At 53.2% G+C, this 115,343-nt stretch carries 80 protein-coding genes and 1 tRNA gene; 45 read left to right on the top strand and 36 right to left on the bottom strand.

What is annotated here, in order from left to right; all coding sequences use genetic code 11:
* Window positions 1–240: 240 nt before the first annotated feature.
* Window positions 241–11,604 carry a hypothetical protein gene (locus ACFE8Q_RS21420; RefSeq protein ID WP_375447481.1) on the top strand — a complete coding sequence of 3,788 codons (11,364 nt, stop codon included), beginning with the start codon at window positions 241–243 and terminating at the stop codon, window positions 11,602–11,604.
* Window positions 11,605–11,685: 81 nt separating this feature from the next.
* Here ACFE8Q_RS21420 and ACFE8Q_RS21415 read toward each other — a convergent pair whose 3' ends face one another.
* Both ACFE8Q_RS21415 and ACFE8Q_RS21410 read right to left on the bottom strand, forming a co-directional pair.
* Window positions 11,686–14,523 (bottom strand): M16 family metallopeptidase, encoded by a 2,838-nt coding sequence (locus ACFE8Q_RS21415; RefSeq protein ID WP_375447480.1) that lies wholly within the window; start codon window positions 14,521–14,523, stop codon window positions 11,686–11,688.
* Between the two features lie 125 nt (window positions 14,524–14,648).
* A complete protein-coding gene (locus tag ACFE8Q_RS21410) occupies window positions 14,649–21,494 on the bottom strand; it encodes an amino acid adenylation domain-containing protein (RefSeq protein ID WP_375447479.1) in 6,846 nt (2,281 codons plus the stop codon).
* An 850-nt stretch (window positions 21,495–22,344) separates the two neighbouring features.
* Between ACFE8Q_RS21410 and ACFE8Q_RS21405 the strand changes: the two genes are divergently transcribed.
* The 5 genes from ACFE8Q_RS21405 (at window position 22,345) to ACFE8Q_RS21385 (ending at window position 28,605) form a co-directional block, all read left to right on the top strand.
* Window positions 22,345–22,815 carry a PleD family two-component system response regulator gene (locus ACFE8Q_RS21405; protein WP_375447478.1) on the top strand — a complete coding sequence of 157 codons (471 nt, stop codon included), beginning with the start codon at window positions 22,345–22,347 and terminating at the stop codon, window positions 22,813–22,815.
* 112 nt (window positions 22,816–22,927) lie between these two features.
* Window positions 22,928–24,127, top strand: a complete 1,200-nt coding sequence (locus ACFE8Q_RS21400) for a sugar transferase (protein ID WP_375447477.1) — start codon at window positions 22,928–22,930, stop codon at window positions 24,125–24,127.
* Between the two features lie 19 nt (window positions 24,128–24,146).
* Window positions 24,147–25,406 (top strand): glycosyltransferase family 2 protein, encoded by a 1,260-nt coding sequence (locus ACFE8Q_RS21395; protein ID WP_375447476.1) that lies wholly within the window; start codon window positions 24,147–24,149, stop codon window positions 25,404–25,406.
* Window positions 25,407–25,611: 205 nt separating this feature from the next.
* A complete protein-coding gene (locus ACFE8Q_RS21390; RefSeq protein ID WP_375447475.1) occupies window positions 25,612–26,412 on the top strand; it encodes a TolC family protein in 801 nt (266 codons plus the stop codon).
* Between the two features lie 9 nt (window positions 26,413–26,421).
* Window positions 26,422–28,605, top strand: a complete 2,184-nt coding sequence (locus ACFE8Q_RS21385) for a GumC family protein (RefSeq protein ID WP_375447474.1) — start codon at window positions 26,422–26,424, stop codon at window positions 28,603–28,605.
* Window positions 28,606–28,639: 34 nt separating this feature from the next.
* Here ACFE8Q_RS21385 and ACFE8Q_RS21380 read toward each other — a convergent pair whose 3' ends face one another.
* Window positions 28,640–29,788: a DUF563 domain-containing protein gene (locus ACFE8Q_RS21380; protein WP_375447473.1), complete on the bottom strand. Its 1,149-nt coding sequence runs from the start codon at window positions 29,786–29,788 to the stop codon at window positions 28,640–28,642.
* 322 nt (window positions 29,789–30,110) lie between these two features.
* On the opposite strand from ACFE8Q_RS21380, the gene ACFE8Q_RS21375 reads away from it, so the two are divergent.
* The 5 genes from ACFE8Q_RS21375 to ACFE8Q_RS21355 all read left to right on the top strand — a co-directional run bounded on the left by ACFE8Q_RS21375 (window position 30,111) and on the right by ACFE8Q_RS21355 (window position 40,318).
* Window positions 30,111–34,262 carry an amino acid adenylation domain-containing protein gene (locus ACFE8Q_RS21375; RefSeq protein ID WP_375447472.1) on the top strand — a complete coding sequence of 1,384 codons (4,152 nt, stop codon included), beginning with the start codon at window positions 30,111–30,113 and terminating at the stop codon, window positions 34,260–34,262.
* 33 nt (window positions 34,263–34,295) lie between these two features.
* Window positions 34,296–36,686: a penicillin-binding protein 1C gene (pbpC, locus tag ACFE8Q_RS21370; RefSeq protein WP_375447471.1), complete on the top strand. Its 2,391-nt coding sequence runs from the start codon at window positions 34,296–34,298 to the stop codon at window positions 36,684–36,686.
* A gap of 251 nt (window positions 36,687–36,937) precedes the next feature.
* Window positions 36,938–38,233, top strand: a complete 1,296-nt coding sequence (locus ACFE8Q_RS21365; protein ID WP_375447470.1) for a metallophosphoesterase — start codon at window positions 36,938–36,940, stop codon at window positions 38,231–38,233.
* A 65-nt stretch (window positions 38,234–38,298) separates the two neighbouring features.
* The gene (locus ACFE8Q_RS21360) at window positions 38,299–39,150 is read left to right on the top strand and encodes a dienelactone hydrolase family protein (RefSeq protein WP_375447469.1); all 852 of its coding nucleotides are present in this window, start codon (window positions 38,299–38,301) and stop codon (window positions 39,148–39,150) included.
* 109 nt (window positions 39,151–39,259) lie between these two features.
* Complete coding sequence (locus ACFE8Q_RS21355) at window positions 39,260–40,318, top strand: methyltransferase (protein ID WP_375447468.1); 1,059 nt, start codon at window positions 39,260–39,262, stop codon at window positions 40,316–40,318.
* A gap of 259 nt (window positions 40,319–40,577) precedes the next feature.
* Here the strand turns inward: ACFE8Q_RS21355 and ACFE8Q_RS21350 are convergent, their stop codons facing one another.
* Together ACFE8Q_RS21350 and ACFE8Q_RS21345 are read right to left on the bottom strand one after the other, a co-directional pair.
* A complete protein-coding gene (locus ACFE8Q_RS21350; RefSeq protein WP_375447467.1) occupies window positions 40,578–41,621 on the bottom strand; it encodes a proline iminopeptidase-family hydrolase in 1,044 nt (347 codons plus the stop codon).
* 131 nt (window positions 41,622–41,752) lie between these two features.
* Window positions 41,753–42,352: a Crp/Fnr family transcriptional regulator gene (locus ACFE8Q_RS21345; protein WP_375447466.1), complete on the bottom strand. Its 600-nt coding sequence runs from the start codon at window positions 42,350–42,352 to the stop codon at window positions 41,753–41,755.
* Window positions 42,353–42,511: 159 nt separating this feature from the next.
* Here ACFE8Q_RS21345 and xylA point away from each other — a divergent pair, with 159 nt between their 5' ends.
* Window positions 42,512–43,858 (top strand): xylose isomerase, encoded by a 1,347-nt coding sequence (xylA, locus tag ACFE8Q_RS21340; RefSeq protein ID WP_375447465.1) that lies wholly within the window; start codon window positions 42,512–42,514, stop codon window positions 43,856–43,858.
* Window positions 43,859–43,951: 93 nt separating this feature from the next.
* Window positions 43,952–44,407: a nuclear transport factor 2 family protein gene (locus tag ACFE8Q_RS21335; RefSeq protein WP_375447464.1), complete on the top strand. Its 456-nt coding sequence runs from the start codon at window positions 43,952–43,954 to the stop codon at window positions 44,405–44,407.
* A gap of 117 nt (window positions 44,408–44,524) precedes the next feature.
* Here ACFE8Q_RS21335 and panC read toward each other — a convergent pair whose 3' ends face one another.
* Window positions 44,525–45,367 carry a pantoate--beta-alanine ligase gene (panC, locus tag ACFE8Q_RS21330; protein ID WP_375447463.1) on the bottom strand — a complete coding sequence of 281 codons (843 nt, stop codon included), beginning with the start codon at window positions 45,365–45,367 and terminating at the stop codon, window positions 44,525–44,527.
* Between the two features lie 141 nt (window positions 45,368–45,508).
* On the opposite strand from panC, the gene ACFE8Q_RS21325 reads away from it, so the two are divergent.
* From ACFE8Q_RS21325 to ACFE8Q_RS21305, 5 genes are all read left to right on the top strand, one after another.
* A complete protein-coding gene (locus ACFE8Q_RS21325; protein WP_375447462.1) occupies window positions 45,509–46,321 on the top strand; it encodes a glycogen/starch synthase in 813 nt (270 codons plus the stop codon).
* A 10-nt stretch (window positions 46,322–46,331) separates the two neighbouring features.
* Complete coding sequence (locus ACFE8Q_RS21320) at window positions 46,332–47,729, top strand: DUF4270 family protein (protein WP_375447461.1); 1,398 nt, start codon at window positions 46,332–46,334, stop codon at window positions 47,727–47,729.
* Between the two features lie 178 nt (window positions 47,730–47,907).
* On the top strand, window positions 47,908–49,761 hold the full coding sequence (glmS, locus tag ACFE8Q_RS21315; protein WP_375447460.1) for a glutamine--fructose-6-phosphate transaminase (isomerizing): 1,854 nt from the start codon (window positions 47,908–47,910) through the stop codon (window positions 49,759–49,761).
* Window positions 49,762–50,009: 248 nt separating this feature from the next.
* The gene (locus ACFE8Q_RS21310; RefSeq protein ID WP_375447459.1) at window positions 50,010–50,951 is read left to right on the top strand and encodes a fructosamine kinase family protein; all 942 of its coding nucleotides are present in this window, start codon (window positions 50,010–50,012) and stop codon (window positions 50,949–50,951) included.
* Window positions 50,952–51,031: 80 nt separating this feature from the next.
* Window positions 51,032–52,564, top strand: coding sequence for a TonB-dependent receptor (locus ACFE8Q_RS21305; RefSeq protein WP_375447458.1), 1,533 nt, complete (start codon window positions 51,032–51,034; stop codon window positions 52,562–52,564).
* Here the strand turns inward: ACFE8Q_RS21305 and ACFE8Q_RS21300 are convergent.
* Window positions 52,506–53,075 (bottom strand): DUF308 domain-containing protein, encoded by a 570-nt coding sequence (locus tag ACFE8Q_RS21300; protein ID WP_375447457.1) that lies wholly within the window; start codon window positions 53,073–53,075, stop codon window positions 52,506–52,508. The two genes, ACFE8Q_RS21305 and ACFE8Q_RS21300, sit on opposite strands and share 59 nt — an antisense overlap.
* 261 nt (window positions 53,076–53,336) lie before the next feature.
* Here ACFE8Q_RS21300 and ACFE8Q_RS21295 point away from each other — a divergent pair, with 261 nt between their 5' ends.
* The gene (locus ACFE8Q_RS21295; RefSeq protein WP_375447527.1) at window positions 53,337–54,002 is read left to right on the top strand and encodes an arginine-tRNA-protein transferase; all 666 of its coding nucleotides are present in this window, start codon (window positions 53,337–53,339) and stop codon (window positions 54,000–54,002) included.
* Between the two features lie 8 nt (window positions 54,003–54,010).
* Here the strand turns inward: ACFE8Q_RS21295 and ACFE8Q_RS21290 are convergent, their stop codons facing one another.
* The 5 genes from ACFE8Q_RS21290 to ACFE8Q_RS21270 all read right to left on the bottom strand — a co-directional run bounded on the left by ACFE8Q_RS21290 (window position 54,011) and on the right by ACFE8Q_RS21270 (window position 59,473).
* Window positions 54,011–55,891, bottom strand: coding sequence for a monovalent cation:proton antiporter-2 (CPA2) family protein (locus ACFE8Q_RS21290; protein WP_375447456.1), 1,881 nt, complete (start codon window positions 55,889–55,891; stop codon window positions 54,011–54,013).
* 30 nt (window positions 55,892–55,921) lie between these two features.
* Window positions 55,922–56,506, bottom strand: a complete 585-nt coding sequence (locus tag ACFE8Q_RS21285; protein ID WP_375447455.1) for an NAD(P)H-dependent oxidoreductase — start codon at window positions 56,504–56,506, stop codon at window positions 55,922–55,924.
* Window positions 56,507–56,620: 114 nt separating this feature from the next.
* A complete protein-coding gene (locus ACFE8Q_RS21280; protein WP_375447454.1) occupies window positions 56,621–57,874 on the bottom strand; it encodes a cation:proton antiporter in 1,254 nt (417 codons plus the stop codon).
* 118 nt (window positions 57,875–57,992) lie between these two features.
* Window positions 57,993–58,883 (bottom strand): YitT family protein, encoded by an 891-nt coding sequence (locus ACFE8Q_RS21275; protein ID WP_375447453.1) that lies wholly within the window; start codon window positions 58,881–58,883, stop codon window positions 57,993–57,995.
* A 203-nt stretch (window positions 58,884–59,086) separates the two neighbouring features.
* On the bottom strand, window positions 59,087–59,473 hold the full coding sequence (locus ACFE8Q_RS21270; RefSeq protein ID WP_375447452.1) for a hypothetical protein: 387 nt from the start codon (window positions 59,471–59,473) through the stop codon (window positions 59,087–59,089).
* 247 nt (window positions 59,474–59,720) lie between these two features.
* Here ACFE8Q_RS21270 and ACFE8Q_RS21265 point away from each other — a divergent pair, with 247 nt between their 5' ends.
* A complete protein-coding gene (locus ACFE8Q_RS21265; RefSeq protein ID WP_375447451.1) occupies window positions 59,721–59,891 on the top strand; it encodes a hypothetical protein in 171 nt (56 codons plus the stop codon).
* An 88-nt stretch (window positions 59,892–59,979) separates the two neighbouring features.
* Here the strand turns inward: ACFE8Q_RS21265 and ACFE8Q_RS21260 are convergent, their stop codons facing one another.
* The 3 genes from ACFE8Q_RS21260 to ACFE8Q_RS21250 all read right to left on the bottom strand — a co-directional run bounded on the left by ACFE8Q_RS21260 (window position 59,980) and on the right by ACFE8Q_RS21250 (window position 63,455).
* Window positions 59,980–62,436: an ATP-binding protein gene (locus tag ACFE8Q_RS21260; RefSeq protein WP_375447450.1), complete on the bottom strand. Its 2,457-nt coding sequence runs from the start codon at window positions 62,434–62,436 to the stop codon at window positions 59,980–59,982.
* A 142-nt stretch (window positions 62,437–62,578) separates the two neighbouring features.
* The gene (locus ACFE8Q_RS21255) at window positions 62,579–62,761 is read right to left on the bottom strand and encodes a hypothetical protein (protein WP_375447449.1); all 183 of its coding nucleotides are present in this window, start codon (window positions 62,759–62,761) and stop codon (window positions 62,579–62,581) included.
* Window positions 62,762–62,987: 226 nt separating this feature from the next.
* Window positions 62,988–63,455 (bottom strand): response regulator, encoded by a 468-nt coding sequence (locus ACFE8Q_RS21250; protein WP_375447448.1) that lies wholly within the window; start codon window positions 63,453–63,455, stop codon window positions 62,988–62,990.
* A 196-nt stretch (window positions 63,456–63,651) separates the two neighbouring features.
* Between ACFE8Q_RS21250 and ACFE8Q_RS21245 the strand changes: the two genes are divergently transcribed.
* Both ACFE8Q_RS21245 and ACFE8Q_RS21240 read left to right on the top strand, forming a co-directional pair.
* A complete protein-coding gene (locus ACFE8Q_RS21245) occupies window positions 63,652–64,407 on the top strand; it encodes a DUF5958 family protein (RefSeq protein ID WP_375447447.1) in 756 nt (251 codons plus the stop codon).
* 5 nt (window positions 64,408–64,412) lie between these two features.
* Window positions 64,413–64,697, top strand: coding sequence for a hypothetical protein (locus ACFE8Q_RS21240; protein ID WP_375447446.1), 285 nt, complete (start codon window positions 64,413–64,415; stop codon window positions 64,695–64,697).
* 108 nt (window positions 64,698–64,805) lie between these two features.
* Here the strand turns inward: ACFE8Q_RS21240 and ACFE8Q_RS21235 are convergent.
* Together ACFE8Q_RS21235 and ACFE8Q_RS21230 are read right to left on the bottom strand one after the other, a co-directional pair.
* Window positions 64,806–64,878: transfer RNA gene (locus ACFE8Q_RS21235), tRNA-Gly, on the bottom strand.
* Window positions 64,879–64,957: 79 nt separating this feature from the next.
* Window positions 64,958–69,376 (bottom strand): gliding motility-associated C-terminal domain-containing protein, encoded by a 4,419-nt coding sequence (locus ACFE8Q_RS21230; protein ID WP_375447445.1) that lies wholly within the window; start codon window positions 69,374–69,376, stop codon window positions 64,958–64,960.
* A gap of 225 nt (window positions 69,377–69,601) precedes the next feature.
* Between ACFE8Q_RS21230 and ACFE8Q_RS21225 the strand changes: the two genes are divergently transcribed.
* The gene (locus ACFE8Q_RS21225; protein WP_375447444.1) at window positions 69,602–70,642 is read left to right on the top strand and encodes a type IX secretion system membrane protein PorP/SprF; all 1,041 of its coding nucleotides are present in this window, start codon (window positions 69,602–69,604) and stop codon (window positions 70,640–70,642) included.
* Window positions 70,643–70,735: 93 nt separating this feature from the next.
* On the opposite strand, the gene ACFE8Q_RS21220 is transcribed toward ACFE8Q_RS21225, so the two are convergent.
* The 10 genes from ACFE8Q_RS21220 to gcvP form a co-directional block, all read right to left on the bottom strand.
* On the bottom strand, window positions 70,736–72,004 hold the full coding sequence (locus ACFE8Q_RS21220; protein WP_375447443.1) for an aspartate kinase: 1,269 nt from the start codon (window positions 72,002–72,004) through the stop codon (window positions 70,736–70,738).
* A 118-nt stretch (window positions 72,005–72,122) separates the two neighbouring features.
* Window positions 72,123–72,587 carry an energy transducer TonB gene (locus tag ACFE8Q_RS21215; protein WP_375447442.1) on the bottom strand — a complete coding sequence of 155 codons (465 nt, stop codon included), beginning with the start codon at window positions 72,585–72,587 and terminating at the stop codon, window positions 72,123–72,125.
* 46 nt (window positions 72,588–72,633) lie between these two features.
* Window positions 72,634–73,458: a geranylgeranylglyceryl/heptaprenylglyceryl phosphate synthase gene (locus ACFE8Q_RS21210; protein ID WP_375447441.1), complete on the bottom strand. Its 825-nt coding sequence runs from the start codon at window positions 73,456–73,458 to the stop codon at window positions 72,634–72,636.
* On the bottom strand, window positions 73,376–73,900 hold the full coding sequence (locus ACFE8Q_RS21205; protein ID WP_375447440.1) for a hypothetical protein: 525 nt from the start codon (window positions 73,898–73,900) through the stop codon (window positions 73,376–73,378). Before ACFE8Q_RS21205 ends, ACFE8Q_RS21210 begins: the two co-directional genes overlap by 83 nt.
* 75 nt (window positions 73,901–73,975) lie before the next feature.
* A complete protein-coding gene (locus ACFE8Q_RS21200; RefSeq protein WP_375447439.1) occupies window positions 73,976–74,401 on the bottom strand; it encodes a phage holin family protein in 426 nt (141 codons plus the stop codon).
* A gap of 209 nt (window positions 74,402–74,610) precedes the next feature.
* Window positions 74,611–75,177 carry an RNA polymerase sigma factor gene (locus tag ACFE8Q_RS21195; protein ID WP_375447438.1) on the bottom strand — a complete coding sequence of 189 codons (567 nt, stop codon included), beginning with the start codon at window positions 75,175–75,177 and terminating at the stop codon, window positions 74,611–74,613.
* 340 nt (window positions 75,178–75,517) lie between these two features.
* The gene (gene dxs, locus ACFE8Q_RS21190; protein ID WP_375447526.1) at window positions 75,518–77,452 is read right to left on the bottom strand and encodes a 1-deoxy-D-xylulose-5-phosphate synthase; all 1,935 of its coding nucleotides are present in this window, start codon (window positions 77,450–77,452) and stop codon (window positions 75,518–75,520) included.
* Window positions 77,453–77,732: 280 nt separating this feature from the next.
* Complete coding sequence (locus tag ACFE8Q_RS21185) at window positions 77,733–78,206, bottom strand: hypothetical protein (protein WP_375447437.1); 474 nt, start codon at window positions 78,204–78,206, stop codon at window positions 77,733–77,735.
* Between the two features lie 132 nt (window positions 78,207–78,338).
* On the bottom strand, window positions 78,339–78,905 hold the full coding sequence (locus tag ACFE8Q_RS21180; RefSeq protein WP_375447436.1) for a hypothetical protein: 567 nt from the start codon (window positions 78,903–78,905) through the stop codon (window positions 78,339–78,341).
* A 107-nt stretch (window positions 78,906–79,012) separates the two neighbouring features.
* Entirely contained in the window at window positions 79,013–81,910 is a 2,898-nt protein-coding gene (gene gcvP, locus ACFE8Q_RS21175) for an aminomethyl-transferring glycine dehydrogenase (RefSeq protein WP_375447435.1), read from the bottom strand.
* 482 nt (window positions 81,911–82,392) lie between these two features.
* On the opposite strand from gcvP, the gene ACFE8Q_RS21170 reads away from it, so the two are divergent.
* From ACFE8Q_RS21170 to ACFE8Q_RS21125, 10 genes are all read left to right on the top strand, one after another.
* The gene (locus ACFE8Q_RS21170) at window positions 82,393–83,742 is read left to right on the top strand and encodes an FAD-binding protein (protein ID WP_375447434.1); all 1,350 of its coding nucleotides are present in this window, start codon (window positions 82,393–82,395) and stop codon (window positions 83,740–83,742) included.
* Between the two features lie 150 nt (window positions 83,743–83,892).
* The gene (rfbF, locus tag ACFE8Q_RS21165) at window positions 83,893–84,663 is read left to right on the top strand and encodes a glucose-1-phosphate cytidylyltransferase (protein WP_375447433.1); all 771 of its coding nucleotides are present in this window, start codon (window positions 83,893–83,895) and stop codon (window positions 84,661–84,663) included.
* A gap of 96 nt (window positions 84,664–84,759) precedes the next feature.
* Window positions 84,760–85,866, top strand: a complete 1,107-nt coding sequence (gene rfbG / locus ACFE8Q_RS21160; protein ID WP_375447432.1) for a CDP-glucose 4,6-dehydratase — start codon at window positions 84,760–84,762, stop codon at window positions 85,864–85,866.
* Entirely contained in the window at window positions 85,863–86,390 is a 528-nt protein-coding gene (gene rfbC / locus ACFE8Q_RS21155; RefSeq protein WP_375447431.1) for a dTDP-4-dehydrorhamnose 3,5-epimerase, read from the top strand. The genes rfbG and rfbC overlap by 4 nt, the downstream gene beginning before the upstream one ends.
* Before the next feature lie 90 nt (window positions 86,391–86,480).
* Window positions 86,481–87,707, top strand: coding sequence for a methyltransferase domain-containing protein (locus ACFE8Q_RS21150; RefSeq protein WP_375447430.1), 1,227 nt, complete (start codon window positions 86,481–86,483; stop codon window positions 87,705–87,707).
* Window positions 87,708–87,777: 70 nt separating this feature from the next.
* Window positions 87,778–88,629, top strand: coding sequence for an NAD-dependent epimerase/dehydratase family protein (locus tag ACFE8Q_RS21145; protein ID WP_375447429.1), 852 nt, complete (start codon window positions 87,778–87,780; stop codon window positions 88,627–88,629).
* Entirely contained in the window at window positions 88,626–89,366 is a 741-nt protein-coding gene (locus ACFE8Q_RS21140; RefSeq protein WP_375447428.1) for a cephalosporin hydroxylase family protein, read from the top strand. Before ACFE8Q_RS21145 ends, ACFE8Q_RS21140 begins: the two co-directional genes overlap by 4 nt.
* A 65-nt stretch (window positions 89,367–89,431) precedes the next feature.
* Window positions 89,432–90,472: a glycosyltransferase family 2 protein gene (locus tag ACFE8Q_RS21135; RefSeq protein ID WP_375447427.1), complete on the top strand. Its 1,041-nt coding sequence runs from the start codon at window positions 89,432–89,434 to the stop codon at window positions 90,470–90,472.
* Between the two features lie 93 nt (window positions 90,473–90,565).
* Window positions 90,566–91,759 (top strand): glycosyltransferase family 4 protein, encoded by a 1,194-nt coding sequence (locus tag ACFE8Q_RS21130; RefSeq protein WP_375447426.1) that lies wholly within the window; start codon window positions 90,566–90,568, stop codon window positions 91,757–91,759.
* 27 nt (window positions 91,760–91,786) lie between these two features.
* Complete coding sequence (locus ACFE8Q_RS21125) at window positions 91,787–93,574, top strand: hypothetical protein (protein WP_375447425.1); 1,788 nt, start codon at window positions 91,787–91,789, stop codon at window positions 93,572–93,574.
* Here the strand turns inward: ACFE8Q_RS21125 and ACFE8Q_RS21120 are convergent.
* The 4 genes from ACFE8Q_RS21120 to ACFE8Q_RS21105 form a co-directional block, all read right to left on the bottom strand.
* Window positions 93,556–94,590, bottom strand: coding sequence for a glycosyltransferase family 2 protein (locus ACFE8Q_RS21120; RefSeq protein WP_375447424.1), 1,035 nt, complete (start codon window positions 94,588–94,590; stop codon window positions 93,556–93,558). The two genes, ACFE8Q_RS21125 and ACFE8Q_RS21120, sit on opposite strands and share 19 nt — an antisense overlap.
* An 11-nt stretch (window positions 94,591–94,601) precedes the next feature.
* Complete coding sequence (locus ACFE8Q_RS21115; protein ID WP_375447423.1) at window positions 94,602–95,000, bottom strand: DUF2304 domain-containing protein; 399 nt, start codon at window positions 94,998–95,000, stop codon at window positions 94,602–94,604.
* A gap of 104 nt (window positions 95,001–95,104) precedes the next feature.
* Entirely contained in the window at window positions 95,105–95,830 is a 726-nt protein-coding gene (locus tag ACFE8Q_RS21110) for a glycosyltransferase family 2 protein (RefSeq protein WP_375447422.1), read from the bottom strand.
* Window positions 95,831–95,924: 94 nt separating this feature from the next.
* Window positions 95,925–98,048: a hypothetical protein gene (locus tag ACFE8Q_RS21105; protein ID WP_375447421.1), complete on the bottom strand. Its 2,124-nt coding sequence runs from the start codon at window positions 98,046–98,048 to the stop codon at window positions 95,925–95,927.
* Between the two features lie 252 nt (window positions 98,049–98,300).
* Between ACFE8Q_RS21105 and ACFE8Q_RS21100 the strand changes: the two genes are divergently transcribed.
* Genes ACFE8Q_RS21100 through arr form a run of 3 tightly spaced genes read left to right on the top strand, consistent with a single transcriptional unit; the run spans window position 98,301 to window position 100,623 of the window.
* Window positions 98,301–99,356, top strand: a complete 1,056-nt coding sequence (locus tag ACFE8Q_RS21100; RefSeq protein ID WP_375447420.1) for a lysylphosphatidylglycerol synthase transmembrane domain-containing protein — start codon at window positions 98,301–98,303, stop codon at window positions 99,354–99,356.
* Between the two features lie 2 nt (window positions 99,357–99,358).
* Complete coding sequence (locus ACFE8Q_RS21095) at window positions 99,359–100,129, top strand: hypothetical protein (protein WP_375447419.1); 771 nt, start codon at window positions 99,359–99,361, stop codon at window positions 100,127–100,129.
* 47 nt (window positions 100,130–100,176) lie between these two features.
* Window positions 100,177–100,623 carry an NAD(+)--rifampin ADP-ribosyltransferase gene (arr, locus tag ACFE8Q_RS21090; protein WP_375447418.1) on the top strand — a complete coding sequence of 149 codons (447 nt, stop codon included), beginning with the start codon at window positions 100,177–100,179 and terminating at the stop codon, window positions 100,621–100,623.
* Window positions 100,624–100,664: 41 nt separating this feature from the next.
* On the opposite strand, the gene ACFE8Q_RS21085 is transcribed toward arr, so the two are convergent.
* Entirely contained in the window at window positions 100,665–101,825 is a 1,161-nt protein-coding gene (locus ACFE8Q_RS21085; protein ID WP_375447417.1) for a glycoside hydrolase family 18 protein, read from the bottom strand.
* 203 nt (window positions 101,826–102,028) lie between these two features.
* Window positions 102,029–102,700: a helix-turn-helix domain-containing protein gene (locus tag ACFE8Q_RS21080; protein WP_375447416.1), complete on the bottom strand. Its 672-nt coding sequence runs from the start codon at window positions 102,698–102,700 to the stop codon at window positions 102,029–102,031.
* Window positions 102,701–102,865: 165 nt separating this feature from the next.
* On the opposite strand from ACFE8Q_RS21080, the gene ACFE8Q_RS21075 reads away from it, so the two are divergent.
* The 7 genes from ACFE8Q_RS21075 to ACFE8Q_RS21045 all read left to right on the top strand — a co-directional run bounded on the left by ACFE8Q_RS21075 (window position 102,866) and on the right by ACFE8Q_RS21045 (window position 110,622).
* The gene (locus ACFE8Q_RS21075; protein WP_375447415.1) at window positions 102,866–103,309 is read left to right on the top strand and encodes a beta-carotene hydroxylase; all 444 of its coding nucleotides are present in this window, start codon (window positions 102,866–102,868) and stop codon (window positions 103,307–103,309) included.
* Entirely contained in the window at window positions 103,306–104,976 is a 1,671-nt protein-coding gene (locus ACFE8Q_RS21070) for a glycerol-3-phosphate dehydrogenase/oxidase (RefSeq protein ID WP_375447414.1), read from the top strand. Before ACFE8Q_RS21075 ends, ACFE8Q_RS21070 begins: the two co-directional genes overlap by 4 nt.
* Before the next feature lie 18 nt (window positions 104,977–104,994).
* Window positions 104,995–105,972, top strand: a complete 978-nt coding sequence (locus ACFE8Q_RS21065) for a type II CAAX prenyl endopeptidase Rce1 family protein (protein WP_375447413.1) — start codon at window positions 104,995–104,997, stop codon at window positions 105,970–105,972.
* 49 nt (window positions 105,973–106,021) lie between these two features.
* A complete protein-coding gene (gene lipB, locus ACFE8Q_RS21060) occupies window positions 106,022–106,735 on the top strand; it encodes a lipoyl(octanoyl) transferase LipB (protein WP_375447412.1) in 714 nt (237 codons plus the stop codon).
* A gap of 152 nt (window positions 106,736–106,887) precedes the next feature.
* Window positions 106,888–107,292: a hypothetical protein gene (locus ACFE8Q_RS21055; protein ID WP_085411772.1), complete on the top strand. Its 405-nt coding sequence runs from the start codon at window positions 106,888–106,890 to the stop codon at window positions 107,290–107,292.
* A 62-nt stretch (window positions 107,293–107,354) separates the two neighbouring features.
* Window positions 107,355–109,886 (top strand): ribonuclease R, encoded by a 2,532-nt coding sequence (gene rnr, locus ACFE8Q_RS21050; RefSeq protein WP_375447411.1) that lies wholly within the window; start codon window positions 107,355–107,357, stop codon window positions 109,884–109,886.
* A gap of 133 nt (window positions 109,887–110,019) precedes the next feature.
* Entirely contained in the window at window positions 110,020–110,622 is a 603-nt protein-coding gene (locus ACFE8Q_RS21045) for a hypothetical protein (RefSeq protein ID WP_375447410.1), read from the top strand.
* 140 nt (window positions 110,623–110,762) lie between these two features.
* Here ACFE8Q_RS21045 and mnmH read toward each other — a convergent pair whose 3' ends face one another.
* The 3 genes from mnmH to ACFE8Q_RS21030 all read right to left on the bottom strand — a co-directional run bounded on the left by mnmH (window position 110,763) and on the right by ACFE8Q_RS21030 (window position 113,679).
* On the bottom strand, window positions 110,763–111,800 hold the full coding sequence (gene mnmH / locus ACFE8Q_RS21040) for a tRNA 2-selenouridine(34) synthase MnmH (protein ID WP_375447409.1): 1,038 nt from the start codon (window positions 111,798–111,800) through the stop codon (window positions 110,763–110,765).
* Window positions 111,801–111,922: 122 nt separating this feature from the next.
* On the bottom strand, window positions 111,923–112,666 hold the full coding sequence (locus tag ACFE8Q_RS21035) for a pyridoxine 5'-phosphate synthase (protein WP_375447408.1): 744 nt from the start codon (window positions 112,664–112,666) through the stop codon (window positions 111,923–111,925).
* Window positions 112,667–112,749: 83 nt separating this feature from the next.
* On the bottom strand, window positions 112,750–113,679 hold the full coding sequence (locus tag ACFE8Q_RS21030; protein WP_375447407.1) for a sugar phosphate isomerase/epimerase family protein: 930 nt from the start codon (window positions 113,677–113,679) through the stop codon (window positions 112,750–112,752).
* Between the two features lie 129 nt (window positions 113,680–113,808).
* On the opposite strand from ACFE8Q_RS21030, the gene ACFE8Q_RS21025 reads away from it, so the two are divergent.
* Complete coding sequence (locus ACFE8Q_RS21025) at window positions 113,809–114,255, top strand: hypothetical protein (protein ID WP_375447406.1); 447 nt, start codon at window positions 113,809–113,811, stop codon at window positions 114,253–114,255.
* Window positions 114,252–115,313 carry a saccharopine dehydrogenase family protein gene (locus tag ACFE8Q_RS21020; protein WP_375447405.1) on the top strand — a complete coding sequence of 354 codons (1,062 nt, stop codon included), beginning with the start codon at window positions 114,252–114,254 and terminating at the stop codon, window positions 115,311–115,313. Before ACFE8Q_RS21025 ends, ACFE8Q_RS21020 begins: the two co-directional genes overlap by 4 nt.
* Window positions 115,314–115,343 lie beyond the last annotated feature (30 nt).

Here is a 115,343-nt window from a genome sequence, read left to right as displayed (position 1 = left end):
TGCGGTCTGTATCCAACTTTTATGCGTAAATACGGCTACTTCATTTATGTTCTTTATGTAATTATCCGACTGGTAGTCAGTTTGTTAGCTTTGTCGTGCCCACATATGTTGCAGGCCCAATCTGTTGAGATATGTAATAATGGCATAGATGATGATGGCGACAAACTCATTGATTGTCAGGATCCTGACTGCCCGGAGTGTGTTCGGTTTGAAAGTTGTGTACAGCCCAACACGTGCTACATGCCACCTATATGGGGTGTCCCCAATGGCGGCGGGGCAGATGTGTATGGGTCACAGGACCTGGTCCTTTCTACATCGGCTCCTTATACAACGGTTACCATTCGCAGTGCCGACGGCTCATACACAAAGACTGTTGCCGTTACCTCAACGGGCTCAACCATTGTATCGCTGCCATTAACAGTGGTGATGTCGAATCTGGCTAACACGAAGGAACAAAGCAAAGGACTGATCATCACCTCTGGCGAACCGGTTCAGGTAACCTACCGGCTCACCCCTAACCTCAACCAGGATATTGTGCCGCTAAAATGCCGGGCTGCGCTTGGATATGCCTTTTATGCTGGTAGCCAGACCAGGCTAGGCGGCAATAACGTGGTAAATGAACGGCATTTCGTGTCGGTCATGGCCACCCTCGACGGTACGACGGTAACCTTCAACAGCCCAATTGACCTCGAAGGACATCCGGCAAACGTACCATTCACCGTTACACTGGATGCTGGACAGACCTACATGGTGACCTCTAAAGTGATCAACAGCGGGGCAAATACAGAAAACAAGTCAGTAGCAGGTACGTTGGTTACCTCCGACCCCGACCACCCGATTGTGGTCAATTCAGGTTCACAGCATACGGCACAACCCTACAGCGGCAATCGGGACGCTGGTATCGACCAGTTGGTACCAGCCCGTACGGTAGGGACCGACTATGTGGCTGTCCATAGCCTGAACACCACAGCTAATTCGGATTATATATTTGTGGTAGCGATCGAAAACAATACGACCGTCACCATTTCGGGGCCAACTACGACCACAGGTACGTCATCGGTTCTGTCGACAACGACCTTGCAGGCGGGTCAGGTATACACGTATAATTTGCCCAACCAGGCTCAGAATCGGGCTTTTTACTGTAGAACAAGTAAGAAGGCATACGCTTATCATGTGTCGTCGTATGCTCAGAATGAGTTTGGCATGGGCCTCTTGCCTACGATCAATCCATGTAACGGGAGTAAGCGCATTGATTTTTACCGCACCACGGCCGCCTCTAATGATCAGGCGCTGGTCACGATCCCGTCGTCGGGTACGGCTAGCCTGACATTCAGGGGACAACCGTTTTCGGTGTATGGCACAGTGATCGACCGGATTGTGGTCAATGGGGTGCAACAGAGTATTATCAGTTTTCCGAATAGCTCCATTGCGGCGGTAGACAACGTTAATACGCTGACGTCGAATGAGCGTTTCCATGTTGGCGTAGTCTCTAACACGGGCGGCGCATCGACGGGAAACTACGGCTATTATTCGAACTACGAAGCCCGCGTCGATGTCATCAACGCCCAATCGGGACAGCCCGACGATTTTATCACCGTAGCTACGGTAACTGTAGGCAGCCCGGTTGATTATTGCCTGACACTGACCAGTTGTGGCAATACCAATACGATCAAGAACATCATACCGGGTAAGTACACAAAATCGGCCACGTTCAACAGCCAGCAGTGCGTTACCTATACCATGAGCACGACGGCCCCGATCTGCGCCCGCGACACCATTCGGGTTATTGTGCAGAACGAGCTTGGGCGCCAAGGGCAGGTATGTCTGGAATATGTCAATAACAACAATGACCTGATCGTCAGTGTATTGTCTAGTTCGTCGGTGGTCTGTCAGCCAACGGGCACGGTATCCCTGACGGTCATACCGATCAGTTCGGGGGGAAACTACCAGTATCAATGGATCACGCCTGACAAGCAGGTGCTTACCACGAAGAGTATTCAGGGGGCGGTACCGGGGCGGTATTTTGTCAGCGTCAGCGATGGCAACACCTGTACCGATACGACCTCGATTGTGGTGAAAGCCGACACACCCACCATCAAATTCACAGGTACGTCGGCCAGTAGCACATCATTTTGTGTGGGCGCTTCGGTTCCTTACACCCTGTCGGCCACCGCAGGTACGTATACCTGGAGTGCTACGGGCGGAACCATCACCTCGGGCGGTACGCCAACCAGCCAAACGGCAACCGTACGCTGGGGCTCGGCGGGTACGGGCATGCTGCGGGTGGTAGTAACGAGCGTCAACGGCTGTACGGCGGTTGTGACACAGACGGTGGCCATTCAGGCAGCACCAGTGTTATCCTTTTCCGTACAGAATGCCGCCTGTTTTGGCCAGGTTACCGGTTTAATAAACCTGACGCCCAGCGGGGGTACTACGCCCTATACCTACCGCTGGACTAGCCCAACGGGCACTACAGCCACTACTGAAGACCTGACCAACGTGGCAACAGGTACATACTCGGTCACCGTTACCGATCGGGGCGGGTGCGTTGCATCGGGCAGTGCTACGGTTGGTCAGTTTACGACAATAACCATTACCTCGAGCGTAACAAATGTGGTGTGTAACAGCCGAACTACGGGGGCCATTAGCCTGTCGGTGTCGGGTGGTGCACCGGCCTATCGGTATTCGTGGAGTAGCGGTGGCAGTACACTGGCTGCCACAAACCCAGGCCTGACAGGGATTTCGGCAGGTACGTATGTGGCCACCGTGATCGATGCCAACAATTGCGTAGGCAGTTTGACGGTGGTGGTAACGCAACCCCCGGCTATTACGCTAACCATTACGCAACAGGATGTAGCCTGCACCGGTGCGGCTACGGGCAGCATAAACCTGACGCCCACCGGTGGAACGGGGGCATTTAGCTATAAATGGACTGGCCCAGTGGGTACCGGTGCTACCACAGAAGATTTATTGGGGCTGGTGGCCGGTACCTACTCCGTTACGGTGACCGATGCAAACGGCTGTACGGCCACCACGTCGGCCACGATTCAGCAACCGCTTGTGCTTGTCCTGACCACAACCCGCATAAACCCAGCCTGTAATGGAGCCAACACCGGCAGCATCGATCTGAGCGTGTCGGGCGGAGCGACTGGGTACGTCTACCGCTGGGTTGGACCAACGGGTGCCGGGCCAGCAACACAGGACCTTTCGGCGTTGGTGGCTGGTACGTACTCCGTTACAGTGACCGATGTAAACGGATGCCAGAGTGTAACGGCGGTGACGCTGACGCAGCCTTCTGCCGTATCTGTTAATGCTATTCAGCAGCATGTTAGCTGTTTTGGTGGAAATAACGGGAGTCTGACTGTGTTTCCATCGGGGGCAACTGCACCCTTCACGTATACATGGGCTGGCCCGGTGGGTAGTGGCGCAACAACGCAAAATCTTGCTTCGCTGGTGGCCGGCGCGTATAGCGTAACGATTACCGACGCCAGCCAGTGTAGCGTGGTACAGTCGTATTCGGTAACCCAGCCCGATGCACTTTCCTTAACGGCTGTCAGGCAGCAGCTTGCCTGCAACGGAGCCTCTACGGGTAGCATTGACCTGACGGTATCGGGTGGAAAAAGTCCGTTCCAGTATGCCTGGACTGGCCCGGTGGGTACGGGGGCAGCAACCCAGAACATTATGGCATTACCGGCCGGCAGTTACTCGGTCGTGGTAACGGATGCCAACAACTGCCTGGCGAGCCAAACAGTCAGCCTCACGCAGCCTGCTGCCCTGCTGCCTAATCTGACCAAACAAAACGTAGCCTGCAACGGAGCAGCCACCGGCAGCATTACCCTGGCCCCAACCGGCGGAACCGGAATATACACGTACCTGTGGACTGGCCCCGTTACTGACGGGGCCACAACGCAAAACCAGACCGGCCTAATTGCGGGAACGTATTCAGTGGTTGTGACAGATACCAATGGCTGTACAGCTACGGCGTCGGCCATACTAACTCAGCCAACCGCTTTAACATTGACCTCGGCCCGTCAGAATCCGGCCTGTTTCGGTGCCATCAACGGCAGCATCGACCTGACGGTGTCGGGTGGAGCGGGGGCCTATTCGTATAGCTGGGCGGGCGGCCAACTAACGCAGGACATCTCGGCATTGGTGGCAGGTACGTATTCGGTCACGGTGACGGATGCCAATGCCTGTCGGGCGGTTCTGACCACTACGCTGACGAATCCACCCGCGCTTAGTGTTGTTTTGGCCCGTCAGAATCCAGCCTGTTCTGGCGCGTCGACGGGGGGCATTGGCTTAACTGTTTCGGGCGGTACAGGGGCCTATACCTACCGCTGGAACACGGGCGGCACCACCGCCAGCGTGTCTGGTCTGGTGGCTGGTACGTATTCGGTAACGATAAGTGATGCCAATGCGTGTTCAGTTGTTCAGTCGGTGACGCTGACAAACCCACCGGCGCTGACGTTGACCGCATCAACGCAGAATCCCGTGTGCTTCGGCACGGCTACGGGACGTATTACCCTGACACCAACGGGCGGAACAGGTGTATATACGTACCTGTGGACTGGCCCCGGCAGCAACGGCGCTACCACACAAACCCTGACCAGCGTATCGGCAGGTACGTATCAGGTAACGGTTACGGATGCCAACGGATGTAGCCAGACGTTGGCCACAACCCTGACTGCTCCACCTGCGTTAACCCTGGCGCTGGCCCCAATATCGGTAGCCTGTAACGGAGCGGCAACCGGCCTGGTGAGCTTGACAGCTACGGGTGGAACGGGCGCATATAGCTACCAATGGAGTAATGGGTCGAGCAACCAGTCATTATCATCCATACCGGCTGGTGCCTATTCCGTTACCGTCACCGATGCTAACGGCTGTGTGGCCAAGGCCCAGGCAACGTTACAACAGCCGCCAGCATTGACCGTAACATTGCTGCTACAGTCCGTTTCCTGTTTTGGTGGCGCAGACGGCGGCATTGGGCAACTGGTTCAGGGCGGAACGGGCGCATATACTTACCAATGGAGCAACGGCAGGTCAACGTCGCTTTTAACGGGCGTCACGGCCGGAACATACTCGCTGACGGTCACCGATGCCAGTGGATGCACAGGAACCGCCACCGCAACCATAACGCAACCTACTGCCCTGTCGCTGTTGGCTACAACGCAGCAGGTGACCTGCTTTGGCGGCGTGAACGGGGCAATCAATGCAACGCCTTCTGGTGGCACCACGCCTTATTCGTTCCGCTGGTCGGAGGGCAGTTCTACCGAAGACCTGTCGGGATTGGCGACCGGTACGTATTCGTTGACGGTCATCGATGAGAATGCCTGCGCTATCACGATTAGCCGGTCGCTGACCCAGCCAGTGGGCCTGACGGCTAGCCAGAGCCATACCAATGTGAGTTGCATGAACGGGGGCAATGGAGCCATTGACCTGACGCCCGGCGGCGGGGTAGCACCCTACACCTATTTGTGGAGTACCGGAGCTACGACACCAGCTATTTCCGGGCTGACATCCAACACATATACCGTTACCATCACGGATGCCAATGGCTGTCAACTGGTGGTTTCTGTACCTGTTACCCAGCCCGTTCCGCTGAGTATTCAACCCGATCCGTCGTTGGTTCTCTGTAATGCCCAGCCTGCCAGCATCGTCACCGACACGCGCGGCGGCACATCGCCCTATTCGTACCGGTGGAATACGGGTGCAACAACGGCTTCGGTTTATGGGTTAGCTGCTGGCTCCTATTCTATTGTTGTCACAGATATAAACGGTTGTACGGCTACTACGTCGGCTACGATTGTGGAGCCGCCGCCGTTTGGTATTGCGGCCAGTGTAACAGCGGTGGCCTGCAATGGCCAGCCGACCGGGGTTATTTCGTTGAAAATTGAAGGCGCTACACCACCTTATGCACTCACGATGACCAACGCCGCCAACACGGTGGTGAGTAACAGTACACTGACCACGGGCTTGCCTGCCGGGTCATACATCATTAACGTGGTTGACAGTAACAGTTGTGTTCAGAGCACCACTATATCAATTACTGAACCGCCCGAACTGACACTGGCGGCGCTGGCAACGAACGTACTCTGCTACGGCGACCAGCAGGGCGTGATCAGCCTGACGGCTACCGGCGGTCGCACCCCGTTCGCATTTGCCTGGACTGGCCCAATGGCTGGCGGTGCTACTACGCCAACCCTGACAAACCTGTCGGCCGGGAGCTATAGTGTGGTGGTTACCGACGCCAACGGCTGTACGGCCACAGCTACCCGAAGCGTAACCCAGCCGCCGTTGCTGACCCTTGGGGCCAGTTATGGCGATGTGACCTGCTTTGGCGGCAACGATGGTCAGATCACGGTTGCGCCCGCCGGAGGTACGTTGCCCTATTCGTATGCATGGGCCGGGCCGGTGGGGAATAGCCAGACAACGGCGACGAATAATAACCTGATTGCGGGTGTATACAGCGTAACGGTCACCGACGCCAATGGCTGTTCGGATGAGCTACGCATTACCATCGACCAACCTTCAGCCTTATCAGTAACGGTTTTCTCCGAAAATCTGACCTGTTTTCAGAATGCGTCGGGCAAGATCGAGCTGGCGGTTGCTGGCGGCACAGGGTCCTATTCGTATTCATGGACCGGACCAACGGCCACGGGGGCAACGACCCAAAACCGGGCTAACCTGGTGGCAGGTATGTATTCGGTGACCGTGACCGATGGGCATGGCTGTTCGGAAATCCGGTCGGTGACGCTAACCGAACCCACTTTACTGACACTGACCAGCACAAGGCAGGACGTGATTTGTTTTGGTAACGCAACCGGCAGTATCAGTCTGACCGTTTTGGGCGGAACCGGCCAGCCTTCCTTTCGCTGGGGCGATGGCAGTACGGCAAAAGACCGGACAGGTTTGGTGGCTGGTACGTATTCCGTCACCATCACAGACGCTAACCAGTGTGCGGCTGTCAAGTCGTTTACGATTACGCAGCCTCCGGCGCTGACGTCGGTCGTGAGTAGCCTGAGTATTGCCTGTTTTGGGGGCACAACCGGTAGCATTAATCTGACGGCTACGGGCGGCAACTCGCCCTATTCCTACAGTTGGAATGATGGGCCAACGCTCCAGAACCGGACTGGTCTGGCTGCCGACAACTACCTCGTTGTGGTGACAGATGCCAACGGCTGCCAGACCAGCAATGAGGTTACACTTGCTCAGCCAACGCCACTCGTTCCAGCCCTGACGCCAACGCCCGCCCGTTGTTTCGCCAGTGCCGATGGAAGCGTAAGTGCCACCCTACAGGGAGGAACCCCCACGTATGCCTACGTCTGGAACACCGGCGCAACATCCTCGTCGATCACGGCGCTGATGGCAGGTACGTATAGCCTGACGGTAACGGATGCAAACAGTTGTACGGCTCTGGCGCAGACCACTGTAGTGCAGCCAACGCAACTCTCGATCACGAGTACCCAAACGAACATTCTGTGCAACGGCGGTATCAACGGACAAGTCAACATAACCGTGTCGGGCGGTACACTTCCGTACGTGTATCTGTGGACGACCGGTGCCATAACCTCATCCATCGACAACGTACCTGCGGGAGTTTACGCCGTGACGGTTACGGATGCCAATGGTTGTAGTCAGATCAGGTCATTTACGCTGACCCAACCAGCGGCGCTGTCGGTAGCCGGATCGGGTACAAACATCAGTTGTTTTGGTGGCACCAATGGTACAGCCAGCCTGACAGCCAGTGGTGGCGCAGGACCGTATACGTACCAATGGATCGGCCCGGGCGGTGCCCGTTTTATAACTCAGGAAATCAGTGACGTGCGGTCTGGCGTGTATTCGGTGACCGTAACCGATGCGAACCAGTGCTCAACCCAGACAAACCTGACTTTAACGCAGCCCGCCGCCCTGACAGGAATCCTTAACGGCATTGGTGTCCGTTGCTACGGTGGGTCCGACGGGCAGCTCAAGATAACCATCGGCGGGGGCACCAGCCCATATACCTACGACTGGCTGGATGTTGTGTTGAACAGCCCCAATCGAACGGGATTGCCCACCGATACCTATTTGGTGAACGTCACCGATGCGCAGGGCTGCCGCCTCACGCTGATTCATTCATTGACTCAACCGACAGGGGTAGTGCTGATGATGTCTATCCTGCCACCTCGTTGCTCTGGAAACACCGACGGTATCGTGTCGGCTACGGCACTGGGTGGAACGCCGGCAATAGGTGCCGCTACGTATAGCTATAGCTGGAATACCGGGGTTGTGGCGCAAACGCTTCCGTCGCTACAGGCAGGTACGTATTCGGTCACCGCCACTGACGCGAACGGGTGTACGGCAACTGCTTCAGCCCTGGTTGATGAGCCTGCCAGTCTGAGTGTAACTGCCACGACGGTATCTATTCTATGTTTTGGCGGAGTAAACGGCCAGATCAATGCCGATATAGCCGGAGGGACGTTGCCGTATTCGTACTCGTGGACGGGTCCGGCAAGTAACGGCACCACGACCCCGAAGCTGACAGGAGTACCGGCTGGCGTGTATTCGCTGACCGTAGTTGATGCCAATGAGTGTTCGTTGGTGCGGTCATTTACGCTGACACAACCACCGCCCATATCATTGATTACCAGCACACAAAACAGCGCCTGTTTCGGGAGCCTTACCGGAGCAATCAGTCTGACAACGGTAGGAGGGAACCCGATACCTGGCCCCGAAGCGTATGTTATTAGCTGGAATACAGGCGCTCGAACCGCTGACCTGACCGGCCTTACTGCGGGTGTGTATTCGGTCACCGCCACCGATGCGAACCAGTGTGCGGCTACAACCAGCGTGACGCTGACCCAACCGCTGGCCTTATCGATCAGCGCTTCGACAACCAATATCACCTGCTTCTCTGGAACAGACGGGGCCATAAGCCTGACGCTAGCCGGTGGTACGCAGCCCTTTAGCTATGGCTGGACCGACGGAAATACCGGGTCGGACCGCACGGGCCTGAGCGCAGGTACGTATCAGGTGGCGGTAACGGATGCCAGCGGCTGCGAAATTGCCCTCAACCGAACGCTCACCCAACCTGATCTACTCCGACTACAAATCAATACGGCCGATGTTAGCTGCTTTGGCGGTGCAGACGGAGCTTTGTCGGTTGTTGTAGTTGGTGGAACAACAGTGCCAGCAGCCCAACCCTACGTATATAGCTGGACTGGCCCGACGGGCACCATCGGCACGTCGACCTCGGCGGCAACCGGTCTGGTGGCGGGGACGTATGCTGTCCTGGTTACCGATGCGAGCCGGTGTAGTCAGACGATCAGCGCAACGATCAGCCAGCCTTCGGCCTTGTCGGTGATGGGCACGGCCACGCCTGCTTCCTGCGCGGGCGGGCATGACGGAGCCATTAGCCTGACTGTTACGGGTGGTACACCGCTATACCAGTACGCCTGGACTGGCCCGGTAGGTAGTGGTGTAACAACACCCGGTCAGAGCAGTTTGGTGGCGGGCTTATATTCGGTAACGGCCACTGATAAGAACGGCTGCTCGGCCCTGTTGTCGCTGTCGGTGACTGAACCGCCGCAGTTGACGATCGCCATGGCCCTGCAAAATAACCTGTGTAACGGCGACAACACCGGACGGGCAGAAGCTACGGTGACGGGCGGCACCGGCCCCTACAGCTACACTTGGACAGATGGCGAATCGACCACGGCATTGAGTATGACGAATCTGCTCGAAAACGTGTCGGCAGGTTCCTACACGTTATTCGTAGCCGATGTCAATGCCTGCCGCGATACGATCACGATTACGCTGACCCAACCCCTTCGTATAGCGGTCGAAACCAGTTTAACTCACGTTAGCTGTTTTGGAGGCACTGATGGAGCCATCAGTTCGACGCTTGCCGGAGGCACCCCCGGACCGCCAGAACAACCCTATACCTACAGTTGGAAAACCAGTTCATTGGGCGTACTGCCCACTACGCCAACGCAACAGGGCTTGCTGGCCGACGCCTATGTGCTTCGCGTCAGAGATGCCAATAATTGCCCCGCTGAATTTGTCATAAGCATTGGCCAGCCCGATGCCCTGAGTATGAGCGGGCAAATTAGTCCGGCTACGTGCTTCGGCAATGCCGACGGGGCAATCAGTCTAACGGCGCTGGGCGGAAAGGAACCGTACAGGTACGTATGGCAAAATACCCTTGGCATGGTGGTCGCCTCTACATCGATTGCCAGCGGCTTATTGGCGGATATTTACAGCGTTACCCTGATCGATGCCAATGCCTGTGAACGAACCAGTTCATTTACGGTTACGGAACCCACCGCTCTCAGTTTGGCTACCAGCGTAACCGACGTTCGTTGCTCCTCTGGCACCGATGGGGCCGTGAGCCTGACAGTAAGCGTAGGAACACCTTCCCACAGTTATTTGTGGAGTAACGGCCAGGCAACCTCATTGATTAGCGGATTAACGGCTGCTCTGTACAGTGTTACGCTGACGGATGGGAATGGCTGCTCTACTGTGCGTTCATTCACGGTACATCAACCCACCGCACTTTCGCTGATCAGTCGCCAGGCCAGCGTAAACTGCTCGGGCGGTGCCGACGGAACAATCAGTTTGAGCGTTTCAGGAGGCCTGTCTGCGTCAGGTACGTCGCCTTACACCTACGCATGGGCTACCGGAACCACTGCACTTACGGCGTCAACGGCAATGATAGCGGGCTTATCGGCGGGTGCTTATTCTGTTACGGTGACCGATGCCAATGGCTGTTTCCTGGCCAACCGGTTCGTGATTGAACAGCCCGATCCGCTTACGGTATCGGGATTGCCAACGTCGGTTTCATGCGTTGGGCAACCCGCCACGGTTACAACCGAAGTGCGGGGGGGCACAGGACCATACAGTTATGCCTGGAGCAACGGCACGATCAACGCCACGGTAGTAAGCCTGACCGCCGGAACATACTCCTTGACCATTACCGATGCCAACGGCTGCACCGCCAATACGACTGTCTCTGTAGTACAACCGCCGCCGTTTGGCCTGAATGCCGTTGTGAAACCGGTAATCTGCAACGGATCGGCCACGGGCAGTATCGATGTGACCGTTGAAGGGGCTACTCCCGGACTGCCAGCTCAGCCGTACAGCTACTCGTGGAGTACAGGTGCTGTAACAAAAGACCTGGCTAACCTGACCGCCGGTACGTATTCGCTGACCGTCACCGATGCCAATGGGTGTCACGAAGTAGTCAGCTTCATGCTCACGCAGGCTACAGATCTGATGCTTACCGGACAAGCCACTGCGCCGAATTGCGCCGGACCAATGCCGAGGCAGGATGGCCAACTGCTGCTCACCAGCTTTGATCCAACCTGGCGCTTCGCGGTTTCGGAAGGAGACAGTTTCACCACCGTCATTACCGACGCAGGTACGTTGCCGGTTGTGCCCGCCAATGGCGTGTTACGGACTGATCTGCCCAACCCTGACAAGGCAACGGGGCAACCGTATACAATTCGAATCTACACGTCGGATGGTTGTAGTAAAGACCTGACAGTGATCGTACTTCCGGCGAATTGCTTTTGTAAACCAGACGTTTGTGTCCCCATTCGTATCCGAAAAACGAAGGGGCTATAAGGAGACGTAAATGCTGTAAACCGAAACATCGGACCGCCTTCGACTAGGTGATCCGACGTTTCGGTTTACAGCATTTTACCCCTACTCCTTCGGCAGCAGCACAAACCGGATCAGGTTATCGCCGAGGTAGCGGTTGGCGGCGGCTTTTGTGCTCTCTACCGTTACCTGCTTCATCAGTTCCGGCTCGCGAAGCAGTTCGAGCGGATCATCGCCGTTGTAATACTGGTTCGACAAATAACTCAGCCAGAAGCTGTTGTCTTTTCGTTGAACTTCCTGCTCACGTTGCGTTTCGGCTTTGAACTTGGCAATATCGGTGGCGTCGGCACCGCTGGTTTTTAGCCTGGCAATTTCCTTATTCACCAGCCCTATCAGCTTTTCCACATTGTCGGGTGCGCAGCCAAAGTTGATACGGAATGTGTAGCGTGGCACCGGATAGCGACCATACACACCGCTTGCCGATACGCCATACACGCCGCTTTCTGCCTCGCGCAGTTGCTCGATCAGCTTAATTTCCAGCACTTCGGCCAGTGCATCTACCTGCGTAGCATTTTCGGGCGACCAATCGAAATTACCGGTATAGACCAACTGAACGCTTGCTTTCGGATCGACACCCCGCCGGACGGTTTTGCTCAACTGCCCCTGCGGTGCCCGGATGCCCAGGTCGCGGAAGGTCTCTTTACTATTTGTCGTGGGCAGGCTGCCCAGGTACGTCTCCAGCAAGGGGCGAATGGTGGCTACGTCGAAATTTCCGACGAAAACGAACGTAAAGTTACTGGCGTCGGCGAACCGCTCTTTGTAAATCTGAACGGCCCGGTCCAGATTCACACGGTCGAGATCGGCGGGTGTAATTGGCTGGCGACGTGGATTGTTGTTGCCCAGCGTTACGGAAATTGTATCCTGAAATACCTTCTGGGGTGTTGGCGTGGCGAGTTGGTTGGCCAGCGCACTTTTCTGGTTCGATAGGAAACCGGCTACCACGTCTGGATCGCGTCGAGGCTGTGTAAAGTAGCTGTTCAGAAGCTGAAGGGCCGTTTCCAGATCTTTTGGCGCTGTGCCACCACTGATTCCCTCGCCCAATTCTGAGATGTAAGGCGATACGTTCAACGCTTTGCCAGCCAGGAATTTTCCGAGTTGTACCTGACTGTATTCGCCTGTGCCGCCCAGGTTAACCAGCGTCGATGCGAAGCGGGCCGTTTGGTAGTCGGGTAATTCGTAGAGCGACGTGCCGCCTAGGCTATTGCCTGTAAACAGGATCTGATCGTTTTTAAACATCGTTGGTTTCAGCACCACGCGCACGCCGTTTTTCAGGCGTAGTTCGGTCACGCCAATCTTCTCGATTTTGGTTTCGCTGACCACCGGGCCGGGTGTTGGAGGCGTGGCAAGCAACGGCTTGTCGAGTACTTTGTCATCGTAGGCGGTCAGGTCTTTTCCGGCGGCATCAATGAAGCCAATGACATCGCTGACGCTGGGCAGCTTCCCCTTGTCTGACTCCGGTGCCTGAATCACCACCGCCCTGTTTTCGGTACGGATAAACTGATCCACCAGGCTGTTGATCTCGGGAAGGCCGATGCCCCCCAGGTTCTGCTTCAGAAAATCGTAGTAATAATCGATGCTGACGACCGGCTCCTGGTCGGTGAAATTGCCAACATACTGGCCCACATAATTGGCCGAACGCGTTTTGTTGCGCTCCAGATACGCCTGTTCAGCACCGCGCAGCAGTTCGGTTTTAGCGCGGGCCATTTCAGTGGCCGTAAAGCCAAACTGTTTTACACGGGATGTTTCGTTGAGCAACGCCTGAACCGACCGTTGAATATTGCCTTCTTTCGCCACGGCGTAGGCCGTGAATGCATCCAGATTACCCAGGAAAGAGCCGTAGTTACTGGCTCCGTACAGAAACGGCGGGTCGGCCTGCTGGGTCAACTCCTGAATCCGGTTGCCGAGCATAGCGTTGAACAGCTCGCGAGTGATGTCGGCGCGCAGGTCGCCCAGGGTACGGTCTTTCAGTTCGGGCCGTTTATAAATGATCTGGATCGTGGTGTTCGGCTGTTCATTATCCGTTACGATTACCACTTTCGTGTCTTTATGCGCATCAATCAGGTACGTTGGCCGCGGCGCGGGCGAAACCGCTTTCGGAATCCGCCCGAACTTTTGCCGGATCATGGCTTCGACCTTATTTACGTCGAAATCGCCCACGGCAATAACGGCCATCAGGTCGGGCCGGTACCAGGTTTTGTAAAATGCCCGCAGCACCTCGGGCTTGAACGTGTGGATGATACTGTCTTTGCCAATAGGCAGGCGGTTGGCGTAGCGCGAGTTGTTGAGGATGTACGGAAAATATTTGTCGCGCATCCGCTGCTGCGCACCACGCCCCAGCCGCCATTCTTCGAGTACCACACCGCGTTCTTTGTTGATCTCCGTCGTGTCGAAGCTGACGTTATGAGCCCAGTCTTCCAGAATCTGCATCGACCGCTCGAACACCTTCGCCGAATCGGTCGGAACGGGCAATTCAAACACCGTCTCGTCGAAACTGGTGTAGGCGTTTAGATCAGCCCCAAACCGAATGCCCGACGATTGCAGGAAATTGACCAATTCATTTTTGGGGAAGTTTTTGGTGCCGTTGAAGGCCATGTGCTCCATGAAGTGAGCCAGGCCCTGTTGCGCGTCATTCTCGAGCACCGACCCCGCCCGAACCACCAGCCGTAGTTCAGCACGTTTGGCTGGTTCGTCGTTTTGCCGGATGTAATACGTCAGTCCGTTGGGGAGCTTGCCCACCTTCACGGCCTTATCAAATGGGATTGGTGCGGCCGGATCGAAGCGGGCAACGGGCGGTTGTGTGGCTTTTTTCGATTGAGCAAACGCTGGTATCGACAAGCCAAGCGTGACCGTCAGGAGTAACGGCCAGTTACGCAAAGAAATCATAGGGTAGGGGCAAAACAAGTTTGTATAAAGATGTAACAAACTGCCGTAGAAAACAGATCGTTTACCTCAAAATTGTCTTGCCCTGTGGCCGGGTACGTTGTTTATCAGCGTACCCGGCCCCCGCCTTATGCCTCTATCTCCAACTGCCGATAGGCACCTGGATTATCAGGGTCGGCGATGAACCAGGCAGGGTTACCGGACTGGTCGCGGCCAAGGCGGGCACCGGGCACAGGCGGGTGATCGGCCGACCATACGCCAGGTACGTTGTTCGCTTCTTTCACGCCTGGTGTCAGGAAACCAGCCGAAATCATGGCGTCGATGCTGCTCAGGCAGGCTTCACGGATCGTGGTAATATCTGCGTCGGTGTGAGCTTCAGTGATAAAACAGGGGAAACCGTCCCAGATATGAATGCCTTTTTCGCGCATCATCGTAAACAGCAGCTCGCCATAGGCTACATCTTCCGTCCACTTCAACCGCCAGAGCGAGCCAAACTGCGTTGCCACAATCGGCAATTTCTGCCGGTCGAAGCGGGCATTGAATGCCGTAGCCAGTTGCTCAGCGTAGCGAGTCAGGCGTTTTTGCAGCGATGGACTTTCGGCCTGTAAATGCAACAGCGACGCTTTGGCCGACGCCAGCGCGAGCGGATGCCGAACGAACGTACCAGCAAAATAAGTTACGCCCACTTCTGGAAACGAGTCGTCGCCATATTGCCAGAAACCACCGTCCAGCGCGTCCATGAAGGCTTTTTTGCCCGCAATCACGCCGATAGGCAGCCCGCCGCCAATTACTTTTCCGTACGAAGCCAGATCGGCCTGAATGCCAAACAGAGCCTGTGCCCCGCCGAGGTGCATGCGGAAGCCGGTAATCACTTCGTCGAAGATCAGCGCCGTTCCCGATGCTTCAGTGATGGCCCGTACTTCTTTCAGAAACTCGATCGGGCGAAACTCCGGACGGCGACTCTGTACCGGCTCCACCAGAACAGCCGCCAGTTCGTGGGCGCGTTCGCGAATGATGCGCAGACTTTCGTCGGTGCCATAATCGAGGATAAGCATGTTCTGAACGGCTTCTGGCATGATCCCCGCCGCTGCCGGAAACGTCTTCAGTTTCTTGGTTCCCCGCACCAGTACCTCGTCTACGATACCGTGGTAAGAGCCGGTAAAGGCCACAATCAACGACCGGCCTGTTACCGTCCGGGCTACGCGCATGGTGCCGAGTACGGCCTCGGAACCGGTGCTGCACAACGCCGCCCGGTCGAATTTCGTGAACTCGCAGACCAACTGGCAAACCTCGCCCGCCAGTTCATGTTGTGGGCCAACTTCGTACCCGTTTTCAACCTGTTCGTGCAGTGCCTCTTTAATGAAGTCGGGTTGATGCCCAAACATCGTAGCGCCAAATCCGTTGAGCGCGTCGATATATTCGTTACCGTCCAGATCCCAGAGGCGGCTGCCTTTCGACTTGTTGATTACCAGCGGATAGACAATCTCCTTCGTCAGCGGCCGGAATCCCGACACCACACGCGGATCGGCCATTTGCGCCCGGTGCTGCTGCGTATACGCTTTGCTGCTTGCGGTTTTCTGATTGTAGCGGGTGGTCAGTTCAGCCAGGAACTGCTTTTGTGGCTCGGTGAGGCCGGTTATCTGCCGGTCGATGCGGGCCGTAGCGCCAAAGGGCTTTTTGAGTTCAACCGCTTCTTCCGGCGTAATATCAGCCGTTGGCAGCGATACCGCCAACTTCGGGGCTGCACTGGCCGTTGGCGCGCTCGCTGGCGTTACAGCCACAACAGCAGCGGGTTGCAAAACGGCTGGAGCCGGAGCCACCGTTCCACCCTGCATGAGTGCCACTTGTTTAGCCAGGATCTGCAACTGCTGCGCAATCAGGCCAAGTGCCGAATCACCACCCGGTTGAGTCATAATAGGCTGGTTATTAACTGGCTGGGAGGCATAGGCAACTGGCGCGGCTGAGAGCGCGGATGCCGCTACCGGGGCGGGCTGGTGCGCGTCGGCTGGCAGTTGGGCGTCCAGGTACGTTGCCAGCTTTTGCGGGTTGTCGAATTCGCCGCTGAGCTGCCGGAAGGTGATGGGAACGCCGAACGTACGGCGCAGGCTGATCGACACCTGGGTCAGCAGGAGTGAATCGAGGCCTATTTCAAGAAACGACGTGGTAGGTGACGTACCTGCCAGGTCAATTCCCGACGCATCTTCGAGTAGCGTATTGATTTGATTCAGTAGATGCTCACTTCTCATAAGTTGGGTTGGTGCCGATTGGGGACTAACTTCTTGTACTAAAACAGGTTGATAATCAATGGATTGTGCAAATTGGTTTTGGGCAAAAGTGCCACCCGCCGATTCGCCTGTCGAACCCGCCTGACTTCCCTGCGTAGGAATCAGCGGAACGGCGCCGGCGGGCGGATCGACCCAGCATCGTTTCCGGTCGAATGCGTAGGTGGGCAACTGAACTAGCTGATGCGGCCGGTTTGCGTAAAAAGCACTCCAGTTCGGCTCAACCCCTTGCAGCCAGAGTGTACCCAACGCGGATAAAAGTGCCTGGTAATCAGTCTGTTCGTCAGGCCGGTGTAAACTGGCAACAGCCGTCATTGACCGTTTGTCGGCCGATTTTGACCCGGCCTGCTGACGGGCTAAGGTTGTACTACTATTGCCCGGACCTACTTCGAGCAGAAGCGGGTTCCGAAGGGCGAGAATCGTATCCAGCGCATCGGCAAATCGAACAGTCTGGCGCAGATGCCCCGCCCAGTAGCCCGGATCAGTAGCCTGCTGGTCGGTCAGCCACGTGCCGGTAACTGTAGATACAATCGGCTTCTGGGGGCGGGAAAGCGTAACCTGCCGCACCGTTTCGGTGAAAGTCGGTATCACCGGGTCCATCATGGCCGAATGAAACGCGTGACTGGTTTCGAGTACCCGGTTGGGAATACTTTTCTGATCCAGGTATTGGGCAAAAGCGGCGATGTCTTCGTCGGAACCAGCCACGACACAGAGCGTATGGCTGTTGATAGCTGCCACCGATAACGTACCTGGCAACATCGCCTCTACCTCAGCCACCTGCCGACGAACCGACAACATGCTACCCCTTGGGCACGAACCAACCAACTGGCCGCGCATGGCAATCAGGCGTAAGGCATCGGGCAGCGAAAAGACGCCTGCCAGATGCGCCGCTACGAACTCACCCACGCTATGGCCGCATAGAACGGTTGGCGCAATACCCCAGCTTTGCCACAGTTGAGCCAGGGCATAGTTGGTCACGAATAGGGCTGGCTGCGTATAGCGCGTGTTTTTGAGCAATTCTTTCGCCGTCAGATCAGCCGTTTCGGGATACATCACCGACCGGATATCGACATCGAGGTGGGGAGCCAGCAGTTCCGCGCAGACGTCTATGGCATCGCGGTAAACGGGCTCGTATTTGTAAAAATCATGGCCCATGCCCAGGTATTGAGCGCCCTGTCCGGGAAAGACAAACACCACTTCGCCGGGCCGCCCGTTGAGCGTGTGCGTATTGGTGTCTTGCTCCAGTAAGGCGTTGCTCGCTTGCATTGGCTCTGCTGCCACCACAAACCGCCGATTCCCCATCGCCGGACGCGTAGTTTGCAATGTAAAAGCCACATCAGACAGTGTTGGCGTGGCCGGCCGTTGCAGGTATATACCCAGCCGGGCCGCATACGCTTCCCGACTAGCCACCGATCGCGCCGACCAGGTCAGTATCTGATAAGGACGCTCAGACGATGGTTTGTCAATCGGCTCTGGCGTAACCACCGGCGCTTCTTCCAGCACAACGTGCACGTTGGTGCCGCCCACGCCAAATGAGCTAACGCCCGCCCGACGGGGTAATTCACCGGCCGGCCAATTGGTAAGAGTGGTGTTTACGAAGAAGGGGCTATTGGCAAAATCAATGGCGGGATTAGGCCGCTCGAAATGCAGGGAAGCGGGTAGTTTCTGATGAAGCAGCGCCAGCACCGTTTTGATCAACGCGGCCACACCCGCCGCCTGGGTGAGGTGGCCCATGTTGCTCTTGATAGAGCCCAGCGCACAAAACTGTTTCTCCTGCTGTGGCCCGAAAGCCATCGTCAATCCATCGAATTCGATCGGGTCGCCAAGGGGCGTGGCCGTGCCGTGCGCTTCTACATAACTGATGGTAGCCGGATCAACCTGGGCGTCGGCCTGTGCCTGCCGAATGGCGGCGGCTTGCCCTTCGGCGTTGGGTGCCGTAAAACTGCCCTTGCCGCCACCGTCATTGCTAACGCCTACGCCCTTTATAACGGCGAAAATCAGGTCACCATCGCGTTGAGCAGCATCGAGTGGTTTCAACAGCACAACGCCAGCCCCATCGCTGAAAACCGTACCACTGGCATCGGCATCAAACGACCGGCACTGGCCCGTCCGGCTCAGCATAGCGCCTTCTTCGTAGAAATGGCCACTGTTTACCGGAGCGGTAATAGCCGCCCCACCCGCCAACGCCACCGTACACTGTCCGTTTCGGAGCGCGTCGACGGCCTGCGTAATGGCCAGCAGTGACGTTGAACAGGCCGAGTATACACTAACGGCCGGTCCTTTCAGGTTCAACTGATAAGCCGTGCGTGAGGCGATGTAGTCTTTTTCATTCACCGTCATGGCCTGAAAAGCACCAACCCGATCTACCGCCGCCGGATTCGGCAACACGTTATTCAGAAAGTACGTATTGTTTCCGCAACCCGCCCAAACGCCCACTACTTCGTTGCGTGCCGGGCCGGCTAGCTGCGGCAGGTAACCGGTTTGTTCCAGCGCTTCGTAGGCAATTTCCAGAAACACCCGTTGTTGTGGGTCCATGAGGTCGGCCAGAGCAGGGGTGAGGCCAAAAAACGCCGGGTCGAACTGATCAGCCTGGGCTAGCACACCCCGAGCGCGTACGTAAGCGGGGCTGGAACGTACCTGAGCCGGAATAGACGGGTCTAGCTCATCGGGCGTAAAGAAACGGGTCGTTTCCCGTCCTTCCGTTAGCACCTGCCATAACTCGTCGATAGAATTGGCTCCCGGAAAACGCCCCGCCATGCCAATGACAGCAATATCACCACCCGACGTATCGCGCTGACGTACCTGACGAATGGGCTGAGCCGTTGCGGCAGGCGAGTTGGCTGGTTGCAGAAATGCCGCCAGTCCGGCTACGGTTGGGTACTGATATAGTTTCGTAATGGGCAGCGTCTGGCCAATCGTATCCATAAACGCCACAGTCTTCTGGGCGAGTAGTGAATTGCCCCCAAGATCAAAGAAATTATCGTCGGCGCCAACGGGCGAAATTTCCAGAAGATCGGCCCAGAAATCAGCAATCTGTTGCTCCAGCGACGTACCCGGCTCCCGGAAAATAGTGGCGAGGCTCGGGCGGGTTGGCTCCGGCCTGGGTAACGCCAGTTTATCCACTTTACCGCTGGTCGTACGTGGAAACGTGTCAACCACGATCACCTGGGCAGGTAGCATAAAATCAGGTAACGTACCCGACAGCTTATGCCGGAGTGTAGGCCCGTCGATAGGCGATCCCGCATCGACAATGACGTAGGTCAGCAGCGTTTTTTGCCCCGACGCACCTTCCTGGGCTACGGCCACTGCCTGCTGCACCCCCGGCAGGTGAGCAAGGGCTACTTCAATTTCTCCCAGTTCAACCCGGTTGCCGCGAATTTTAACCTGATCATCGCCCCGCCCCATAAAATCAAGCGTGGGAATGGCCGATTCTTCACCTGTAACACCGCCTGGGCGAGACAGGCTGTAGCTGGCCAGATCGCCGGTGCGATAAATGACCATGTCTCCCTTCTCGGGATGAGTCCAGCGAAGGAAGCGTTCGGCGGTAAGGTCGGGTCGGTTTAGGTAGCCGAGCGCCACACACGGGCCACCAACATAGAGTTCGCCTACCTGCCCGTTCTCAACCAGCGTCAGGTCGTTGGTCAGGAGTACGATATCGGCGTTGGCAATCGGGGTACCGATTGGTGGTAGCGCGGGCCAGTTCTGGGCGTCGCCTTTAAGTTTATGTTCGGTTACCCAAACGCTGGTTTCCGTAGGGCCATACACGTTCATGAGCGTAGACTCGGGCAGTTCGGTAAAGAACCGGCGAATCTGGGGCGTGATGCGCAGCCGTTCGCCGCCCGTGATCACTTCCTGAAGAGTGGCTGGAAACAGGTTGAGTCTTTCGGCGGCTTCCGTCATGTATTGCAGCACAACGTACGGCAGAAATACCCGGTTGATCGCGTTGTCGGCAATAAAGCGGAGCAGCCGGGCCGCATCGAGCCGATACGAGTCGTCGATCAGGTAAACGGTACCACCGGTCGTTAGCGGAACGAAAATTTCCTGAAAGGAGGCATCAAAGCTCAGGTGGCAGAATTGGAGCGCGCGCGTGCCGGGTTGAGCCGTACCGTGTTCAGCCTGCCACCGCAACAGGTCGATCAGCCCCGCATGGCCCAGGCAAACGCCCTTAGGTATACCCGTGGAGCCCGATGTATATAATATACAGGCAACGGGATTTTGCTTTGTTACCGATAGCGTTGGTGACCCTGACCCCGCTTTGAGGGGGCTGGTTGTATCTGGCTTTTCCGTCGGAACGGTAACACCAAATTGTTCATACAGGTCTGCCTCCTCCACATCGGCCAGGCAGTGGGTCAACTGGGCGCTGTCTATGATTTGCTGAAGGCGGGTGGGCGGATAGGATGGGTCGAGCGGTAGATAAGCCTTCCCTGCCTTTAAAATGCCCAGGATCTGACTAACTAAGCTTACTCTACGGGTAGTACTGATGCCAATTAAATCAGCATCTGGTGCTGTTCGTAACAGAAGTTGAGCAACCTGGCTGGCCTCGGCATCGAGTTGCGAATAAGTCAATGAATTACCATCAAATACGACTGCAATAGATTGACCTGAACTGCGGCTAATCGTATCTACAAGCCGGTCGACAGTATACTCCGGTTCGTTGGTCAAAGGCGTACGTAGCAACGGATCAATAGGCATAGTAAAGGGTAGTTTAGACCAACCCATCTAAAAACATATTCTGCGATTAATACAATATCGGGAGTATGCTTTTATATCTGTTTAAGACATGGCAAAGCATCTTTTTAATTTAGACGTTACGCGAGGCATCTCGCCACAGACCGTCCACTAAATATATAGCTGACAAGGTGAGCAGGTACTGGTTTTGCTTTAGTTTGAATCAGTCAGCTTATCGATTTATTAAATGCCTCTCCCTTACTAATTTATATGTGTAAGTAAAAAGTCTTATTTTTAGGCTAAACTAATGGATACACTCGTATGAAAATCGAGCTATTCGATAAGTATACAGGTACTTGATTAATACACGAATACCAAGTAAAAATAACTAAAAATTTGACTAAAATAGCCGCTTTTGGTAATAAAGCTTTAAGTTGTTGCTAACTATTACTGCAAAAGTTTTCGCGTTATTTTAAGTATATACAGCTTCATCAGGAAGCTATAAATGAAGGCCTATATCTTGTATAAAGAAGGCAAGAAATAATGGGACTGAATAGTATGCTTAGCTAGCTAATTTAGCTATTAACCCACAAAGAGTATACTTGGGGGAGAGTGCTTAAAACATGGAATAATTAAAACCTGATTATTCCTGTGACTACACGTACAGTAGTATAGTCTAAAGCATTAAATCCGATGAGGTTATACACAATATGCCCAACAAGCGACCTGAAAAGGAGCTTTTGTGGCATCAGAAAGTTTGACGCAACGAATCGGAAAGTTTTTGACTTAACCAGAAATTTGCTTTCGTCTGTTGAGAATAAAACAATAATCGTGCCATCGTCACACTGAAAAGCCGCCCATTACAGAATCAACCATGAAAAAATCAAGCCGCAGTCTCCTTATCATCGAAGAAAACCCCCACATTGCCACAGTTCTCACGCAGACACTTCGTGCAGATTACGTAATTACCGTTGCAACAAACAGCCGCGATGCTGTTCGTTTATTGGTACAGGGGCGGCAATTTGACTGCATTATCACCGAATTAGATCTGCCATTTTTTGATGGTCTTGAGCTAGTTAAATTAGTGAGAATGAATAAATTATCGGAAAGAACTCCCGTTCTGATTCTCTCTGATGCATCGGATAGCGATACGCGCATTGCCTGCCTTGAAGCAGGTGCAGATGCGCACATAGCCAAGCCATTCAATCCGCTTGAAGTGAGCGTTACCCTGCGCACGTTGAGCAATCGGTATATGGTAACCGTAGAGCGGGATGAAACGCCCGTAATTCCAATGCATTCTTCCCTACTGAAGCGCTTCTGGTCGCCTAGCTCGCTCAATTTATAACAGAAAAAAGGTGGCTTCAGGGCTAACAAACTTCGTGCCATATTTATAATGTGCCGATTTTTTGAGGCCACCCTCTGTTTGTTCTCGTTGAAATCTAGCCTCACAATTACTTATGATACGTGCGGAAATAAACCGGCAAACGGCAACCTGCTTGGTGTTGGTTGAAAAAGAAGAAGCCGTATTTAGTCAGATATCTGCTCTGGTTGACTCATCCTACCTGATCAGGTGGTATCAACGGATCGATGATGCCATCGCCTGGATGAGAGATCGACAGTCGGCAGCGCTCATTATTGTCAATGAGAATCAAAGTAATGTAGAGTCGCTCGCCGCATTGCGGGCTACAACACTCACGCAGAGTGTGCCCATCCTGCTGCTATGTAATAAATCGACCGAAGAAGCGGTGCAACTCGCTCTTCGGGCGGGGGTCACTGATCTGCTTTCACTGGCGGATACCGTACAACTCGAAAAACGAATTCAGTTTTTCCTGACGCTGATGCGGCGTGTATCAGCCCAACCCGATGCGCAGGAACAGGACCAGATTTTCCGGTTTAAACTGCCTACCTGGAAACGAGCGATCGATATTGCGGCTTCACTACAGGCATTGATCGTGTTTAGCCCCTTGATGCTCATCGTAGCGATCCTGATCAAGCTTGATTCGAAAGGGCCCGTTTTCTACAAATCGAAACGGGTAGGGGCTAACTACCGCGTTTTCGGTATGATCAAGTTCCGGACAATGCGCGTTGAAGCCGATCAACTGCTGAAACAGATGGCATCGGAAAACAATATGTACAACCAGGAGTCGGAAGCGGTAGCCGGACCAGCCGACGATACGGGTTTGTGCGAAAATTGCGCCTTGATTGCCTCAACCTGTCAGCGCAAACTATTCGATCAGGACCGCTATGTCTGTGAGCGTGACTACTTGCGCCGCGGCGAAAAAGGGGCCGCCTTCGTGAAATTCCGTAATGACCCACGGATCACCCGGCTCGGTAACTTCTTGAGAAACAGTAGTATTGATGAGCTGCCGCAACTCATCAATATCCTGAAAGGCGACATGTCGATTGTTGGTAATCGGCCGCTACCTGTCTACGAAGCTGAAAAGCTCACGACCGATCAGGCCGTAAAACGATTCGCCGGCCCATCGGGATTGACGGGACTCTGGCAGGTCGAAAAACGGGCCCGTGGCGAAGATCGGATGGATGAGCAGGAGCGGATAAACCTGGATATTGAATATGTAGAGACCTTCTCGTTCGCCAAAGACATGCAGATCATCTACAAAACGTTCTTCAGCCTCTGGCAACAGGAAAACGTCTAATTTATCTGACCTTCTTGATATGTTTCTGATTACGCTTTTCTGGTTGCTAATGTCCCTTGTCGTGTATACGTACCTGGGATATGGGCTGGTATTGTATGCATTGGTAAAAATGCGGCGGGTACTGGGCATCGGCCAGCGAGTGCTGCCCCCGGCAGGTGAAGCCGCCCACGTAACGGTTGTGGTGCCTGCCTACAATGAGATCGACTGCCTGCCTGCCAAACTACAGAACTGCCTGGCGCAGAGCTACTCCGTCGATCGGCTGCATTTTCTTTTCGTCGTCGAAGGGTCAACCGATGGATCAGCCGAGTGGCTGGAAACACAGAAAAGGAACGTACCCAACCTGTCGATACTTTCGGGTACACAGCGGTTGGGCAAGATTGAAGCCATGAACAACGCCATGCGGCTGACACGTACCCCGCTGGTGATTTTCACGGATGCCAACACGACGCTAAATCTGGAAGCCGTAAGCCGACTGGTGCGGAAATTCGATGAGCCCGGCGTGGGTGCTGTAACGGGCGAGAAGCGAATTCAGATGGAGTCGACCGAAGCCGCAACGGGTAGCGGTGAAGGTCTTTACTGGCGCTACGAATCCCTGTTGAAACGGTTTGACGCTGATTTACACACGATTGTGGGCGCAGCAGGCGAACTTTTTGCCATTCGTACCGAACTGTATGAGCCCGTAGAAGCCGACACGCTTCTCGATGATTTTATGATTTCGTTGCGCATTGCCGCCCGTGGATTTCGGGTGGAATACGAACCGGAAGCCTACGCACTGGAGCGTCCTTCGCCCTCTATTCGCGAAGAGCAAAAGCGGAAAGTGCGTATTGCCACGGGTGGATTTCAGTCTATCCAACGCCTCACAGCCTTATTGAATATTGTCCGGTATGGCTGGCTCAGTTTCCAGTACATATCACATCGAGTGCTGCGCTGGGCTGTTACCCCGTTTTGCCTTCCATTACTCTTCTTGCTCAACATAGGCATACTGGCTCAACTGGTTCTGAACGATGCCGCTCCGTTATCGCTTGCCTTTTGGGGCGTGCTCCTGCTGGGACAATTACTTTTCTACGGCCTGGCTTATATAGGCTACCAGAACGAAGACCGGCAGACACGCTGGAAACCTGCATTCGTTCCCTTTTATTTTGTCTTCATGAATATGTGTGTCGTGTTGGGTTTGGTACGTTATTGGCAAGGTGGAATCTCAGGTATCTGGGAAAAAGCCGCCCGGACCACTCAGACAGCCGATTCAGTATCCGCTGCCTCGACAACACAGATTGGCTAACCATCCATCGATTAGTTTGTACCGCCCTATGCGGGTGCGTCCGACGTGAGGGCGCCCCGACAACGAGCCTCACAGGGCATCACGTGACATACGTCGTCAATCCCAGTCAAAAGGATACGAGGCTAAGTGAAGCAACTGCGGAATTGGTTGTGTAACTTTAGTCATGTGTTCATGTGTTTTACTGTTCAATCGCCTCTCTACATTCGTGGGTAGTCCTCGTTTACTACGTTTACTTTTTGTCGTTTCATGCCTGTTCTGCACGCTGTCGGCTACTGCTCAGAATACCGGAGCGCGAGGCATGGTCGCCTTTGGCCGTTCGGCCGGATTACCGGGTGATACCCTGTATCTCGATGTCAATCAGGATATTGCCGTGCAGCTTCTGCCCTTCGATCAGTTACTGAAAGTGGCTATAGCGTATTCACCTTTGGTTAAATACCAGAACGAGGTGGTCAATGGATTAGGTGCCGCTGTGGATGTAACACGTACCCAGATCTACCAGAACCTATCAGGTAACGCAAACTATTCAACGGGTAACCAGACTATTCTGGCAACTGGCTCGGCCAGTGACCCTACCCGTAATTCACTAGGCCAAATCGCTAATGGCTACCGGGTAGGCGTCGATTTTCGGATTTCACTTTATGATCTTTTCGGACGGAAGCATGTTGTTCAGCAGGCAAGGTCAAACCAGCGCGCCGCCGAATTACAGCGCGATGTGCTTGAGTTGCAGTTGAAACAGCAGTTGATCAATATTTATCAGGATATGATTACGGCCCAGCAGATGTTGAAAATTCGCCTGATCGATGAACAAGCCTCGCTGACAGCCTACCGGCTTGCCGAACTGGATCTTCAGAAAGGGCGTATTACGGCTATCGCCATGGCAAGTATCACCACACAGTATGTTCAGACCCGGGCAATTTCAGAACAGGTAAAAGGTGATTTTCTTAAAAATGTCCACTATTTCGAAGCGTTGATGGGCGTACCCATTCAGCGGTTGAAACGAATATAACAACTCCGTATGCAGTTCGACAATCTTCTGCGCCTTCTGAAACAGCATGTCCTCTGGTTCCTGCTGATTCCGCTTGTTACGGCAGCTACGGCTTTTTACCTGACCCGCAACGAACCCAAGACCTACAAGTCGGAAGCATCGCTGTACACCGGCCTCACGTCGGGCTACACCCTACTGACCGATAAACTGTCTTCGTCGATGGACCGGTCGACGAGTGCCTTCGATAACCTGCTTTCCACACTCATGTCGAAAGAAACGATGCTTCAGGTGAGCGTGGGTTTATTAGCTGATCACCTGCAACTGCAACAACCCGACAGCCTGGTATTGGGTGCCGACGGTTATCAGAAGTTGCAACAGGCGATACCCGGCTACGTCCGCGAGGAACTACCCATCTATGCCAGCAACGCTGATCTGCGCCTGGCCCTCGACAGCCTGGCCAAACTGCCAACGGCGAATCCGATCAAGAGCTTGCTGTTGAATTCCGACACCTATTATTCAATCTCAAAAATCAGCGAAAAGCTAAAGGCGTCACCCCGGAAAAATACAAACGACGTGTTGATGATGGAGTACGAAGCCAACGACCCGGCCGTGGCCCAACGTACCCTGAATTATGCTATTGAGGCGCTGAACAGGCGGAATACGTACTTCAAAACGTCGGAGACAAAGTCGGTGGTGGGTTTTTACGAAGATAAACTAAAGCAGGCCAAAACCCGGCTCGATGCCGCCGATGCTGCCCTGCGCGCCTTCGGCACCAACCATCAGGTGCTCGATTATGATGAAGAAGCCCGCAATGTGGCTGCATCACGCGAAGCCCTGATTAGCGAGTACAACCAGGAAAAGATGCGGCGCAATGGGGCGAAAGCAGCACTGGATGCGCTGAACAAACGATCGGGGCAGCAAAGCGGTGTACAACTGGCCAGCGCTGACCTGAACGCTAAGCAACGGAAACTGAGCGATGCCGAAAGCCAACTGGCCAATGCCCGTGCCTACAATCAGCCTAAGAGTACGATTGTGCGATTACAGGCGGCCGTCAACCAGGCAACGGAAGACCTGAAAGCCAGTGCCCAGAAATATGATGCCATCTCCGATAACTCCGACGCACTGCCCCAGCAAACAATTGCTGCCGACCGGCTGGCTAAATCGCTGGAGTATGAAGAATCATCGGCCAAACTGGAAGTATATGAAAAGCGGATTCGGGAGTTCGAAGCTAAGACCACTGAATATGGTCCGTTGGGGTCGCAGATTCGGCAGTTGAACCGGGAACTGGCACTGGCCGAAAAAGAATACACGGACCTGCTCAATCAGGTAGATCAGTCACGTACCCGTCAGCAGGACGTATCGGTAGGCGGGAAACTCGAAATACTCGATCCACCCAACTTTCCGGCATCGCCCCTCGCCTCGAAACGGAAGCAGTTGGTCATTGTTGGGCTTGGCGTTGGTATATTCATTGCCCTGCTGATCATGGCACTGCGGTTCTGGCTCGACAAGCGGATCAAGTCGCCCGAACAAGCCGAAGAGCTCATCGGTCGTCCGGTGTCAGCCATGTTTCCAACGGTGAAAAATCCACTCGCTTATTCCAAGGTGACAAGAGCGTCGCGGAGTATGTTCGAGCAACTGCTGAACGCCATTAACATCGAAATTGCGCAGGTGACAAATAAGCCCTTTCCACCCATCATTACACTGTTCAGCGTTCGTCCCGAGCAGGGTAAGAACTGGGTGGCCACTGGCCTTGTCCGGCTGTTTGCCGAGGCAGAACTACGCGTTGTCTGCTGTTATCCGCGCGAAACGGGCCACGAGCAGCGCGAAGAAGAACTAGGCGTAACGTACCTGCCCTACACCATTCGGCCAGATTTCATGAACGTAACGAGCCTGGAATACCTGCTCGACCATGATGCTGATTTTGATCCGGCTCAGTATGACCGTATCCTGCTGGAGTTGCCATCGCTGATCAATCACCAGATTCCGGTGTATATGATGAAACAGAGTGCTTTATCTCTGTTGATTATTGACGCTAATGCCGCCTGGGGCCGAACCGAGAAGCAATTATTGAGTCTCTACGAACGTGTAACCCAGCAACCAATACTGACGGTGTTGAACCGGGTTGGTGGTGATTACCTGGACAGTACGAGCAAATCAGATATGGCAGAGCTACCAACTCAGCCGAAGCGGAAACTACAACGAACCAACCGATAAGTGGATTTTAGCCGCTGACTACACGCTGCTGTGTCTACAGTAGCGCGTTCAGGTACTGCTCCAGTTCGTCAATTGAAACGGTTATATCTTCTTCCAGTGCTTCGATAACTCCCCGATTTTGAGCCGGTTTACCTGTGTAGTAAGCGGAGTAATGTAGACCCAGCACGTTGGTCAGGTGCTGAAAGAAATTGGGTGTGTAGTTGGGCGAAAAAAGCTCGAGCAGATGTGTACCTGGGTTACACCAGATAATATTGCTGAACGAAGCACCGTGTGGCCCCACAATAAATGATGCACTTCGGTAGATCGCTACCTGCTCCGAAACAGACCTGGGTACGTCGTCTATAATGCTGAAATCGAAGCGTTTAAGCAGATCAATCAGGGCGGCCTCGTTCATGATTCGGCGGCGACCCGAACGGCTGATATAAATCCGACGGGGCTCTGCTGGCTCAGGCGGCAGGCGGTTTTCAACCTGTTTCTTCAAGGTAAGAATATCGGCGGGGTTGGGGTAAAACCAATGCCCGCTGTTGCCCAGTATGCAGCGCTCAAAGGTAAACGCGTTGGTGCGGCTATCAAAAAGCTGATCAGCCTCTATACCAAGCAGCGAAAAATACTCCCGCTCATAAGATGTATCGAAAAGGGGGTAGGCAACCGCCGCTTTGGCAAACTCATCGGCTGGCATCGCCTCTTTCATGCGTGCCAGTTTAGCCGCCACCAACAGCACAAAGTCGTAGTAGCCACCAAATCGGGCACCATCCAGATACTGGCTCCAGGGCGCAAGCAAGGTCGTAGTATGCTGACTTTTGCGCTGGGCTTTGCTGAATAAATCGGTATAATACCCGTCGGTATCATAATCTGTGCAGAGCACATCGGCATCCAGCTTGACCGCCCCGTAAGGCAAAAGCGTTGCCTCACCCGCCGCCCGGTCGAGTGACCAGACAAATGAGGGATTTGTAAACGATTCGGTCGGTTGAAAAATGACCGTAGTAGGGTCGGTAAGCTTGTGAATCTCAGGAAGCTTGACATGTGTTGCCGGGAAGACGAGCTGCTTGTGGCTTCTTAAGCGGGTAATTGTTTGCTCTTTGGTAAGAAGCCGGGTCCCTGACCGTTCCAGCACCCATCTGACGGGTTTATCGGCTAGTTGTCTGAAAACAGAAAAGGTTTTTTTTGCTAAACGTTTTACCATAGGTTTACTAACAAGTGTGACGTTGGGTTGTTCACTAGAAGGTAAGTGGAACGGGTTCAAGCTAATGTAGAATTTCTTATGAACGAATGACGAGTAATAAATTTCCGGCAAATTGACCGATTGGAGAGCCGTAAATAGTAGTAATACACATATAGTAACCAATACGACTATATTTCGTCTCAAGGTCAACAACTATCTTTACCTTTCACACTTAGGTGCGCAACATGGGGCCTCACAGTTTCGTACCGAGCCAATGGTCTGATTTTTGCCAGTCAACATCCAGCTTGGTAATAAGCTATTGCTTTATGCAACCTGATAACAAATGCGCGAAACTACTACACCAACTTACTTAACAGCCCCAGATTTTGACCCTTTCGCGGGCCCTCAACTGGCACGGGTAGTTCCGACTACCCAGCCTCAGATTGAAATCTGGACTGCCTGTCAACTAGGAGGTGAAGACGCCAGTCGTGCCTATAACGAATCAATTTCTCTTCGCCTGACGGGCCCACTCAACGAAGATGCCTTTAATGAAGCGTGGTCAAGCCTGGTACATCGGCATGAAGCACTGCGTACAACGTTTAGTGCCAATGGGCAGCAGATGTGCGTATCCGACGAACTGGCCATTGCTCTTTATCGCCTTGATGTAGCTGGTAAAGATGCTGGTTTGCAGCAAGAGACGATCGCAGACCTCACCAGTCAGGATGCGCATCATCTGTTCGATCTGCAACAGGGTCCGCTCGTAAAAGCAACCCTGATTAAACTGACAGAAAAAGACTGGTACTTTATCCTGACTGCCCACCATATTATCTGCGATGGCTGGTCGACGGGGATTCTACTTCAGGATTTAAGCAAATTATACAGTGCCTACGCGCAGGCAATATCGCCCATGCTACCGGCCGCGCCTCAACTTAGTCAGTACGCTGTTGAGCAGCAGGCGGTCGTTACGAGTGAATCGTATCAGGCAAGTGAGGCGTACTGGGTTAGTCAGTTTCGGGATAGCGTGCCGGTGCTTAACGTACCTACCGATGCGCCACGCCCTGTTCCCCGTACATTCGCCAGTCAGCGGGCCGATTTCGTCGTGGAGGCTGCGTTGGCCAGCGCCTTGAAGAAGGTTGGCGTTCGGGCTGGCAGCAGTTTCGTAGGTACGTTGACGGCCGCTTTTGAAGTGTGGCTTCACCAGCTTACCCAGCAGGATGATCTGGCAATTGGCTTACCAGCAGCGGGACAATTAGTTGCCGATCAGTACGGGCTGGTTGGCCATTGCGTGAGCCTGTTGCCGCTACGTAGTCAGTATTCAGCCCGGCAATCATTTGTCGACTACGTAAAAAAACGCCGGGTTGAACTGATGGATGCGTATGAACATCAACAGCTCACGTTCGGTAGTCTGCTCCGTAAATTGTCCATTGCCCGCGATCCGTCACGCATTGCGCTGGTGCCCGTTGTCTTCAACCTCGATATGGGGCTCGATGAGGGTGTCGATTTCCTGGACGTACAGCACCAGTTGATCAGCAATCCGCGCGCTTACGAAAACTTCGAGTTGTCGCTCAACGCCACCGGTTCCGAGCAGTCGCTGGTGATGGAGTGGTCGTACAATAAGCACCTGTTCCGGCCCGAGACGATCGACGGGTTCAATCAGTCGTTTGTGGCGTTACTTCGGGCCGTTACCGAACAGCCCGAATTGCCACTGGGAGAGATAAGGAAATCAGGAACCACTGCAACAGCCGCCGTAGCGTCTTCGCCCACTGCGTTGCCTTACCCACGCGAGAAAGCGCTGACAACGCTGCTGAGCGAAACCGCCGATCGGCTGCCTAACAAAGTAGCCATCCGGTTCAAGCAGGAATCCCTAACGTTTAGCCAACTGGATATACAGGCCAACCAGGTGGCCCACGCCTTGCGGGCGCAGGGTGTGCGGCATGGCGACCGGGTTGGGCTGGCCGTAGATCGGTCGCTGCCGATGGTTGTCAGCATGCTCGGCATCCTGAAAGCCGGTGCCACCTACGTACCTGTTGACCCCAACCATCCCGTTGACCGGCTGACGTATATTCTGACCGACGCCGGTTGTACCGTGCTGCTCACTTCGCAGGTAAATCAAGGCCGTTTAACGTTGACTAATGTACGTGAGCTACTGGTTGAAACGCTTTGGCCAACACTCGGGCAATACCCCAAAACGATCCCCGAACAGGCGCCAACCGGACAGGATATTGCCTATATTCTGTACACATCCGGTACCACCGGTCGGCCCAAAGGTGCGTTGATCAGGCACCATAGCGTAGCCAATGTACTGTTCAGCGTAGCGCGGGAACCGGGTTTGACCGAGGCCGATAAAACCATTGCGCTGGCCACCATTGCCTTCGACCTGGCCGTGGTTGAAATATACACGCCGCTGCTGGTTGGAGCCGAGTTGCTCCTGATCGATCCGACGACCGCCCGAAACGGGGAAGCACTGGCCGAGGTACTAAGCGACAAAACGATCACGTTCATCCAGACCACACCGGCCACGTTACGCCTGTTGCTGGAAGCAGGCTGGCGTGGTCACGACAAGTTACGGCTTATCTCGTGTGCCGAAGCGTTGCCGATGGATCTGGCGCAGACGCTACTTAAACTTTGCCGCGAACTCTGGAATTATTACGGCCCCACCGAAACGACGATCTACGCCACTGGGAAGCAGATTCTCCCCACCGATGAGCGCATCACGATTGGCCACGCCATTGCCAACACACGGATCTACATTGTCGACGAAAGTGGCAATCAGGCCGGTGAGGGGCAACAGGGCGAAATCTGCATTGCGGGCGAAGGCGTGTCGGGCGTGTACCTGAACCAGCCTGAACTGACGGCGGAGAAATTCATCGATAACCCGTTTGTGGCTACGCCCGAAAAGCTCTACCGCACGGGTGATCTGGGCCGCTACCTGAACGGCGGCACGCCCGAAACGGCCGATATTGTCTATCTGGGCCGGATTGATCAGCAGGTGAAGATTCGGGGTTTCCGAATCGAACTGGGCGAGATCGAGCATGTACTGGCCAAGGTAGACGGCATTAAGGAAGCCATTGTGACCGCTCGCGAAGATCAGCCGGGCGATAAACGGCTGGTAGCCTATGTGGTGGCACAAAGTAAACCTGCCAACGGAGCCAAAAATGGAGTAGCCGTTGCCACAAGCGAGCAAATCGGGCATTGGCGAAAAGAAGCTGCCAAGTCGCTGCCTAATTATATGGTGCCCAGCGATTTTGTCTTGTTGCCGCGTATTCCGGTTACAGCCAATGGTAAAATAGACCGCCAGGCTTTACCAGCCCCGTCAGCAGCCCGAATTGAACCGGTAAACGGAAAAGAAGTCATTTCCGAACAGGTTGATCGGCCAGCTACACCCGAGGAGCAGATGCTGATGACCTTATGGGGCGATGTGCTGGGAATTGAGAAGATCGGCCTCGACGAGAACTTTTTTGAACTGGGTGGCCACTCGCTGATCGCCGTGCAGGTGATGGCCCGGCTGGAAAAACAGACCGGTCGCCGGTTACCGCTGGCTACGCTGTTTGAATACCCCACCGTTCGGGCACTGGCCGAGTTGATTCACGAAAACGACAAACCCGTTTCATGGGAATCGCTCGTGCCCATTAAACCAACGGGCACTCGCCAGCCGCTTTATATTGTGCATGGGGCTGGCCTTAATGTGTTACTATTCAATGCAGTAGCCCAAAATCTACATCCCGACCAACCGGTATATGGGTTGCAGGCGCGGGGGCTGAACGGCATTGATGAGCCTTTCAGGAGTATCAAAGAGATGGCTGCTTACTATGTAGCCGAGATCATAAAGCATAACCCCAGCGGCCCCTATTCCTTGAGTGGATTTTCGTTTGGTGGTATTGTTGCCTATGAAATGGCCCGGCAATTAGTCGAACAGGGGCGCGAAGTCGGTTTACTAGCTTTGTTTGATGCCTATGCATACGATGCTGGTCACAATAATCCGTGGTGGCAGCGAAAAATGCAGCAGATGCAACTGTTTACCAACAAGGTAGCGCATACAATGACCTTGCTGGAAAAGCACCGCTGGCAGGGCGTCAATTATAAAATGCAGTCGATCGACCGGCGGTTGATTAAGAAGTACTGGTGGCTCAAATCAAGCCGCCGCCCCGACCATATACTGCTTCGGATGGCCATTCGAGCGTATTGGCAGATGAAATTTGGGCAGGCGCAACAGCAGGAAGCCATCCTCGATACGACGTTCAAGATTGAGGCGATCAACGACGTAGCACTCGACCAGTTCCAACTGATACCAGCCGACCTGGAAGTGCATTTGTTTCGGGCTATGATCCAAACGTTTTACATGGACGATTACGAGTATTATGGCTGGCGTGATTTCGCCATGAAAGGCGTTCACGTACACGACGTACCTGGCGAGCATAGCTACATTTTTGCCCCACCAAACGACAAGGAATTCGCCCGCAAACTACAGGCAGTTCTGGACATGCGGAAACAGTAGATGGCTATGGGCGAATCGCGCCCTCTTTTGTCCGTGAAACCCAGCGTCAGCCTTCCCGATTATCGTCGCAGTTTCGGCTACCTGCGAACACGTCGCTGGCTCCAAGTGCTGCTAGGTACGTTGCTGGGGCTGTTTTTGCTGGATCGGCTCTTTCCTCCGCCAACTCAGGTTGCTTATTCCACACTGGTGACCGCCGCCGATGGAACAACATTACACGCTTTTCTAAACCGTGAGGATAAATGGCGGATGTATGCAACGCTGGACGAGATCACGCCCCGGTTGCGGCAGGTGATCCTCCAGAAAGAAGACCGCTGGTTTTACTGGCATCCCGGCCTGAATCCCGTGGCTATGCTACGAGCGGCGGGGCGTAACCTGCTGTCGGGACGTCGCACCTCCGGGGCGTCTACCATCACCATGCAGGTTGTGCGCCTGCTGGAGCCACGTCCACGAACGTACCTGAGCAAGCTGATCGAGGTGGTGCGGGCGGTGCAACTGGAGGCTCATTTAAGTAAAGACGAGATCCTCCAACTTTATCTGAACCTGATTCCCTACGGCGGTAACGTTGAAGGCATCAAATCGGCGTCGCTGATTTTCTTCGGGAAACCGCCGCAGTTACTTAGTTTGGCCGAAGTTACAACACTGGCCATCATTCCTAATCGGCCATCAAGTTTGCGGCTGGGTCAGAACAACGCGGCTATCGTGCAGGCGCGTAATGGCTGGTTGCGGCGGCTGGTCCAGTCAGGTACGTTCACGGCAAAGGCGGTGCAGGATGCGCTTGCCGAACCGCTGGATGCACAGCGCCGCCCTGCTCCTAACCAGGCACCGCACCTCAGCCTCCGCCTGAAGATTGAACAACCCGACGAACCGGTTATCGTCAGTACACTGCAACCCGCCGTGCAGGGAGCCACCGAACGGCTGGTGCGGCAGTATGTTGACCGGGTTCGGGGACAGAATATTCATAATGCAGCCGTATTAGTGATCAACAACCAGACTGGAGCCGTTGAAGCCTACGTAGGATCTGCTGACTTTGCAAACTCGTTTGATGGCGGGCAGGTCGATGGGGTGAAGGCGGTACGCTCACCAGGGAGCGCACTGAAACCATTGCTCTACGCGCTGGCCTTTGATCGGGGACTAATTACGCCTAAGGCCAAACTGAACGACGTACCTACAAATTTCGGCACCAGTTCAGGCAGTTATGAACCCGACAATTACGACCGGCATTTCAACGGTCCTGTCACGGCCGAATTTGCGCTGGCCAATTCGCTGAACATTCCAGCCGTGAAACTCCTGCGCGACATATCGACGCCTGCCTTTGTAGGTACGTTGCGCCAGGCCGGTTTCCAAACTGTACAAAAACAGGCCGATGACCTGGGCCTGTCCATGATTCTGGGCGGCTGCGGCGTCACACTCGAAGAAATCACGCAAGCCTACACCGCCTTCGCCAACGGCGGCGAAATCCGGCAGGCCGTGTTTGTTGCTGACGCGAGCGTGGGGGGCGGGCCCCAGTATACCACCAGCAAAACCATTTTCTCGCCCGAAGCCGCCTTCCTGGTTACTAACACCCTAACGCAGATTACCCGCCCCGACTTGCCCAATAACTTCGACAACAGCTACCGGCTGCCACGCATTGCCTGGAAAACAGGCACATCGTATGGGCGGCGCGATGCCTGGAGCATTGGCTACAACCGGCATTACACCGTGGGCGTGTGGGTAGGTAATTTTTCGGGCGTTGGCGTGCCTGACCTGAGCGGTGCCAATACGGCTACACCGCTGCTATTTCAGGTATTCAACGCCATCGACTACAACACGCCAACGGGCTGGTTCAGGCCGCCGTTGGGAGGGAAGCTAGCCTCGCGGCAGGTATGCTCAGAAAGCGGCGACGTACCTGAACGTACCTGCGAAGGCCGGGCCGTAGATTATTACATCATGGGCGTTTCGCGGGCTAGTCGGTGCCAGCATCAAACAACCGTCTGGACCAATGCCGCAGGTACGTTGTCGTACTGTGCCCATTGTCGGCCAACGGGTATAGATAGCCTGTCGCGTCCGGTTGCCCGTTTATATCCGAATCTGGCCCCGGAAGTGGTGGCCTGGTATGCCGCGAGTAATCGGCCTTATGCGGCTATTCCACTGCATAATCCGGCCTGCGAACGAGTATTTGGCACGGGCGTGGCTCCACTGATTACAAGCCTGAATCAGAATAGCACGTATTTTATCAACCCTAAAAAACCGGCTGACATGGCCCTGGTCTGTCAGGTGGCCAATGATGTGCAGCGGGTCTACTGGTACCTGAACGAGAAGCTGTACAGAGCAACAAAACCCACCGAAACACTCTTTTTTACGCCCACACCCGGCGCGCTCACCGTAGCCTGCGCCGACGATAAGGGCCGGGTGAGTCGGGTGCGCGTACTGATCAGGCGGGAGTGAGATTGGCTATTGACTATAAATTGGGGTAAGTTCGCCCGTACATAAATGTTAGCTGGTGTATGGCTGACGCTGGGCTCTTGGACTAGGCGTCAGCCATACACCAGCTACACTTATAATTCACGTCGCCCCAAAAACTCGCTCGTCCGAGTGTAACCATCGCGACCGAAACGACGTTAGTGACTAAGCGCTGGTAACGGCCTTATGGTAACGGCCTATTGCTCAACAGCACCGCTTAATCCTATATGTTCTCTATGCTCCGTAATTTGTCAAGTTTTTTGCTGGTTGCCATATTTTTGCTGATTGATGTCTATGTATATCAGGCGTTTAAGTTTTTTGTCCGTAATTCTGCGGAGGCCACACAACGAACGGTAGCCTGGTGTTACTGGGGCTTCACGGCTATCTCGCTGGGCACGTATATCGCCCTCCAACTCATCCCCGCCGATTCGATTGGCCGCGTTACTCGTACCATGCTCACCATTGGCGTGTTCATCGCGTATTTCTCGAAGTTTATCACGGTCATCTTCCTCTTCATTGATGACATCGTGCGCTTCTTCCGCTGGATCGCTTCGCAGTTTGATCGCACCACACCCGACGTACCTGTCAACGTACCTGGAACTACCGCGCCTGTTGCTGAGAACACAATTTCGCGCTCCGATTTTCTGGTGAAAACAGCGGTGGCTGCCGGAGCCATTCCGTTGGTGGCGTTCTCGTACGGCATCATTTCCGGCGCGCACGATTACCGGATTCGCCGTGTGACGCTGCCCCTGAAAAACCTGCCCCGTAGTTTCGACGGTATGACCATCGCCCAACTATCGGACATTCATTCGGGGAGTTTCTTTAACAAAACGGCGGTGAAGGGCGGCGTTGATATGCTGCTTGGCGAAAAACCCGATCTGGTTTTCTTTACCGGTGATCTGGTCAACAGCCACGCCGACGAAGTGAATAACTACATCGACATTTTCAATAAAGTGAAAGCACCGCTGGGTGTCTTCTCAACCCTGGGCAACCACGATTATGGTGCCTACGTGAAGTGGCCAACGGCCGAAGCGCAACGACAGAATGTGCTGAATGTGGTGAAGGCGCATAAGCTCATGGGCTGGAATCCGCTGATGGATGAAAACCATATCCTGACGCAGGGCGGCGACAAACTGGCGATAATCGGCGTGCAAAATCTGGGCTTCGGCCCCGCCGCTTTAAAAGCCGGGAACCTGGACAAAGCCTATCAGGGCACTAAAGACTATCCCGTTAAACTCTTGCTCTCCCACGATCCTACGCACTGGGATGCCGAAGTTCGCCCCAACTACCCTGATATTGACGTGACCTTTAGCGGGCACACGCATGGGGCGCAGTTTGGCGTTGAATTTGGTGATTATAAATGGAGCCCGGTGAAGTATTTCTACCGGCAGTGGGCGGGGCTATATCGGGAGAACACGACTACCGGAACACCGCAAAGCTTGTATGTGAACCGGGGTTATGGCTATATTGGTTATCCCGGCCGGGTGGGTATTTTACCCGAAATAACAATTTTTACATTGAAGCAGGCATAAGGTAGAAAACCACTGCCCGGCTTTTCTCGTTTAGTTAAATGTACCAACACATAATTGATGTATTTATGAAGCTTTCCTTTATTTCCATCATTTCGTTCGTGCTGACACTGTGGTCGGCGCACAACAAGCCTGAAACGGCACCGGCAATTCCACTTTGCGGCGTGGCCGGTATGCAACAACTCGCGGGCGACCCGGCTTTTCAGGCCCTACACGCCAGCCCGCTGCCATTTCACTACGAGTCGAAGGCGGGTGAGATGATGACGTTTAGTACACCCGACGGCAAAACGGCTAACGGATTTCTGCTTAAATCGAAGAAACCATCCGACAAATGGCTATTGGTGTACCAGGAATGGTGGGGTCTGAACGACAACATCAAGATGCAGGCCGAGACGTTCTACAACGACCTGAAAAACGTGAACGTGCTGGCCGTCGACATGTATGACGGTAAAGTGGCTACGGTGCCTGCCGAAGCTGGTAAACTGATGCAGGGTGCCGATAAAGCCCGTCTGGCGTCGATCATGAAAGGGGCTATTGCCTATGCTGGCCCTAAAGCTGAATTTGCCAGCGTTGGCTGGTGTTTTGGTGGGAGCCTGTCGCTGCAATCGGCCATGCTGGAAGGCAAACAGGCAAAAGGCTGCGTGATGTATTACGGTTTCCCTGAGCAGGACGTAGAGAAGCTAAAATCGCTGGATACAGACGTGTTGGGCCTGTTTGGCAACAAAGACAAAGCGATCAATCCGCAGGTAGTCAACACGTTTGAAGAGAACATGAAAAAGGCTGGTGAGAAAATCGAGGTGGTGCGTTACGAAGCTGAACACGGTTTCGCCAATCCAAGCAACCCCGTCTACGACAAAACCGCCTCTGCCGACGCCTACAAACGCGCGCTGAGCTATCTGAAAGACCGGCTGAAAGCGTAAAAATAGTTCAACGTTCAAGGTCTAATGTTCAATGTTGCTACGCCACATAAAGTCATCTTGATGGGCGTAGCAACATTGAACATTAGACCTTGAACGTTGAACCTCCTTCATGCAATTAAAAATCTCTGCCGATAACCCGCTTGAGTGGGTAGCCTTGCGGGCTAATCTGGTGCCGGTGCCCCTGTTGCACGCCCAGATTATGCCCGTTATTAGTAAGGCAGTGCTCGAAGCCGCTGATGTGGGCGTATTCGACGCCGTGGCCGACGGGAACGATACCACCGACGATATTGCGCAGGCCTGCGGTCTGAACCCCAAAGCTACCGGTGAGCTGATGGGACTGCTTACCGCGCTGGGCTATTTCACGTACCTATCAGGTACGTTTACGCTGACGAAGATGGCCCGGAAATGGACGCTAAAGCACGAGCCAGAGTCGGTTTACGGCATGTTGCTGTTCAATAATCGGGTTGTTTGGCCCTGGTTGGAAAAGCTGGGAACGTACCTGAAAACGGGCGAAGGCATCCATTACCACGACCACCTCGACGCCCAGCAGTGGAATTACTATCAACAGGCAATGGTGGCTGCGTCGGGTAGTGAAGCCAAAGAGTTCGGTCGACGGGCCCCCGTGCCAAAATCCGTTAAAGCTGGCCTACCCACCCGCATGCTCGACATCGGCGGATCGCACGGGCAGCATTCCGTGGCGCTCTGCAAGCGTTACGCGGGCCTTTCCTCTACTATACTTGATTTGCCCCCCGCCATTGAGCAGGCCGCCCCGCTACTGGCTCGCCTGGGTATGGGCGACCGGGTGAAGCACCAACCCGGCAATGCCCTTACCGATGATTTTGGCGAAGCTCAGTACGATATCGTCCTGATGTCGAGCCTGGCGCATCATTTCACGCCTGAGCAAAACCGTGATGTAGCCATACGGGTAGTACGCGCGCTGAAACCCGGTGGTGTCTACATTGTCAACGAATTTATCCGCCCCGAACCGGGTGCCTCGCCTGAACTGGTCGGCAGTTCCACCGACCTGTTTTATGGCCTCACCAGCACCGCAGGCAATTATTCCATCGCCGAAATCCAAGCCTGGCAACGCGAAGCCGGTCTCCGCAAAGGCCGCGTCGTGACCTACCGCACCCTCCCCGGCCGCGCCATGGTGATTGGTACGAGGTAGTATTAGCCTTACTACAATCGTTCTGTTCGTCCCGGTTTGTATCATGTAGGGGCAACCACGAAGGGTTGCCCGCTCTCGGGTGCGATAGCCACCGCTGACAGGGCAGTGGTCTTTTCCTCACGAATGAACGTTGTGCATGCTCTACAGGCGGTCGTTTTGCGGCCGAAAGCGGGCGGCCACGTTGGGCCGCCCTACCTATCAACGAATCGGTTGAATGGCCAACCACCTTATTACTATCCGGTCAAGTGGCAAATCGGAGCTACAACGTTACTTTCTGTTCGCCGGCATCTACGGCTTTGATGAACTTCATCAGGCCGGGGAAATAGTGTGGTTGATCGTCCCACATGCTGCAATGGCTACCGTTGGGGCAAATCAGGCTGGTGCCTTTAGGGAGTTGTGTGGCCATCCAGGCCATGTGTTTCGGGTCCATCGTGTCGTGGTTGCCGCCAATGGTGAGCGTGGGTACGTTGATGTTTTTCAGGTCGGCACGGCGGTCCCACTTGGCTAGTCGGCCGGAGATGCCAAATTCTGATGGGCCCTGCATAAGCGTGTAGACGGTGCTGTTCATGTTGGGGAATGCCCGGTCAAACGCGTTGGGCCAGGGTTTCAACCGGCAAACATGCTGCTCGTAGAAGTTGGGCGTCAGCAGTTCCATATAACGCGGATTTTGAAAATCTTTCCGGGCTTCGATGGCTTTAATCTCGGCCAGCACCTTCGGGTCCATCTGTTTTCCCAATACATCTTCGGCATACTTGCCATATTCGGGGCAGCTACTCATCATGTTGCTGATGATGAGCCCTTTCAGGTTCTGCTGGTATTTGAGCGCGTATTCCGTCGCCAGAATACCACCCCAACTGTGACCGAGCAAGTAGAAATTGTCTTTAGTCAGCCCCAGTGCCTGACGTACCTGCTCCACTTCTTCCACAAAACGCGGGGTGGTCCAGAGCGTGCTGTCGGTTGGGTGATCGCTGTTTAATGAACCAAGCTGGTCGTAGTAATAAAATTCGATGTCTTCGGCGGGGAAGTAACTCTCAAACGGTTCAAATAGAACGTGGTTGCCGCCGGGACCACCATGAAGCAGCAGCACCTTGATACGCGGATTATTACCAACCCGCTTGGTCCAGACGTTGAACGTACCTGACGGCGTTTTTACCGGAATCATCCGAACGCCGCCCGTCCGAACGCCTGTCTCCGGCGATTGATTATACGTAATGGCGTCGTTGCTCGACGGCGTTTTGTTGCAGGCTGACGCTGTAATCAGCAGCGAAGCAAAGATGGTAAGGCGGGTGAAGGAGAGATACATTATGTTGACGAAATTATAGGGAACAGATTGGCTAAGATAGCCAATTGTTCCGCCGTACTGTCAAGCTCAATCATCGCATAATTTGCGGTGATATAGACAGGCTATTCGCCGCAACGTACCTCACTCACCAACTATGCATCGTCGCGGCGCATGATACGGTTTCGAATACGGCTTAGGCTAACGGGCGTTATGCCGAGATAATTGGCGATATAGTGTTGTGGAATGCGGTCCAGAATTTTCTTTTTGTTGCTCGTCAGCAACTCCAGATACCGGGCCTCCGGACTAAGGGTCAATAAACCTACCATCCGATCTTCCAGCCCAATAGCGATGTATTCGCCAATAAGTCGGCCGAATTTCTGCCAGGTGATGCTACGCTCAAACAGGTCAGCGAGAACGCTATACGGGAACACAACGTACCTGGCCGGGCTGAGGGCTTCGATGGTCATACGCGAAGGCATCCGGGTGAGGCAACTCATATAAGCACTCATGAGATGATTCTCAAAATAGAAATAAGTGGTTCTCTCCTCGCCATCAGTAGTATAAAACTGCCTGAATGAGCCTTCTAGCACCAAGGCGACGTCATGCGCCTGCCTGCCTTCTTCGGCAAAGAGTTGGTGTTTCTGAAGCGTCTCAACCCGTAAGTGCGGTGTCAGCATACTCCACTCTTCGTCGCTGAGTGGAGTAAATCGTTCAATCTGCTGGCGCAACGTTTGGAAGTCATTACTACTCATATCGTAAGTGGTGTGTATAATTATGGCCTAATTTAATCTTAAAAGAAGCAAAACAGGTCATAATAGTACAGTATGTTGCAATGATATAAAACATAGATTTTGTGCTAAACTGCGTTTGAAAAAAAGGCAACTTTACGCCAACCTACTAGTACATTCCTTATGGCAAACATTAACTTGACACTCGGCGACAAAACGTATTTCCCGTTTGTGTCATCACCCATCGCTTACGAAGGTCGCGAATCTGACAATCCGCTGGCATTTAAATTCTACGACGCCAACCGCACTATTCTGGGTACGCCCATGAAAGACCTGTTCCGGTTTGCCGTAGCTTACTGGCACACCTTCTGCGGTACCGGTGCCGATCCGTTCGGACCAGGTGTAAAGCATTTCCCCTGGGATGCCAGTGCAGGAAACGATCCGTTGGGTGCGGCGTTTAACAAAGCCGATGCCGCTTTCGAATTCATCACCAAGATAGGCATGGAATACTATTGCTTCCATGATGTCGATGTATCACCGGAAGGAAATTCGAACCACGAGTTTGAGGCGAATTTCCGTAAGGTCGTCGATTATTTGAAGCAGAAGCAGGAGGCCAGCGGTGTGAAACTGCTGTGGGGAACGGCCAATCTGTTCTCGCACGAGCGGTACATGAACGGAGCCAGCACCAACCCGGATTTCCACGTGCTTACCCACGGTGCCTGGCAGGTGAAAAACGCCATCGACGCTACCATCGAACTGGGTGGCCGGGGCTATACCTTCTGGGGTGGTCGCGAAGGATACATGTCGCTGCTGAACACCAACATGAAGCGCGAGCAGGAACATCTGGGCCGTTTCCTGCAAGTCAGCCGTGATTATGCCCGTAAGCAGGGCTTCACCGGTTCGTTCTACATTGAGCCTAAGCCAATGGAGCCAACCAAGCACCAGTACGATTTCGACGCTGCTACGGTAGTCGGATTCCTGAACCGGTTTGGCTTGCAGGATGATTTTGAGCTGAACATCGAAACGAACCACGCTACACTGGCCAGCCACACGTTTGCCCACGAATTGCAGGTAGCCGCCGACAACAACATGCTCGGCAGCATCGACGCCAACCGGGGCGATTACCAGAACGGCTGGGATACCGACCAGTTCCCCGTTGATGTGTATGAACTCACCGAGGCCATGCTGGTGATTCTGGAAGCGGGTGGCATTAAATCAGGGGGGGTGAACTTCGACGCCAAAACGCGCCGGAACTCAACCGACCTGGACGATATCTTCATCGCCCACATCGGCGGGATGGACACGTTTGCCCGCGCCGCCATTGCTGCGGAAGCCATTCTGGGCAAATCGAAATACAAGCAACTGCGTACTGAGCGTTACGCCAGTTACGACAGCGGCGCTGGTGCCGACTTCGAGGCCGGTAAACTGACCCTCGAAGACCTGCGTGAGTACGCCATGACCAACGGCGAACCAAAACAGGTCAGCGGCAAGCAGGAACTGTACGAAATGATTGTCAACCAGTACATTTAGTAAGTTTCAGGTTTCAGGGTTTCAAGTTTCAAGTAGCTTTGCTTATCATCCAGGTAGTTGCCTGAGTAAGCAGCGCCACTTGAAACTTGAAACATGAAATTTTTCCTCTTCCTCCTCCTTTTCCTTCCATTGGCCAGCGTTGCTCAGACCATGGAAACCACACCACAAGAAGATGTGGCCATTATGCAGGCTGTCGATGATTTGTTCGAGGGCATGAAAAAGGCTGATTCGGCGGCGGTGCGGAGTGCCTTCGCTTCGGGTGCTACCTTGCAGACGGTTACCAACACAGCCGGTTTTGTCAGCGTAAAGACCGAATCAATTGATGGCTTTGCTTCATCGATTGGCAAAGCGAAACCGGGCGATTTGAACGAAATTATTCAGCCCTACCAGATCCAGATAGATGGTGATCTGGCCACCGCGTTTATTCCCTATAGCTTCAGCTACAAAGGCAAAACGGTTCACTGCGGTGCCAACGCCTTCACCCTCGTCCGTTTCAACGGCGTCTGGAAAATACAGGCAATCATCGATACCCGGCGAAAGTGCCTGTAAGACGTATCAATAGTGATGTTGACATTAACGATCTGGATGGTAGATATGTAGGGGCTGCCACAGTGCCCGCCCCTACATATCTACCAACTGGGTTGCCGTTACCGTACCTGAAAGCCGTTAAAACACGATGTTATCAATCAGGCGTACCTTGCCCAGTTGGGCGGCCAGGCACAGCGCTGTTTGACCGGGAGCCTGCAATTCGATAATTGGTTGCAGCGAGTCCGTGTTGACAACTTCGATGTAGTCGAGCGTAAAGGCGGGCTGATGCGCTATATAGTCACGCACAGCAGCCTGAGCTTGTTCAGGTGTGTATTCGTCGAGTAGCATATTCTTTGCCAGCGTTAGTGCGTCGAAAAGCATAGGGGCCTGGGTACGTTCCTCCGCTGATAATAGCCGGTTACGCGACGACATGGCCAGCCCGTCGGCTTCGCGGACCGTATCGCAACGTATTAGCTCGAGAGGAAAGCTCAGGTCGCGAACCAACCGGCGAATAACGGCTACCTGTTGCAGGTCTTTCTGACCGAAGTAGGCCCGGTCGGGCTGAACCATGTGAAATAACTTACTGACAACCAGACCAACGCCATTGAAATGTCCGGGGCGGGAAGCTCCCTCCATGACCGTCTCCAGATTGCCGAAATCGAAACGTAACGTGGCTGGTTCGGGATACATTTCTGTTACTGAGGGAGAAAAGATTACGTCTGTTCCAACCGTTTCGAGCAATGCCGAGTCTTCATCCAGTGTACGGGGATAACGGGCAAGGTCGTCCGGATTATTGAACTGAGTGGGATTGACGAAGATGCTGCAAACCACAATATCGCATTCTGTCTTCGCCCGTTCAACCAGATTCAGGTGGCCCTGGTGGAGTGCTCCCATCGTTGGAACGAAGCCGATTGAGTGCCCGTTGAGGCGGGCAGTGCTGAGGTGTTGACGAAGGGCGGAAACAGTATTGACGTGGTGCATAGGAAATGGTAAATGGGGATAAGTTGGGTGTGAGAAGAATTGTAATTTTTTGCGACAAATTGTATTGAAATACGGGGTTTTTTTGCTTAATTTTGCAGGTTTTTAAGGTGAAGCCGTCCAAAATAATTCCCTCTTGCATTTATGAGCAAACTTCGCATTTTGTACGTAGCCAGTGAAATTACGCCCTTCCTCAAAACCTCTGACGTGGCCGATTTCGTGCGAAAGTTACCGCAGGATATGCAGGAACGCGGCATGGAGATCCGTATTCTGGTCCCTCGGTTTGGGCTCATTAACGAACGCAAAAATCGGCTTCATGAAGTTGTCCGGCTATCAGGCATCAACATTTCGGTGGGTGATGAAGAAAAGCCGCTGATTATTAAAGTGGCTTCGATTCCTACCGCCAAGTTGCAGGTATATTTCATCGATAACGAAGACTATTTCCACCGGAAATATGTGTTCCACGATAAAGAAGATCGCTTCTACGACGATAACGACGAACGGGCCATCTTTTTCTGTAAAGGTGTACTGGAAACGGTGAAAAAGTTGGGCTGGTCGCCCGATATCGTTCATTGCAACGACTGGATGACGGCACTGATTCCGCTATACTTAAAAACGACGTATAAGAATGACCCCATGTTTAAAGACACGAAGTCAGTCTTTACAGTGTACAATAACTCGTTTGAACATCGTTTCAATGCCAGCGACCTGGTTGAAAAAGCCAAAATGATGGACATTGATGATGCGATGCTCAGCCACCTCGAAACCGGCGACTTTACCGGGTTTATAAAAATCGGTTGTGCCTACGCCGACGCCGTTGTCAACGCAGGTAAAACCGAACACGATAGTCTGAATACTATTCTGAATGAAATTGCCGAACACAAACTGGACCTCGACGAGGCGGAAACAAACGTTAGCGAGCGTTATTTCAACATCTATACGCAACTGGCCAGTTAAGCTGACTTTAGTGGCTGCCGTATTGCTAACGGCGATAGCCTGTGAAGCGCCCAAAGAGATTGGCCTTGCCCCGTCTACACCCGTCGATGTTCTGTATACAGATACACTGACCATTACCCGCACCACCATTCAACTGGACTCGGTGCGGAGTAATGACCAGAGTACTGCCCTGATAGGCCGCTATACGGACCCTATTTTCGGACTGATAGAAAGTAAGGCATACATCCAGTTACGCCCTTCCCGTAGCCTGATCATCACCGACTCAGGTACGTCGAATGTGACATCAACTGACCGAATCATCATTGATTCAACGAAGGTGCGCTTCCCACTGAATGGTGTCTGGTACGGTGATACAACTGTTAGCCAGGAAATTTCACTGTCGGAACTGACGGATAGCCTTCGGAGTGTAAACTATGATATTACCAGCCCTGGCCCGGCGGTTCGCAGGGTGATTGCGAAGCGGACGGTTAAGATTCGGCCATCCGTCATTGATACGGCGGGCTATGTCAGCCCAATTGTGATCGACAATAGCATTGGCAGCACCATCCTGTCGATGGCTAATACCAACGCGCTGCTTTTTTCGAGCACAACAGGTGCCTGGGTAGACCCGGTGGCGTTCCGTCAGAAAATTGCTCACGATTACGTATTGACCTCAGCTAGCACGCCCCAGGCGGCTATTCTGGGCATAACACCGTCGGAAGGAGCCATCGTGACCTACTTTCACGTGAAAGGAGAAAGCTTTGCGCAGGCCTATGAACTTCCGTTTACCGGTAAACGATTCAACCAGATCACAGCCAATCGGGGCGGAACGCCGCTGGCCAGTCTGCGACCCGGCCAAAGCCTGGCAACCACAACTACTGCCAGGACCTACGTGCAGCCTGGTACTGGTGTAACCACGAAACTTCAGTTTCCGTCGTTGACAAACCTGTTGAAAACAGGCCGTATCGCCATAAATCGGGCCGATCTGGTTATTACGCCAATTGCCGCTGAAGACGGTAAGCGGCCTTTACCACCCTATTTAGTTTTGGCTGAAGTAGGGGTTAATAACAGGTTAGTTCGGACAGTATCTACTACGGGAATAGAATCGATTTTAGCTACGGTGCAAACCTACGGCCCTGCTACGAGGGTGCCTGGTAGCTACTCTGGCCCTCAGATAGCTATTATTGATCCACGAACCACTAGCTATACGTTTCAACTGGCTGGATATCTCCAATCAGTGGCGGCCAATGTTAGCCCCAACAATGGGTTAGCGCTGCTGACTCCGAGTAGCCAGCTATTCGGCTCCAATTCGCAGACCGGGGGCCTGATCGATCAAACGCAGGCCGTGCTCAGCAATCGAGTCTGGCGAATGGCGCTGGAAGGGAAAGCCAGTGTAAAGCTGGTTCTGTTCTATACAAAATCGAATTAGATTTCCTGAACCCCGCCGTAATTGGCGGGGTTTATTGCTATTTAAGCGCTAACGGCAGCTTTTTAGCGGAAAGCAGGTAGCTGCTTGTTATCTTTCAACAACAACAGCCTGTTTGCGTATGATCGAACAGGTTTGTACCCGCCAATTAATAACTGAATACTGTTAACTCTTCACGGATATGTGTGGTATTGTCGCCTATGTAGGGCATCGGGAAGCCTGTCCCCTTGTGATCAAAGGACTCAAACGGCTCGAGTATCGGGGCTATGATAGTGCAGGGGTAGCCCTGTTGAACGGTGACGGGCTAAAAGTGTATAAAAAGAAAGGGAAGGTATCGGCTCTTGAACAGGAACTTGACGGTAAAGAGCTACATGCCACTATTGGTATGGGCCATACGCGCTGGGCTACCCATGGCGAACCCAACGACGTGAATGCGCACCCGCACTACTCGTTCCATAAAAAAATAGCGATTATCCACAACGGGATTATCGAGAACTACGCTACCATTAAGGAAACGCTTGTTCGTAAAGGGCATACGTTCACCAGCCAGACCGATACGGAAGTGCTGGGGCAGTTTATTGAAGATATCTGGGAAAATGCTGGCGGTCCGGCGAACCGGGGTACGTTAGAAGATGCCGTTCGGTTGGCCCTACAGGAAGTAGTTGGTGCCTACGCAATCGTGGTGATGAACGCCGCCGACCCTACCCAACTGGTAGCTGCCCGCAAAGGGAGTCCGCTGGTAATTGGAGTGGGCGAAGGCGAATACTTCTTTGCCTCCGATGCGTCGCCCATCATTGAATACACGAAGGACGTCATCTATCTGAACGAGTACGAGATTGCCACGGTAAAAGACGGTAAGCTGAATATAGTTACCCTCGATAACACCAAGACGACGCCTTACGTACAGAAGATCGAAATGGAGCTTGAGGCTATTGAAAAAGGTGGTTTCGAGCACTTCATGCTGAAAGAAATCTTCGAGCAGCCCCGATCAATCGCCGATTCAATGCGTGGCCGTGTCAATGCTGCCGAAGGAACACTGCAACTCGGTGGTCTACGCGATTATCTGGATAAACTGGCTAAGTCGAAGCGGATCATTATCGTGGGCTGCGGTACGTCCTGGCATGCAGGTCTGGTAGCCGAATATATTTTTGAGGAGCTGGCGCGTATTCCCGTCGAGGTTGAATATGCCTCAGAATTCCGTTATCGGAACCCGATCATTAAGGAGGGTGATATTGTTATCGCCATCTCTCAATCGGGCGAAACAGCCGACACCCTGGCGGCAATCGAACTGGCCAAATCGAAAGGGGCTACCATTTTTGGCGTTTGCAACGTAGTCGGCTCGTCGATTGCGCGGGCTACTCATGCTGGTGCGTATACCCACGCCGGACCAGAAATTGGGGTAGCCAGTACTAAAGCTTTCACCGCTCAGGTGACTGTGTTGACCTTAATGGCACTGGCTGCGGCCCAGCGTAAAGGCACCATCTCGGATACGCTGTTCCGGCAGCTACTGGCCGAACTGGAAGCTATTCCGGCCAAAGTAGAGCGAGTATTGCAAAGTGCCGACAAAATCAAGGAGATTGCTTACATATTCACCTACGCCCGCAACTTCATTTACCTGGGTCGCGGTCTGAATTTCCCGGTTGCACTGGAAGGTGCATTGAAATTAAAGGAGATCAGCTACATCCATGCCGAAGGGTATCCGGCCGCCGAAATGAAGCACGGCCCGATTGCGCTCATCGATGAAGACATGCCGATGGTGGTCGTGGCCACCCAGGATAGCTCGTACGAAAAAGTGGTATCGAACATTCAGGAGGTGAAAGCCCGCAAAGGCCGCGTCATCGCCGTAACGACGGAAGGAGACACGCACCTGCCCACGATGGTTGATTTTGTGATCGAGATTCCGAAAGTGCACGACATCCTGATGCCGCTGATTTCGGTTATTCCTATGCAACTGCTGGCTTACGACATTGCCGTCATGCGCGGCCGTAACGTAGACCAGCCCCGTAATCTGGCTAAGTCGGTAACGGTGGAATAAACACATGTCCAATTCAACAAAGACCTGCAAGCATATACCTTGCAGGTCTTTTTTTCGCTTCAAAACCAACTGATCGTAGTCTGTATGTCTATAGCGAGAGCCTTTCGGCGCAAACTGGCATCACTCTGGCCAGGCATACGTACTGACTCTTGGCTTTAACGTACCTGAGAGATAAAGATTAGTTACCGCCTGATGTAAACCGCTGACGCTACTACCATGTTACTTCCCTGAACTGTAGCTTGGATCGTATGATGTTTTGGGGTAACGAACAGGCTGAATTTTTTGAGGCGATCTTGTTTCAGCACCTGGGTGAGCCGGTGGAAGTGCTCGATACGCAGTTTCTGAATGGCGGCGATATCAATACGGCGGCACGGGTGTTCACCTCGCTGGGTACGTTCTTCGTCAAGTGGAATCAGGCCAATCTGAGCGGAACCGGACGGCAACGCATCGATGAGGTGATGCCTGATGGCGACGATCTGTTTGCCGTCGAAGCTAAAGGACTCGCCATACTCCGCAATGCAAACGCCATTCGGGTGCCCGCCGAAGTGGGGCATGGCCGACAGGGCGATCAGGCGTATCTTATTCTGGAATATATTGAGTCGGGAGCCACTGGTTTGCCAGGTGCACCACCTGACTACTGGGCAAGGCTGGGTCAGCAACTGGCTGAACTTCATGCCCATACGCAGCCACAGTTTGGGCTGGATCACGATAACTTTATCGGGACATTGTCGCAACGTAATACGTTGATGAGCAACGGGATCGATTTTTTCTTCGAACAACGGTTATTGCCGCAGGCTGGTCAGGCATTGTACAACGGCCTTCTGGGGAAGGTGCACTATGACGCCCTGTTTCGCCTCCGCGACCGCCTCTCCAACCTGCTGCCTGCCGACCGCCCGGCGCTACTCCACGGCGACCTCTGGACAGGCAATGTGCTGATCACCGAATCGAATCAGCCCGCGTTGGTCGACCCGGCGGTGTATTACGGGCTGCGCGAGGCTGAACTGGCGTTCACGTACCTGTTCGGTGGATTCGATACCCATTTTTATGAGGCGTATACCGAGCTGTTTCCGCTGGAACCGGGTTTTGCTGAACGGATCCCGATCTATAACCTGTATCCGTTGCTGGTGCATGTAAATCTGTTCGGAACCGGGTACGTTTCAGGCGTTGAGCGGGTGTTAAATCGTTTTTAGGATACAGCCAACCCATTTTGTGGGTTTATTGTTCTTCTGGTAAATGGTGTAATTTTGGTTGTATCACTTCGATCAGCACGATGTACGAAAAAAATATAGGCACTAAACAGAAAGCGTTGCGTCTTAATCTCGACCGACGGATTTACGGCTCGTTTGCCGAAATCGGGGCGGGGCAGGAAACGGCAGCGATCTTTTTTAAAGCGGGCGGCGCATCAGGCACAGTAGCCAAAACCATGTCGGCCTATGATATGACGTTCAGTGATGCGATTTACGGTACCGAGGTTAGTGGCAGGTACGTTGTTGAGTCGCGGCTGATGAAAATGCTCAATAAAGAGTATAGCCTACTTGAAAAGCGCCTGTCGGAAAAACGAGGCGCCGACACGACCTTCTTTGCGTTCGCCAACACCGTTGTTGCGCTCAACTACCAGAAAACCAATGAAGGGCACGGCTGGCTCGGCTGCCGCTTTCAGAGCGATCCGCTGTCGCCGCCCAACGATGTAGTCATTCACGTCCGGCTGCTCGACAACGAGAATCTGTTGCAGCAACAAACGCTGGGTGTTATTGGCGTGAACCTGATTTACGCCTGTTTTTACTACGCCAAATCGCCCGAGACGCTGGTGCTCTCTCTAATGGACGATCTGGCTCCCGAACGCATTCAGATTGATACCATCCGCTGCGGTGGTCCCGACTTTGCCCAGGTCGACAACCGGCTGATGAGCCTGTATCTGGTGAAGAACGGGTTTACCGATGCCGCGTTGTTTGGTCCCGACGGGCAGGTGTTGCAGCCGAAAGAGGCGCTTTACAAGAAGAATGTGGTGGTGATGCGCGGTCGGCTTCGTCCGGTAACCAATGTGCAACTCGATATGATCGACAACGGCCTGAAGCAGTTTCTGGAAGAGCCGGATGTTGATGCAAGCCGGGTTATGATGCTGTCGGAACTGACCCTGCACAATTTAAAAGCCAACGAACAGGGCATCGACGAGAAGGACTTTCTCGACCGGGTGGATATTCTGTGTGGTCTTGGGCAAACGGTGATGATCTCGAACTACCACGAATATTACCGGCTGGTAGCATACCTGTCGCGGCTGACCCGGCTTAAAATCGGCCTGATCATGGGCATTCCGAACCTGGAATACATCTTCGAGGAAGATCATTATAACTTCCTGCCGGGAGGAATTCTCGAATCATTTGCCACGCTGTTTAGCCGGAAGGTGAAGCTGTTTGTGTACCCCACCTTCCGTAACGGACAGATTTATACCTGCGCTCAGTTTCAACTGCCACCGCATCTGGAACCGCTCTTCCAGTACCTGAAGAGCAACGACAAGATCGAGGACATTACTGACTACAACGAGCAGAACCTGCACATTTCAACCGATCACGTACTGGAAATGATCCAGGCTGGTGAAGACGGCTGGGAAGCAATGGTGCCCGCCAAGGTGGTCAGCCAGATTAAGGCGAACTGCCTCTTCGGGTATCCCTGCGAAGTCGAGTATACGCCGATCAGCGTGCAGATTCAGCAGGCGGTGGAACAGGGCGGCCTGCGTCCTGAACCAACTAACGGGCAACAGAACCCTCTTCCTTCGCCCGTTGCGTCAATCGTTGCAACACAATAAGCAGAATGCCCAGCACAATGGGGAAAAAGCCCGTGATGCCTAACGAGTCGAGAAGACCGATGGGACGAAGCAGAATGTTGAAAGCCAGGTAACCACTTGCGAGTACACTCAGGAAATGAACTATTTTGGCGGCAAATGAGGAGCCTCCTTGCATGAGTGCAATATACATGGCTTGAATCGCTTGCAGAAATGCATAAAAAACGGCCCAGAAGCCAAGCATATCGACAAAGTTTTTAAGGCCACTAGTAGCAGAAACGAGAAACACAACACCAAAAGCCGCATCATTCAGGCCGTGCAACAGACTCCATAAGCTGTTGGAATCGGCCTGGCGGTTGATGAGGCCGTAGCCCAGACCAACAAAACCAGCCAGCAACGCAATAATACCGATGACGCGGCCCGAAGCGGGAGTGAACGAATTGGCGTAAAGAAATAGCGCGCCCCCCATCAGTATATAGAAGACGCCTCGGGCAGACAACATCCAGCCGTAACGAAGTTGTTGAGGGTTGTTCATAAGGGTAAGTTGTTTACGCTTTAATAACCTAAGTCTATAAACTTTGTTCTGTAATAATTGACTTACGGCTGATAACAGATTGTGATTTATTGGAGACCCGTTGGCGGCAGTGAGTAGATGGCTTTATTGTTGCCCGGCTGAGTCAGGGTTTGGAGACGCAAACGGTTCATATCAGGTTACTACTCGAATGCTGAACAGCGTATAGTCGACCACTTAACAGTCCGTTTGGGCACCACATCATAGCGACTACTTACCGTAATGATAGAACGAAGCAGGCTTGATCTATTCCTGAGCCGAGGGTATTTCAGGATGCAGCAGCAGATTTTTACATGCCGCTATGTGCACTTCGATGAGGTACGTTATCCCGTCCACTGGTTGCGGATTGTACTGTCGGCTGTCACCTTTGGGCCAAAACAGAATAGGCTGCTGCGCATCAACAGCCCTTTTTCCGTCACTGTGAAGCCGCTTGTGCTAACCGATGAACTGGAAGAATTATATGATGTGTACTGGAATAGCCTTGATTTCGATGCGCCCTACTCCGTTGAATCCTGCCTGCTCGAAGGTAGTGCACGTACGATATTCGATACGTACGTGATTGAAGTGCGGGACAATGGCAAGCTGATTGCGGCCGGTATTTTCGACAACGGCGACCGGAGTATTGCCGGTATTATGAACTTCTATCATCCCGCTTATCATAAGCAAAGCCTGGGCAAGTACCTGATGTTGCAGAAGATTCTGTACGCTCAACGCCAGCAGAAAACCTACTACTACCCTGGATATCTGGTGGGTAATTACCCCAAGTTCGACTACAAGCTATTTGCTTGCCAGGCGGCAACAGAAGTATACGACGCCCACAACGGCCATTGGCTTCCTTTCTCCTGGGAAACAGCCAAAGAGCTGGAGATGAATGTGTCAGACGACAATTAAACCATGCACTAAGCGGTCGATTTTGCTTCGGCTACCAGGCTGGTATCGTCCCATCCTTCCTCGATATACAGGCTGGTGGCGTTTCGGTCGGCCTGAATAAGCCGTTCCAGCTCGTCCATCGTTTCGCGGGCGGCCGTCAGGTATTCCTCTTCATTGCGAATGGCCGAAAGCTTTTTCAGCGTTTTTTCGTCATGGATAAAAAACGTTTTGGCCGCACGGGCCGCTTCGTGCGACCGGTGCCCCAGCAGTGTGAGGGCATCAACGCCGAGCCGCAGGCTGGTATCCAGCGTTTCCCGGTAAATGTGCAGCATACCTGCGTTCATCAGGTCGTAGGCATCATATCGGTTCGTGGATCGAACCAGGATATGGAGGTTGGGAAAGTGTTTCTTGACTGTCTCGATCAGCTCCAGCCGTTTTTCAGGGTCATTAATGGCGATGACGATGATCCGGGCTTTCGCTGCCCCGGCAATATCGAGCAGGTCGTGGCGACTGGCGTCGCCGTAGTAAACTTTAAAACCCATTCTACGGAGCCACGTCACGTTGTCACTGTCTACATCGAGCACAGTAGTACCCACATTGTTTGCCTGCAAGAAGCGGCCGATCGTGTTGCCAAAGTGGCCGTAGCCGGCAATGATAACGGGGTTATCTTCTGAAACAACATCACTTTCCCGATCCTCTTTTTCTTTCACCCCCAGCCGGGGCAACAGCAGTTTTTCGTTCAGCAGCATAAAAAGTGGCGTAAACGCCATACTGATCGCAACAACGGCCGTCATAATGTCGGTCAATGGTTTGGGCAGAACTCCTTCCTGTGCGGTGAAACTGAACAGCACAAACGCGAATTCACCTACCTGACATAGACCAAAGCTGAAAATCAGATTCTGTTCGGTGGATAGCTTGAAAGTGCGGCCAAGGACGGCCAGCACCAGCAGTTTGCAGAGCATAATGCCCAGCACCAGACCGAAAATCAGCAGGGGGCTAGCCATAATGAGTTGAAAGTCGATCGAGGCGCCGACTGCAATGAAGAACAGGCCAAGCAACAGACCTTTGAAGGGGTCGATGTCGCTTTCCAGTTCATGACGGTACTCACTGTTGGCCAGTACCACTCCCGCCAGGAACGTACCCAGGGCTGGGCTCAGGCCCACGGTAGTCATCAGCACCGCAATGCCGACTACCAGTAGGAGCGCTGTAGCGGTGAACAGTTCGCGCATGCCGGTTCGGGCTACGATGCGAAACAGCGGGGGTGTCAGGTAGCGGCCGGTGATGATAATGGCCGCTACTGACCCCAGCACAACCACCGGCTGTAGCCAGGTCGGCAATGAATCGATCAGGGTGGCACTGGCATGTTCGCCCCCCGCCTGAGCCATAGCTGGTTCGGTAGCGAGCAAAGGAAACAGCGCCAGCATGGGAATAACGGCAATGTCCTGAAACAGAAGCACGGCAAAGGAGCCCTGCCCGGCGGCGGTCTGCATCAGTCCCTTTTCGTTGAGCGACTGCAACACGATGGCAGTCGACGACATGGCGATGATCATGCCCAAAACGAGCGACTGCTGCCAGTTGATGCCGAACAGGAGAGCTAAACCCGCAATTACGACGGAGGTAACGCCAATCTGGAAGCCGCCCATACCGAGAATTGACTTTCGTAAGCGCCAGAGCCGGGACGGTTCCAGTTCAAGGCCAATCACGAACAGCATCATCACCACGCCAAATTCGGCAAAGTGCATGATGTCAGTGCCTTCATGACCAATAAATTGTAGACAGGCCGGGCCAATCAGAACACCTGCCAGCAAATAACCCAGCACCGAGCCCAAACCCACTTTTTTGGCAATCGGCACCATCACAACAGCGGCGGCCAGGTAGACCATGGCCTGAAAAAAGAACGATTCCTGCATGATACGTAGAGTAATTACTGGATTATAGCATTATACTAACTCATTGACATACTGGACCCTGCCAAAGTCGTCGGCCGTAAACTGATCGTTGACCAGCGCCGATATCAACTGGCAGTACTGATCGCCGTACTCATTCAACTGCTCGTCGGTAAGGCGATGGGTCGTGTGAATGACGAACGGAGGCAGGTACGTCATTTTGCACAGATTGGCCGTCTGGTCAAACGGCGCCAGAAACTGGTTGATCGTGAACCGGTTAGTACCTGTAGGGCTATATGCCTGTCGGCTACCCCCGCACGAAATCGCATTCATCATGGCCTTACCAGCCAGTGCCTTGCCCTCCCGGCCATACGCCCAGTTGTGTTCCAGCACCAGATCGAACCACTGCTTCACAATAGCCGGACTACTGTACCAGTAAAAGGGATGCTGAAAAACGACGATGTCGTGGTTGAGCAACAGGCGCTGTTCCCGTTCTACGTTGATGTACAAATCGGGATATTGTTCATACAGATCGTTGACCGTCACGTTTTTCAGACGCGAACAGTAGTTGAGCAGCGTCGCATGAATCCGGGATTTACTGAGGATAGGATGAGCAAACTGAATTAAAACTCTGGCCATAGTAGTATCGGTAGCGAAGTGCAGAGGACTCCCTCTGCCGGTTGAAAGAGAAGAAACCACCCGGTTAGTTCCTCTAAAGATTGACAGGAAACAGGCAAGCCAGCGCACCAACGCCTACGTTTGAGGCGAACTTGCCGGTGCCAGGCGGCGGTCCAGCCGTTTCATGACCGGGGTGGCCGACATACCATGTACAAACACAGAAAGGACGATAATCCAGCCGGTTAGTGCCCAGATTCGGGCTGGTTCAGCAAAGCTGGCTTGCTGTAGTCCGTAAGCAATATAAAACATCGAGCCGATGCCGCGAATGCCGAAGCTGGCGATTATCCAGCGTTTCAGGCCCCGTGCATTTGTTTTCCACAACGTGAGCCAGCCAAGCAGTGGTCGAATGAGGAACACAAGCACCACCCCCAGCACGGCATCCTCACCAGTCAGCGCATGCAGCAGACCTTTGGCAATGGCGCCACCAAACAATAGCAGCAGTAGTGCCACCAGCAGCCGTTCGATCTGATCGGAAAACGCGTGCATGTAGGTGTGGTACTCGTGGGTACGTTCGTGATTGCGGATGGTGATAGCCGCCACGAAAACTGCCAGAAAGCCGTAGCCGTGCAAGAGTTCGGTGAGGCCGTAGCTGATGAGAGTCACGGCCAGGGCCACAAAACCATAGGCCGTTGTTTTGATGCTGATGCGTTGGGGTAATTCGAAGATCAGATACGCCAGCAGCCGCCCAGATAGCCAACCGCCCAGTACGCCAACGCCAACCCGATACAGCAGGTCGACGAGTACCCAATGGGGTAACTCGGCCGCTGGCAGTCCGGTAGTATGGGCCAACGCAATGGCCAGATACACAAACGGGAACGCCATGCCGTCGTTCAGGCCCGCCTCGGCCGTCAGGGCAAACCGCACGGTATCTTCACCGCCTTCATTTGGGTCGCCCACCTGCACATCGCCCGCCAGCACCGGATCGGTCGGGGCCAGACTGGCTGCCAGAAACAGGGCTGTCGCCAGGGACCAGTTCGCCCATTTCCACGCAAAAAAGGCAAATACGGCAATGGTCACGACCATCGTCAGCCAGATGAGGCGGAGGGGAATTCGCCACCCCCGCCAGCTAAATTTCCGGTCGATCTTGAGCCCTGTTCCGGTCAGGGCCACAATAACGCAAAGCTCTGTCAAGTGCGTAGTTAGCTGGGGATGGCTCAGCGGGAGCGGGTCTGGCAGAGCGAACGGCAACTGATAGAGCAGCCACCCACCGGCCACAAATAGAATTGGATAGGAGAGGGGGTGCTCGGCCAGCAAAGACGGTAGCCAGGCTACGGCTAAAATAGCTAAGGCAACGATGACCAGCCACAAATCATAACTAAACGAATCCATACGGTGAGTTAATTTTTTGATAACGTACCCAGGTTTACTGCGCACTGAAAGCAACCAGGTACCTGGTAATGAACCACCTGCCTATTTATAAGTTTTCCGTTGCCGCCCGGCCAATTGCCTAATGCAGGGGGCGCCCTTTAATCATGCCTCCCTTGGCGTCGTCGATGCCGTGGTTGATAACAAAGGCGTTTTCATCGATTCGGCTGATGCTGTCTTTCAGGCGGGTTAGCTCCAGGCGGGTCACCACGGCATACAGAATGCTGGTATCTTCCTGTTTGTGCCCCCGTTTTCCATAGCCTTTTTCTCCTTTGAACACCGTAACACCACGCCCTAGCTTCTCGGTGATCATATGCCTCAGCGACTCGTGCTGGTCAGAGACGATGATGACGGCGGTGTATTCTTCGATACCATGAATCAGAAAGTCGACGGTTTTGGAGGCCGCCAGGTACGTTAGCATGGCGTAAAGGGCCGTTTCAACGGTTAGCAGAATGGCAGCAGCACTGAAAACCAAGACGTTGATCACCATGATAACGTCGCCCACCGTCAGCGCCGACCGGCGACTAACCCAGATCGCGAGGACTTCCGTGCCGTCGAGGACACCGCCGCCCCGGATAGCCAGTCCGATACCGGCGCCCAGGAAAAAGCCACCGAAAACAGAAATCAGCAGTTTATCGGTCGTAACCACCGGGTAAGGTACAACCACCAGACAGACTGCCAGCAGGCTAATAGCGATTGTTGTTCGGATGGCAAAACCGCTGGATATCTGCCGATAGCCAAGCCAGATAAACGGCAGGTTGACCAGGATAACCAGCAGCGCCAGTTCGGCCCCGGTCGTGATTTCGAGCAGGAGGGAGATGCCCATTGCGCCCCCGTCTATGAAGTTATTGGGCAGTAAGAACCCATTGAGGCCCATGCCTGCGCACAAGACACCGGCCAGCAGAAAAGCACCATCTTTTAACCGATGGAGATAGGTCTGGGGCGCGGAGACCAGAGTTTGTTGAGAAATCATGATGTTGAGTGAGTTAGCTACTGTGTAATCAGCGGTACAGGACCATTTCGGTGGGCTGGTAGGCCAACGGGGTTAACGTACCTGAACAGAGCAGTCAGGGGTTGTGTAGAGCAGCATAGAGTATGCTCGGGCCAGTTACGACCTATTCTGAAGATAGGGTGTAACTCACATCCGACGCATGAAGGGTGTAAAAGCTGTTCGCGTCAGGGCGCATTGATCGCAATCTGGTGCTCGAAAATGAGCTTCAGGAAGCGAAATGGGTAACAGACAGGAAATTGACGACCGCCTATTTGAGCAGTTGCACCCCAGTTGAAGATAGCCGGCAGGGTGGGCGGAAGGGTAAGCCCAGGGCCAAAGGGAAAGCTCAGCCGGATCGTGACACGTGCCACTGCTCCGTGGCTACCCCCAATCGCGGCAATAGCCGATTCGCTGTCGGGCCGGGTAGATGTGGTAGCCGAAACCGAGCTCTTTTGCGCTATTTCCGGGCTGTTTTTGGTGCTCCAGATTGGTGCCAATAGCAGCAAACAGGCGGCAATGATGCCGCTTATCCAGTATAGCTGTTGCTCTTTATGTGGGGCCGCTTTAGTCATTACCGCCCTTAAAATACGGACTTTTTACTGGTAAGAGCAACTCGCCGTCAGGCTATTGGCCCTGTTTGCGTACACCCATACCTTGTTTGCGAGCTATGAGCACCCGGCTACTTCCTGTAACGGCGCCTCGGTTTCTGGAAACAATCGCCCTTGTTTTCAGTATAGTTAGGCACACTGTGCGTCGTGTTGCTTCAGAGGAAGCACGGCACGTTTAGCGCATGGCAACCCGTTTTCTACCAACGAAATCATGGATTCCTTATCAAACTTGAGTTTTATTGATCTTCAGGCAATGCTGAAATATGCACTAGAGCAGAAAGACATCGCCGACGCGGCTGGCCACTCTGCCATTGGCATCGACTGGACCTCGAAAGTGGATAAACTACGGCAGGCAATTGCCGATAAATTCGCCGCCATTTAATTGTCATTTGTGGTCATTGGTAGTCATTCATTGTTAACCGGCAACTAATGACTACCGATGACAATAAACGACTACTAATGACTACAACTTAAGCCGGAAAGTAGACGTGAAACGTAGCGCCCCGACCTGGTTCGCTACTGGCCGTAATAGCTCCTCCATGATTGGCTGCCACCTTTTCGCAGATGGCCAGCCCAACGCCCGTACCTGCATACTCGCTCTTACTGTGCAGACGCTGAAACACCTGAAAAATTCGACTTAGGTACTTCTCGTCGAAACCAATGCCGTTGTCTGTTACCGTAATGTGCTGATAGGTAGCTACTTTCCGGGTGGGCTTTACTGAAGTGGGAAGGGCATCGAGCCTGACCAACTGTGCGCTGACCCGAATTTGAGGCCGCTCACCAACCTTATGAAACTTCAGGGCGTTACTCAGTAGGTTCTGGAAAAGCTGACTCAACTGCGATTTGTCGCCCAGCACATCGGGTAGCTGGGTAACTTCAATGTCGGCCTCCGCTCCCCGGATCTGGAAATCCAGATCGGTCAACACCTGGTGGATAACCTGGTTTAATGACACCCCTGAAGTTGCTTCCTGCCGGGTTGAGATACGCGAAAAGGCCAGCAAATCACGAATGAGTGTCGACATTCGGTTGGCGGCGGATTGCATCCGTTCAAGATGAGCAACGCCCTCTCCTATCTGGTCACCATACTGGGTTTGAAGCAGATCACCGAACGCCTGAATCTTGCGCAGTGGCTCCTGCAAATCATGGCTGGCTACATAGGCAAACTGCTGTAGGTTCTCATTCGAGCGCAGCAAGTCCTGATTCGACTCCTGAATTTGCTGGGTACGTTGCTGCACCTGCTGTTCCAGTTCTTCCTGCGCCATGCGCCGAGCCGTAATATCCTGCGTAACGCCAGTAATCTTTACTGCCTGACCATCAGCCGCGTATACTCCGAGTCCCGATGCTTTAACCCAGTGCAGACTATTATCGGGCCACGTGATTCGGTATTCAGCGTAGTAGGTAGTCTGGGTTGTCAGTGCATTGTGTATTGTCTGTTCAACGCGTGCCCGATCGGCGTCGATAATGATCCGCAGCAAGTCGGGGAAGTTAAAGGGATCTTCGGTTGGCTGGCCATAATTCCGTTTGCACTGATCACTGCACGTCATCAGGCCAGTTGCCAGGTCAAGTTCATACGTACCCAACCTGCCCGCGTCGAGCGCCAGGTTGAGCCGTTGATTGGTCTGGATAAGATCGGTCTGGGATGCTTCCAGCTTTTGCTGGGTAACAACCTGCTCTGTTACATCTATTCCCATCACAACAAGCGCATACACGTCGCCGTTGGTGTTGCGTATAGGTTTGTAATGAGTATCAAAGAAGTACGTTTTCAGCATGCCTTCTTTCTCCAGTTGGCCACTTACCGACCGAACGCTGTAGGCCTGACCCGTCTCATACCCTTTCGCCAGCCGTTGCATAGTGGCCTGGCCTTTGAGTTCCGGTACTGCCTCCAGCAGGGGCTTGCCAATGACCGAGGGGCCCTTCCCCCAGTAATTCATGATCGTGTCATTGGCTATTTCGATGACCATCTCTGCACCCACCAGCAAGCAAGTGGCAATGGGTGCTTCTTCGATCAGGGCCCTGAACTTCGCTTCGCTCTCGGCAATGGCGTCTCTGGCAAGTATTTGTTCGGTAACTTCATAGGCAAACGCCAGAATCCCTTCGACCTGCCTCTGTTCGTTCCTGATCGGCTGATAAATGAAATTCAGATACGCTTTTCGGACTATGCCCTGTGCGTTATGCAGAAAAATAGACAGTTCTTTCCCCACAAAAGGCTCACCGGTGGTATACACGGTATCGAGCAATTCGTAAAATCCCTGACCTTCCAGTTCAGGTAAGGCTTCGCGAACAGGTTTGCCCAGGATCTCACGCTCGCCAATCAAGTCCTGATAAGCTGGATTAGCTAACTCAAAAATGTGGGAAGGGCCGCGTAAAATACAGTGAGCGGCGGGTGCCTGCATGAAGAAATCGTGCAGAAGCTGTCGCTCGGGGTCATGTCGTTCACTGGTTTGCCTACCGGTAATTACCTGTTGTTTAATCTGGGCGTCTAATTGCTGATTCTGCGCCAGCAACATGGACAACAGCGTGGCCTCGGTGGTTACCGGATCATCGATTGCGGCCGTGTGTTTCTGTTCACCAGCCACTTTTTCCTCTACCAGTTGCAGCAGGTCTACCAACTGGTCGGCTATCTGTTCCATCGTTAACAGACCCCGACGGGCTTCGTCAACATGACCGTCGTGGTACTGCCTGACCATATCGCGGGCTACCACGTGGATGGACGCATGAACCCGCTCTAATTCATGGACTTCTGGAATATGTTCGTAGTCAACCAGGGCCCGGCCGTAAATCCACCTGCCTACTTCGCAGGCATACTGAGAAAGAACAGTCGACTCCTGCTCGGATGTCTCGCCGTATAAAATAGCGCGCAAACGACTCTTGAACCGGAGGTGATTGGCTTTAGCTTGTTGAAAGTCAGCAGAGGTAAACGGCTTCAAAGATGTAACGAAATAGAGTCGCCGTAAAAGTAAAGCAATAGTTACCTCGGCTGATACAGGGGCGATTAAAAATACTGGTACTATTGAGATGAATCAAAGCTCCTTAACTATATACTAAAAGTTGCCGTTTCTGGTAAATTAGTTACAGTGTATTCAGTCGGCTATAGGCAAACCGGACGGCTAAATAGGTGTAGCCTGCCAGTACGATGGTTTCTACCGCAGCCTCCAGGTAGTCGCGTGCGTAGGCACCAGTTGAAAAATCCTGGACCCAATCGATCCACATGGTACAATAGACGACAAAGCCCACAAGACTTGCCAGGAGCATCAAGAACAAGTGGAAGGAATGCTTCATTAGCGGCTATATCGTTGAGTATGTATCAGTAGACAGCCGTTGGTTCAAATGGTTTAGTAACGGCTGACTAGCAGATCAATGGAGTCCATATGATTTATAGAGTAATGCTTGTCAAAAAGCGAGCCATTCACGCATAAAGAAGGGAGTACCGTCCTCATCGATCAGCACTATTATGACGTTACCAGCGTAGGACAGTCACCTAGAGCATTTCCTCCATTTGGTCACGCATGCGGAGTGTATCCCGAAAGCAGAGCTTAACGGCTTCAACTACCCGGTGAAAACCACCCGGCCCCGTTGGTTTAACCATATACAGGTGAATACCCTGCTCGTAGGCCTGGTGCTTCAACTGTTCATTCATCGACGAAGTAAGCATCACAACCGGCATATACGCCAGATCCTGCATGTTGCCCAGCAACCGCAGCGTTTCCAGTCCAGTTAATTTAGGCATGTGCATATCGAGCAGGATAACGGTCACGAACGAACTATCAGCGGCTGCATCCTCGGGTGATAACTGCCGATAAGTAGCCAGCCAGTCGATCAGTTCCTGGCCAGTAGTCATGTCTTCGATAACTACCTGTTGAATGGCATTGGTCAATGCCCAGCGAATCAGTTGGCGGTCGTCATCGTCATCATCGACCAACAACACCCGCAGCGACAGCGTATTCATAACTAGATCACATTTAACATAAGCTACATGAGTTGTACAATAAAATAGATGAATTGTTCTATTAGTCGATTGGTTAACCCGAATAAGTGAGCTTTCGGGTAAAGTTGAATTTATAGTGCCGCAGGCTGGAAATTTAGGAGCGGAATGTGTGTTAGCCATGTATACTCCAGACGAATGACACGAACCCATGAATCCGATGAGCCTTGACGAAGAAATTGCGATCCTCCAGTTTGGGCAGGGTGTTCGTGCCGACGTAGATCTACTGGTTCAGTTTGCCGGATTAGACAACGAAGCAAGGCATCTGCGTCTCATGGAACTGGGCTTCCTGGTCGGCCAATCGAAGTTGACCGAGGCAGATATGAAGCAGGCACTGGCTACCAGTTCGTTGGGTGTCGGCTACTCGCCTTGCGTTGGCCTGAAGTTGCATCGGCTCAGTATTAGCCGGCCGGGAAACGAGCCTGAGGCCGATTACAAGTTCATGCTACACCTATTCAAAGCCGTTTATCAACGACGCGTTGCCAGCCAGCCGCAAAACCCGGCCAACTGGTGGTACTGGGATCTGTCGCAATCCGGCATAGAACAACGTATACAGTTGGTATATCAGGAGCTAGTGAATGACCTGTACAATGATCCAGGCTTTCGTAGCGAATTTGCCAGCCTGGCTAAACTGTATCATGACGCTAAATCGAAACGCGTTAGAAGCCCGGAGCTGCCTGTTCAAGTGAATCAATACCACTTCGATTTCATAACATACGATGAACTAAGGACTGAATCGATCAAGCTGCTAGCCGACAAGATGAGGCAGGCGATCATGGTCTTGATTCATTCGTTGGAGAAAGCATTATTAAAAAAGTATCAACTGGAGCCTGCACAGACAGGTCGGTTAATTTTTGCCGTTATTGAGCGGCATATGCGCGAAACGTACGACACAGATCTGTTTGGGCAACCCTAGTGTGTATGAAATTAACCTGGACATTTTACCTAAAACCTGGTCTTTCCGTTTCTCTGACGGTAATCTACGTACCTGAGCTGGATGAAGAACATCTGCGATCGGGCGGTTTTCTGGATACTGAAACCAACTGCGCCTACGTTGACTGGCCCACCTACCGCCGTTTCGACGACGCCGATGTAAAGGGCCGCCGCGACGCCTTCCAGCAGCTAACGCCCTTAACTGAACGTACCCACGTCAAACTCGAAACCGGTAAAGAATTGTCATTCGGCCACTATGGATATAGTCAGTAACTGGCAGTATAGGATGAGTTGGCAATCATTAGGGCGTTGCCATCCAGCTTGGTGCAAACCCCAATAAAAAGCCAGTCAGGTACGTACCTGACTGGCTGATAATCAATGAGCGGGAAATGGGGTTCGAACCCACGGCCTGCAGCTTGGGAAGCTGCCGCTCTACCAACTGAGCTACTCCCGCTTGAAGAGTAACAAAGATAGTGGTTTCCCAAATTGACGCAAACACTTCTTATCGTAGCAACCAGTAAACTGCAGACACTTTACCGCAAGAGCAAGACCGACCCTCGCTTCACAACGGAAGGACGTTCCGGGAAGTACTGACTTCGATACGTGATCACATACGGGTATACCATTGTCTGAGCCGGTTCACCCCGGTACGTGCCATCCCATTCGGGTGTTTCGGGTGTGCTGGCAAAAATCACTTCGCCCCAACGATTATAAATCCGTAGTTCCAGATCGGTGGTGTAGGCGTTGAGCGTCCCAAATTTATCATTCGTGCCGTCACCATTAGGCGAGAAGGCATTGGGCACAAACAACCGTGGCTCGCAGAGGTCAATGACCCGGGCGGCATCGCGGGCAATACAGCCGTTGGTGCCTGTTACCACCACCGAATACGTACCTACCTGACTAACCAGCAGGGTCGTTGATGTCGTATTCGTTGTCGTCCAAACCACTACCTGGCCGATTTCCTGTGGTACCACCCGGAGTTGCGTTTGCTGGTTATCGCCTATGCAGATAGCAGCTTCGCGGGTGAGTGCAAAGCGCGGGGCGGGTTTTACATTCACGTCCACTGCATCGGTTTGCTCGCAACCGTCTACGTTCGCTGTAACGGTGTAGCGGCCGGTTTGCTGCGGTCGCAGTTGCGAACCCTGTGTGCCATCGCTCCAACGGAATGTTGCGCCCGGCGAACCACTAGCTTGTAACACCTGCACGGTACCTTCGCAGAATTCTGCATCGGGCCCAGCGTTTACCTGTGGTGTCTGTTTCAGAGCTATCTGGCGTGGAGCTGAATTGGCGCATCCATTCACCGTAACCGAGTAAATCAACGTGACTACCTGACCAATACCAGCCGCTGACGGCGTGAACGTACCTGACGGGTTAACATTAGGCCCGGTCCACGAGCCGCCCCCCGGACTATTTCCTGTTAACTGGAGCGAGGTTATCGACTGCGGTGCACCCAGACAAAGCGACAGGTTAGCACCCGCCGATACGTTGGGTTTCTGCACAAACTGCACTTGTACGGCGGCGTTACCAATACAGCCGTTCAGCGCGTTGGTTGTGGTGAGCGAATAGGTGCCTGCGGTGTTTACCGATATCGTTCGTGTGGTGGTGCCGTTGTTCCAGCGGTACGCTACGCTAGCTTGTGGACCACCATCCTGCGGTGTCAGTTGAATGGTGTCGCCAACACATTTACTCCGGTCGGGGCCAAGACTAAGGGCCGAGCGGGTGTCTAAACTAACGTTTACGCCCGTGAGCGACGCAATGCAACCAATATTATCGACTACCGACACGCTATATATGCCTGCTGCTACGCCCGTCAGCGACGGGCCGGTACTCACAACGGCCCCCGAACTGTTTTGCCAGACGTACCCACTAGGCGTACCGCCACTGATGCCTAGCGTAACCGAGCCACTGCGGGGTACATCGCACCGTTGCGGGCCGGGTTGGGCAGTCAGTACCAAGGGCAATGCCTTCGATCGCAACTCAAATGAGGCATCGGTAGCGCAGGCGTTTTCGTCAGTTACCCTGATCGCGTACGTGCCTTGCGTCAAGGCTGAGGCCGAATTACCCATTGTTGAAATTGGTGTACCGCTAACAGTTGTCCATGAATAGGTAAACGAGTTCGTCGGTGATGCTGTACCCGATACCACCAGGGTTGGGGCTGGCGTGACCAGAATAGCCCCATCGACGGTTGTACAGCCAGCCGGGTTGGTCAGTGTCGTGGTCAGCACTGGCTTCTTCACCGGAATGACTTTTATATCATCGCTGGCTTCACAGACAACATTATCCAGCGTGGTAAACGAGCCGGTAACCGAATACATACCTGGCTGCGTAATGTTTATCTCCCGCGTGGTAGCTCCGTTACTCCATAAGTATTGCTGATACCCCTGCACCGCCGGAACGCCAATCGTGCGCGTTCCATTCTCGCAAAGGGTCTGATCGGGCCCCAGGTTTAGCCTGGGCGGTATTCGAATATTGATGACAATCACGTCTGACTCGAAACATTCGCCGCCATTCCCAATAAAGGCCGTATACGTACCCGGAACGGTAGTCGTCAACACTTTAGATCGGCTGACTACCCGTCGGTTAAGGACCCAGGCATACTCTTCTGCAACAGCAGTGATGGTTACCGAGACCGGCTTGTCGGTACATTTGTCAATATCAGGTCCAACGCTGAAGGGCTTCGGCTGTTCAATGACGGTCAACGAGGTTTCGGCGGTCGCCGTGGTACAGGTAGCGCCCGTAGACGTGATCACGCGTACATCGAGCGTGGCCGAATACGTGTCGGGTGTGCTGAGTTGAACGGTTTGCGATGTCTGCGTGAATGAAAGAACCTGCGCCACCACTGCACCAGAACTGTTCCTGACGGTGAGGTTATACATCTCCTTCAGCTTAGGGCAGAACGGCGTTATCTGAAACGTGACCGGATCACCCTGACACACGTTGCTGGCCGAAATACCCGCACTGCTCGACGGTTGCGTGAAATTGGCAACCTGGTTCGGTAATCCCAACTGACTGATCTTTCCACCCAAATCCTGACCCGATACCGTGAAGATAGGTGGCTTTGCGAATGGATTTGTTGTGACGGTGCCGCTTCCGTTGGCGTTGTCGATCACACCCAGAGAGGGCTGATCCTGAACGGCAACGTAGATTTTTCCGTCGGGGCCGATCTGTAACGAACCATATTGTCGGGTGGTGCTCTCATCAATCAACGCGCTGGTACTGACCGGGTCATCGGCTGTGATGTCGAACTGAACAATGCGCGATGGCCCCGTCTGGGTTTGCACCCCACTGACGCTCGTGACTTCACCCAGCAAACTGACGTACACTTTTGAGCCATCGGGCGAAAACTCGACGCCATACGCTTTGGGTGGAGCAGGGCCAAGATCAATGGTCTTAGTGGGACCGGATAAAACGCCGGTTTCTGTGTTAAAGGAGAATATCTGGACGTAGCTTTTCTGTCGGTCGGGGTCTGTACTGTTGGGGTCGCCCGGTATGACCACCGCCACCGGCCTGACTGCCGTGTTGCTGTTACCTGCGGTGGCTGTGCCCGATACGACCGTTCCAGAACTGACTGTTCCCGACGTACCTGTGGTGGTAACGGGTGGCGTTGGAGCCGGACCAATTTTGATCTGCCCTTCGCCACGGACCGGCGAATCGTGGGCCATGCCGAGGCAGTACGATTTTTGGTCCACCGTAGTCGAAGGCGTCAGGTGATCGACCCGGAAACAGTTCGTGCCATAATCGTGGGTCATTACCCAATAGGTAGTGTCCTTATCATTCCTGACCGAGGCCGATCGTTCGGTGCTACTCGCCGAGGTCGACGACGTAACGACGGGCAGGTTTTGCTGGACTACCGCCCCACTACCGCTGTTCCGGCGCATATCCACAACGCTATACGTGATCTGCCGCGACCCGTTGATTTCGGCCGTGGTATACACGTAATACAGGTAGTCGCAGCCGTGACAAACTGGCTTCGGCACAATAATCGCCGACTGAGTTGAGTATTTGTTTCCGCCCAATACGGCCGAACTACTGGTTAATGAGCCACTGATGGGGTCATACACCTGCATGGGCTTGCCATCTTTGTCGTATACGGTGATGCCGTCGCTGTAGAACAAGATATTGCCTTTGGTATCCGTGATCGAAGCAGACCCTTCAATCGTCGATAGTTTGCCATCGGTGAGTGGTTTAGGGCTGTCGCCTCCAAAGTCGAGACCAGCGTTGTTCCCAAAATACCATTTCGATCCAGGCGATCCACTTTCTTCCGGGCATAAACTAACCCGTATTCGATCCTGGTAGGAACAGCCCGCCTCATTGGTCACTTCTACTGAATAGCAACCCGACGCTGTTGTACTGATCGACTGGGTTGTTTCGCCCTTCGGAAACCACAGGTACGTTAAACTGGTGCTCGAAGGCGAAGAAGGCGCACCGTTGGGGTACGGGTCAATGGTGAGTACCGTTCCTTTACAGATGGTGGTATCCGACCGCCATTTCTGAAACGAAGAGGGAGGAGTACCAACCGACACTGTAAACGACGTGGACGGCAATACCGTAGAGCTAACGACCGACGTTGAGGTAGCTGTTGTACTGATGGTCCGCGTGATGGTGATGGTTTTGACCCCCGGTGAGGTGAACGATGTACTGGCAACAACCCCGGTCTGCGGAGCACCACCGTCAATTACCCACTGTGTTTTAGCTTTGTCGGCTGCCGGATCGACGTCGTAAAAATTAACCGGGTCGTTGCCGCAGCTTGCATTGCCCGATGCCGTGCCTGTACTTGGCGCTGTGGGCGTACATAAGCTGCCCACAATTTTAATTTTGTTTTGCTGTTCGGTCTGTTGAATAATCGACGCGGAGTTGGGCGACGTTTGGGCCAAACTGGTAGTGATACCCGCAAATAGCCAAACCACCACCCAGGCGATTGAACAAAGACCGTATCTTACCTGGAATACCATTTGTTGAGAGAGAACGAAAGTCTGGCCATCATATAACAGAGAAGAGACCCGTTACGTTATACTAAACGAATCCAAGCCCTTAAAATTTTACTCGTAAACCGCTGACTTCATGCCACCTTTTTCGGCTCTTCAGCGTATACTTCTTCACCCACCCATTGCCAATTCTTATACGCTAATTTTGACTGTTTATCTCGTTTGGCAATGAATTTGCGTTGCTTACCCAGCATGGTTATACGATATACGATTCTTTGCCTCCTGGCGTTGCTATGGGCCCCGTCTTGTTTTGCACAGGACCCACAGTTCACGCAGTTCTACGCGGCCCCGCAATACCTGAATCCAGCCTTTGCCGGATCGGCCCTGGCTCCGCGTGCAACCATCAATTACCGAAATCAGTGGCCTGCCATTACCAACTACGTAACCACTGTAGTTGGCCTGGATTATTATGCACCGAAAATCAACAGCGGCTTCGGGCTTATGCTTGTCAGTGATAATCAAGGGCAAGGAGCCGTGCAATCGACAGAGATAGCCGCGCAATATGCGTACCAGTTCCAGGTTAGCGAGTCCTCGTTTATCAGGCTGGGTGTACAGGGAAGCTACGTGAACCGAAACGTCAACTACTTCGGACTCACTTTCGGCGACCAGTTTTCGTCGCAGGGGTTGATCAGCAATACAACTAGTGATGCCCTGATTTCGTCGCTCAAAAACTCGCCTAACAATAGCTACGCCGATTTCTCGACGGGGGGGCTGTTTTATTCTGACTGGTTCTGGGTTGGCGCGTCGGCCCACCACATTAGCCGGCCCGATCAAAGTTTTTTCGCGCCCAACAGCAGCCGCCTGCCCATTAAAGGTAGTCTCCAGGCGGGGCTGCGCATTCCATTGACGGGCTTTACCGGTTACGGCGACGAAATGGACCGCGAGATAAGTTTCTCTCCAGTAATTAATTACAAATTCCAGGGAAAATACGACCAACTCGATCTGGGTGCTTACCTAACCTATTCACCTATCACGATCGGGGCTTACTACCGGGGAATCCCATTCAAGAAATACGATCAGCGGATCAATAACCACGATGCCGTGGCGGGCCTGATTGGCTACCGCGCTGACAAGTTCTCGATCGGCTACAGCTACGACGCCACTATCTCGACCCTGGGTTTCGCCAGCGGCGGCTCGCACGAGATTTCGATCTCATACATTTTCGATCGCCCTGAAAGCAACAAGTCTCGCTATAAGCCGAAGAAAGGCATGCTGTCGTGTCCCAAATTCTAAATTTACTATATTATTTACCGTTTGCTGTCTTCTATTGCGCTGCCTGCCAGGTAAGCCCATTCAGAGATTTGGGGCAGCAACGCAACAGTAAACTTATTGATTGTCCCGCACCACCAACTGCACTGTGCTGCGGCTTTTCTGTTCCAGGAGGAGCTTCTTACCAACCAGTACCCGGTCAATAGTGGTTTGGTCGTAGTGGCGGATGGTAACCAACTCCAGATCTTCGTTGTAGGTGACGCGGAAATGCGTACGCAGGCGATCCAGTAAATCAGGAATACGGTCAGGCTTGCTATCGACAACCACCGAAAAGCTCAGTGCCGTAAGCTGCATCAGGTTTATCTTGACGCCTGCCGTAGCAAACAGGCCGAAAACCAGACTCAGGTTATCTTCTGCAATGAAAGAGAAATCGGTTGGGTGAAGCGAAATAAGTAGCTGATTCACTTTGAAAATAAAGGATGGCGTCGGTTTCTCTACCGCCACAGCGCCCACCAACGTACCTGGCTGATCGGGTTTGACAAACGACTTTACATACAGCGGAATCCCCTTGTTCTGTAGCGGTTTTATCGTTTTAGGATGAATCACGGTGGCCCCATAATAGGCCAGTTCTGTAGCATCCTGGTACGTTAAGGCCGGTAGTAGTACCGTTTCATCAAAGTAACGAGGATCAGCGTTCAACACGCCAGGTACGTCCTTCCAGATGGTGATGCTCTCGGCACCGAGGCTATAACCGAAAATGGCGGCGGAATAATCCGAGCCTTCGCGGCCCAACGTCGTTGTTTCAGCATCAGCGGTGCCGCCAATAAATCCCTGCGTTACGATCAGGCCAATCTGGTCGCCCATAAATTCCTGAATGAGCGACTGTGTGGTGGCCCAGTCAACTTTGCCTTCCCGGAACGTATCGTCGGTGCGAACCAGTTGGCGCGCGTCTGCCCAGCGAACAGGAAGGCCGATATGGGTCAGGTAGGCAGCGACAATTTGGGTCGAGATCACTTCGCCTATCGGCACAATCTGATCATATACAGCATCGTAGCTGACCGGAGCCTCGCCCGGGAGGGGCGCAGCCAGCTTACTGGCAACTGCTGCAAAAGTGGCCCGAATAGGCGCTAACAGGTCGGATGGGAATTCAAATTCGGCGATGATCAACTCGTGCATGATGACCACGTTCTGCCAGCGTAACAATGCCTCGTCTGCCCGCCCAGCCATGTAGCTGACTACAATCTCTTCCAGCGCATTGGTCGTTTTCCCCATTGCTGATACCACAACAATCAGGTCGTTATTCGCTTCGCGCTGAATGATTGAGCCGACGTTTCGAATGCCGGCTGCATCACGCACCGAAGCACCGCCAAATTTATAAACCCTCATTATTAAACGATTTCGGCTTGGGAATTTTGGATTGAGGATTTTGCTATGCCAGACCACAGGATGGTTGCGAAACGCAACGCAAAACCCCTAATCCGAAATCCCCAATCCAACATTCCTTTTAGTTGTCTACTTTTAGCGGAATGGTGTAGAGCATAGCTACCGGCTCTCCGCCCATGCGTGCAGGAATCCAGCGGGGCATTTTTTCGATGGCCCGAATAATATTTATGCGGTATTCGTCCATTCCTTTTTCAGCTTCCGGCATAAGAACAGGCGCTGAGTCGACCGTGATGTCATGAAGCGTACCGTTGGGCGCTATGATGAACCGCACTTTCACGGGGCCTGTCTTGTAGTTGATTCGGTCCAGTGAGCCGGGAAACTGAATATTTTCGGCCAGAAACAGAAGCATAGCATCCTGACCGCCAGGAAACTGGGCTAACTTTTCGACCGAGGTATAGAAACGGCCAGGATACGAACGGGAGGGTTGCTTTTGAGCAACAGCAGTCGACACGATTCCTGTGCACAATAAGGCCAGCAAAGCAATCCGGCAGAAGCCGAAAGGAATGGATAAAAATGAAAAGCGCATGGAATGGTACGAGTTTACTTCTGATTGCTCTGAGACGCAGTAAGGATCAGGCCTGAATGTTCTGAACTGGTTTTGTATTGAACGACGAAACAGCGCTGGCAATTTCAGGTAACAGGTCCAGATTTTGCTCGATGCCGTTGCCTACGACAATAAGGTCGGCGCCAGCCTGTAGGGCTTCGTAGGCTTTTTCGCCGGAATTGATTCCGCCACCGACCACAATCGGCGTGTCTACCGCCTGCCGAACGGCCGAAATAAGGGCGGCAGGCACTGGTCGGCGGGCGCCGCTGCCGGCATCCAGGTACGTTAGTTTCAGGCCAAGCAGTTCACCTGCCATAGCCGTGCAAGCCGCCACACCGGGTTTATCGTGCGGCAGCGGCATGGTGTTGCTGATGTAGGAGACGGTAGTTTGCGCACCGCCATCGACCAGCATGTAGGCCGTTGAGACAACATCGAGCCCACTACGTTTGAGCAAAGGGGCCGCAATGACGTGTTGGCCGATCAGCAAATCTGGATTACGGCCCGAAATGAGCGACAGGAGCAACAGCGAATCAGCCGACGGGTCGATATGCAGGGAGTTGCCGGGGAAAATAACGATGGGTGTGTCGGTTTGCTGCCGGATAGCGGCAATCATTTCGTGCTGCACGTAATCGGTGATCAGGCTACCCCCTACGAAAAAAAAGTCAGCCTGATGCGCAACGGCCCGGCTGACAGTTTCAGTAAAATCGCATTGCCCGACCTTGTCTGGGTCGAGCAATACAGCAAACGATTTTCGTCCCGACTCCTTGTAGCTATTCAGAATAGCTGACAGGCTGATTCGGGGCTTTTTCGTGGTATTGGATATCAGCGGGTTGCGCTGTGGGGTTGATTGCATTATTTGTCCGAATTCGAGTCAGTAGACCGCTTATCTGCTCGCGAGCGATGTTGGTGAGTACCGACGTCAGTAAACCGCCAATCAAACCGCTGGTTGCGGCTGATTTTCGAGCCTCCTTAGCATCCTGCCGAACGGCCTTCGTTGACCGGGGCTGGTAGGTGTCGTTATCCTCATCATCGTCATCTGCATAGTCACGATCGTCCGGTTCACCATATTTTTCAGCGTACCGGTATTCATCAGACTTGGGCAGAATCAGGCTTGCCAGCAAAAATACACCGAAAGCTACACCTGCTACTAACGCCGTGGTTTTTCCAATTTCAGAAGCATCCGTTTTTAATGAATCGACACTATCCTGAATTGAGGATTTGAATCGTTCGGTAGCTTCCATTAATTGAGCACGACGGGCAGTGGTATCGGCAAAAGGTACTTTAGGGTCTTCCATGAGTTTAACAGGCTAAAAATAAACGAAAAAAATTGAGTATACTGATTTTTGGGTCAGATAGTCACCGAAAGCGGGTCACTGTAGATACTGACCACTTTCGTTAAGCGACTTTGCTGTCTGTGACATCAGGTCCTGAACGGCCTGCGATTTGTCGGCGGCTTTTTTCTCCTGGCTCTCCTTCAACGCTTTATAAGCAATTTTACGGATTACATTCGTCATCGACGGTTTGGAAACAGCCCATATAATGGTCAGGATCAGGAAGAATGCAGCCACTATTAAAAAGCCAACGTACCTGCTGTTCGTAACTTCATTTAGATAAGCAGCCAGCAGGCTAAACAGAAAAATGGTTGTGATCGTGGCCAGAAAGCCAAGAATTACACCATGAACCGCAGTTACGGCCCCTTCCTCTACCTTACCCCTCGTTTCAAGGGTAAAAAGCTCAATACGAGCTTCGATGAAGCGAAATATATTTTCGCGGATTTCTTCCAGACGTTCTAACATGACGGGTTACGTGATTGGTACATGTATCTATAAGTACATGACAAATTACAGCCCACTTTGTTTAGAAGACCAGAGCCAACGAACGATGCTTTATGTAACTAATTGATAATTAGAGGTTCCACTGGATCGAGTTCCCGGCAATGCGTGAGGAAATGGAGCGGTATAGCGGGCGGGTATGGACAGAATTCGTAGCGAAAAATCAACAGTTATTACTTGTTGAATAGCTGTTTTAATTCCTGTAGGGCCGATCGTATTCGGGTTTTTACTGTACCTAACGGCAACGAGAGTTCTTCGGCTGCTTCTTCGTGGGTATAGCCGTTGAAATAAACAAGATCGATCAACTGTTTCCGGTCGGGGCGTAGCTTGTCGACAACGTCTTTAAGGCCGATGAAATCGGTATTTTCCGGTGCTACTGCATGCTGCCGGTCCACCGTATAGGTGCCATCGTCGTCTGTCGAAATCGTCTGGGCAGAGGCTGGTCTGCTCATTGCTTTGCCCGAACGGATGCTGTCTATGGCGGTGTTACGGGCAATGTTCAGCATCCAGGTAAATAGTCGTCCCTTTTGGGTATCGTAGCTGCTGAGGTTGTTCCAGATTTTGACGAAGACATCCTGCATCAAATCCTCTGCTTGCTCCTCCTCCCGGACGATCTTCAGCAGAACGCCGTATAGCGCTGCCGAGTAATGTTCGTACAACCACTGAAACGCTTTATCATCGCGCTTAAGTAGCTGGTCGACAAGGACGGATTCGTCAGAAAGAGGCGAGCTGCGTTTCAAGTCAAGCGTTGGTTTCGAAACCAAATATACAGGCTTAGTTGTGTAAAAGTACAACGTATACGCAGGTTGTTGATATAAAGCAACCTATTACTCGTATCGTGTATGTGTTAACAACCGATATACCCAATGTTGTTTAGCAAACGTGCAGGAAAAAGAGCTACCGGTATTTTATACTATATAAAAGCAACCAGTAAATCTAGTTGGATAGTATAAAATACTTACCGTATGTGGTTAGGTAATGCGTTGGAGTGGCTAACATCGACCATCCATTGAAAAGTGATCGAACCAAACAGGCACGGCCTGCACGAACGACCAGGTAATTTCGTATCGGCAAAACTAGTCAGACACGTACCTGAGCCGTTGCGTAGAGCAACTCACGAACCGCCTCAGCGATACCATCGGGATCAAATCCGCATTCGCGATGAAGTTCCATCTGCTCACCGTGCTCAACAACGGCATCTGGAATACCAAGGCGTTTTACGCGGGCCGTGTAGCCGTGGTTCGCCATGAATTCGAGTACAGCCGAGCCAAAACCACCCATCAGGCAACCATCTTCGACGGTCAGCACTTTATCGAACCGCTGGAAAATCTGGTGAAGCATAGCCTCGTCGAGCGGTTTTGCATAACGCATATCAACGTGGGCGGGGCGGATGCCTTCTTTGGCCAGTTTTTTCATCGCTGTTACGGCATAATTGCCAATATGACCGAGGGTTAGAATCGCCACGTTTTCGCCATCCTGAATCAGGCGGGCTTTACCAATTGGCAATTCCTCCATTGGCGTTTTCCAGTTGGGCATAACGCCTTCGCCCCTCGGATAACGGATGGTGTACGCCTGTTTACCGTTCTGTACCGTGTCAGACGCCGCTGTAAACATCATGTTCCGCAACTCCTGCTCGTTCATTGGTGCGGCCACGATCATGTTGGGAACGCAACGCATAAACGCAATATCATAGGCACCGTGGTGTGTAGGCCCGTCAGCACCCGCGAAACCCGCCCGGTCGAGGCAGAAGATCACCGGCAACTCCTGAATACACACATCGTGGATGACCTGATCGTAGGCCCGTTGCATGAACGTCGAGTAGATGTTGCAAAACACCACCTCGCCACGCGTTGCCATACCCGCCGAGAAGGTCACGGCATGTTGCTCCGCTATGCCGACATCGAACGCCCGCGTTGGCATGGCCTTCATCATGATATTCATCGACGAACCGGAAGGCATAGCTGGTGTAACGCCCACGATGCGCGGGTTCTGCTCGGCCAGCTCAACCAGCGTATTGCCAAACACATCCTGGTACTTGGGCGGTTGTGGCGTTGTATAGGTCTTCTTCTTGATCTCGCCCGTCAGCTTGTCGAACAGGCCGGGAGCATGCCATTTGGTCTGATCTTTTTCGGCAGGGCCATACCCTTTGCCTTTCACCGTCAGCACGTGCAGAATCTTCGGACCAGGGATGGTTTTCAGATCGGCCAGTACATCAGCCAGACGGTCAACGTCGTGGCCATCGATGGGGCCAAAGTAGCGCAGATTAAGTGATTCGAACAGGTTGCTCTGCGACAGCACCGACGACTTGATGGCCGTCTCTACTTTGGATACGATCTCCTGAGCCGACTTTCCGAACGTGCTGAATTTACCCAGCAGGTTCCAGACCTCGTCTTTCACCTTGTTGTAGGTAGGCGACGTAGTAATATCGGTCAGGTATTCGCGCAACGCACCCACGTTTGGGTCGATGCTCATGCAGTTATCGTTCAAAACGATGAGCAGATTGGCATCGGTGGCACCGGCATGGTTCATGCCTTCAAACGCCAGGCCGGCCGTCATGGAGCCGTCTCCGATAACGGCAATATGATTACGGGTCAGGTTGCCCTGTAGTTGCGAGGCAACGGCCATACCAAGAGCCGCTGAGATGGACGTGGATGAGTGACCAACGCCAAACGCATCGTACTCACTTTCTTTCCGTTTCGGAAAGCCTGAGAGGCCTCCATAAAACCGGTTAGTGTGGAACTCCTCACGCCGACCAGTCAAAATCTTATGACCGTATGCCTGATGCCCTACGTCCCAGATAAGTTGATCGTCAGGTGTGTTGAACACGTAATGCAACGCTGTTGTCAACTCAACTACACCCAGGCTAGAGCCAAAATGACCTCCATAAATAGACACTACATCAATAATGTATTGGCGTAGTTCGTCGCAAAGTTGAGGTAAGCTTGACTTGGGGAGTTTACGCAGATCTTCAGGAGTGCGGATGGTCGCTAACAGGTTGCCGGGGATAATCAGCATGGTATACTGCGTGAAGTGGTAAATGTCGATTGTAAACAAATCAACAGAAGGTAATGTTTCTGTCAACGCCCGCGCCTGAGGCACAACGGGTTAAACAAGCTTGCAAAATTACACCATATTAGGACAAAACGAATACCGCCCGCCCGAAACCAGCGTGGCAATTGTATTAAAGGCATACCTACGCAGGAACATTGAGAACGGTTCTAAACTAACTAACCCGACCAGCCAGCTATGCCGTAACTGAGTCGGGTTAGTAGTTTATAATCAGCGTCGTAGCCTCTTATTCGCCAAAAAGCTGACTCCAGACGGCTTTCGCTTTTTCTTTTGCCGCCTCTACCTGATGGGCGGCTTCTGCTTTCAGTTCATCAAGTTTAGCCTGGGCTGCTTCAAGCTGAACGGCCGCTTCGGCGCGAACATCTTCGAATTTATCTTCGGCAATATCGGCCAGTTCATCGGCTTTGGCAGCCGCGGCGGTGTAAGCCGTTTCGGCCTGAGCCTGTAAGTTGGTGAGTGTTTCGGCCGTCGATGCTTTAACGGTCTCTACATGCTGGGCAGCCTTGGCTTTCAGGTCATCTATATCAATTTGCTGACCCAGTGCCTGCGCCTTGGCAACCATCTGATCTTTCAGTTCGTCGAGTTGAGCCGCGGCGGCATTTAAATGTTCGCCAGCCTCATTTTTGAAGGCATCTAACTTCTCAGCAGCAGCGGCTTTGGTTGCCTGAATCTGCTCGGTAGCGGTGGTTTTGGTATCCATTGTATCTGGTTGGTAAAGGCCGAAAGATAGGTAGTCAATGAACAATTATCAATGAACAATTGTCAGTGTCTCCGCTCAGGTACGTTGTCGAGCGGAGACATTGACAATTGTTCATTGATAATTGTTCATTGACTACCCAAGTCGCCGGGTCATCAACGTACCTACAGCTTCGATCAGGTTCATCGGTTTCAGCGTGCGCCAGTTGGCTAAATGTAGTGTGCCGCCGAAATTGATGTAATAGTCGAGGCGGAAGCGTTTCCATTCCTGCTCAACGAATTCAGGAAAGTTGATGGCCGTAATCCAGCCATCTTCCACATCGTCGAACCATTCTTCATAGTAACTATCGTCGGAGCCGTGGAAATTGAGTACGTTTTCGCCAATCAGCAGGAAGTATTTGATGCCTTCCTTCACCAGCGGGTCAACGACTTGCCGTTTCAAATGCATAATGTCGTTGTGCAACGTATCATTCCACTCGCCAAACAGTTCGATCACGACCGCCTGCCGGTCATAATTGGCGTATAAGATCTTGCAGTACAACGTTTCGGAACCGATCTCGTCCCAAAACGGGTGGATGTAATACCCGTAAATGTCGTTCTCGTACTGGGTTGTATTGTAAGTCCGCTCATAAAAAGGCGACTGCGGGTCGTCGGACGCGGCATAGTACTTCTCCCAGCCATAGAAAGGCTCAATGTCTTGCATGGAAGTTGAGTTTTCTGTTTACAGTTTTTCGTTGCGTTGCTGAAGCGCCAGATTGCTGTTCTAGCGACGCAACGGAAAACTGTAAACAGAAAACAGAAAACTTAGTTCTAAGCCGGTGACACCACATCGGAGGGGACCATGCCCGCTTCGGCCGTTACCTCGGCATAGGCGTCGGTTGGTACGCATGAGCAAACCAGGTTGCGGTCGCCGTAGGCCGAATCAATGCGGCTTACACTTGGCCAGAACTTACGGGCGCGTACGTAAGGCAGTGGGAAAACGGCCTTTTCACGCGTGTAAGGACGGTGCCAATCGTCGGCCAGGGCAACAACGGCCGTATGTGGTGCGTACTTCAGCACGTTCTCCGTCTTGTCGACCTGTCCATTTTCGATTTCTCGAATCTCGTTCCGAATGGCAATCATCGCCTCGCAGAACCGGTCTAGTTCGGCTTTCGATTCCGATTCGGTCGGCTCGATCATCATCGTACCCGCCACCGGAAATGAGACCGTTGGCGCGTGGAAACCGTAGTCCATCAGGCGCTTGGCGATGTCTTCTACTTCAATGCCGGTCGCCTGTTTTAGCAGCCGACAGTCGATGATCATTTCGTGGGCTGCCCGGCCGTTTGCACCAGCGTAGAGCGTTTCGAAATGGCCATCCAGCCGTGATTTGATGTAGTTGGCGTTCAGAATGGCCCGCTTGGTGGCGTTGGTCAATCCCTCGCCGCCCATCATGGCAATGTAGGCGTACGATATCGTCAGGATGCTGGCCGAGCCGTAGGGAGCAGCCGACACGGCACCAGAGCCCTTGCCCGGCAAAAAAGGCACCAACTGCTCGGCCACGCCGATGGGACCCATGCCAGGACCACCACCGCCATGCGGAATACAGAAGGTTTTGTGCAGGTTAAGGTGACAAACGTCGGCACCGATCGCAGCGGGTGAAGTCAACCCTACCTGTGCGTTCATGTTGGCACCGTCCATATACACCTGACCACCAAACTGGTGAATGGTGTTGCAGATGTCGATGATGCTTTCCTCGAAAACGCCGTGGGTACTTGGGTACGTTACCATCAGGCACGACAGGTCGGCGGCATACTGTTCGGCTTTCGCTTTCAGATCAGGTACGTCGATGTTGCCGCGCTCGTCGCATTTCACAATCACCACTTTCATGCCGGCCATCACGGCGCTGGCGGGGTTTGTGCCGTGGGCCGACTGCGGAATCAGGGCCACGTTGCGGTGCTCGTCGCCCCGGCTTTCATGATACGATCGAATCACCATCAAACCGGCGTATTCGCCCTGCGCACCCGAGTTAGGCTGTAGCGACATAGCTGCAAAGCCCGTGATCTCGCAAAGCCAGGCGTTCAGGTCGGCAAAAAGCTGCTGATAACCAAGCGTTTGGTCTTTCGGGGCAAAGGGGTGCATTTTGCCAAATTCGGGCCAGGTTACCGGAATCATCTCGGCGGTGGCGTTGAGCTTCATGGTGCAACTGCCCAGCGAAATCATCGAATGAACCAGCGAAAGGTCTTTTTCTTCCAGCGATTTCAGGTACCGCAGCATCTCGTGTTCGGTATGGTGCGTGTTGAAAACGGGATGCGTCAGGTACGTCGACTGACGAACCAACTGGTCGGGCCAGGTTAGTTCGAGGCTGTCGATCATACCGTTGAGGTCGTCTTCGCTCACCTGAATGCCAAATACATCGAGCAGAATTTTTAGGTCGTCGAGCGTTTTGGCTTCGTCGAAAGAAAGCGTTACCAACTCATCGTTGGCGTTGTAGCGGAGGTTGATTTGTGCCGCCCGTGCCGATTTTTTCAGCGATTCGATATCGTCAACCCGAAGCGTGATAGTATCAAAATAATTCTCGGAAATCACCTCATACCCACCCCGGCGGGCCGCTTTGGTAAACAGGCGGGTGAGGCCGTGAATACGTTCGGCGATCTCGCGCAGACGCTGCGGTCCGTGATACACCGCGTAGCTGCCGGCCATAACGGCCAGCAGAACCTGGGCGGTACAAATGTTCGACGTTGCTTTTTCGCGGCGGATATGCTGCTCGCGGGTTTGCAGGGCCATGCGTAGAGCCGGGTTTCCCTGCGCATCGACCGACACGCCGATAATGCGGCCCGGAATGTGCCGTTTGTAGGTGTCTTTCGTGGCGAAGAAAGCCGCGTGTGGACCACCAAAACCCATTGGTACGCCAAACCGCTGCGATGAGCCAACCACGACGTCGGCGCCCATTTCGCCGGGAGGCGTCAGCATCGTCAAGGCCATCAGGTCGGCGGCAACGGCAACGCTGATACCCAGTTCATGAGCGGCCGAGATCAAATCTGTATAGTTGAATACCTCGCCGTCGGTGGCCGGGTACTGGAGCAACATGGCAAAAATGGCGCCCGAAGTCAGGTCGGCCATGCGGTGATCGCCCACCACCACACGGATGTTCAACGGTGTAGCGCGGGTACGTACTACCTCGATTGTTTGCGGGTGGCAACGGTCTGATATAAAGAACGTCTCTGCATTTTTACGCTGCGCCGGGCGCAGGCTGTGCAGCATGGTCATTGCTTCGGCAGCGGCCGTTGCTTCATCGAGCAACGAGGCGTTGGCAATAGGCATGCCCGTCAGGTCGCACACAACCGTCTGGAAATTAAGCAGTGCTTCGAGGCGGCCCTGCGCAATTTCGGCCTGGTAGGGCGTGTAGGCCGTATACCAGGCTGGGTTTTCCAGAATGTTGCGTAGAATCACATTCGGCGTGAGCGTATCGTAATAGCCCTGACCGATGTATGAGGTGAACACTTTGTTCTGTTGCGCCAGTTTTTTGAAGTCGCTCAGAAACTCGTGTTCTCCTTTTGGGGCGGGTAAATCAAGCGGGCGTGGAAGCCGGATGTTGGCCGGTACGGTCTGTTCAATGAGTTCGTCGACGGTATCGACGCCCACTGCTTCGAGCATCTGGCTGAAATCCTGGTCAAATTGACCGTTGTGGCGGTCTTCAAAACGGTCGGTTTGTTGAAGCGTTACTTTCATAAAGTGATTGACTCGTACGGCTTTATTTCGGAACCCAAAGTTACGCCAAAACGTGCCGTGTCACACTCTGTGAAAATTTTCTAAATCCTGAAATCCAAACACCAGATTAGCTACGTATGTATGATGTCCTGGCAAAGGTCGAAGCATACCAATTGGCCTGAGCCGACCATAAATGCCACTAACTACTACAACTATACCCGCTTGTGCAGTTGCGTAGCCTTTCTGCATAAACGGAACGATATCAATTACATATCCAACTATGATTTGTGAAAACGCTCTGATCGACTGGTCAGGGCGTTTTTTTTGCTTTTATTCCCTTCGGGTTGCTGTATCTTCGTCAACGATTATCACAGTTTCGATCAGGCAAACGGGCAATTAGGTTCTGGTCGGGATCGGCTTTACCTGCTGTAAGGGTGTGGCAATGTGTTGCCCACTGCCCTGTTGATGCCACCTTCGCCGTAACCGCTCCCTACTTTTAACCAATGAAACGAAACGAATTCTTGAAAACGTCATCCGTTCTGGTCGCTAGCAGTATGCTTTCACCATTGATTTCCTGCGATGGGCAGGCAAAATCGGCTCGTAAAAACTGGGCAGGTAATTATCAATACGAGGCGCGCGAGTTTTACGAGCCAAAAAATCTGGACGAATTGCAAACGGTAATGAAACGGGCGGGCAAGCGAAAAGCCCTGGGTTCGACTCACTGTTTCAACGACATTGCCGACAGCCCGCTTAGCCAGATTTCGACTAAAAATTTCAACAAACTGCTGTCGATCGATGAACAGGCCATGACGGTTACCGTAGAAGGAGGAGCCCGTTACGGTCAGTTTGCGCCCGAACTTGACAAAAAGGGTTATGCGTTGCACAACCTGGCCTCGCTACCGCATATTTCGGTGGCTGGTGCCTGCGCTACGGCTACGCACGGGTCTGGCGTAAAAAATGGCAATTTATCATCGGCGGTGGCGGGTCTGGAGATGCTCACGGCCAGTGGCGACGTAGTTACCCTGACCCGCGATAAAGATGGTGCGTTGTTTAGCGGAGCCGTTGTGGGGCTGGGGGCGTTGGGTATCGTGACCAAAATGACGCTTGACATGGAGAAAACGTATCAGGTACGTCAGGATTTGTTTCAGGATCTGCCCCTGTCGTCCCTCGAAGCCCATTTCGACGAAATTCTTGCCAGCGGCTATAGTGTCAGCCTGTTCACCGACTGGCAGGATAAGAAGATTAGCCAGGTCTGGATCAAACGCCGCGTCGAGCCGGATACGAAGTCGATGGGGCCGGATTTTTTCGGGGCTAAAGCGGCCACCAAGAACCTGCACCCGATCACCAAAATGTCGGCCGAGAACTGTACCGAACAGATGGGCGTGCCTGGTCCCTGGTATGAGCGATTGCCGCACTTCAAAATGGGTTTTACGCCAAGCAGCGGTGAAGAGCTACAGTCTGAATATTTCGTCCCCCGCCTGAATGCTCTTGAGGCGTTTAGGGCACTGGAAAAACTGGGCAGCACGATCTACCCACAACTGATGATCTCGGAAATTCGCACAATTGCTGCGGATAGTTTCTGGATGAGCCCCTGCTACAATCAGGCTTGCGTGGCGTTTCACTTTACCTGGAAGCAGAACTGGGAAGAGGTCAGAAAAACCCTTCCGTTGATCGAGGCCGAACTGGCGCCATTCAAGGCCCGTCCGCATTGGGGAAAGCTGTTTAAAGTTGATCCAAAAGTGCTTAAAGAGCGGTACGAGATGCTCCCTGAATTTCTGCAACTGGCCCGCATGTATGACCCGGACGGTAAATTCCGCAATAAGTTTCTGGACCTGAACGTCTACGTGCGGTAGGGGCCAACGGCGAATGTATGTTACTGTCGTTGGTTAAATGGCATGAAAATTGGAGGTGGCTTGTTAGCCGTCAGGTTCAACGTGTCCTGCTTTAGCGGGATTGCCTTAACTTGTCTGGCCTAACCCATAGCGTAGCAGCCCAACGCACCCATGAAAGTTGTGATTCTGGCCGGTGGCCTCGGTACTCGCCTTAGCGAGGAAACGGTCGTGAAGCCCAAACCGATGGTCGAAATCGGCGGTATGCCGATTCTCTGGCACATCATGAAAATATATTCGGCCCACGGCTACAACGAGTTCATCGTTTGCCTGGGCTATAAAGGATATATCATCAAAGAATTCTTCGCCAATTACTTCCTTCACCAATCCGACGTAACGATCGACTTGCGTACCAACTCGATCGACGTTCACACCTCGCAGGCTGAGCCGTGGAAGGTGACGCTCGTTGACACAGGCCGCGACAGCATGACGGGCGGACGCATTCGCCGGGTACGTCATCATATTGGTAACGAGCCGTTTATGCTTACCTACGGCGATGGTGTTGGCGACGTAGATATCACTAAACTGGTGGCCTTTCATGAAGCCCACGGTAAAAAATGCAGCCTGACAGCCGTGCAGCCATCGGCTCGTTTCGGCGCGCTTGATGTGGATGAAACCAGCGGCGTCCGTTCCTTTCTGGAAAAGCCGAAAGGCGATGGAGCCTGGATAAACGGCGGTTTTTTCGTTTGCGATCCCTCCGTAATTGACCTTATCGAAGGCGACGATACCACCTGGGAACGTTACCCAATGGAAACGCTGGCTGCTCAGGGCGATATGATGGCGTTTCGCCACGACGGCTTCTGGAAACCGATGGACACCCTGCGCGATAAAACAGAATTGGAAAACGCCTGGAACAGCGGTCAGGCCGAATGGAAGGTTTGGTGAAAAGGGGGTAACTGTTTACCGGTGCGCTGCCTGATGGCATAGCTGTGACAAATACAGCGCACAGTAAAACAGCAAACTGTAAACGATAAGCACTTGATGTTCAACGATATATACCGCAACAAAACCGTTTTTCTGACGGGACATACCGGCTTTAAAGGGTCATGGCTGGCGTATTGGCTGAAGCAGCTAGGCGCCCATGTCGTTGGCTACTCACTGCCTGCACCCACCACGCCAAGCCACCATGCGTTGCTGGCGCTGGGGCAGTCTGAAACCCTGGCTGACCTGAACAACGTACCTGAGCTAACGAAAGCGATGCAGGAAGCAAAGCCCGACATTGTCATTCATATGGCCGCTCAGCCATTGGTGCGCGAATCGTACCGGGCACCAATGGAAACGCTGGAAACCAACGTGTTGGGAACGGCCCGCCTTCTGGAAGCCGTTCGGCACACACCTTCGGTACGCGCCGTAGTGATCGTGACCAGCGATAAATGCTACGAGAACCCGGAAGATGGTCGGCCCTTGCGCGAGACCGACCCGATGGGTGGTTTCGACCCGTATAGCGCATCGAAAGGGGCCGCCGAGCTGATTACGGCCAGTTACCGCAACTCATTCTTCAACCCGGCGCAATACGGTCAATCGCATCAGGTGCTGGTGGCGAGCGTGCGGGCGGGTAACGTAATTGGCGGCGGCGATTGGGCCACTGACCGGCTTATTCCTGACCTCATTCGAAGTACACAACAGACTGTCGACCCTGGCAATGGCCAAACGGTCGAGATTCGTAATCCACTGGCGGTTCGTCCGTGGCAACATGTGCTTGAACCACTGTCGGGCTATCTACTCGTTGGCCAGAAACTGCTGGATGGCAACGTACCTGCGGCCGGGGGCTGGAATTTTGGCCCTGCGCCAACGGATGTATTGCCGGTTCGTGATGTCGTTGCCCACGCTCGTGCCGAATGGTCCGCTATTCAGTGCAATGAACATGCGTCGGATGATAACCCGCACGAAGCGCACCTGCTGTCGCTGGATTGCACAAAAGCGCGACAGCAACTGGGCTGGACACCCGTCTGGACTACCGAAACGGCCATTAAGCGCACCATTGCCTGGTATCGCGACTATTACCTGAATGGAGCCGTTCATACCGACGCCGACTGGCGGGCGTATGTGGCAGAGGCCGAAGTCACAAACCAACCCTGGGCTGTATGACGTTTGACCAGACACCCATCGCCGGTGCGTACCTGATCACGCCCGCTCCCCGTGGCGACCATCGTGGCTGGTTTATGCGCACCTTCGATCGAAGTGCGTTTCTGGCTCACGGTCTTTGCGCAGACTGGGTGCAGATGAACCATTCTATGACTGCCACAACGGGCAGTATTCGCGGAATGCATTTTCAGAACGTACCTGCGGCCGAAGTGAAGTTAGTCCGCTGCGTGGCCGGTCGCGTATTCGATGTGCTGGTCGACCTGCGGCCCGAATCGCCCACGCGCTGGCAGTGGTTTGGCACCGAGCTATCGGCCGAAAACCAGCAGCAGTTGTATATTCCCGAAGGTTGTGCGCACGGCTTTCAGACGCTCGAACCCAATTGCGAACTAATTTATTGCCACAGCGTAGCCTATGCCCCCGAACACGAAAGCGGCGTTCGTTACAATGATCCAAAACTTGCTATTAACTGGCCCCTGCCCGTCACCGATATATCCACGCGGGATTTGGGGTTTATTAATGTACAATGAACAATGTATAATAAACAGTGAGTCAGTGCGGTATCACTTTGTGCATCGGCCGCATTATACATTGTTCATTGTACAGTATACATTCAAGAAATGAACTGTCGATTCTGCCATACACCGCTCGAGCATGTCTTCATTGACCTGTTCAACTCGCCCGCCTCAAACTCGTTTCTGACGGCCGAACAGCTTAATGAACCCGAAACGTTTTACCCATTGAAGGTCTTTACCTGCCCAACCTGCTTTCTGGTGCAGGTAGACGAGTACAAAAAGTCGGATGCCATTTTCGATAGCGACTACGTCTATTTTTCGTCTTTTTCAACGAGTTGGCTGGCGCACTCGAAGCGGTACGTTGAGGCCATAACCGACCGGTTTGGACTGAATGGGCAGTCGCTGGTGGTGGAAGTAGCCTCGAATGATGGCTATCTGCTCCAGTATTTCGTGGAAAAACAGATTCCGGTGCTGGGTATCGAACCCACGGCCAATACCGCCGCCGTGGCGATTGAAAAGGGCGTGACCACGATCACCCGCTTTTTCGGCACCGAACTGGCCAGCGAATTGAAGAGCCAGGGCACTGGCGCTGATCTGCTGCTGGGCAACAATGTACTGGCCCACGTACCTAACATCGTTGATTTCGTAAAGGGTATTCAACTTCTGCTCAATCCCGAAGGTGTAGTCACGATGGAGTTTCCGCACCTGCTGCAACTGGTCGAGAACAACCAGTTTGATACCATTTACCACGAGCACTTTTCGTACCTCTCATTCACCACGGTGCAGCAACTATTCGCGGCGCAGGGCCTGACTTTGTTCGATGTTGAGGAGCTGCCAACCCACGGTGGCTCGCTGCGGATCTACGCCAAACATGAGGCTGATGACAGCAAGGCTATTTCGGCTAACGTACCTGCTATGCTCCAGAAAGAAGCTGAAACCGGCCTGACTACAATGGCCTATTACGAAGGTTTTCAGCAACGCGCCCTGAACGTCAAACTTGATCTGCTTGATTTCCTGAGCCAGCAAAAACGGGCGGGCAAATCGGTAGCGGCTTATGGTGCGGCGGCAAAGGGAAACACACTCCTGAACTACTGCGGCGTAAAAAGCGACCTGATTGAATTTGTGGTTGATGCGAACCCCGCCAAGCAGCAGAAATTTTTGCCCGCCAGCCACATCCCGGTTGTCGATGAAGCCACATTACGCGCCCGAAAACCCGATTTTGTCCTGATCCTTCCCTGGAACCTCCGCGACGAAATCACGAAGCAACTGGCGTACATTTCAGAATGGGGTGGCCAGTTCGTTGTTCCTATTCCAGAAGTGAAGGTGTTATAACGTCGTCCAGGGCTCCACACCTGGCTCAACCAACTTTTTTATCCAGGGCTGGAGCCCTGGAAGACTGTTTATGCATATTCTCGTCACCGGTGCATCGGGGTTTGTAGGGCAGCACGTAGTGCGGGCATTGCTGGCACGTGGGCACCGCGTTACGGCATCGGTCACAAAACCTGAAAAACTAACCCAGTTCGACTGGGTCGACCGGGTGGCGGTTGTACCGTACACGTTTCCGTTGGCGGGTGATGAACAGAATCTGTTCACCTACTTCGGCCAGCCCGACGCGCTGATGCACCTGGCCTGGCAGGGATTGCCGAATTACAAGTCGTCTTTTCACCTGGATCATAACCTATTTCCGCATTATTTATTTCTTAAAAATCTGATTGCGAACGGGTTATGTGACGTAACAGTTACTGGCACGTGTTTTGAATACGGTATGCAGAGTGGTTGTTTGTCGGAAGAGGTAGCAACGTACCCAGCCAACCCCTATGGGCTTGCCAAGGACTCGCTCCGGCGTTTTCTGGGTACGTTACAGACCGAACAGCCGTTTACGTTAAAATGGCCACGGCTGTTCTATATGTATGGTCCCGGCCAAAGCCCGAATTCGATTCTGCCCTTGCTGGAACGGGCGGTGGCGGCGGGCGAGCCCGTATTCAACATGTCGGGCGGGGAACAACTACGTGATTACCTGCCCATCGAGACTGTGGCAACGTACCTGAGCCAGATTCTGGAGCAGAACCGCGTTACGGGCGTCATCAACTGTTGCAGCGGACGGCCCATTTCGGTTCGTCGTTTAGTGGAAGAACATTGTCAGCGGCTCAACGCCCATATAAGCTTAAATTTAGGTCATTACCCATACCCCGACTACGAACCCATGGCGTTCTGGGGCGATACCCAAAAAATTCAATCAATTGTAAACCAATGACTTCAACAGCCAACCCCGTCGAGGAATTCAAGCAGGAGCGTGCCGGGCGCGTAGCCTCATATGCTCAACCCAGCGATTTGCGCGAAGCTGCCGCCGCATTCAACGTCACCTCAAACCGCGATAAGTACTCGTATAATTTCTCGTGGATGGGCCGCCCCATTATTCAGTACCCGCAAGACATGATTGCCATGCAGGAGCTGGTCTGGGAAATCAAACCTGACCTGATCATTGAAACGGGAATTGCCCATGGTGGGTCGCTGATTTACTACGCCTCGCTGATGGAGCTTATCGGGAAAGGCGAAGTAATCGGTATCGACATCGACATTCGGGAACACAACCGCCGCGAGATCGAGGCACACCCGATGTTCAAGCGGATTCAGATGATTCAGGGGTCGGCGATTGATGAAGAACTGGTGGCCGAAGTGGCTCGCCGGGCCGAGGGCAAAGAAACGATCATGGTCTGCCTTGACTCGAACCACACGCACGATCACGTCCTGCGCGAACTGGAACTGTATGCTCCGTTTGTGACGGTTGGTTCATACTGCGTAGTATTCGATACGATCGTGGAAGACATGCCGAAAGGTGCTTATGAACGCCCCTGGGATGTGGGTAATAACCCGAAAACCGCCGTTTGGGAGTACCTGAAGACGAATGATCAGTTTGAAATAGACCACAGTATCGATAACAAACTGCTGATTTCAGTAGCGCCGGAGGGCTATTTAAAGCGGGTGAAATAGAGGCTGGTGCGTGTTTATGGTGATCTAAGTGAAGCAATCGGAAGCATACGTATAGACCTCGGTCAATGGTGAGTGAGAATTCAACTGGCAAGCCACTCGTTAGTGTTGTCATTCCGCTGTATAATCAGCAACTGGCCTACTTTCAGGAAGCCCTGAGAAGTGCGCTTGCGCAAACATATAGTGCTCTGGAGATTATTGTTTCGGATAATCAGTCGACAAACGAAACGCCAGCCTGGTTAGCTACTCAGTCGGACTCACGCCTGCGGGTAGTGCGCCCCGATCGGTTTTTGCCTATGGTGGAGCACTTTCAGTTCGCAGCCGATCAGGCCCGGGGCGAGTGGATTTTATACCTCTGTTCGGATGATTACCTCTATCCGGACTGCGTGGAAACGCTCGTAAACAACCTGCCAATCGACAATAGCGCCGTTGTGGCTTATGGCGAACTGGCCAGTGTGGACTTTCGTGACCTTGATAGGATTAAGTTTTATTACAACCGAAAACCTACGGCACTGCGCTCGCCCGCCGAATCGCTGAATGAATTAATTCGGGCGCGACCGTTTTTCGCCTGGATTCCCGGTGGTATGATTCGTCGGGATACGTACCTGTATTGCCGCGATGTATTGAATGGCCATATCACCTACGGATTCGACATGGCTCTTCTGCTCAAAGCACACGAAGCGGGAAACGTTTTATATGTTGACAGGCCCGTTGGGAAATTCAGGATATGGACAGCGAAGGAGGGAAAACTGGGTGGTAACCGTCTGATAAAGAACATCGTTGATGCAGGTCAATATATTGGTCTGGTGCAGGACTCGCCGATACTTCAAAGCTACCTGACGCCGGAAACGCTGAACGAATGGCGAAGTTACCAGGCTCGTCGCTGGGAATTGGCCGCTCTTATCGACTTCTTCACGGGGGGCTGTACCGCCGAAGAGGCCAGGAAGGCACTAAAGGTTGTTTCCGAAAAGGTTCATCCGCCATCTGCGTTCACCAGGCTCGTTGTATTTCTGTTGGGTCGTCCCCAGGCCAACCTGACGAGGCCGACGCTGAACGGATTATACGGCCTGTTCCTGCAGATTCAGAAACTAGCCAAACGGCCGTTCTAGCGTTAAACCGGTTACAGCCTTGACTACACTATACTGGAATTGAGCGCAATAAATGATGCTATATACTAGTAGCCTGTTGTTGCATCCCCTACCATGAATAAACGGATTGTGTTTCTCCAGCCTCACCTTACGCTGGCTGTTGGGTCAACCATTTTGCTGATGGAAATTTGTAAACGGATGGCTCAAAAAGGGTGGGATGTTTCGGTGGTATCGTCTCGCTCTGATCTGGCTATCACGGCTAATGCCAGAGAGGCCGGCGTTCGTTTCGTTGATGTGGGCGGCCCCATTTCGTCGTCGATCTGGTTCTGGCTGTTTTTCCCATTCATCTACCGGAACGTGCAGCGGGCGATTCGCCGAATCGGGGCCGATATTGTAGTGTCGGGCGCTTTTCCGGCGGTTTGGTGGGGATGGTTGTATAAATATTTTAATCGCAGTGCTTACCACGTTTTTTACTGCTTCGAGCCGTCAGCCTTTATTTACAACCCTGACTGGACTAAATCGGTGAAGCCCTTTTACATGCGTTGGGGGTTGGGTCTTTTCAAACCGCTGCTTCGGTTCATCGAAAAGCAGTTATACCCCTACACCGACTATACCGTGGCGATTTCTGATTTCACGCGGCAGGAGCTCCTGCGCGTCTATCCTGCTACGGATAAGGCCAGTCTGTCGCGTATCTATTGCGGGATCAGTCACGATGTTTTTTACGACCCCCAGCTCGAACGACTTCCGCAAATAGTCATTATGGGTACGTTGACTAAATTTAAAAACGCTGACTGGGTCATTCGGGCGCTTAGTCTTCTGAAGCAGGATCCGCAATTTCAACAGGTTACGCTGGTTATAAAAGGTAAGGGTGAAGAAAAAGAGAACCTGCTGCAACTGGCCGAAGAGCTGGGCGTGCAGGATTCCGTATCAATAATTGATACGTATTTCTCCAACGGTCAACTGCGTAATCTGCTGGGAACTAGCCGGGTTGTTGTGCATGCCGCCCATAATGAAGCGTTTGGCCTGGCTCCCGTTGAAGCAATGGCCTGTGGCACGCCAGCAGTTGTTACCGGGTCGGGTGGTACGGGCGAAACGGTGGTAAACGGAGTGTCGGGCCTTTATTTTACACCCGGAGACATTGCTGATCTGGCCCAACAATTAAAGAAATTACTGTCTGATAACAACTACTGGCGCACGTTGTCGGCAGGGGCTATTGCGCGGGCAAACGAATTCTCCTGGGATAAGAACACCAACGATTTCTGTGAACTGCTGCTGGAAAGGACCTCAACAAAGTCTTATCGGCTATAAATGGTTATAGTCTAGCTTGCCATTACTATGTCTAAAACTAAAACAAAAACTACAGGTGCCCCTCCTAAAGTGGTGGCAACGGCTACACCTGTTGTTCCAAAGGCTAAGTTGTCGGCCCCCAAGCCGGTTGCTCCCTGGCTGTCTCCCGTTTTGAGTATCGTTGCCCTGGTGGCCCTGCTTATTCCAATTGGGTTTTATTACAACGTAGTCTGGCACAGTGCGTTTAATTTCCCCTTTGAAGATGACTTCGATAGCCCAATGCGGTTTATCAATACATACATGTCGGGAACGGCCACGGGCTTTGATAAGCTGAAACTGATCTTTTCGCAGCATAACGAACACCGCATTGTCTTTGATCGACTCGTGTTTTTAGGGCAGTTTTTTGCGGAACAGACCATCAATATCCGCACCTGCATCCTGATCGGCAACGCATCGCTCCTTTTCATGATCGCGTTGTTGTATCGCGTGTCGTTCCGGTCGCTGGCCACGGGTTATCGGCTGCTGGCTCTGGTACCGGCAGGCTACGTCCTGTTCACCCTGCATTTCTGGGAACTGACCGTTTGGGGGATGGCCTCACTGCAAAATTTGTATGTGCTTGTCTTCGTCATGATCAGCCTGTTCAGTTTGACGAAAACAACTGGTACCAATCGTTCTTTCTGGATCGCCTGCCTGTTTGCGGTACTGGCTACCTATACCAGCGGCAACGGCGTTTTTACGTTCTTGGTGGGAGCGGCTCTACTCCTTTTCCTGCGCCAGAACCGGCCCTTGCTGATCTGGGCGGCGTTGGCGATGGCAACGGCTGCAACCTACTTCTGGGGCTATACCACCCCGGCGGCGCACCCCAGCGTCTACGATTCGCTCGTAAACAATACAGGACGGGCGATAGACTACTTCTTTACCTTGACGGGATCCGTTTTTTCGGCCGATCAGACCTACCCGGCAAGGGCTGGCAAGGTATTTCTGCTCCTATATGTGGGCCTGGCAACGTACCTGATCGCTACCAAACGCCTGCGCGACCATTTACCCCTGTTCGCCTTTCTAACGTTTCTTTACCTGACCTGTGGTGTCCTTATGGCCACCCGTTCTGGCTTTGGCGTGGTGCAGGCATTTAGCCCGCGATACGGGATTCTATCGGTGTTGCTGTTTGCTTCGTTGGGACTATTGTGGGTCGATGCGCTTCAGGTACGTGCCCTCAAACTAGGAGCAGGCGTTATCTTTGGCCTGCTGTCGCTGTACTTGTTCACGACAATCAACGATCAGAATCAGGCGAAGGTGGATGACCGGAAGCGACTGCTTCAGTTTGCTTCAGCGTTTTATAACGATAATCCCCAGAACCTGGTCGTTTTCCGGGGAACAGCCCCACAGGAAGGGCAAGCTGTTTTGCGGGAAGCATTGGCGAAGAAGACCTACAACGTACCTGGTGTTACACTGGCCGACCTGGCTAGCAAACCGGTTATAGCCGACCCGACCCAGCTACAGCCTGCCAGTGATATATCAACTGATGCCAAGCCGTTCGATCTAAATGGGTACTTGGTTTTCTGGAATACCTGGGCCGTTTTAAGCGGTTTTAATTCGCACGATGTCCTGGTTGAAGTAATGGCCCAGTCGCCGGCCAACACCTATGCTTTTGCTACCGGGAAACACATACGCTACGACGTAGCCAACCAGCTTCAGTCGAATCAGTTTGTCGAGTCAGGCTTTTCGGCAGTTATCAAAAAAAGCGATTTAAAACCGGGGCAGTACATGCTCTGGCTTCACTTAACCAACGGCAAAAACCACAGTTACCTGCCTTTGAATCAATTGGTAATTATCTGACGGGGCTTGAGTGCCCGATACAGGGGCGAAAGAATAGCCTTGATGAGTCCGCCGACTGGGTTGGGCACCAATTGTTCGAAGGGAATAGCAACCGTGCTGCCCATCATAAGCTGTGTATCCGTCAACTGGCGGGTCTGTTGAATGACTTCGTTTTGTAGCCTGATTGCCCGGCGGTGTTGCCAGAGCCATGCATAGGTTTGAAACCGGCTTTTCAGGTACGTTATACCTCGTAAGCTGAATCCCCACGTTAACAGTTCGGTAAGTATAAGGGCCGGGAGTAGCTGCCGCCAGGTACGTTGGTTCAATACTTTCCGGAGGGTCAGCAGGCGGTTGCGCTCGAGGTAATAAAATTTGACTGGATTCATGCCCAGCCGGTAATAATGGGTGATTACTGCATCTTGGTTACACAGCAGAGTATACCCCCTCAGCCGCGCCCGGAGCGAGAGGTCGGCGTCTTCGAAATACATGAAATAGCTTTCATCAAAACCGCCCAGATCGCGCATAAGTCCGGTTGGAGCCAGGAGGGCGGCACCCGACAAGAGCGCCACAGTTGTTAGCCCCGTGTAAGCTGAACTCAACTCGTTGATTCCCCGGCATGTGGTGATGCCCGTGTACTGCATCTGGTTGCCGCAGGCGTTTATTGTCGTCAAGTCAGGATTGATCAGTTTCGGATTGATGAATGCCTGTGGATGGGCCTGGGCTGTTTGCATCAACTGCTGCAAGGCCCCGGTGTGCAGTTCGGTGTCGGGATTAAGAAAGAGCACCCACTTTCCCGTACTGTGCTGTAAACCAAGGTTATTGCCGCCCGCATAGCCGGAATTTGCCGGATTGGCGATAAACGTAATGGCTGGAACATGTTGCTCGATAAACGGTGCTACACCATCCCGGCCATGATTGTCAACGACGATGAGCTGATATGTAAACGAAACAGATTGCCGGATAATCGAGGGCAGGCATCGTTGCAGATCAGTCAGGCTGTTATAGGAAACGATGACGATGGTCAGGTCAGTGGGCACAGCAAGCACGTTTAATCGACTTCATCGACCGTTTCGGTCGTTGATGCTTTAGCCCTGGCGTCTAGCTGCTGAAGCGTCTGTTTGAGGTACGCCATCTCGTGCGTCAGCGTTTTTATCTGATTCTGCAATTTAGAATTGACAACCGAAAGGTGAACCAGGAAGACGATAATGGCGAAAATAGCCGCCAGAAATATCAGTGATGGAGGGTAATAAACACCCAGCCAAAGCGAAATCTGCTCGAGGCCTTTCCGCCAGATCGAAAACACGATCAGGATCAGGGTACAAAAAATCCAGACAATCGAATATTCTTCCCGCAATCGCCCCTGAATGATCAGCCGGAAGATCATGATCATGAAGATCGATGCTCCAACAAGGCTGACTAGCTGAATGACAAATGATAGACCTTCCATGTATAACAAGTTTACTGTTTACAGTTTGCTGTTTACCGTTGCGCTGCTTTGCTGCAAACTGTCTGGTTAGCGGAGCAACGGTAAACAGCAAACAGAAGACTGGTTCAAACGGCTTTTAGTCCTTTTCCGCGTAACCGAAGGTATACGAACAAGATCCCAAGCGATACTTTAGCCATGTAATAAACAGCCCGGCTGGTATTGATACTCGACACCCCGCCCTGCCGTTCCTGCATCAGCACGGGCACTTCCATCATGCGTAAGCCATATAGGCCAAACTGCACAATAGCCTCTGGTTCAGGGTATTCATCTGGGTAATACCGGTCAACAACGGCCAGTGTTTTCCGGTTGAACGCCCGAAAGCCCGATGTACTGTCGTATACGGTTTGCCCAATCAATAACTGATTTAGCCAACGGAAATACCGAATACCCAGCCGCCTGGCCAACGAAGACTGAAATCCTTCACCCGTCAGAAACCGCGAGCCAATCACTACGTCGGCTTTGTCCTGCAAAAGAGGCGTTAAAATCTTAGCCAGTTCGTTCGCCGGATGCTGCCCGTCGCCATCCATCTGAACCGCCACATCATATCCATGCCGATACGCATACTTGTAGCCCGCATGCATGGCCCCGCCAATACCCAGGTTAACCGGCAAATCTAGATACAGACAGCCCAATGACCGGATTATGTGAATCGAATCATCAGTCGAACAGTCATTGACGACCAACACATCGGCATTGAACCCCTGCTGACGTGTAGTGCGCTGAATCGTGCGCACCACGTCGGTAATAGCGGCCTGCTCGTTGAAACACGGTATGACGATGAGAATCTTCAAGATAGGTTTACGTCTTCGCCTCATCTATCTTCTGTTGGGCCGCCAGGACAGGAAACGCCCCAGGCCGGAAAACAGAAAACGGAGGACAGATAATTTAGTCGATTCGTTCGTAAATGGTCATTGAACCTAATTCAACCGCTTTCTTCATACAACGTACTTCATACGGAATCTGGGGCGCATGATCGTAAAGCATGTATTTAACATTCAGTTTCTTGAACTTCGGCGAGCAGGGGTCAGCCGCAATAACGTACCCATCTTCGAATTGCTGGGCAAGGATGGTTGTGTCGCCCTGGGCCCCGTTGATATACGTCTGGAAGGTCACGTGTGCATAGCGATTATAAGCCGAATCACGCTTCATAGTGGGGTCCAGTACGCTGAAAATCTGCTTCCGGTTTGGAATATACTTGACCCCGGTAATCTGTTTTGCTCCGGTTGCGGTCACCATATACGTAATGAACTGGCTGCCGTTGACAATCCAGCGGGCATCGGGATCTTTATCGACCAGTGTTTTTACATTCTGATAAACCAGGTTCTCGGTCAATGGCGTGAGGCCTTTCGAAAGGGGATTGGCTTTCAGGTTGGGTAGTAAAAACAGGATGATGCCTCCACAGAACAAGGCTATGCGATACCTGACGTTCAGGGAGAACAGCAGTAACCCGTTCATCATGATGAAAAACAGCACCGGCATAAACGTCTGGTCGGCCCGAAGCATGCCCTCTGCATCGTTGACGTTGACATAGGCCGTGTAAACAACGAACGCAACGATTCCGACTAGGGCGACAGGCGTAAACCAGGCCGGAACAGCCTGTTTGAGGTCGCTTAGATTTACATGACGAAGGGATGCGAGGTATAAAAACAACAACACAATGCCGCCCACACCCATCGGAATCTGACCGCGACGGGTAGGCACCATGCTCATCAACGTGGCTTTGGCAATATCCTCTGGGTAGCCGACTTCCATCCATAGCCACATCAAGCTCACAAAAACCATCGCGCCAACCAGCATCCAGTCAACGCGGCGGGTGAAGCTAAACAGCGCAATCGCCAACGGGATAACGACCGGGGCGAAGTTCAGGTAATGCGACAATTCACAGATATTCAACCAGCCTTTCGGGAATTGCTGATCGTTGAAAAACCAGCTATAATATTCAGAATACCAGTTGGCGATGAAGCCCGTTCCACCCGTTTCACTGCGCTTGCCAGGATACACGGTGCTGCTCACCGCCTTGATCGTTTCGTCGATATCACTCTTGAACAGGTACGCCACAAAACCAGCTACGATCAGCGCCCCGGCCAGGCTACCAAGTTTGATGAGTACTGATTTAAGGGGAAATACTTGTTTCCGTTCATTGACGACGTACCCAATCAGCAAAAAGATAAAGAGGTACGCCATCGGAATCTGGTAGGGCGGGTATAGAGTAATGGCGAAGGAGACCACAATCCAGACGAGCCCGAAAGCAACCGGAATATATACTTTCGGGTTCGTGCTTCGGAGCAGGTATACGGCACCCACAAAGGCCAGCCCACAATACCCAATCATGGATGAGGGAATGAACGACCACCATACCGTGCCCGACGACATAAACAACGTGAGTGCGCCCGTCAGCGAAAGCCAGTACTGATTTCTGGACACCAGTAGGAAGAACAAAAATGCACCTACAAGCAAGATGAGCGGACTGCTGTTATACATCCAGGAGTAGCCACGCTCCACGTCGAGGAACATAAAGCCCCAGTAACCTATTTTGAAAAGTATGATCGGATGCTTGACGGGTAAAGTCAATAGGGGCGTTTTCAGGCCACCGACGGCTTCGTTTTCGGTCTTAAAACCGGTATTGGCGTTAGACAGAATCCAGGGTGCTCCCACAGCGTAATCGTCCATACGAATGCGTTTGGGCGTGCCCGCTACCAGACCCCGTTTGGCAGGGCCGCCATCCGGTAAAATTTCGTTCCAGGCAGGTAGCGATATGTAGTGCCACTTAAGCAACACAAAAAGCAGGAACACGCCTACAAAAACACCCAGCGTAATCTTCACGCGCTTATCGAACCAGATCAGTGCATCGGGCGGGGTAGTCGATGTTGGTTTTGGCGGAGCCGGGGGCGGAGTAGGAACTGAAGCCACGGGAGCCGACCGCACGGGTGGTGGCGCCACAGTAGACGAAACAGGACGTGGACGTTCAGTAGCCGGGGAATCGGCTGGTTTTTTGCCTTTTTTACTCATTAGTTCAATATGGGTAGGGCACTAAAAGGGTATTCTACTGCACGGTTAGCTAGTCACCAAACTTTACTTACACCAACGGGCAGCATAACGCGCTGATCAAATAATGAGGGCAAGGCTTGTTAACCGTGTAGCCTAATCAGACAAATTTACCAATTTTGCCGGTAGGGGATTCCAGTCGACCTGTTATTTTCGACCCCTTAAGCCGGTTATAATACCCCCGCATCAAAGGCTGTGCCAACTCAATCTGTCTCCATGAAAAAGACGCTTAAACAGCTTTTACCCATCATTTTGGCTTTTGCATTGCTGGCTTATGTGCTTCAGGGAATGCCGATGGCCAGTTTGCTGGAGCAATTACGACAATCGTCGCCCTTCTGGATTACTGTTACCGCGGTTATCATGGGTGCTCAGACACTACTGAGGGCCATTCGCTGGCGTATGCTTTTGCAGGGGCTTGGCTATGCGCCCTCAACGGGCAGGGCGCTGTCGTCAATGCTTGCCGGCAGCGTGTCAGGGCTGATTATTCCAGGTTCGGGCGAGTTATTGCGGTGTACTCTCCTGCAACGGAGCGACAACGTACCTATCACCGAAAGCGTTGGCTCAATCATCACAGAGCGGCTGGTTGACCTACTGGCAACGGCCTTTTTCCTGACAATAACCATCCTGCTCGAATCAGGGCGGCTACTGACCTACGTGCGGCAGTACATGCAACCGCCTCCCTGGTTACTGGCTACCACAACGGGCCAGTGGATGGGAATAGCGGTAGCCATCGGGTTGTCTATTCTGTTAGCTGTTTTAGGGCTGAAACGATTGGCGAAGCAAGCCGCTGTACAACGATTGGCGGGCCGGTTAAAGCTCCGCGAACGAATCGACGGTTTCCAGCGTGGCCTGCTCAGTATCCGGCTGGTCAGTAGCCCGGCCTTATACTGGTTAACCACGCTTTTTATTCACAGCCTGTCGCTTGTCGTGCTGGCGGCACTTTTTCGCGCGCTCCCCGTCACCGAAACGCTGCCTAACTCAGCGGCATTGACCGTATTTGCCCTTACGTCTCTTGGTAGCCTGACTATTCCTACGCAGGCAAGCATCGGGTCGTACCATTTTCTGGCTAGCCGTGGATTAGTCGCGTATGGATTACCACTGGTGACGGGTACGATCTGGGCTACGTTTTCGCATGCCGTCATTACGCTGGTGAATTTGGTATTCAGTGCGTTGGGCTTCCTGGCAGCCCTGCGTTTTATGCGCCGTAAACAAACCTATACGGTTTCGGAACCAGAGCGCCGAACCGTTATAGGTTTCAGAAAAACCAACTGATTATGCATCGACTCATTTTAGTAGTGCTTGTTCTCCTGACTGCCTGTTCCAGCAAAAAGGAACGTACCCAGGCCGTAGTCGATGAGCCGAGCTACACCCTGTTTTTTATAGACAAAAGCTTGAGTAACAACAGCTTGCTGGAGGCGAAAGCTACCTATGAACGTGTTATTCGGGAAGCCATTGCCGAGAATGTGCATCAGAAAGGCGATAAAGTAGTGGTGTATTACGTGCACGATAACACGGCCAAAGCCCGCGCTTTGTCGCTCACGGCACGTACCCAGCTACCCGATTCGGAAGAGGCCCTGAAAGGAGCCAGCCCCACCGACCGCGAAGCCGCCCAATCGGATTATGAACTGCAACTCACCCGCGAACAGGCCACCATGCAACGCCAGGTGTTGACCAAACTCGATCAGTCGAACAACAACCTGTCGAATCAGCATACCGACCTCTGGGGAAGCCTCGACGTACTGGCCCGCGCCGAGGAATCGGGCCGTCAGGTACGTGCCTATTACCTGAGCGATATGGTCGAAAGTATGAACGCCCCCGGTCGCCGCGATTTCCACAAAAAGCCCCCCGCCAGCAACGAGCAAGCCGACGAATGGGCCAAAGCCGATGCCAAAAAGCTCTCTGCGCAATACGTGATCGGCTCACCAACGATCCGGCTGGTGCTGCCCTTTGCCGCTACGGCTTCGGCCAAAGAAAACAACCCCACCGTGACCCGCTACTGGCACACGCTGTTCGACACAATGGGCGCGGCAGAGGTAGTAGAGTAAGTTTGATTTGTCGTTATGTCAATAACTAAACGGCTCAACTCACGACTATGGAAAAACCTCAAAGCGAAAAAAAAGTAAACGTTCCTGTCCACAGCCCATTTTCACAGACGTTCTTTCATGGAACAAAAGCGGATCTGAAGGTTGGTGACCTTATACAGGTTGGTTTCAACTCAAACTACGTTCAGGATGCTAAGCTGAATCATATTTACCTGACCGCCACGCTGGATGCTGCTGTTTGGGGAGCTGAACTGGCAGTTGGTACAGGCCACGAACGAATTTATCTGGTAGAGCCAACCGGGCCACTCGAAGACGACCCGAATGTAACTGACAAGAAGTTTCCGGGTAATCCAACCATGTCTTATCGCTCGCTCCATCCGTTCAAGGTTGTTGGCGAGGTTACGCGCTGGCACAGCCATGCACCAGAACAGATTCAGGCCATGAAAGACGGATTGGCTAAACTCAGAGACCGGGGACTTGACGCAATTGAGAATTAGGTAGACGTTCTGGCAGTGAAGCCCTGAACCAACCGGTTTTCTTACTTTAAATCGCGCACCAGCGCGTCGAGTAGTTTTTTCTGGCGCAGGTCGTAAACGTATTCCCAAAACATGACGCCCGCCAGCCCTTTCTGTTTCACGTAAGCAATTTTGGGCGCAAATGAGTCTTCGTCGGCATAGCTGATGAACGTTTGCGTTGTAGGGTTCCAGAGATAAGGAGCCTTGGCATCGTCGTCCCAGTAGCGGGTGAATCCGTTCTTGTTGATGTATTTATCCACCAGCTCGTCATGACTGATGAAGAGGTGTTTGCCCGTAGCAGGCTGATATAGTCCATTATCAACAGTGGCTACGTCTGTCCAGCCACGACCATAGAAGGGGATGCCCAGCACGATTTTGCTGGCTGGTACGCCCGCCCGAATGTGCCCTTCTACGGCCGATATAGAGCTATTGCGCGATTGATCTCCTTTTTTCGATTGGCCCAATGGGCTGTGATGACCGGTTACTTTATCGTTGCCGTGGTAGAGGTCATACGTCATGATGTTGACATAATCCAGGTACGTTTGCGCCTTGCCAAGTTCGGTATGGCTTACAAAGGCCGTGTCGCCGCCGGTGGCTGCGGTGAGCAGGTAATGAGCTGCCTGGGTACGTTTATCCAGCTTCCCCTGTTGATCGAGGCCATCGCGCAGGGCTTTCAGAAAAAGCGTGAAGGTTTGTTTATCTTCTGGCCGGTAAATGTTGCCTGCACCAATCTGAGCCGGGTATTCCCAGTCTATATCCAGACCGTCGAGCTTGTGTTTTTTAAGCAGCGCCACGGCATCGTCGGTAAATTTTTTGCGTGAAGCGGCTGTCAAAGCGGCATCAGAGAAGTAGTTGCAGCCGCCCCAGCCGCCAATAGAAATCAGAATCTTAAGATCTTTGTTAATGGCCCGCAACGAGGTCAACGCCGCCAGATTAACGGAGTCACGCGCGTTCAATGGTGCTAGCTTGCCATCGGCAGCGGGCACAGCAAAGGCGTAGTTGATATGAGTCAGCTTGTTAGCCTCGATCTGTTCTTTCGTCCAGCCTTTATCGGTTACGTACCCAATAACAACTGGCTTGCGTCCGGTTGTCTGCGCCCGGGCAACGGGCTGTAAACCCGCAACTGACAAACCACCTATGATAAACAGACAACTGAGTAATCGGCGATGAAGTAGATTGAGCATAAACGTGTATGTAGATTAACGTTGTGGTAGACGACCAGCAGTTGGCCGACTAGTAACTGGTTGGGCCGAATCGCCTGACGCGAAACTACGTAGGAATCGTATGCCACCAGAACGAAAAAATGGCCACCCGGTTAAGAGATAGCCATTTTCCTGTTTCGTTAAGCGCACTGCGGGCAGTTGACAACGATCTGGAACGTACCTGGCTACATCACCAGTTTTGTAGTGTATTTGTCCATCACGTCACTTGGGTGAATGTCCAGCACATTGGCCAGCACGAGCAGTACCAGCGTGCGGGAGGCAATTTTACGGGGAATATTAGCCAGCATGGCAAATGCATCAACGGTGATCGACGTATTTTGGCCAAGGTGATTCATCAGTACCCGCTCTTTGTCGCCGTAGGTGAAGCGCACATTCCGGTCGGCCCGTTCACCTTTCATGATCTCGCGCACCTCTTTGCTCGCCTGCACCGATTTATCGGCCACGCGCACGTAGACTTTCTTATTCTCCGGGTCGTTTGGGTCGGGAAGCACGTAATGCGGGCGGCTCGGGCTGCGCGGAATATGAAACAGCAACACTTCGCGCTCGTCGTGGAGCGGAATGCGCTCGAGCGTGTAATGGATAGCCGGAAAGCAGAATTTTTCGATCGCCCGGACGAGCATGTACTCATCTTCGTCGGCGTATTTGAGGCCCGGAATGGTGCCATCATCGCCGACACCGATCAGGAGCGTGCCGCCGTCTGTATTGGCGAACGCTACAATTTCCCGAACAATTTTTTCGGGATGGTTTGTCTTGAGTTTGAACTCAAGTGAATGCCCTTCGCCCCGGCGAACCAGGTCTTTGAGCATTTTATAGTCTGTACTTGATCTGCCCACCATGATGCGTTTCGATCACACCTAAATGTACAACCAATAACCGAATTTGCAAACGGTCCGTCGTTACGGAATTTACGAATGCTTAACTTAGTGGCTGGCCTTGTTGCCAACTTTTCGGTCTTGCTGGTCGTTATCTGAATCAAACGCGATTACTTTATAAACGCAAAAATGCTCATAAACGTTGCCATCGCTTTAGCCACCCTGGTTACTATGGAAGGAGTGGCCTGGTTCACCCACAAGTACATCATGCATGGGATCATGTGGAACTGGCACCACTCGCATCATAACGCACATAAGGGTTTCTTTGAGGTGAACGACCTCTTCAGCGTATTGTTTAGCGGTGTGGCTGTTGGCCTGTTTATTGCCGGTCTGGAAATACCGTCGTTATGGTTTCTGGCACCTGTTGCGGCGGGCGTTACCCTCTACGGTATTGGCTATTTTGTCTTCCATGATGTTATCGTTCACCGCCGGATCAGAATTAGCTTCAAAACAACAAATCCGTACCTGATTCGGATCATGCGGGCGCACTACGTCCACCACAAGGTACACACCCGCGAAGGGGCCGAAGCCTTTGGGTTTCTATATGCGCCGAAGAAATACGATAAAAAATGAATCGCTCCACTCACCTCGCCCGGCTACAGGCTGACGTTTTCGACATCTGTATCATTGGCGCTGGCGCATCGGGTGCGGGTTGTGCCGTAGACGCCGCCAGTCGCGGCCTGCGTGTAGCCCTGCTGGAGGCCGACGATTTCGGGGCGGGTACGTCAGGTACGTCGACCAAGCTGGTGCATGGCGGGGTACGTTACCTGGAGCAGGCCGTGAAGACGTTCGACCCCAAGCAGTTATCGCTGGTTCGAAAAGCCCTGCACGAACGCCGCACACTGCTCCACATTGCGCCGCACCTGTGTCATCCGCTGGCGTTACTTACGCCCGTCAATAACCTGATCGAAGGCGCGTATTACGCCATTGGTCTGAAAATCTATGACCTATTGGCCGGTAGCCGACGTATGGCTCCCAGTCGATGGCTCAATAAAGCGAGCACACTCCGTCATTTTCCGGCCTTTGACCCCAATAAGCTGCACAGCGCAGTCATGTACTACGATGGTCAGTTTGATGATATCCGGCTGAACCTGAGCATGGTACAGACGGCGGCGGCGAAAGGGGCGGCGGTGGCGAATCACGTTTTAGTCAGGAACATTATCGCCGATAGCTCCGGTCAACTCACCGCCGTCGAGGTCATTGACAAGCTGACCGGTACGTCGTTTTCGGTGAAAGCCAGCGTATTCGTCAACGCCACGGGCACGCATGCCGATGGGTTACGGCAGGGAGCCAACCCAAAGCAGGGAGCCAGAATGCGGGCGAGTAAAGGTGCCCACGCGGTGCTGGCTGGTTCGGCCCTGCCAATTGCTGACGGGCAAACTGAACCGGCGGCGTTGCTGGTGCCGAAAACCAAAGATGGTCGCGTTCTTTTTGCTATTCCGTGGCGCGGGCAATGGCTCATCGGCACCACCGATACCGAAGCCGACCCCACCGACGTACCTGCACTCCTCCCCGACGAGGCAACGTACCTGCTCGACCACGTGAATCAGTACGTGAAGAACCCGATACCAATAGAAGCCCTCACGGGTGGTTTTGCCGGTCTGCGCCCGCTGCTACAGGCCGACCCGAACGCCTCCAGCCAGGCGCTGGTGCGCGATCATGAAGTAGAGATCGATCCCGTGTCGGGCCTTGTCAGCATCATGGGTGGAAAATGGACGACCTACCGGCTCATGGCCCAGGAAACGATCGACGCCTGTTGTGAAATTCTTGGCACAATAACGCCCTGCCAAACGGAAACTTTGCTCTTGCAGGGAGCCGAGGGATATAACCGCAAGTACCGCCAGCACCTGACGGATAGCTACCCCGAATACCCCGCCGATGTGCTCGATCATCTGGCCAACACCTACGGCACCGACGCGCTGAATGTGCTGCGACTTCTGCGCGAAGAATCCGACTGGCTCACCCGACTGGCCGTTGGTCATCCCTTCATTCAGGCCGAAGTAATTTACGCCGCCCGTACCGAAATGGCCCAAACCCTGCCCGACATATTGATGCGTCGGATTCGCCTCGGCCTCATCGACTGGAAAGCTACGCTGGAAGCACTGCCTGTTACCGCCCGCCTGTTGGCCATCGAACGCAACTGGTCACCAGCGCAACAGAACCAGGCCGAAGCTGATTTCCAGACACATATTGAAGGGTTGATAGAAAAAGCAACGGGCCAGCTTACAACCAGGGTCTAACGTTGAACCTCTTTTTCTATGACCGAACTGCTCCGGGACATTCGCGCTTACCTGCGGGCTGATTTTAAGTTGGGCCTTTACCTGGCAACGGCTGTATGGGTGGGCTTGCTGATTACACTCAATTACCGGTTTCGCCTCGAAAACGACGTCATTGACAAGCAACCCTACAGTCCCTGGCGGCAGGTCTGGTATTTCAGTATGTACGCCACCGCCTATTATGGGGCGTTTGGGTTATGGAGCGTATTTCACAACCGCACCGATATCTGGCGTAATCGCTGGTTCTGGCTGCACACGCTCGTTGCGCTGGTTGCCTACGCCTACTACGCCGGTTTTGTGGCCTACTCTGATTGGGCGCAACAACACTTCCCCGACTTTGGCCTGTATGTATATGTGTTTAAAGTATTGAGCAATGTCCATTCGCTGGTCACGATTGTGCTGCCGCTTGCCCTGTACTACCTCCTGATCGATAAGCCCGATAATGGCTTCTACGGAATGCGCCCCAAGCAGAAAGGCCTGCTCGTTTATGCCACGCTGCTGGCCCTGATGGTGCCCATCATTACCTACGCCTCGTTCCAGCCCGACTTTCTGCAATCGTATCCGACCTACCGGAACACAAACGCCCACACCCTGCTGAACGTACCTGAATGGGTGACGGCACTAGGCTATGAACTGGCCTACGGCTGGGATTTTGTACCAACCGAACTGCTCTTTCGCGGCTTCCTGGTCATCGGCCTCAGCCGAATCCTGCAACGCAACGTACCTGGCCCAACTACAGGATGGTCAGGCCTGGCGAAGCCCGGCCCGGTATTGCCCATGATTGTCTGGTACGCCACCATCCATTTCGGCCGCCCACTGGGCGAAACCATTTCGTCCCTGTTCGGCGGCTATATTCTGGGCGTTTTGGCTTTATCCACCCGGAGTATCTGGGGCGGCTTGCTCATCCACATCGGCATTGCATGGCTTATGGAAGCAGCCGCTTTCTGGCAAAAGATGTAGCTAATCGGCAAACGAACCCCTTACCGCCTCAGTGTGTTCTAGTTGTAGAATGAGTACCACTACGCTTCAGAACAAATCAGTGACCGTTCGCGACCTCGGCCTGATCGATTACCAAACCGCCTGGGACGAGCAGGAACGCGTTTTTGCCGATACCGTCGCCGTTAAGATTGCCAACCGTCAGCTCCCGCCCGACGAGCAGCAACCGACGCCCAATCATCTGCTTTTCTGCGAACACCCACACGTGTATACCCTCGGGAAGAGCGGGCATGAAAGCCATTTGCTGGCCAACGATGCGTTTCTGAAGCAGATTGGTGCCACCTATCATCGCATCAACCGGGGGGGCGACATAACCTACCACGGCCCCGGCCAGCTAGTGGGTTACCCCATTCTGGATCTGGACAATTTCTTCACCGACATTCACCGCTACATGCGGCTACTGGAAGAGGCTATTATCCTGACCGTCAGCGAGTACGGCATCAACGCGGGCCGTATTCCGGGCCTGACGGGTGTCTGGCTCGACGACGAGAGAGGCCAGCGAAAAATTTGTGCGATGGGCGTAAAAGCGAGCCGTTGGGTAACCATGCACGGTTTTGCCTTGAACGTAAACACCGACTTGAGTTATTTTAATCATATTGTGCCCTGTGGCATCGCCGACAAAGCCGTGACCTCCATGCAGCAGGAATTAGGCCACCCGGTTCCTGTGGCTGAAGTGGCCCAACATGTGCAGCGGCACCTGGTTAATTTGTTTGATATGACTATATAACTTCACTCCCAGCCCCTCCCCTGGTTTCAGGGAAGGGGAGTTGCCCTGCAAGAGCGTCGCCAGGTCACCAGCTAATATGTTGGCGAAGCTGCTGTAGTGTGGCTCTCCTTTCCTGAAACCAGGAGAGGGGCTGAGGGTTAGGTAGATTCCCAATGAAAAAAGACATTCCTTTCTTACCCGTTGAGGGCATACAGGTAGTTGTGGCCCGCAAATTGAATGAGATTAACGAATACGACTGGCAGGTGTTCCTCATCAACCAGAATGAACAACCCATTCATACCGTGTTCGTGACGTCGCGGGGATATGGGGAGAAAGACGGCGAAGAGCAGAAAACGGCGACCCTCCGCCATTTCTTCGTTTCCATTGAACCTAATGCGCATGAACTGATTGAAACCATTATTCCCGATGTGTTTCACCTGAATAATGAATACTGGGTCAGCTATTATGTTGGCAACCAGATTTACGACAAAAAATTCATCTTCGTGCCCGACAGCATCACCGAGCAACACCTGGTCAACGTACCTGCGCTCGGGCTGGAAGGCATATTACACGTTTAGAGTTTCAGGTTTGACGTTGCAGGCGGACCGCCTGCAACGTCAAACCTGAAACTATTTTCCTAATGAAACCCAAACAAACAAAATATACCAAATCACCATCGGCGCAGGGGCAGCAGAAAAGCAGCACCCGCCGGGGTAATTATGGAAAAGAAATCAGAGCGGCAAGTTCGGCTGGTTTCAATCAAGCCAATTCCTATATCGACGAGCTGAAGAACGACGTTGCGGCTTTTTTCGAGATCAACAACACCGGCCAGTGGAGCACGATGGATGTGGTCGAGAACTTTGATGCGGATGATCGGAAGCTGAAGCTGATGGTTCAGGGTCTGATTGGCGAACTGCACGACGAAGGCCGCCTCACTCGCCTGCCCGATGGCCGGTTTCAGTTCAACCAGAATCAAAACACTATTCTTGGTAAGGTCGAGCATGTGAACAGTAAGTTTGCATTTATCGTCCCTCAAAATGGCAACCGGGACCGGGACAACGACATCTGGATTCCGGCCGAAGACCTTGGCGGTGCCATTGATGGCGATATGGTTCGGGTCATAGCCTTCAGTGACTCGCGGCAGCGCGGCACGCGGCAAATGGCCAAGCGCATCGTTGGTCGGGTAGTGAGCATTGCCGAACGTGGTAAACCCGAAATTGTAGGTACGTTGGAACGGCATGGTAAAGACTTTATCGTTGCCCCCGACAGCCGCCGTATTTACCACGACATTCTGATTCCTGCCGATAAACTCGGTGGAGCGAATGAAAACGAAAAGGTGATTGTACGCCTGACGAAATACCCCGAAAGCGATGACCGCGACGGTTATTTCGAAGGTGAAGTAATAAGTGTGCTAGGCGTAGCCGGTGATCACAACACCGAAATGCACGCTATTCTGGCTGAATTCGGGTTGCCGATCGAGTTTCCGGCTGAAGTTGAAAAAGAGTCGGAAGAAATTCCGGTGGAGATTGACGAGGCTGAGTTTGCCCGCCGCCGCGACTTCCGCACCACGACTACCTTTACCATCGATCCCGTTGATGCGAAGGATTTTGATGATGCCCTGTCTGTTAAGTACTTAGATAACGGGATCTACGAAATCGGTATTCACATTGCGGATGTCACGCACTACGTTACGCCCGGCACTGAACTGGAAGAAGAAGCCTACAAACGCGCCACATCGGTTTACCTGGTCGACCGTGTGGTGCCCATGCTGCCCGAAAAGCTGTCGAACGGTGTTTGCTCACTTCGTCCGAACGAAGACAAACTGACGTTCTCGGCGGTGTTCGAGATGAACGATGAAGGGAAGATCAGCAAGGAATGGTTTGGCCGCACGGCGATTCACTCCGACCGCCGTTTCTCTTACGAAGAAGCGCAGGATATTCTGAATGCAGGTCAGGGCGACTTCGTGAAAGAACTGACCCTCCTGAACGGACTGGCCCACAAACTGCGCGACGAACGATTCCAGCACGGAGCCATCAATTTTGAAACGCCGGAAGTTCGCTTTAAACTTGATGAAAACGGCGTGCCACTGGCGGTGATTCCAAAGATTCGGCAGGATACGAACAAGCTGATCGAAGAATTCATGCTGCTGGCCAACAAGCGGGTAGCCGAATTTGTGATGCGTTTGTCGAAGGGCGACGAAGCCAATACAATGGTCTACCGCGTTCACGAAGGCCCCGACGAAGACCGACTGCGCGTGTTCTCGGAATTTGCCCGCCGGTTAGGCTACAAACTCAACGTCGATGACACGCACCTGTCGCGGTCGATGAACAAGTTTATGGAGCAGATCGAAGGCAAACCCGAGCAGGGAATGCTGTCGCAACTGGCCGTGCGTACTATGTCGAAAGCGCGGTACAGTACCGAAGACCTGGGCCATTTTGGTCTGGCTTTCGCCCGTTACTCGCACTTCACGTCGCCCATCCGTCGGTATCCCGATATGATGGCGCACCGCCTGTTGCAACACTACCTCGACAAAGGTCGGTCGGTTGATCGGGAAGCACTGGAGGCGCGCTGCAAACACGCGTCGGATCGTGAAAAAGTGGCGGCCGAAGCGGAACGGGCCAGTATCAAGTATAAGCAGGTGGAGTTCATGAGCCGCATGCCAAAAGATATGGAGTTCGCGGGCGTGATTGCTGGCGTGACCGAGTTCGGGTTCTTCGTGGAAATTCCCGAAAACAGTTGCGAAGGACTCGTGCGTATGCAGGACCTGACCGACGATTTCTACGAGTACGACAAAGACAATTACCGCATCATCGGCCGTAAATCGAAGAAAATGTACACCTTCGGTGATGCCGTAACGGTACGCGTAAAAGAAGCCAACCTGGCCCGCCGCAGCATCGATTTCGCGCTGATAACCGACAACGCCAAAACCGCCGAAGACGGCTGGGAAGGTGGTGAACGTACCTCATCAGGTCGTTCGGGCGGGAGTCGCAGTCGCCGCTCCGATAGCCCGATTGATCAAAGCCAGCGCAACGCAGCCCGCGGCCGTAAAGCCGCTAACACGTCGACCTCAGCCACGGCAGGCGGCCGCTCAAAAGCCGTCGGCAGTGAAGTAAAACGCACAAAAGGCGCGTCGCCAAAAGGCCAGAACCGCCGTGGAGGCCGGGGCAAGTAACGTACCTGACTAGCTAGTAACGAAAATCCCGCAACGGCTCGCCAGTGCGGGATTTTTTTGTGGATTTACGTTGTCACTTGCCACAGGTAAGCTATAAGTGATTAGCACCCAAAATCAACGTACCTGCAACCCAATGGCCTTGTCTCGCGTTTTCAGGCAAACCCCCGGTATTATGCTTCGCTACTCGGTTCTTCTTGCCATTGTTATCGCCACGTTTGCCTGCAACCCCGACCGTATCAAATACACGGATGCGCTGAAGCAGGAAATGGCCGACAAGAAAGTGAGGCGGCTAACCAATGCTGATCTGAACGAGGCAGTGAATAGCTGGGGTGAGCAGATTGTGGTTCTTGCAGAAAAGGAAGCTACCGAAAAGCTGGCAAGAGGCGATGCCGCTACCAGCATCTGTACCCTACAGGACTTACCCAAAACCCAGGCAATTGCCCGGCGATACGGTATGACCATCAGCCTGTTGAGTGCCGCCGATGTGCAAAACCCGAAGCTGGCGCAAAAGGAGCGCGAGGTGCTGGATGCGTACGTGTATAACGCGGAAAAGAAGCTTCCCCAGTCGAGTAATATTCAGCGAATTGGTGATACCCTCTTTGTCTACAACGCGGCTGTTCCGGTCGGAAACGCCCTGAGCCAGATCTGTTTTGGTCGGCAGAAACAGCCACTAGCCGTTTGGCGACTGGCTTTCCCGAAGCAGGAAGTAATCAGGCATATGAAGCCGAAAAAATAGCTGTACATGCACCTGGCAGTGAATATGCTCGATGGCACTCGGAAAGCTACACAATCGGTACAGGTAATTCCCGGTCGGTATCGGGTGGTGGACTTGTATGCCAACGCATGGCTTTCGTTGGTGTAAAGGCAGGGGATGCTTCAGTTGTGAAGAACATGAACCTGGTCTGCCCAGGTGATCAACTCCAACGCTGTCTGCGATGGATCGTCGACCTCAATTGGTAGCTGATTCACCATAGGAACATCGCGCTGGCTAAGACCATTTAGATAAGCTTTGTCGTAGTAAACCAGCGTAAGCTCAGCCACGGTGGCATAATCTTGCTGATCCAGGGCGGCCAGTGCCTGCCTGGCGGCCAGACCACCCAGGCGGCGCTCAATGCGTTTGGTGGCTTCAACCAGTAATTCGTGATCGATGCCGGTATATTCCTGCACAAGGCGCTGTACGCGCACGTCTCTGGGTACGTCGATAAACGCGACAGTGGCGTTGCGCATCTGTTGCCAAAGTGGTGCGGCTATATGACAGCGACCTATATTCTTGCTCTCATCTTCCAGCCAGATTCGGCGGGTTGGATCAAGTTGCCGCCATTGCTCGTATACTAGGTTCTCGAACTGCTCGCTCGACGGTTGGGGCAACTGCCCGATGGCTCCGTATGATGAGCCTTTATGATGCGCCAGCCCTTCCAGATCAATTACCTGTTCGCCCTGCGCCGCCAATTGCTTCAGAATATCGGTCTTGCCCGAGCCGGTTTTTCCACCTAGAATAATCAGGTTACGGGGCTCAGCGAAGGAAGTCAGCACCTCGGTACGGTACGCTTTGTAGCCACCAGTCAGCGTGTCGGCTTGCAGGCCCGCCGTGTTGAATAGCCACGCCATCGACCCCGACCGCATGCCCCCGCGCCAGCAGTGTACCAGCACCTGCTTTCCCGTCGGGTTTAATGCCTGCGCGTCCCGAACAAAGCCAGCCATTTTGGGTCCAACCAGATCAAGCCCCTGCAAGACGGCGGCGTCTTTGCCCACCTGCTTGTATGTCGTGCCGATCTGCGCCCGTTCGCTGTTGTCGAACAATGGCATGTTCACCGCTCCCGGAATATGGGCATGCGCAAACTCCCCCGGCGAGCGCACGTCGATGATGGGTAGGGTTTTGGCTTGCTCAAGAAAATCGTGGAGGGGAAGGGGCATATGGATGGTTTGATGGCACTCGGATTAAAAGGATTTGCGCGGATTTATACTTGGAGCAGAGCAAATCTATTTTAATCCAAAAATCCGCGCACCATTATAAGCTACGTACTAGTTACGCCGACTCACAAAACGCCGCTGGTGCGGTAGTGGGTTTCAGTTAATTCTCGTCTATACAGTTGAATCGTATTTTCCAGACCGAAATAGAGCGCATCGCAGATAAGTGCGTGACCGATGGATACTTCCAGCAGGCCAGGTACGTGCTGGGCAAAGAAACGCAGGTTTTCAAGGCTTAAATCGTGCCCGGCGTTTAGGCCGAGACCGAGTTCCTGAGCTTTGCGAGCGGCCAACACAAAGGGCGCTACGGCCGCATCGCGGTTGGTGGGGTAGTGGGTGGCGTAAGGTTCGGTATACAGTTCGATGCGATCGGTACCCACGGCTTTGGCTCCTTCCACCATGCGCTCGTCGGCATCCACGAAAATAGATACCCGAATACCGTCTTCTTTAAACGTGTCGATCAGCTTCCGCAGGTGATCGGCGTGGCGAATGGTGTCCCAGCCTGCATTCGAGGTGATGGCATCGGGCGCGTCGGGTACGAGCGTTACCTGGGCGGGCTTCACACGCTTCACCAACTCGATGAACCGGTCGTCGGGGTTGCCTTCGATGTTGAATTCGGTGGTGACAACCTCGTGCAAATCAAGTACGTCCTGATAGCGAATGTGGCGTTCGTCGGGACGGGGGTGAACGGTAATTCCCTGCGCGCCGAAGCGTTCGCAGTCGAGGGCTACCTGAACCAGATTCGGGTTGTTGCCACCCCGCGCATTACGGATCGTGGCAATTTTGTTGATGTTTACTGACAAACGGGTCATGGTCAATGAACAATGATCAACAAACGGTGATCATCAGTTAGTGGCTACTCAGGTAACCACGACTGCGGTATTGCGGTTCGCGTTTACAAACCGGCAACCATTGCCTGTATCTTCTGGTAGGCCGTTTTGGTAACCTGATCAGCGGGTTGGGCGTAGTAGTTTTTGTTGAATACTTCGAGCGATAGCACAACGGGCCGAGCCGGGTTCTGGATGATTTTCAGAATATCGCGGAGGGGTGCTACACCGTCGCCGGGATACACGCGGTCGGCATCGGTAATCTGAGCCGGGGTGAGCGTAGCCGGGTAATCGTTGACGTGAAACACCTCGATAGCCGGTTTTCCCACCATTGGCAGGGCCGTTATGCCGGAGCCGCCTTTGTAGAGGTGATACACGTCGAGCAACAGCCGGGCGTTGGGGTGATTGGCTTCGGCAGCCACATACATTACTTCCGACAGGCGATTCAGGTTTTTAGAAAACCCCCAGAGTTCAAGCTGCGGATTCACGCCCGTTTGCTGACCCAGGTCGAGTAAAGCCCGGTAACGTTCGGCGGCCCGGTGCAGGTCGATGATGGGCGCGTCGGCATTCTGGGCGCCGATGGGGGGCGTTGCCACGCGTTTGCAGCCAATTTGTGCCAGTTGCTCCATTTCCAGCTTCATCTGGTCGAGCCCTTTCTGCCGGGCGGCGGCATCGTCCACGATCCAGGGGGCAAATCCAATAGCATTTTCGACGGTAATTCCCAGATCAGCCAGACGGCGACGGGCTTCGGCGGGCGTGTTGGTTTTCAGATAGTCCTGCAACGTACCTACCCACACCTCCACCGACCGAAACCCGGCTTTCGACGCCGCTTCCAGTTCACCGATGAAGCCCAGCTTCTGGCCCCTGATGGTGCTCATGTTCAAACAAAGCGTGAACGGACCGGACTTGGGTTTGACCGATGGCAGGTTCTTCAGGAAAGAAGTTGCTGGGATCGCACCTAAGGCAGCAAGGGTCTGGCGACGGGAAAGACGGGACATTGATTTGGAACAGGTTTTATGTGGTTGCTGGCGTAGCCCTCTTCAGGAGGGTGGGGTCTACGCCAATAAACAACAAATCACCGCCTAATGACGATGTGGCTTGTTACAACAAAAAGCACACACAACGATATGACTACTTTAACAAATGCGCTACTGAGCGGACTTGGCGGGGCTGTTGCCCTGAATATCCTTCACGAAACCGTTCGGCAGGTGGAGCCGGAAGCGCCGCGTGTGGATAAACTCGGTAAGCGCGGCATCATTAAAATTACAAAAGCCACCGGCCTGCCCACACCGACCGGCAACGCGCTGTACGCATCTGCACTCGCGGGCGATTTGACGTCCAATGCTCTGTACTATAGCCTGATTGGTTTGGCAAAGCCGCAGGCTGTTTGGCCCGTAGGTGCCGTGTTGGGTGCCCTGGCGGGGGCCGGTGCTGTAACGTTACCCGAGCCGATGGGACTGGGCAGTGAACCCGTTCGCCGAACGGCCACCACCGCCTCGCTGACCGTGGCCTGGTATGTGGTTGGCGGGCTGGCAACAGCCGCTATCTTTAGCTGGCTAAACCGCCGATCATGAACCCGCCCAACACCTTCCTGCTGTACGGAGCCAATGGCTACACCGCCCGCCTGATTCTGGAGAAAGCCACCCAATTTGGCCTGAACCCCATTCTCTGTGGTCGTGATGAGGCCAGGCTTCGCCCGCTGGCCAAGCAGCACGGTTTTACCTACCGCGTTGCTGACCTGACCGACGAAATTGCCCTGAACAATGCCATGCGCGACGTGCCTGTGGTGCTGCATTGTGCTGGCCCTTTCTCGAAAACCGCGCTGCCCATGCAGCAGGCCTGTATGCGAAATGGCGTTCATTACCTGGATATTACGGGCGAGATTGCTGTCTTCGAGCAGGGAGCGGCGATGGATCAACAGGCGCGGGAGCGCGGCGTCATGCTGATGTCGGGCGTAGGTTTCGATGTAGTGCCAACCGACTGCCTGGCCATGTACCTGCACCAGAAACTGCCCGACGCTACGTACCTGCAACTGGCCTTTGCCAATGAGGGCGGCTCACTCTCGCACGGAACAGCGCAAACCGCCGTCGATAATCTGGGGCAGGGCGGGCTGGTGCGTGAAAACGGTAAATTGACAGTGGTTCCTTATGCCCATAAAGTATTGACTGTCAAATTTGCCAATGGGCAGACTGTACCCTGCATGAGTATTCCCTGGGGCGATGTATCGACGGCTTATTATACCACGGGCATTCTAAACATCGAAACGTTTATCGGCAGCACGCCAGCGGGCATTCGACTGGCAAAACTGGGCAATTCGGTCAACTGGCTATTGCGTCGGAAAAGCGTGCAGAAGTGGGTGAGCCAGCAAATAACGAAGCGCGTTACTGGTCCTGACGAAGCTACACGCACCAGGGCGAAAACGCAGGTTTGGGGCCGCGTTGGCAACCGGAATGGCAAAACCGTTGAAGCCACATTGACCGGTCCCGAAGGCTATAACCTGACCGCGCTTTCGGCACTCATCATTACCCGCAAAGTGCTTCAGGGCGAGGTGAAACCCGGTTTTCAAACCCCCGCCGGTCTCTACGGTGCCGATCTGGTGCTGGCAATTGAAGGCGTCACGCGGGAGGGGTGATTGTAGCCTGAAACGGTCCGCCGCGCGGCT

The organism is uncultured Fibrella sp. (assembly GCF_964250085.1).
Lineage (GTDB): Bacteria > Bacteroidota > Bacteroidia > Cytophagales > Spirosomataceae > Fibrella.
This window is presented reverse-complemented; position numbering and strand designations above follow the sequence as displayed.

Excerpts from the sequence above, each read along its gene's own strand:
- ACFE8Q_RS21065 (WP_375447413.1), top strand. The coding sequence starts at position 104,995 with ATGACCGAACTGCTCCGGGACATTCGCGCTTACCTGCGGGCTGATTTT.
- ACFE8Q_RS21255 (WP_375447449.1), bottom strand. The coding sequence starts at position 62,761 with ATGCTCCTGGCAAGTCTTGTGGGCTTTGTCGTCTATTGTACCATGTGG.
- ACFE8Q_RS21100 (WP_375447420.1), top strand. The coding sequence starts at position 98,301 with ATGAAAAAGACGCTTAAACAGCTTTTACCCATCATTTTGGCTTTTGCA.
- ACFE8Q_RS21290 (WP_375447456.1), bottom strand. The coding sequence starts at position 55,891 with ATGCAGGAATCGTTCTTTTTTCAGGCCATGGTCTACCTGGCCGCCGCT.
- ACFE8Q_RS21140 (WP_375447428.1), top strand. The coding sequence starts at position 88,626 with ATGACTTCAACAGCCAACCCCGTCGAGGAATTCAAGCAGGAGCGTGCC.
- ACFE8Q_RS21345 (WP_375447466.1), bottom strand. The coding sequence starts at position 42,352 with ATGAGTAGTAATGACTTCCAAACGTTGCGCCAGCAGATTGAACGATTT.
- ACFE8Q_RS21045 (WP_375447410.1), top strand. The coding sequence starts at position 110,020 with ATGGCCTTGTCTCGCGTTTTCAGGCAAACCCCCGGTATTATGCTTCGC.
- ACFE8Q_RS21125 (WP_375447425.1), top strand. The coding sequence starts at position 91,787 with ATGTCTAAAACTAAAACAAAAACTACAGGTGCCCCTCCTAAAGTGGTG.
- ACFE8Q_RS21365 (WP_375447470.1), top strand. The coding sequence starts at position 36,938 with ATGCTCCGTAATTTGTCAAGTTTTTTGCTGGTTGCCATATTTTTGCTG.
- ACFE8Q_RS21395 (WP_375447476.1), top strand. The coding sequence starts at position 24,147 with ATGTTTCTGATTACGCTTTTCTGGTTGCTAATGTCCCTTGTCGTGTAT.
- ACFE8Q_RS21410 (WP_375447479.1), bottom strand. The coding sequence starts at position 21,494 with ATGCCTATTGATCCGTTGCTACGTACGCCTTTGACCAACGAACCGGAG.
- ACFE8Q_RS21285 (WP_375447455.1), bottom strand. The coding sequence starts at position 56,506 with ATGGCCAGAGTTTTAATTCAGTTTGCTCATCCTATCCTCAGTAAATCC.
- ACFE8Q_RS21185 (WP_375447437.1), bottom strand. The coding sequence starts at position 78,206 with ATGGATACCAAAACCACCGCTACCGAGCAGATTCAGGCAACCAAAGCC.
- ACFE8Q_RS21085 (WP_375447417.1), bottom strand. The coding sequence starts at position 101,825 with ATGCTCAATCTACTTCATCGCCGATTACTCAGTTGTCTGTTTATCATA.
- xylA (WP_375447465.1), top strand. The coding sequence starts at position 42,512 with ATGGCAAACATTAACTTGACACTCGGCGACAAAACGTATTTCCCGTTT.
- ACFE8Q_RS21275 (WP_375447453.1), bottom strand. The coding sequence starts at position 58,883 with ATGATTTCTCAACAAACTCTGGTCTCCGCGCCCCAGACCTATCTCCAT.
- arr (WP_375447418.1), top strand. The coding sequence starts at position 100,177 with ATGGAAAAACCTCAAAGCGAAAAAAAAGTAAACGTTCCTGTCCACAGC.
- ACFE8Q_RS21080 (WP_375447416.1), bottom strand. The coding sequence starts at position 102,700 with ATGGTGGGCAGATCAAGTACAGACTATAAAATGCTCAAAGACCTGGTT.
- ACFE8Q_RS21400 (WP_375447477.1), top strand. The coding sequence starts at position 22,928 with ATGATACGTGCGGAAATAAACCGGCAAACGGCAACCTGCTTGGTGTTG.
- ACFE8Q_RS21300 (WP_375447457.1), bottom strand. The coding sequence starts at position 53,075 with ATGAACAACCCTCAACAACTTCGTTACGGCTGGATGTTGTCTGCCCGA.
- ACFE8Q_RS21055 (WP_085411772.1), top strand. The coding sequence starts at position 106,888 with ATGAAAAAAGACATTCCTTTCTTACCCGTTGAGGGCATACAGGTAGTT.
- ACFE8Q_RS21025 (WP_375447406.1), top strand. The coding sequence starts at position 113,809 with ATGACTACTTTAACAAATGCGCTACTGAGCGGACTTGGCGGGGCTGTT.
- ACFE8Q_RS21245 (WP_375447447.1), top strand. The coding sequence starts at position 63,652 with ATGAGCCTTGACGAAGAAATTGCGATCCTCCAGTTTGGGCAGGGTGTT.
- ACFE8Q_RS21210 (WP_375447441.1), bottom strand. The coding sequence starts at position 73,458 with ATGCAATCAACCCCACAGCGCAACCCGCTGATATCCAATACCACGAAA.
- ACFE8Q_RS21325 (WP_375447462.1), top strand. The coding sequence starts at position 45,509 with ATGAGCAAACTTCGCATTTTGTACGTAGCCAGTGAAATTACGCCCTTC.
- ACFE8Q_RS21180 (WP_375447436.1), bottom strand. The coding sequence starts at position 78,905 with ATGCAAGACATTGAGCCTTTCTATGGCTGGGAGAAGTACTATGCCGCG.
- ACFE8Q_RS21095 (WP_375447419.1), top strand. The coding sequence starts at position 99,359 with ATGCATCGACTCATTTTAGTAGTGCTTGTTCTCCTGACTGCCTGTTCC.
- ACFE8Q_RS21225 (WP_375447444.1), top strand. The coding sequence starts at position 69,602 with ATGGTTATACGATATACGATTCTTTGCCTCCTGGCGTTGCTATGGGCC.
- dxs (WP_375447526.1), bottom strand. The coding sequence starts at position 77,452 with ATGCTGATTATCCCCGGCAACCTGTTAGCGACCATCCGCACTCCTGAA.
- ACFE8Q_RS21380 (WP_375447473.1), bottom strand. The coding sequence starts at position 29,788 with ATGGTAAAACGTTTAGCAAAAAAAACCTTTTCTGTTTTCAGACAACTA.
- ACFE8Q_RS21105 (WP_375447421.1), bottom strand. The coding sequence starts at position 98,048 with ATGAGTAAAAAAGGCAAAAAACCAGCCGATTCCCCGGCTACTGAACGT.
- gcvP (WP_375447435.1), bottom strand. The coding sequence starts at position 81,910 with ATGAAAGTAACGCTTCAACAAACCGACCGTTTTGAAGACCGCCACAAC.
- ACFE8Q_RS21250 (WP_375447448.1), bottom strand. The coding sequence starts at position 63,455 with ATGAATACGCTGTCGCTGCGGGTGTTGTTGGTCGATGATGACGATGAC.
- ACFE8Q_RS21240 (WP_375447446.1), top strand. The coding sequence starts at position 64,413 with ATGAAATTAACCTGGACATTTTACCTAAAACCTGGTCTTTCCGTTTCT.
- ACFE8Q_RS21130 (WP_375447426.1), top strand. The coding sequence starts at position 90,566 with ATGAATAAACGGATTGTGTTTCTCCAGCCTCACCTTACGCTGGCTGTT.
- ACFE8Q_RS21415 (WP_375447480.1), bottom strand. The coding sequence starts at position 14,523 with ATGATTTCTTTGCGTAACTGGCCGTTACTCCTGACGGTCACGCTTGGC.
- ACFE8Q_RS21385 (WP_375447474.1), top strand. The coding sequence starts at position 26,422 with ATGCAGTTCGACAATCTTCTGCGCCTTCTGAAACAGCATGTCCTCTGG.
- ACFE8Q_RS21310 (WP_375447459.1), top strand. The coding sequence starts at position 50,010 with ATGATGTTTTGGGGTAACGAACAGGCTGAATTTTTTGAGGCGATCTTG.
- ACFE8Q_RS21230 (WP_375447445.1), bottom strand. The coding sequence starts at position 69,376 with ATGGTATTCCAGGTAAGATACGGTCTTTGTTCAATCGCCTGGGTGGTG.
- ACFE8Q_RS21305 (WP_375447458.1), top strand. The coding sequence starts at position 51,032 with ATGTACGAAAAAAATATAGGCACTAAACAGAAAGCGTTGCGTCTTAAT.
- ACFE8Q_RS21350 (WP_375447467.1), bottom strand. The coding sequence starts at position 41,621 with ATGTATCTCTCCTTCACCCGCCTTACCATCTTTGCTTCGCTGCTGATT.
- ACFE8Q_RS21420 (WP_375447481.1), top strand. The coding sequence starts at position 241 with ATGCCACCTATATGGGGTGTCCCCAATGGCGGCGGGGCAGATGTGTAT.
- glmS (WP_375447460.1), top strand. The coding sequence starts at position 47,908 with ATGTGTGGTATTGTCGCCTATGTAGGGCATCGGGAAGCCTGTCCCCTT.
- mnmH (WP_375447409.1), bottom strand. The coding sequence starts at position 111,800 with ATGCCCCTTCCCCTCCACGATTTTCTTGAGCAAGCCAAAACCCTACCC.
- ACFE8Q_RS21375 (WP_375447472.1), top strand. The coding sequence starts at position 30,111 with ATGCGCGAAACTACTACACCAACTTACTTAACAGCCCCAGATTTTGAC.
- ACFE8Q_RS21135 (WP_375447427.1), top strand. The coding sequence starts at position 89,432 with ATGGTGAGTGAGAATTCAACTGGCAAGCCACTCGTTAGTGTTGTCATT.
- ACFE8Q_RS21355 (WP_375447468.1), top strand. The coding sequence starts at position 39,260 with ATGCAATTAAAAATCTCTGCCGATAACCCGCTTGAGTGGGTAGCCTTG.
- ACFE8Q_RS21170 (WP_375447434.1), top strand. The coding sequence starts at position 82,393 with ATGAAACGAAACGAATTCTTGAAAACGTCATCCGTTCTGGTCGCTAGC.
- ACFE8Q_RS21200 (WP_375447439.1), bottom strand. The coding sequence starts at position 74,401 with ATGTTAGAACGTCTGGAAGAAATCCGCGAAAATATATTTCGCTTCATC.
- rfbC (WP_375447431.1), top strand. The coding sequence starts at position 85,863 with ATGACGTTTGACCAGACACCCATCGCCGGTGCGTACCTGATCACGCCC.
- ACFE8Q_RS21035 (WP_375447408.1), bottom strand. The coding sequence starts at position 112,666 with ATGACCCGTTTGTCAGTAAACATCAACAAAATTGCCACGATCCGTAAT.
- ACFE8Q_RS21335 (WP_375447464.1), top strand. The coding sequence starts at position 43,952 with ATGAAATTTTTCCTCTTCCTCCTCCTTTTCCTTCCATTGGCCAGCGTT.
- ACFE8Q_RS21150 (WP_375447430.1), top strand. The coding sequence starts at position 86,481 with ATGAACTGTCGATTCTGCCATACACCGCTCGAGCATGTCTTCATTGAC.
- rfbF (WP_375447433.1), top strand. The coding sequence starts at position 83,893 with ATGAAAGTTGTGATTCTGGCCGGTGGCCTCGGTACTCGCCTTAGCGAG.
- ACFE8Q_RS21020 (WP_375447405.1), top strand. The coding sequence starts at position 114,252 with ATGAACCCGCCCAACACCTTCCTGCTGTACGGAGCCAATGGCTACACC.
- ACFE8Q_RS21360 (WP_375447469.1), top strand. The coding sequence starts at position 38,299 with ATGAAGCTTTCCTTTATTTCCATCATTTCGTTCGTGCTGACACTGTGG.
- panC (WP_375447463.1), bottom strand. The coding sequence starts at position 45,367 with ATGCACCACGTCAATACTGTTTCCGCCCTTCGTCAACACCTCAGCACT.
- rnr (WP_375447411.1), top strand. The coding sequence starts at position 107,355 with ATGAAACCCAAACAAACAAAATATACCAAATCACCATCGGCGCAGGGG.
- rfbG (WP_375447432.1), top strand. The coding sequence starts at position 84,760 with ATGTTCAACGATATATACCGCAACAAAACCGTTTTTCTGACGGGACAT.
- ACFE8Q_RS21030 (WP_375447407.1), bottom strand. The coding sequence starts at position 113,679 with ATGTCCCGTCTTTCCCGTCGCCAGACCCTTGCTGCCTTAGGTGCGATC.
- ACFE8Q_RS21215 (WP_375447442.1), bottom strand. The coding sequence starts at position 72,587 with ATGCGCTTTTCATTTTTATCCATTCCTTTCGGCTTCTGCCGGATTGCT.
- ACFE8Q_RS21405 (WP_375447478.1), top strand. The coding sequence starts at position 22,345 with ATGAAAAAATCAAGCCGCAGTCTCCTTATCATCGAAGAAAACCCCCAC.
- ACFE8Q_RS21115 (WP_375447423.1), bottom strand. The coding sequence starts at position 95,000 with ATGGAAGGTCTATCATTTGTCATTCAGCTAGTCAGCCTTGTTGGAGCA.
- ACFE8Q_RS21145 (WP_375447429.1), top strand. The coding sequence starts at position 87,778 with ATGCATATTCTCGTCACCGGTGCATCGGGGTTTGTAGGGCAGCACGTA.
- ACFE8Q_RS21270 (WP_375447452.1), bottom strand. The coding sequence starts at position 59,473 with ATGACTAAAGCGGCCCCACATAAAGAGCAACAGCTATACTGGATAAGC.
- ACFE8Q_RS21265 (WP_375447451.1), top strand. The coding sequence starts at position 59,721 with ATGGATTCCTTATCAAACTTGAGTTTTATTGATCTTCAGGCAATGCTG.
- lipB (WP_375447412.1), top strand. The coding sequence starts at position 106,022 with ATGAGTACCACTACGCTTCAGAACAAATCAGTGACCGTTCGCGACCTC.
- ACFE8Q_RS21220 (WP_375447443.1), bottom strand. The coding sequence starts at position 72,004 with ATGAGGGTTTATAAATTTGGCGGTGCTTCGGTGCGTGATGCAGCCGGC.
- ACFE8Q_RS21205 (WP_375447440.1), bottom strand. The coding sequence starts at position 73,900 with ATGGAAGACCCTAAAGTACCTTTTGCCGATACCACTGCCCGTCGTGCT.
- ACFE8Q_RS21075 (WP_375447415.1), top strand. The coding sequence starts at position 102,866 with ATGCTCATAAACGTTGCCATCGCTTTAGCCACCCTGGTTACTATGGAA.
- ACFE8Q_RS21070 (WP_375447414.1), top strand. The coding sequence starts at position 103,306 with ATGAATCGCTCCACTCACCTCGCCCGGCTACAGGCTGACGTTTTCGAC.
- ACFE8Q_RS21280 (WP_375447454.1), bottom strand. The coding sequence starts at position 57,874 with ATGGATTCGTTTAGTTATGATTTGTGGCTGGTCATCGTTGCCTTAGCT.